The sequence below is a fragment of the Maribacter chungangensis genome, assembly GCF_042676845.1.
Classification (GTDB): Bacteria; Bacteroidota; Bacteroidia; order Flavobacteriales; family Flavobacteriaceae; genus Maribacter; species Maribacter chungangensis.
This window is the reverse complement of record NZ_JBHTHY010000003.1, coordinates 1-115343: the sequence shown is the minus strand read 5'-3', so window position 1 is coordinate 115343 and position 115343 is coordinate 1. Positions and strand designations below refer to the sequence as shown.

Here is a 115343-nt window from a genome sequence, read left to right as displayed (position 1 = left end):
GTTAATAACTAGCCCGTAGCTTAAATTTGCTAAGCTAAAAATCAACTAAATGAGCGCATTGATAAAATCTTCTTTAGCCCGAAAAGTCGTAATGGCACTTTCTGGTCTTTTCCTGGTTTTCTTTCTAGGCCAGCACTTTGTGATCAACATCACTTCTGTAATTGCACCTGACACCTTCAACAGTTGGTCTCATTTTATGGGATACAATCCTTTAGTGCAGTACATTTTGCAGCCTATTTTAATTGCCGGGGTCATTGTCCATTTTGTAATGGGCTTTGTTTTAGAGCTTCAAAATCGAGCGGCCAGAGGCGCAGTAGGATATGCAACCTACAAGGGTAGCGCCAATGCATCTTGGTTGTCAAGAAACATGATCATCTCCGGTTTGGTGGTTCTGGCCTTTATTGGTCTGCACATGTATGATTTCTGGATTCACGAAATGTCCTACAAGTACATTGAAGTGAAACCTGAAGACCCTACACGATACTACGAAGAGACCGTATTAAAGTTCGAACCTGTATGGAGGACCGTACTTTATGTCATTTCATTCGTGCTTTTGGCAATGCATCTTTTACACGGTTTCGCCTCGTCTTTTCAAACTATGGGAGTCAACAACAAATACTCCGCAGCAATCAAATCGTTTACAAAAATATATGCGATAGCCATTCCATTAGGATTTGTATTTATCGCACTATATCATCACTTTAACCCAATAACACACTAAAAAGTATGGGCATATTGGATTCAAAAGTTCCAAAAGGGCCGTTGGCCGAAAAATGGACTAATCATAAAAACCACATTGAACTTGTTAACCCTTCCAACAAGCGAAATATTGATATTATCGTTGTAGGAACAGGACTGGCAGGTGGCTCGGCCGCTGCATCTTTAGCAGAGCTAGGGTATAACGTAAAAACATTTTGTTATCAAGATTCTCCAAGAAGAGCACATTCTATTGCGGCACAAGGAGGTGTAAATGCGGCCAAAAACTATCAAGGAGATGGCGACAGTGTGTACAGACTTTTCTACGATACCGTAAAAGGAGGCGATTACCGCTCGCGCGAATCCAATGTGTATCGTTTGGCACAGGTTTCTACCAACATTATTGACCAGTGCGTTGCGCAAGGTGTTCCTTTCGCAAGGGAATATGGTGGGTTGTTGGACAACCGTTCCTTTGGTGGTGTTCTTGTTTCAAGAACGTTCTACGCCAAAGGTCAGACAGGACAACAATTACTCTTAGGAGCTTATGCCGCCATGAACAGACAAATTCAACGCGGCAAAATAAAATCACATACCCGCCACGAAATGCTGGATATGGTTCTGGTAGACGGAAAAGCACGTGGTATTATTGCCCGTGACTTGGTTACAGGTGAGATCGAGAGACACGCTGCACACGCCGTAGTATTGGCTACGGGAGGATACGGAAATCTCTTCTTCCTTTCTACCTATTGTATGGGTGCCAATGTAATGGCAGCCTGGCGAGCACACCGTAGAGGTGCGTTTATGGCGAATCCTTGCTTTACGCAGATTCACCCTACTTGTATTCCTGTATCGGGAGATCACCAGTCCAAACTAACCTTAATGTCAGAGTCCTTACGTAACGATGGCCGTATATGGGTGCCAAAACGTCTGGAAGATGCCCAAGCTATTCGCGAAGGCAAATTAAAACCTACGCAACTTAAAGAAGAAGATAGGGATTATTACCTAGAACGAAGATATCCCGCCTTTGGAAACTTGGTGCCTCGTGACGTGGCCTCAAGAGCCGCCAAAGAGCGTTGTGATGCCGGTTTTGGTGTAAATAAAACCGGAGAGGCCGTGTACTTGGATTTCGATGCCGCCATAATGCGTTACGGAAAAGAAAAAGCATTGACCTCTGGAATGAAAGATGCCGATGATACCAAGGTACGTGAACTTGGCGAACAGGTAGTGGAAGCTAAATACGGGAACCTTTTTGATATGTATCAGAAAATCGTAGACCAGAACCCATATAAGACCCCTATGATGATTTACCCAGCGGTACACTATACCATGGGCGGATTATGGGTCGATTATAACCTACAAACCACAATACCTGGTTGTTACGCAGCAGGAGAAGCCAACTTTAGCGATCATGGCGCAAACCGATTAGGAGCATCAGCCTTAATGCAGGGCTTGGCAGATGGTTATTTTGTATTACCGTACACTATTGGTGACTACCTATCCAACGACATACGTACCGGAAAGATTCCTACCGATTCTCCGGAATTTGACGCTGCTGAGGCCGATACGCGTGCCCGTTTGGAAAAGTTGATGTCCGGCAAAGGAACGCACTCCGTGGATTATTACCATAAACGACTAGGTAAAATCATGTGGAACAAATGTGGGATGAGCCGTAATGCGAAAGAACTGCAAGAAGCCATCGACGAAATTGCGGAATTACGTGCCGATTTCTGGGAGAACGTTCGCGTACCGGGATCTGCAGATACCAAAAACCAGGAATTGGAAAAAGCTGGGCGTGTTGCAGATTTCTTGGAACTGGGAGAGTTGTTCGCTAAGGATGCCCTTACGAGAAACGAATCTTGCGGCGGGCACTTCCGCGAAGAATACCAAACTCCAGAAGGTGAAGCATTGCGGGACGACGAAAACTTTAAATTCGTTTCCGCTTGGGAATATAAAGGCGAGCCCAAGGATGCAATTCTACATAAGGAAGATTTGGTTTACGAAAATATTGAACTAAAGACTAGAAGTTATAAATAAGTTACTGTGTTATTAGGTTATTGATGTGAATAGTTTTCGATCTTTTGAAGAATTAGCTTGTTGGAAAGAGGCTCGCATTCTTAGAAATTTCGTAAAAGATAGTGTTATTCCTAAACTACCAGATTCGGAACGTTTCGAATTAACAAGCCAAATTCGACGTTCCGAAAGGTCCGTAGGAAATAATATTGCCGAAGGTTTCGGTAGATTTCACTATCAGGAAAACATTCAATTCTGTAGAATAGCAAGAGGTTCCTTAAATGAAACGCTTGATCATGTAATAATAGCACTTGACGAAAACTATATCTCTGAAAAGCAATTGGAAGAATTTCGAAGTATACACAATACAACACAGCGAATATTAAATGGATATATAAAATACCTAAAAAATTCAAAGTTTAGTAAAGAATAACTTCAGTAACTAAGTAACTGAGCAACAAAATAACGTTAAGGCTATGAAATTATTATTAAAAATCTGGCGTCAAAAGAACGCTTCTTCAAAAGGACAAATGGTGGAATATCCCTTAGACGGGGTCGAATCCGATATGTCTTTCCTAGAAATGTTGGACGTATTGAACGAAGAATTGAATAATAAGGGAGAAGAGCCCATAGAATTTGACCATGATTGTAGGGAAGGTATCTGCGGAACATGCTCTTTAATGATCAACGGTCGAGCTCACGGGCCTGCTTCAAGAATTACAGCCTGCCAATTGCACATGCGCAGCTTTAAGGACGGCGATACTATTACCATTGAGCCATGGCGCGCAAAAGCATTCCCTGTCATCAAGGATTTGATTGTAGACCGAAGTGCCTTTGATAGAATTCAACAAGCAGGAGGTTATATCTCCGTTAATACCTCTGGAAATCCGGTAGATGCCAACGCTATTCCTATTGAAAAGGAGAACGCGGACTTGGCATTTAATGCCGCTACCTGCATAGGCTGTGGTGCCTGTGTTGCTGCATGTAAAAATGCTAGTGCCATGTTGTTTACCTCAGCTAAGATTTCTCAATTTGCATTACTCCCCCAAGGCCGTGTAGAGGCTACCGAAAGAGTACAAAATATGGTACGTCAAATGGATTTGGAAGGATTTGGAAACTGTACGAATACCGGGGCATGTGAGGTGGAATGTCCAAAGGGTATATCCTTGGAGAACATTGCTCGTATGAACCGTGAATATTATAGTGCTAGCGTTAAGGGGTAAACCTGCCAGGTTCAAAATTTATATGAAATCCCATGTTGAAAAGCATGGGATTTTCTATTTTTAGGAAATGCCAAAAGAATATTCCGAAAAACGAATAAAAGTGCCCCGTTTCAATGAAGAATCTGGTTTTTACACTACCCCTGAGCGCTCAAAAATTATGAGTAAAATTCGTGGCAAGAATACCAGTCCGGAACTGGCCTTTAGAAAAGCACTGTACGCAAAAGGGTTTCGATATCGTATCGATTACAAAAAATTGATCGGTAAGCCGGACATCGTTCTTAAAAAATATAAAACCGTTATCTTTATTGATGGCGAATATTGGCACGGGCATAACTGGGAGGAAAGGAAACCCAAAGTCAAAACCAACAGGGAGTTTTGGATCGCTAAAATAGAGCGAAATATACAACGGGATGCAGAAGTAAACCGTGCCTTGGATGCTTTAGGTTATACCGTATTCAGGTTTTGGGAATCCGAGATTAAAAAGCAACTGGATACTTGTTTGGAAGCAGTTATTGCCCACCTAAAAAATCAAGCCAACTAAACTATCTTTAGGCCAAATAGATTTTGAGCATGCAGCACCCTTCAAAACTACCCAATATAGGCACTACCATTTTTACCACCGTAGGAAACTTAGCTAGGAAGCACAATGCCATTGATCTCTCGCAAGGGTTTCCCAACTTTGAGGCCGATAACCGCCTTTTAGATTTGGTTTCCAAGGCGATGCATGACGGACATAACCAATATGCCCCCATGCCAGGTTACTATGGTCTTCGTGATGTTATATCCCAAAAAATTGAAACCTTACACGGCCATTCCTATCATCCGGAAAGTGAAATTACCGTTACCGTGGGTGCCACCCAAGCTATTTTTACCGCCATTACAGCCTTTGTTCATCCCAACGATGAGGTAATTGTCTTAAAACCTGCTTATGACTGTTACGAGCCCGCAATTGCCTTAAATGGTGGCGTTCCGGTTTATTTAGAACTTAAAGCACCAAGTTTTGCGGTTGACTGGACTGCTTTTAAAAATTTGATTTCGCCCAAGACTAAAATGGTCATCATCAACACACCGCACAATCCTAGCGGACGTATCTTTTCCAGAGGGGATATGCTCCAATTACAGGAAGTGTTACGAAGGACCAATATCCTTTTGCTAAGCGACGAAGTTTACGAACATATAGTATTTGACGGGCAACAACATGAGAGCGCATCGCGCTTTAAGGACCTTGCCTCGCGCAGTTTTATTTGTGCCTCTTTCGGAAAGACCTTTCATGTAACGGGATGGAAAATGGGCTATTGCGCCGCTCCCAAACATCTTATGGACGAGTTTCGAAAAGTCCACCAGTTCAATGTGTTCAGTGTAGATCATCCTACGCAGCGGGCCATGGCGGAATATCTTAACACCAAAGAACACTACACCCACCTCAACAGATTTTATCAGGAAAAAAGGGATTTCTTTACTAAAGGAGTCGATGGTTCAAGGTTTATATGTAAACCCTCCCAAGGAACCTACTTTCAGTTACTGGACTATTCCAACATAACCGACGAAGCGGACACGGATTTCGCCAAAAGGCTGATCACGGACTATAAATTGGCCAGCATTCCCATCTCCTCCTTCAATCTTAATAACAGGGACGATAAGGTGCTTCGGTTTTGTTTTGCGAAAAAGGAGGAGACTCTGGAACGTGCATTGGATATTCTGCAAGGCATTTAACCCCAGAATATTCGAGCCGATACCACAGGTGTTTCAGTTTTTAAACAACCTCTCTCCAACTACTTTAACGCCGCAGCTACCTTGGACATAAACTCCCCGATTTTGCTAGGTTCCAACCAACGCGTTACCACGACCAAATCGTTTTCCTTGTCTATAACGATAAAATTACCTCCAAATCCTGCCGCATAGTAGATGTTTTCCGAAAGACCTTCCCAATGCCGATCTCCTTTTTTGTTCAACCACCACATATAGCCATAATTAATGTTAGGCGCAGAGGGTGCTATTGCTTTCTGAATCCACTGTTCACTTATCAAACGTTCTTCTTTCCACTTACCATCGTTCAGGAACAAAAGTCCAAAGCGCGCCATATCCTCTGTATTTATAAATAGGCCGGCACCCGAATGTCCACCACCCGTTACGGATTTCATTTGCACTCCGTCTATCTCTGTCCATGCATGATCATAACCGTGCCAACGCCATGTAGTGGATGCCCCAATTTTATCCATAATATGTTCTTTTAATACCAAGGGCATTGGCTTACGCCAAGTATGTGTTAACGCATACGCCAAAACATTTACACGAACATCATTATATTCCATCACCGTTCCCGGCTCTTTGGGTATTTCAAACTTCCAATCATCGATATCCCCTTCTTTAGGCGGGCGATCTGCCCAATCCTTACCGCCCCAAAGTTCACCAGACCAGGCAGAATTCTGTTGTAATAAGTGTTCCCAGGTGATTTTTGAATTGTGGTTTCCAGCAAAGGTTCCGTCCCAAACATACTGCCCTACCTTATCGTTGGTACTTGGTATTAATCCGGCATCAAATGCCAATCCTGCCATCGTGCTCAAGAAGCTTTTGGTGACACTAAAGGTCATATCCACACGTTTGGTATCTCCCCACTGGGCGACAATACTACCCTTTTTAAGAATCATGCCCGCAGGCCCCCCTCTCTTTTTGGTAGGCCCCAAAATTTCATGGAAGGGCTCTTGTTCAAAACCTTTTAGAATCGCAATCCTTAAATCTCTAGAGCCTTTGTATTCATTGGACTCCGCAAACGAAACCGCCTCTTTAAGAAGGGTGGTTTCTATGTTAAACTCCGCGGGGGATTTTTGCTCCCACGCAGTGTTTCGCTCCGGAAAATAATACGTTTTGGATTGTCCGGATGCCCCAAAACAAATCAAGAACAAAAGTAGTGTTAGGTATTTCATATCGTTTTCCTGGTTGATTCCATTTTCGTGCTTAAATCATACTTCATTAACCAGTCGGTCTGTTTATCGCTGCCTACGTAGTACGGATGTGTACCAAATGTAACAAAACCATATCTTTCATAAAACCGAATGGCCTTTAGATTTTTCTCCCAAACCCCTAGCCATACAAAGTTTTTGTTTGCCTCGATTGCTATGGCAACGGCCTTATCCAGCATCATCGCACCATATCCCCGTCCTTGAAAGGCTTCCAAGATATAAATACGTTCCAGCTCCATGCTGTCTTTCTTTTTAATATCGGTTTGGGCTTGATGTTGATTCAATTTCATATAGCCAATGAGCTGTTCCTTAACATACACAAAATAAAAAGCACTATCCGGATTTTTTAATTGTAGCAACAAGGTTTCCTTATTAAAGGCAGTACTTATGTAGGCCGAAAAATCATGCGGATCATTATCTTTCTCAAAAGCCTTTATAAAGGTCGTTTTGGATAGGGATACCAAGGTGTTGATATCACTTTTCTTGCAGGGTATAAAATCTAACTTCACGAGTTAAAGATAAAATATTTATGCCCAATTAAATAGGCTCCGGATAAGGATTCAAAATTGGATCTATGTAAAATAAATGGCAAAAAAAAAGAGCGACTTGGGGAGGTCGCTCTTTTTACATCATTCTTTTTAAAGAATACTAAAGCATAAATAACTTTTTGGTCAATCGGATGATACCGCTGAAGAAATCATTGTGATATACTTGTACGTTTTCTTGTGGTGCCATAAGGTTTGTTTTAGGTTAATTTTATGGTTCTATTTGGGTTGCAATTATAGTTTCAACACTATAAATATAGCAGCTAACGCTTTTAAAATCGATATTATTGTTGCCAACCCTATATAATATGTTGTGAAAAAAATCAAGTGCGTTCTTTCATCGATAAAACACTATACTTTTTTATTCCAAAACCATCTCTGGCACTTCTCCGTTTATAATAAGTGTTCCCTCCGTAGCAGCCTTAATTTCATCTACCGAAACTCCGGGCGCACGTTCCAAAAGCAAAAATCCTTCTGGTGTTATTTCTAAAACAGCTAGGTTGGTCACAATTTTCTTTACACAACCTACCCCGGTCAAAGGCAGTGAACACGCTTTTAGTAATTTTGATTCTCCCGCTCTATTGGTATGCATCATGGCTACGATTATCTGCTCGGCTGAGGCTACCAAATCCATAGCGCCGCCCATACCTTTTACCATTTTACCCGGAATTTTCCAATTGGCGATATCTCCATTTTCCGCTACCTCCATAGCTCCTAGAATAGTAAGATCTACATGCTTGCCTCTTATCATTCCAAAACTTAAGGCCGAGTCGAAGAACGATGCGCCGGGCAAGGTGGTGATCGTTTGTTTCCCGGCATTGATAATATCGGCGTCCTCTTCTCCCTCAAAAGGGAAAGGTCCCATACCCAAAACACCATTTTCACTTTGAAATTCTACACTTATATCATCCCTAACAAAATTAGCAACCAATGTAGGAATTCCTATCCCTAGGTTTACATAATATCCGTCCTTTACTTCCTGTGCAATTCGCTTTGCAATTCCATTTTTGTCCAACATAGTTCAATTTGAAAATTTGATGATGTGCTAATTTGATAACGTGTTACGCTTACTGGCTCCGATAATTTTTGAAACAATAAGGCTGATGGATTTCAACTCGGAAAAAAGTGTTTCTGGAGAATCTGGATAATGTCTGGATGTCTTGCAAAGTTCTATCTTATACCTAGTTTCGTCAGCCTCTTTGGCAGCAATCTTAAATTTATGAATAAAATCAGTAGTACTCTCGGCATTTTTTGCCTCCCAGCTATTTGCCCCAACCGATAAGCCACTCCTAAAAAGTTGTGAAGTCATCTCGTATTTCTTTACTGACTTCAGTTTTTCCGAATAATCAATGATTTGAAGGGCAAAGTCAGAAGTTTTCTTTACGATTATATTGTCTTTATCGTTTCTCATATTTTCAAATTATCACATTTTCAAATCCTTTTACGCACTGTTCGTTGCTCTATTCTTTTTTCGTAGGTCTGTCCTTGAAATATCCGTTGCACAAAGATTCCTGGGATATGTACCTGATTAGGATCTAAACTACCCGCGGGCAACAGTTCTTCTACTTCCGCTACGGTAATCGTTGCCGCGCCACACATGACAGGGTTAAAGTTTCGGGCGGTACCTTTAAAAATAAGGTTTCCGGCCTCATCTCCTTTCCAAGCCTTTACAAAGGCAAAATCGGCCTTGTACGCTTCTTCCAGCACATACATTTTGCCGTTGAACTCCCGCGTTTCCTTTCCTTCGGCCACTTCAGTACCGTATCCGGCAGGGGTGTAGAATGCAGGAAAACCGGCTTGGGCAGCCCTGCACTTTTCTGCAAGCGTTCCCTGAGGGGTTAGCTCTACCTCCAATTCCCCGCTTAACATCTGGCGCTCAAACTCATCGTTTTCCCCTACATAGGAGGATATCATTTTCTTTATTTGCCGTTTCTGCAGTAACAGACCTAGGCCAAAGTCATCAACCCCGGCATTATTGGAGATGCAGGTTATATCCTTTACTCCCAAGGTTACCAACTGTGCGATAGCTTTCTCCGGTATTCCACAGAGACCAAAACCACCCAGCATTAGGGTCATTCCGTCTTCTACCCCTTGTAAGGCTTCTTTTACATTATCCACTGTTTTTCGTATCATAACCGCATAAATTATTGTCTGTCTAATTTACAGCTTATATTACTGTATTCCCAAAAAAAAGACCCCGTATAAGGCGGGGTCTTTTTTGATCAAAAACTGTAAAGTATTTTTATTTCATCGGACTTAAAAATCCAAATCTTCCAAATCCTCTTCTAAATCAACATCTTTTTGTTGGCCTTCATTGAATTTTGCGCAATCGGTCTCAATGGACATGTTCTCTGGTTTCTCAAAATCGTCCGTGGATATACCCAGCTCCTCGTTTGCATAGTTCTTTTTCATATAGAGTCCCCAGATGGGTAATGCCATGGTAGCACCCTGACCGTACGCAATATTCTTAAAGTGTACGGACCGTTCTTCCCCGCCTACCCAGACTCCGGTAACCAGATTGGGCACCATCCCCATAAACCAGCCATCACTGTTGTTCTGGGTGGTACCGGTCTTACCCGCAATAGGGTTTGAAAGTTCATAAGGATAGCCAGTCATCACCTCTTTATAAACCGTGTTGTTCCTGTTATAATTATGCCGTAAGCGTGTTCCCGAACCTCCTTGGGTAACACCTTTCATCAAATCTACCATGGCATAGGACACTTCCTTACTTAAAACATCTTTGGTTTCCGGAACATACTCATATAGTACAGCCCCATTTTTATCTTCTATACGGGTAACCATTACGGGTTTTACATATACCCCTTGGTTGGCAAAGGCACCGTAAGCACCCACCATTTCATAAACATTAACCAACTCTGTTCCCAAGGCTATGGCAGGGACAGGTAGAATTTCATTGGTGAAGCCTAAATTCTTAACTATGGAGACCACTGACTTTGGGCCCACCTTGTCTATAAGTTGTGCCGTTACCGTATTTACCGAATTTGCCAACGCGTATTTTAACGTCATATCCTTACCAGAGTATTTGAAATCAGAATTTCTAGGACACCAAGGTTCCAAGTTTCCATGTTTCCCTGCCTCAATACAGTATTGGGTATCTGGCAAAGTTTCACATGGTGATAATCGCAGTTGATCAATGGCTGCGGCATAAACAAAAGGTTTAAACGTAGATCCTGCCTGCCGTGCACCCTGTATAACATTATCATATTGAAAATGCTTATAGTCTACACCGCCAACCCAGGCTTTTACGTGACCGGATTGTGGCTCCATGGACATCATGGAAGCTCTTAAAAAAGTTTTGTAGTACCGAATGGAATCCAGAGGGGTAAGTATGGTATCTTTCTCCCGGGTATCACTTTTCCAGTCAAAAACAGTCATCTCCGTCTTTTTGGTGAAAGATTCCCGGATTTCCTTTTCGGATTTACCGGCATCTTTCATTTTGCGCCAACGTTCCGAAGTTTTCATGGCACGCTCCATTATACCATTCGTTTCTTCAGGGGTCAAATCCAAGAATGGGGTCGTAGGATTTCGTTCTTTGGTGTTCTGTACAAAAAACTCGGCCTGTAAACGCTCCATGTGCTCTGTAACCGCTTCTTCGGCATTCAGCTGCATTCTGGAATCAATGGTCGTATAGATTTTTAATCCATCCAAATATAGATTGTAACGGTCCCGTTCACCTTCCCTTGCCGGTTTTGGGTTCTTATCTATCCAACCCTTCATAAAACGTTGCAGGTACATTCTAAAATACGTAGCCAAACCTTCTCTATGGCTTTCCGGATTAAAATTGATATCCATTTTTAAAGCTTGAAGCGAGTCTCGCTCCTGCTCGGTAATATAATCGTATCGTGCTAATTGCCCCAATACGATATTTCGTTTTTTCAAGGTGATTTCCTCTCTTCGTAACGGGTTAAAAAGTGAAGAATTCTGCAACATTCCTACCAGCATGGCAGATTCCTCTACCTTTAAATCCTTTGGTTCCTTGCCAAAATAAATCCGGGATGCGGAACGAATACCATCGGCATTGTTCCCAAAATCATAAATGTTAAGGTACATGGCAATGATTTCCTCTTTGGTGTAGCTGCGTTCCAAACGGGTAGCCAAAACCCATTCCTTGAGTTTTTGTTGAATGGTCTCCAATTTATTTCTAGACCTAACACCTACAAAAAGTTGCCGTGCCAATTGCTGGGTAATGGTACTTGCCCCACCTCGTTTTCCCAGGTAAAAAGCAGCCCTAAGCGTACCCCTTGCATCTATACCGGAATGCTCCCTAAAACGAATATCCTCACTGGCAATGAGGGTATTGACCAAGTTTTCCGGAAGTTCATCGTAGGTTACATCCGTCCTGTTATCGTCCAAGTAAAATTTACCCAACAACTCACCGTCCGAAGACACGATCTGCGATGCCAAATTGGTCTGCGGATTCTCTAAATACTCATAAGGAGGCAGCTCGCCGAAGAGGCCCCAGGAAGCTGATAAGAAAAGTAGGGCGAACAACGCAATTCCAGAAACAAATAGTATCCAAAACCATTTTATATACTTTAAAAACCCTTGTGGTGCTTTCTTTTTAACCGTTTTTGCCATTGAATTAGGGGATGTGTTTTGTTATTTCAATGCCTACATCGGTAATGCCTTCCAATCCTACGATACCGGAAACGTTTCCGTTTTTACGCATTGCATGTGAAATCTCTAAGGTATATACGCCAGAAGTAGAAAAAACGATGTTTTCCTTGTACCATAATTTATTCTCCTTAATACTGCCACTTCCCTTTCCTAGCCATGTACCGTCTGGCAAAGCCATGGTGTATTCCAAAGTGTCCTGTACAACTTCTCCCTCCGGTGTGTTCAAGGAGGCAATTAAAAAAAGGTTGCTGTATGGAAAGTTTTGGTCATTTCTAATATTGATAAATACGTTGTAAGACTGCAAGGAATCCAGACCGGAAAAGGTAAACTGCTTAACATCGTCCTTGTTCCAAACGGCTCCTTTCAAACTCCTATATTCAGTACTAACAACATCAGTGGTGCAAGATATTGCTAAACTGGCCACTAGAAAAAGATACATGAGCCTATTCATTCCTGGGCTTTGCTTTTCTATTCGTATTCTTCTTCCTTCTAGTATTGTTTTTTCTTTTATTCCCGCCACTAGTATTGTTATTATTGGCCCTACTTTTGTTTTTATTCCTGTTTCGGTTACGATTGCCTTTATTCTTTGGCCTATCAAAACGTGTAAGACTATCCTGGCCAACAACATTTTCGAAAACCACTTTTTCCTCCACCACATTATCCACGGCATAGCCCTCTAAACTGGGTACTTTCTCCTTTTTCTTGTTCTTATCCAAAATTTCGTTGACCTGATCTTTGGAAAGTACGTGCCAGTTTGCGGGTTCGTCTTTATAGGAAAACCACAATTGTTGTTTAAAAATATCCGTTTTTTGACAAAAGGCCAGTCCTTTTTCGGTAAACAATCTGGTTTCTTGGGATGGAAAATCCTTTAACGCATCCAAATAAACATCCAGTTCATAGTTAAGGCAGCACTTAAGCTTACCACATTGTCCCGCAAGTTTCTGGGGGTTTAAGGATAATTGCTGATACCGCGCTGCAGAGGTACTAACGGACCTAAAATCATGAAGCCATGTAGAACAGCAAAGTTCCCGGCCACAGGAACCGATACCCCCTAAGCGCTGTGCCTCTTGCCTGTAGCCTATTTGGCGCATTTCTATCCGAATGCCAAAAGCTTTGGCCATATCCTTGATAAGCTGCCTAAAATCTACACGATCCTCTGCCGTATAATAAAATGTGGCCTTGGAACCATCACCTTGAAACTCCACATCTGAAATCTTCATTTGAAGCTCTAGGATAATCGCGATTTCACGGGCTCTTTTTTTAATTTCTTCTTCCCTGTTCCTGCATTTCTGCCAGGTATCAATATCCTTTTGAGAGGCTTTTCTATAAACTTTTGGATAATCCTCTTTTTTAAAATCTTCTTTTTTACGCTTCATCTGCACACGTACCAGCTCTCCGGTTAAAGTAACCATACCGATATCGTGACCGGAAGAGGCCTGTGTAGCCACCACATCGCCAATAGAAAGTGAAAGATTTTCTGTATTTTGAAAAAACTCTTTTCTACTATTTTTAAATCGCACCTCTACAAAGTCAAAAGGTTTTTCCCCACTGGGAAGCGACATGTTAGAAAGCCAATCGAAAACTGTTAATTTATTGCAACCATCCGTACCGCAAGTGCCATTGTTCTTGCATCCCTTAGGTTGTCCATCCTTACCGGTAGAACAACTGCTACACCCCATATTTGTATATAAATTGACTCCAGAAAACAAGTGGTTTTCCGGATTAAGGTTCGTAAAAAAATAAAATACTAATTGTAAAGATACTGTTTTTTTGATGTGAAGTACAAGTGGGTAGTGGGTAGTGGGTAGTGGGTAGTGGGTAGTGGGTAGTGGGTAGTGGGTAGTGGGTAGTGGGTAGTGGGTAGTGGGTAGTGGGTAGTGGGTAGTGGGTAGTGGGTAGTGGGTAGTGGGTAGTGGGTAGTGAAAATAAAAACTATGTATTCGATGTCAAATTTTTATACTTTTAAAAAATGTGTTATACCTTACTGATTAAATACAGTAAAAATAGCATCACTTTATTTTTCCTTGAATACGTAGTATTTTCTTTTAAAACCCTAATTTTCCTGAATCTTTGCCTGAAAAAAAAGATGCTTATTTCTTAAACTTCAACACCTCCGAACGCCCCTTTTTAAAAATTTTGTTACTTACCGTTTTCCCTCTTCGTAGCACCTTTTGTTCTTCAAAAGGGAGTTCGTGAACGGTTTTACAGGCATCGGAACAACAGTCGTTCATTTTATCGGCGCAGGAGGCACATTGTATGAACAAAAGATGACAGGCTTCATTGGCACAGTTTACATGCTCGTCACATGGTTCGCCACATTGGTGACAGTTCGCAATCACGTCTTCCGATATTCGCTCGCCACGGCGGTGATCGAACACGAAATTCTTGCCTTTGAACTTATTTTCCAACTGCAAATTTTCTACTTGTCTCGCATATTCGATAATACCCCCTTCCAGTTGGTACACCTGTTTAAACCCTTTGTGCTTGTAATAGGCACTCGCCTTCTCGCAGCGTATGCCTCCGGTGCAGTACATCACCAACTTTTTATCTTCTTTATGATCCGCTAAGTCATTCTCTATGATATCCAAGGAATCCCTAAAGGTGTCCACATCCGGCGTAATGGCATTCTTAAAGTGTCCTATTTCACTTTCATAATGGTTGCGCATGTCTACTAAAACAGTGTCCGGATCTTCGATAAGCTGATTGAACTCCACGGCGTTTACATGAACCCCTTTATTGGTCACATCAAAAGAAGCGTCGTTGAGTCCGTCTGCAACAATCTTGTGCCTTACCTTGATCTTGAGTTTTAGGAACGACATATTGTCCTGTTCAATGGCGATGTTGAGACGTACGCCCTGCAAAAAGGAAATACTGTCCAAGTGCCCCTTAAAGGCATCAAAATTATCGGCCGGTACGGATAATTGTGCATTAATGCCTTCGTGCGCAACATAGATGCGCCCTAATACCTCTAGGGCATCCCAATGAATAAATAAATGGTTTCTGAAGATGGATGTATTTCCAATATGTGCGTACTGGTAGAAAGAGATCGTTAGGCGTTCTTTGCCGGCTTCCTTTATTAATGCCGCCCTTTCCTTCGCACTTAATGTATTGTACAGTTGCATGCTATACCAATATTTAAGTTAAAGTATCTATTAAGAAAACAAAGGTACCAAAATTTAAGCATAAACCCTTGTTTTTGGCAGGGCTTACCGCCGCAACTAAAAAGAGCCCTGGTTTCCCAAGACTCTTTATCGGCTATTCCATTTTTTCTTCTTCATAGCAACATTTAGCATACTTAAAAAGGAGATAGCCACCAAAATATCGTTGTAAAACACAACGAAACCAACATTTTAACCAATTTTATACTTGTTAGATGATAATTTTACCAAAGGGTTGCGTAGGGTTGCTTATTTTTTTAATCACAAACCTCTTAAACATGGTTTTTAGTTGCTCACAAAACTATCTTCTTACATCGAAATACCATTTGGTCGCTGATTTAAATGTGAATGTTCGGTCATTTGCTTCTATACATAGTTAGGATGCCCAATCCTTGTTTTAAAGCGGATACTTTCAAACAAATTTGACCTTACAACAATCATTTGAAAAAAGAAATGTTAATTTAGCATTCCATAATTATTTAATGGCTTACCGCTATGCAAACTATGTGAAAACACACTCGTGCACGGGACTTTGAGAAAGCTCCGTTCCGCTGAGCCTAACCGTATTCTGAATATTAAAAATTACACACTATGAGTTCCGAAAAAGAAGCAAAATTAAAAGCCCTTAAACTTACCCTTGATAAAATGGACAAAACCTATGGAAAGGGCGCTGTCATGAAAATGGGAGACAGCGTTGTTGCCGATGTCGAGGTAATTCCTTCTGGATCACTGGGTCTTGATATTGCTTTGGGCGTAGGCGGCTACCCTCGTGGAAGGGTAATCGAAATCTACGGTCCGGAATCATCGGGTAAAACCACATTGACCCTGCACGCTATTGCGGAGGCTCAAAAAAATGGTGGTATTGCCGCTTTTATCGATGCAGAACACGCTTTTGACCGGTTTTATGCAGAAAAACTAGGGGTGGACATCGATAACCTAATCATATCACAGCCGGACAATGGGGAACAGGCCTTGGAAATTGCGGATAACCTTATACGCTCCGGTGCTATAGACATAGTTGTTGTGGATTCCGTTGCCGCGTTGACACCTAAAAGTGAAATCGAAGGGGAAATGGGCGACTCCAAAATGGGACTGCACGCTCGTTTGATGTCCCAAGCACTGCGAAAACTCACGGGTTCCATTAGTAAAACCCACTGTACGGTCATCTTCATCAACCAACTACGAGAAAAAATTGGGGTAATGTTCGGCAACCCGGAAACGACAACAGGCGGTAACGCCCTTAAATTTTATGCTTCGGTTCGGTTGGATATCAGAAGGTCTACACAGATAAAAGACACCGATGGCAACGTACAAGGAAACAAGACGCGAGTTAAGGTGGTTAAAAATAAGGTGGCACCACCATTCCGAACTACGGAATTTGATATTATGTACGGTGTTGGCATATCCAAAGTAGGTGAAATCATTGATCTTGGAGTGGAATACGAAATCATTAAAAAAGCCGGTTCCTGGTTTAGCTATGGAGATACAAAACTTGGGCAAGGTAGGGATGCGGTAAAAGCCCTGTTACTGGACAATCCTGAGCTATTTGAAGAATTGGACGGTAAAATCCGTGAAGCCATAAAAGCTATAAACTCTTAAAGAATAGCCATTATCCAATAATTTTTAAACACTACACGCAACCCTTGCGCACAATTTTCATCTTAAAACTAAAAACAAAGTGCTATGATGAGGAAAAAATTGATGCTCCTACTGTTTTGTACAGGAGTACTGCTAGGGGGTTGCTCCCTTGATGATGATGATGTACAGAATTTTCATTTTGCCACATTGCGCATAAACAGCGCCACATTACCGGATGCTTTTGAACTGAACGAAACCTACGAAGTTTCGGTAGACTATACCTTACCCAACAATTGTGCGTTTTTTGAAGGATTTGAGGTCACACAAGAAGATACCACGGTAAGAAACGTAGTGGCAATTGGCTCTGTGAGAACAGATCAAGTAGGCTGTTCCGAGGAATCCATTGAAGGGCAAGCTTCTTTTAATTTTACCGTTATTCATAACCAGCCCTATACCTTTCGCTTTTATCAAGGGGAAAATAGTGAGGGCGAACATGAATTTCTAGAGGTAGATGTACCTGTAAACTAAAAACACCGAACCAACCAATTTTAAGTGAGTCAAGAAGAACTCATACTACTTTGCAAGAAAGGCGATCGGAAGGCGCAAGCCCACCTGTATCGTATGTATTCCGCCGTGCTCTACGGTATTTGTCTAAAGTATTCGAACAATAAATCAGAAGCGGAAGACAGTCTGCATGATTGTTTTATGACCATATATGAAAAAATAGGTCAGTTTTCTTCTAAAGGTTCTTTTGAAGGATGGATGAAACGTATAGCGGTAAATACGGTGCTACAAAAACATAGGAAGGAAACCTATCTAAATGTTGTAAATGAGAACACAGAAGAAGAGGTGGTGATAGAAACGGAAGATAGTGATATTCCCCTACAGACCTTGTTGGGCTACATACAGGAACTACCGAACAAATATAGAACAACATTCAACCTTTATGTGCTAGACGGACATACACATAAGGAGATCGGCGAATTGTTAGGTACAACAGCCGGCACCTCCAAATCCAATCTAGCACGTGCTAGGGTATTGTTAAAAGAAAAAATCGAAACAAAGATTTTCCAGACCATCATAGGAATTGCCATGGTACTGGGGAATTGTTTTTGATTCTTAGGAATCGATAAAAAATAAAGCTTGAAAAGATGAGCAAAAAGAAAATAGACGAACTGTTCCAAGAGAAGCTCTTGGGTTTCAAGGAAGTTCCCGATGATCGGGTCTGGGCTTCTATTGAAGCTTCTTTGGACCAAAGAAAGAAAAAACGAATAGTGCCCCTGTGGTGGTCACTTGGTGGTATTGCCGCTGCATTGTTGGTAGGCTTGCTCCTTTTTAATCCTTTGGATACCGAAACCAATATAGAGCAAATCATAACCGATGTTGAACAGCCCAGTTCAGACACCTTAACAAATCCAAACAACGCTCCGGAGACTCTAGATCTAGACCAAATTGATGAGCATACCATTGTAGCTAAAGAAACAGAAGATGAAGTTCCACCGGCTTCCGAAAATTCGGAAATACAAGTTGTAACTACTGAAAAAACCGAAGGAAGACCTTCTAAAAACGCGAATAAAACTAATCGAAAAGTTACACCAATCACCGGTAACGACCGGTTCAAACAAAATGAAGCCATTGTTACGACCAAGCAACAGAACAAAGGTGAGGATAGAAAATATGAAGACATCAACCAGAACAACCTAAAAACGGATTCTGACGTTGCTAAAAACGAAAAAACGAAAAACCCTTCCTCAAAAGGTATAAACACTCCTACCCTGAATGAAAAGGCAATAAAGGATAAGGAGGAAACAATGGTTGCTAGCAATGATGTAACTAAAAAAGAAGGTGAAAACACCGAAAATGTAATCGTAAATCCAATTGTCAAAATGGAAATGGGTTCTGAGAACAAAGAAACCCAAGTAGTACAAAACACTACGGAACAAAAGGCCGATAATATCTCCGATACCAACAAAAAATCTATATTCGACGAAATAACAAGGCAAGAAAAAGAAAAGGAAGCAGTTGCTGAGACATCCACTAAAAAATGGTCCGCCGGACCCAGTGTAGCTCCGGTTTACTTTAATGCCATGGGCGAAGGTTCCTCGGTACACTCTATTTTTGTGCCCAATGCCAAGTCGGGCAATGTAAATATGAGTTACGGGCTATCCGTTGGATACGAACTGAGTTCCAAGCTTAAAGTTCGGACAGGAATTCATAAAGTGGACTTTGGCTACGATACCAACGACATTGCATTTTCTTCCTCACCCATAGCCACTACGAACGGACAAATAGACAATATAAACTACAGAACAACTTCTAGAAATTTGGTGGTCTCCAGTAAACCTGGAGGAAGTGCTCGCGAACAGGCACCGCAATCTTCGTTAGACTTTTCCTCCTCTCAGAATATAGAACGGGACGGTGTTATGACACAACAAATGGGCTATTTAGAAATACCGGTGGAATTAAACTATGCCCTTATTGACAAAAAGTTCGGTTTAAATGTTATTGGAGGGGTTAGTTCGCTATTTCTGGTAGATAATTCAGTAGTATTGAGCTCCGGCAACCTTACCACAGAAATGGGTGATGCAAACAACCTCAACAACCTTAATTTCAGTGCAAATTTTGGACTTGGGGTCAACTATAAATTTTCTCGCAACATTCATTTGAACATTGAACCGGTCTTCAAATATCAACTGAACACCTTTTCGCAAACGGACGGCACCTTTAACCCATACGCCTTGGGTGTTTATAGTGGACTTAACTTTAGGTTCTAAGTATTTAAATTAATTTAATTCCGATAAAATTACTTCCCTTACTTCCTCCCGTAAAGTCGAAGTATCATCTTGGGCTAAAATACCGGTCTCAAAAAACTCATGTACTTTAGCCCTACTTACTCCTGGACCTCCACTGAAAAAGGTAAATGAAAATCGTTTTTTGTTATCATAGAAGGTCATGGGAACCACGGCTATGTTATGGCTTATGGCCATTCTGAATGCACCGTCCTTAAATTTATCCAACACAATATGTTCCTCCGGTACCCCGCCTTCGGGAAAAATACAGATACTTAAGCCTTGATTGAGCCTTTTTTGTGCCCTGCGGTACACACCCGTCCTGCTACGAGTATCCTCCCGGTCTACCAAAATACATACGCGTTTATAGAAAAACCCGAACAAGGGTATGTTTACCAATTCCTTTTTGCCCACAAATACAAACGGATTCTTACTTACGTAAAGCATTAGCATAATATCCAGCATACTGGTATGGTTGGCCACCAACATATAACTCCGCTTACGGTCCAAACGCTGTTCATAGGTTACTCTTGGCGGGCAGCCCATGCCATAAAGAATAGGCTTGGCCCAAAGATTACGCGCCATCCAAAAAAATTGCGGATACCAAGCCTCTTTTGAGGCAAATAGGAGCAGAAAGGGGAAAAAAAGAAGTATCGGAACCGCTACCAAAACATAAAACCAGATCCGATACAACACATGGCCAATACTTCGCATGATTTTGAGCATGAATCAAAAATAGGGATTTTGACCGTTTTTTTTTGATTTGTTTTACCTTTGCTTTCTTATCATAAAAGCAAATGGCCAGAATTTTAACAGGTATACAGAGTACGGGAACCCCGCATTTAGGAAACATCCTAGGTGCCATTATCCCCGCCATCGAAATGGCGCAAGACCCAAAAAACGAATCCTTCCTCTTTATTGCGGATATGCATTCCCTTACCCAAATAAAAAATGGGGAGGAACTGCGCAATAATACGTACGCCACCGCAGCCACGTGGCTGGCCTTTGGATTGGATATAGAAAAGACGGTTTTCTACAGACAAAGTGATGTACCACAGGTAACGGAATTGTCTTGGTATCTAAGTTGCTTTTTTCCCTACCAACGGTTAACGCTGGCACATTCTTTTAAGGATAAGTCGGACCGTTTGGAAGATGTGAATGCCGGACTATTCACCTACCCTATGCTCATGGCCGCGGATATTCTTTTGTACGATGCAAACATTGTTCCCGTAGGGAAAGACCAAATGCAGCATTTAGAAATGACCCGTGATGTCGCTTCCCGTTTTCATGCGCAACTTGGCGAAACCTTTGTTTTGCCGGAGGGAAAGGTACAGGAAGAAACCATGTACGTTCCCGGAACGGATGGCGCCAAAATGAGCAAGAGCAAGGGCAACTTGATCAATCTTTTCCAGACCGATAAAAAACTCCGTAAACAGATCATGGGCATACAAACGGACAGTATTCCCATGGAAGACCCTAAGGACCCAACGAACGACAATGTATTTGCCCTTTACAAACTATTGGCCTCACAGCCCCAAATAGAGGATATGAGCGCCAAATATTTGGCAGGAAACTATGGCTACGGCCATGCAAAACAGGAACTTTACGAATTGATGCTTACTAAATTCGACGAGCCTCGCGAAAAGTTCGATTATTATATGAACCACTTGAACGAAGTGGACGAGGCCTTGGCCCTAGGTGCCGAAAAAGCCAAAAAAGTAGCGGATGGGGTTTTGGAACGTGTTAGAGAGAAGTTGGGGTATTGAGGAGCCTAGCCTTTTAAAGAAGGGGGAATTGAATATCAAGGTGTGCAAAATTAAAGCTTTGAACTCCTTGATACTTCAGGGTTAACTAAAAGCTAAATTTTAAAAGCGTAGTAGTTTCCCATTTGGGACTTGATGGCCTTACTCTATCCCCAACAATTCCATCTCAAAAATCAATGCAGCATACGGAGGTATTTCTCCTCCGCCGGCACCTCTTGGTCCGTACGCCAAATCTTGGGGTATAAAGACTTTCCATTTGGACCCTACGGGCATGAGTAGCAAGGCTTCCGTCCAACCGCTAATGACTTGTGAAACCCCGAATGTTGTAGGTTCACCACGTTCTATGGAACTATCAAAGACGCTTCCGTCGATTAATGTCCCCGTGTAATGTACTTTCACTTTATCAGATGTTGTTGGTAACGGACCATCCCCTTGTTGAAGAATTTCGTATTGTAATCCACTTTCCGTGGTAACTACCTCCGGTCTTTTTCCGTTATCCGCCAAAAACAGTTCGCCTTCCTTGCTTTGTGCCTCGGCTATTTCTGCCTGCTTGGCCTGAATCGTAGTTTTGATCAACATTTGCGCGTCTTGCATCGTCATTTTTTCACGACCTTTTATCGCATCTTCCAAGGCCGCGGCAAAGGCATTATAGGATAAGGAATCAAACCCTACCGTTTTTAGGTTGCTCCCGATACTGGTCCCAAAAGCATAACTAAAACGCTGTAAGCTATCCTGTAGGTTCAGCTCCTTGCTTTTTGCAATTTCGTTCAACCGCGCCTGCATTTCAGTGGCTTTGGCCTTTAAATCCTCTATCTCCGCTATAAGGTCTTTTTTCTTTTGGGCAAAGCTGTTCGCTGCAATGAACAGCGCCGCTATGACTAAAATTGATTTTTGCATCTGTTTGTTTTTATGGAGTGCGAAAATAAGAAATAACTACCTGTTATTATTAATCCTATGTTGACAATAAACGTACTATCGTGGCATTTGTGTTGATCAAAGGCAATTACCAAAATTACCAACACTTATTTCTTAACAGGTAAGAAATGGCTGCTACCAATGATAAAATGAGCATCATCCTTTGGATACAAACCAAAAAATAGGGACTCAGAAGTGCCATTACCGTAGTTTAAGGTGATGGTCCTATCCGCTATGGTATACGTTCCGGAACTGTTTTTGTTGACCAACACCGGTCTCCATCCGCCTAATCCGCCCTTAGTGGTCTTCCATTCAAAACGCCCTTGCGCATCAAAATAAACAATACTGGAATTGATAATTGAGCCTCCTGTAAAAGGGTCCGAGGTTTTAAATGTACCGTTGATCCTAAAACCTTTTTTGGCGGGACACACTTTAAACCAGGTCTCCCAGTCGGAAACATCGCCATCTTGGCCATCGATAATGTAGAACACATTGTTTTTTATTTCCCAGCTATCCCAGTGCTTCGGGTTTTTTCTTTTGGAAGCGTCAACATCCATGGTCTCCAAGGGTTCCGAGGGTTCGTATAAGCTTTCCCCGTTTGCAAAAAGAGCATATACGTCATTGGAAATATACATGCCGCCCAAGCCATAAGATGTTGTGGTAATCATTACCACATCTTTGATGGTATTGCCATTTGCAATGTTGGTGTTGGATGTTTTCTTTGGGCTTGGCGTTTGGTTTGGAGTTTGAATGCTAGCCGTAGTTTCCAATTTTGGGCCAGTAGCAACTCCTGTGCGAGACGCGGCCAGAAGCTCCTTAGCCATTGCTTTGGCAACTACACTATTTTTACTTTCCAGCTCGTTAACCGAGCCCACCCAAATGGTCTTGAGTATTAAGACGTCATACTTTCGTTGCTTTTGCAGATTACTCATATTCTCATCTATACCGTTAGCCTTGTAGTACGATTGCATTTTTTTTACGTTCTCAAAAGATTCGGCTTCCGTAATGGACACTCCTGAGCTTACCTCCTTGCACACATCTTCTACAAAGCCTGCAACGACCCCAATTTCATAAGGATTGATCCCGTTCTTCCCTACGGCGTTTTCATAGAGTTGAAACACCTCATCACTCGTCATCAAATACTGCATCATGGTAGTTCCGGTAGCCGGGGTTTTGGCTTTGAGCGCTTCCCAAAGCGTATTGGCAATTTCTTTTCGCAGAGCGTTATCGGGCGTATAGGAAGTTTGGGCAAAAGAACAAAAAGAAACAATAAAGGTCAGCATCAAAACATTTCGCATGTCGATTTTTTATTTAAAAATAAGGAATATTGACTTGCCATTATAAGGAGAACCATAATGATATTTATAATCATGTAACCATTAGGGACACAACAAAACATATTCCATTTAAAAGGCTGCTTTCCTACGAAGTTATAGTTGCGCAACGGTTGTATACTAGTCCGATATAAAGCTAAGCCACCATAAATAGAAATTAAACCAGTCGGTCGGTTTCTTTGGTGCTTCAAACTAAGCATAGATTAAAAAAGCCGATTTATCATTACGCCAATCGGGCAAACTACTTAATTATGACCGTAAATAGGGCAAGGAATTCGGTTTACAGACCAATCGGTTTGTCAAATCGCTAAATCGCCTCGAACAATTTTCCCGGTAAAGGCCGTATAACACCCTTCATTTCCATGGCCAACAAAGTAGAGGAGGCTTTAAAAATGGGAATTTTACAGGACAGCGCTACGCTATCCAAAAGCTGCTTTCCGTTTTGTTGCAGATAGCTATAAATGGCCTGCTCGGTGTGGTCCAAATCCACAAATAATTGTTTTTGTATGGCTTTGTCCCTTGGCTCCTCCAAATCCCAGTCTAAAATATAGATCAGATCCGCTGCCGAGGTAAGTATATGCGCCTTCTGTTGTTTTATGAGATTGTTGCAGCCCAAACTATAGGTGTCGGAGGTTCTTCCCGGCACGGCAAAGACATCCCTATTATAACTATTGGCGATATCGGCGGTAACCAAGCTTCCGCCTTTTTCGGCCGATTCTACCACCAAGGTAGCCTCGCTCATCCCTGCAATAATCCGGTTGCGTTTTAAGAAATTCTCGCGTTCCGGGCTGCTGGTGCTCCAAAACTCGGTATAGAATCCGCCATTTTTACAAACATCGGCCTGGTACTTGGCATGTGATTTAGGATATATTTGGTTGAGGCCATGCGCCAAGCACCCGATGGTCTGCAAGCCTTGTTTTACGGCTTCTCGCTGTATACAAATATCCACACCGTAGGCAAATCCGCTTACGATAACTGGGTTCAACGGGGCAATATCGGCAATAAAACGTTCGCAGAAAGCGGTGCCGTAACTGGTAATTTTTCGCGTGCCTACCACGCTAATGAGTTTTCGCCCTTCTAAATTGACATTCCCTTTTCTAAAAAGTAAAATAGGACTATCGATGCAGTGTTTTAAATACTGCGGATAGTCGGCATCCTCAAAGTATGTCCACTCAACATTATTGGAGGTTATGAACAGGAGTTCCTTTTCCGCGGCCTCCAGATGTTCCGCATCGAACAGGTATTTAATGGTATGCGTACCAATACCATCTATCTGGAGCAGCTGGTTCCGTTTAGCTTCGAAAATGGCCGATGGACTACCGCAATGCGCAATAAGTCTTTTCGCCATAACATCGCCAATATTAGGAACATGTTGCAGTCTTAACATTGCAATAAGCTCATCCGTAGTGTGTTGGAGTTTTATCATCAGTAAGTGCAAAATACCACAAAAATTAATGTTAATAAAAAGTTAGGGCAAGGGTTTTTAAGCCCCCTATTTTTTTTGATATTTGTCCTATATGGTACTAGAACACTATATCGGCGAATTGCTTTACAGGTATAACTGTGTGGCAGTCCCCTCATTTGGGGCCTTCCTTACACAGCGTACCTCTGCGCGAATCAACGATACCACCAACACATTTTTTACGCCGACAAAATCAATCGGTTTCAACCAACAGCTGACTTCCAACGACGGACTTTTAGTGTCCCACATTGCAGCGGCCGAAAAACTGCCTTTTGAAACCGTACTCTCCAATATAGAGGAAATTGCCAAACAATGGACGGCCTTACTGGACAGCGGCGAGAAATTAAGTCTGCCGCAAATAGGTTTATTATGGACGAATGCAGAAGGTAAAATTCAGTTCCAACCCTATTTGGAAGTAAATTACCTTACGGAATCTTTTGGTTTGGCACCATTCAACGCCATACCCGTTACGCGGGAGGTTTTAAAGGAAGAGGTGGTTGCCATAGAAGAGAAAATACCTTTTATCATAAGTCCGGAACAACGCAAAACCGGTTCCTTTAGACCTTATTTAAAGTACGCGGCCATTTTTCTGCTCGCCATCTCTACCGGACTTGCAGGATACAACATCTACAACAATAGGCAGGCCAATGAGCAATTAGCACGGCAGGATGCCCAAAAGCAGGTAACAAAACAGATACAGGAGGCTACTTTTTTTGACACCACACCTTTAGAACTGCCCACGGTAAACGTAAATGCGGTTTCTATACGTGAAAAAGAGGTTATTACCGCCAAACATCACATCGTTGCAGGGGCATTTAGAATAAAGGCCAATGCGGATAGAAAAGTAAGCGAATTACAGAACAAAGGGTATAATGCCGCCTACTATGGCACCAATGCCTATGGCCTGCACATGGTAACCTATGATCGAAGTGACAATGCCCAAGATGCGCTGGAAGCCTTACGACAAATAAAACGTACCGAATCCTCGGATGCGTGGTTGCTTTCGGAAAAATAAGGAAGTACCCTACCCCATAATAGGTCTCTTATTTACTGTTGTTTAAAACAGGAGATAACCCTTTTTATGAGCAGTATTTAAACATTTTTATTTACGTAAGGTAAGAACGTAGGTGTAATTTCATTATGAATTACTCCACATGGTTTATTCCCGTCAATACCTTCAACTAAGCAACAATTATGAAATACGCCTATACCATTATGTATGTGCCCGATGTTCCGCAATCCATCGAATTCTACGAAAAAGCCTTTGGGTTCCAACGAAAATTCATCACACCCGAAAACGACTATGGGGAGCTGCTCACAGGAGAGACCACCATAGCATTTGCTTCAACAGAATTAGGAAATTCAAATTTTAAGAAAGGTTTTGAAAAAATACCGAATTCCGGAAAACCCCTTGGCGTGGAACTGGCATTTACAACAGTAAACATTGAGGCCGATTTCAAAAAAGCAATTACTGCCGGGGCAACGGAATATGAACCTATTACGCAAAAGCCATGGGGTCAAAAAGTAGGGTATGTTCTAGACAACAACGGATTCCTTATAGAAATCTGTACCCCTATGACAGCAAAATAGACCCTAAATCCCACCGGTTATAGTAGCTGCTTTTGGTACAAGACAAAATTTAATTTAGAGTTAATTGTCCTATTGAGCGTAGTCGAAATACGACTTCGCCTTTAGATTTTTAGGTCTTCGATTGCGTTCTGACCGATATTTGTGCTTTTTTGACCTGTACAAAGTTAAAATCTATTTCTTAGGCTACTTTTTTTACCAGGAAAATACATTTGCTTTCTGCCAAAATATTGCAAATTCTATACCCTATCCTTTTTTTGCCCTTACCTTTGCAAAAACAATTTTTTGAATGGAATCAAAATCACCTTCTGCCTCTAGAACCACCATGACCGATATGGTGCTCCCTAGCGAGACCAACCCGTTGAACAATCTGTTCGGCGGCGAGCTGCTGGCACGTATGGATCGTGCGGCCAGTATCGCTGCAAGACGTCATAGTAGGCGCATCACCGTTACGGCGTCCGTAAACCATGTGGCCTTCAACAGAGCGGTACCCGTAGGTAGTGTTGTTACGGTGGAAGCTGCAGTTTCACGTGCTTTTAAGACTTCAATGGAAGTGTATATTGATGTGTGGATGGAAGATCGCTTTAGTGGCGAACGGACAAAAGCGAACGAGGCGATATACACCTTTGTGGCCGTTGACGACACCGGAAAACCTACCGAGGTCCCCCGATTGGCCCCAGAAACCGATTTGGAAAAAGAACGCTTTGCCGGTGCCCTGCGCAGAAAACAACTTAGTTTGGTACTTGCGGGTAAAATGAAGCCAGATGAGGCGACGGAACTGAAGGCGTTGTTTATGGGAGCCTAAAAATCAAAATGATCGGGATGGGCGCCTGTGCGTTCATCACGGTCCAAACTGTCCAAATAGGCTACATCTTCTTTGGGCAATTCAAAATCAAAAATTTCCGCATTGGCTGCAATTCTGGATTCATTGACCGACTTCGGAATGGTAACCACTCCTTTTTGAAGGTTCCAGCGCAGGATAATCTGTGCTATGGATTTCCCATGTTTCTTGGCTAAATCCTTACAAAAATCCAATTCGAACACTTTCCCGACCATAAAGGGCGACCAAGCCTCGTACTGAATGGTGTTTTTATTGCAAAAATCAATCAATTCCTGCTGAACGAGATAGGGATGAAATTCCATTTGATTCACCATAGGAACTACCTTGGCATCGGCCATTAAGTCTTCCAAATGGTGTTGAAGAAAATTACTTACACCTATGGCCCTGACCTTTTTGTTGGCATATAAGTACTCCAAAGCCCGCCACGTCTCCTTGTATTTCCCTTTTACGGGCCAATGTATCAGATACAGGTCCAGATAGTCCAGTTGTAACCGGTCCAAACTGTCCTGAAAAGCCTGTAGCGTGCTTTCATACCCTTGATCCGAATTCCAGACTTTAGAGACCACAAAAATGTCCTCCCTAGGTAAGCCACTTGCCTTAATTCCTTTCCCTACACCTTCCTCGTTCTTATAGACAGATGCCGTATCGATGTGCCGATACCCCAAATCCAATGCGGTTTTAACAGAATTGACTACTTCGTCCTCGTTATCGGCTTGATAGGTACCCAAACCTAAATAGGGCATCTTTACCCCGTTATGAAGGGTGAAATGACCCTGGATATCGGTAATCGCTTTGTGCTTCATCATCCTATGTGATTATAATTGATACACCCACTCTTCCGGGTTTAGTTTAGAGGTATTCTGATACAGGTAAAACTTTAACCGTGTTTGGCCGTTGGCCGTATTGGTGAAAACCGTACCCAATTCCTGTTTAGTAGCTACCTTATCCCCTTTTTTAACGAACAATTGATTTAGGTTATAATACGTACTGATAAAGTTTCCGTGCTTGATCTGTACCCCTTTGTTGCCGCCGGGAACCGAAAGAATGGCGATTACCTCGCCTTCAAAAATAGCCCTCGCCTTGGCACCGGAATCCGTAGCGATGATAACTCCATTGCTCTCATGTTTAATTCCTGGATAGATAGGGTCCTTGTAAATACCGAAGCCCTGACTTTTTATCCCCTTTTCTACAGGCCAAATAAGCTTGCCCTTGTTGGCAGAAAAGTTGTTTGCAACTATCGTTGCCTCCGGAGTAAGTACAAACTCACTAGTGGAAGCCTTTGCCTTTGTTGTAACTCCTGATTTTTTATTGGATGCCGCAATGGCACTACGTATCAATTTCTCTATTTGTTGGTCTATCTTCTTGGCCTCCCGCTTTTTTTTGGGATATGGCACTGGTATACTTCGATTCATTTTTGCGAATGGTAGCCAAAAGCGCCTTTTGATCTTGAATTTCACCAAAGAGTTCATCCTTTGCTTTACGGTTTTGCGCCAATAAAACCTCCTTTACCTTTCGTTCTTCGTTCAAATCACTGTTTAAACGTGCTAGTTCATCGGTTTTGACTACTATTTGCTCTCCCTGCTCCCTTCTGTAATCCGTGTATTGTTTTATGTATTGTAGCCTTTTAAAAGCCTGAAAAAAACTTTCGGAGGATAGGAGAAACATCAACCTGTTCTGTTTGGATCTGTTCTGATAGGATTTTTGCACCATGGTCGCATATTCGTCTTTTATCCGGCCTAGCTCTTCCTTTAACTTTCCTATGTTCCTGATATTGGTACTGATCTGCCTATTGAGCAAATTGGACTGTTGGTTGGTTACCCGAATCAACTCTTGGCGCACGGTGATTTTTTTGTCCAAAGCTTCCATTTGTTCCAAGACACTTCCTTTTTCCTTCTTTTCGGCAAAAAGTAGGCGGTTAATATCCCTAATTTCCTGTTGGAGCTTTGCGCGCTTTTCCTCAAGGGCCTTTTGTTCGGTGGTCTGCGCATAGGAAGTCTGCACCGTAGCGGTCAACAACAGTATAAAAAACAACCGTAAACCAGTTTTTAGACCCATGTTATTCTAGCACAATTTCTTTAAAACCTCTTGGTATGGTATATGGAAAGTTCAGTTTTTGGTTCAATTCCAAATTTCTGTACTCCAAAGTTATTGTATTTTCGGTAGTACCATCCATCGCATTAATAAAAATTTGATTTGGCCATACCGTTGGCCCTACTTTTTGGTAATTTTTATAATTGATTTGTAGCATCCTGCCTTTTGCTGGTTGCGACACTTGCTGTGTGGCCATCTTGAAGTTTTTAGGTTCTATCTGCAAAAGCACCTTAAATAGTTCCCTTTCGGTTTTAGGGGTAAGTCGGTAATTAACATCGGTGGTACTTAGCAGGTATTTGTCCTTTTTTAAATCGAAAATGGCTTCTCCCAAAAGCAGATTTTGTACACTATAAAAGTCTAACTCCGTTCCCAAAAGCTGACTCAAATAAGAGAAATTTCCGTCAAAATACTCATTTTCTAATTTATTGTAAAAAGAAACCCGGTCCGGAGTAATGTAAGCTTTTACTATTCCAAAAGGGGCACTGATCCATATACCCTGATCTTTTTCCATCCGAAGGCTGACCGTAAAACTTTGCGCATCATCGCCATTGGTGTAGTCAATTTTCAACTTGCCTCTAAGGGTTTTGAAATCTGTTTTATTTTGGTAGTGCGTCCTAATGACCGCTTTTGCGGAGAGACGTTCATCTATACTGCTATCGGCTACTACTTTAGCACCTTTGCAAGAGCATATCAATACGGTTAAAAGCATATACACCGATGCCCTTATACATTGTTTCAAACTCATTTTCATAGTTAAAATCCGGGTTTTACCTTACGAAGGTACATATTTGCCTTTGAAGGATTTGAGATTGCATTATATGCTGTGGAGAGTTCGGTATAAATCTTATTTGCCAAGGAAATATCGGCAAGCATATAGTCCAAGGCCGTTTCCAACACTTCTATTGCTTCCCTATGCTTGCCCTTTTTGTTAAGTGCATATCCATTGGCATAATAAAAATAAGGTTGGGCGGGGTACTTTTCCAAGGCTTCTTCGGAAACCTGTAATATCAGTGCATCGCCGGACGGCATCATAAGCAGCCCACGGATTCTGGTCTTATAGCTCTCCAACTCATTTGTTGCCGTGTTATTAACAATGACCGTGGTAGTGTAGGATAGGGTATTATTGCTTTTTTCCTTTAAGGCAATGGCATCCTTAATTTTTTGCGCCAATAGGCTCACACTCTTGGACGGTTTTAAAGCCGAAACTAGGGTCAAGGCCTCTTCGTAATTTTCCTGACCATAGTAAATTTTAGCCAAATTTTCGGTTAGGATAGGATTGGTCATTGGAATATCTTTCGCTACACTGCCTATAGTATTCCCTTGATTCTTTAACGTAGTCATTAGCGTATACAAGTACCAGTAATTATCGGGGATGCTTGAAACGGCATCAACCGCATAAACCAATGATTCCGTATAGTTTTTATCTAAAAAATATAGTTTTGCCAACTCATGGACAACCGCGGCATTGTCCGGTTGTAGGCGTTTGCATTCCAATAAATAATTAATTGCCCTATCGTAGTTCTGTATGCCTTTTTGTTTAAGGCCTTCGAAGAAGTTTTCTTGGAATTCATCGGAATAATCTTCCAGAAAGACCTCGGCACTTTCTTCTACTTGGATTTCCTGTTCTTCTTGGGCATGGAAATAGCTGGGAACCATCCATATTCCCACAACTAACACTGAAAAAATATATTTATTTATCATTCTCTATGCATTCCCATTATGAGGGTCAGGGGCGTTTATTTGACCCCGGTACTCCCGAAACCTCCTTCTCCCCTTGCCGTATCGGAGAGTTCTTCTACCGACTCCCATTCTGCCCGTTCGTGCTTGGCAATTACCATTTGGGCAATACGCTCCCCGTTTTCAATAACAAAAGCCTCATTGGACAGGTTTACCAAAATCACGCCTATTTCGCCCCTATAATCGGCATCAATGGTGCCAGGTGCATTTAAAACCGTAATGCCTTTTTTGGCCGCCAACCCACTCCGTGGTCTTACTTGTGCTTCATAACCTACGGGAAGCTCCATAAAAAGTCCCGTTTTTATGATTGCTCGTTGCATCGGCTCTAAAGTAACCGCCTCGGTTAAGTTGGCCCGCAAATCCATCCCGGCCGAAGCGTTTGTTTCGTAATGTGGCAATTCGTGTGCCGATCTGTTTATAAGTTTAATTTTCATGTCTGTTTAAAAAATATTTTTTTTAGGTTGTCCGCTTCTAATTTATAGACCATTCCCAGAAAAAGGAGCAGCAGAACGATGCCAACGATCAAATTCCTATCAAAAATATAAAATGACAGGATTGAAAAACCGATTGAAACTCCTAAATAAAAACCAATTTTTCTGAAATTGTAAGGAATAGGATAGTACATACGCCCAAAATAAAACGAAAGTGCCATCATGCTACCGTAGGCCACCAAGGTTGCAATAGCCGATGCCATATAGCTAAAATATTGTATGAGGGCAAAATTGATAATAATGGTAAGCACGGCACCGATCATAGAGATGTAGGCGCCAAATTTCGTGCGGTCCGTTACCTTGTACCAAACCGATAGGTTGTGGTAAATACCGAGAAAGAAAGCAGCCAATAAAATAATAGGGACTACCGGCATGGCATCCCAATAGGCTTCGTCCCGCACAAAAAGTTCTTTTAGCACATCTGCAAAAACCACTACGGCCAACAAAATAACACTTCCCAATACCACAAAGTAATTGGTAATCTGGGCATAGGCCTTTTGCGGATTTTTAGAATCCGAATGGCTAAAGAAAAAAGGCTCTATCCCCATTCTAAAAGCGGTTGCGAACAGGGTCATAAAAACGGCCAATTTTATACACGCCCCATATTTTCCTACCTCGGCACTAGCGATTTCATCTGGTAATAATCGTTCCAACAGAATTTTATCCAATACTTCATTAACCGTAAATGCTATGCCGGCTACAAGCACCGGCATGGCGTACCGCATCATACGTTTCCAAAGCCATGGGTCAAAAACATAAGGCCTTCTTAAGTATACCGGTAGCAAAAGTACTAGGGTTACCCCACTTGCTACCAAATTAGAAATCAATATATACGATATTTCAAAGTCTTCGATATAGATACTGTTGAACAGACCGGTACCTTCTGGAGAAACCCAATTTGGTAGTGCTACGAGAAAAAAAAGATTTAGGCCTAGGTTCAAACACACATTCAGAATTTTAACAGCGGCAAAACGCATTGGCTTTTCATTGGCCCTTAGCCAAACAAAAGGTATAATTGCCAAGGCATCCAAGGCCAAAATTCCAAAAACATAACCGATATACTTGGATTTTATCTCAAGAAGTTGAGACAGACTACTTTTAAAAAGAAACCCTACAATTAGAAAAGACAGCGTTGTGGCTAAAATGGAAAGCAAAGACGTGGTGACTACTTTTTTTCGCTGGTCCGTTTCTTTATAGAAACGGAAAAAAGTGGTTTCCATTCCATAAGCCAAGAACACATTAAAGATTGCAAAGTAAGCAAATATCACTATCACTTCTCCGTAAGATTCCGGAAGCATTACCGCCGTGTAAATCGGAACCAATATCACATTGAGCATTCTGGGCAGCACGGTTGCAAGCCCATAAATGGCGGTTTGCTGAAAAAGTTTTTTAAGTGGATTCAAGCATATTGTATTGAAGCCTTAAAAGTACCTATTTACACTCTGTAAACAAACTTAGTTTTAAGGGAAACCCGTTCAAAAAGGCTAAATATAGATACGGCATTCATATCCTACCAGTTTCCCTATGTCATCCCCTCGGTAAAATTCAATACTTTAGAATTCCTAAAACAGAAAACCAAAAGAATTTCATTTTGATGAACAGAAGGCTTAATCCTCTTGCAATCGTTTTAATTCTTTGATTTCGTTACGTATCTGCTTGGCAATGAAAACTGAAAAAAAGATGAGCAATACAATGGATGATACAACGATATAAGTATAAAATCCTGCGGATAAATTAGCTTTAAATAGTGGCAAGAGTATTAGAAAACCTACAACATAACAACCAATAATTATGGGTGTCCAAAGAAAATGGACTGATTTTCTACACCTGTAATATACCATCAAATCATTCCTGAAATCGGTTTGCCGGGATAACGTATTCATCTTACCAAGCTTCCGTATACTCAAAATTTCAAGTAGCATGCGTACGAGCAGACTCCCTATCATTAAGGAAATTCCTAGTACCACTTGTTGGTCGTTAAAACCGGCTATATAGAAGAAAAATCCAATGAGTATAATTACCGTGCTACCTAATACTATATTCGTAATCCGTTGTTTGTTTTTAATGGTACGTATACGGTTCAATAGCGCTTTAAATCCTTTTTCAGTCGCCTTTATTTCAGGTTGATTTTTCCAGTTCGATTCTATTTCTTCAAAATTATTCATGGGATACGCATTTTGTTAATTGACTTTTAATTCGATGTATTCGTGTACGAACGGCATCATGTTTTAATCCGATAATCTCGGATATTTCGCTCTGTGGAAGACCTTCCAGCACAAGTAGAATGATGGCCCTATTCGTTTCCGATAGCTTTTGTATGCATTTGTACAACTGAACCAATTGCTTTTCTCTATCCGCATCCGAATGTTCTTCAAGAATTTCGGGAACATCGGCAATCGCAATGGTTCTGGAACGCTTTTTTCCAGTTCTCAATCTGGACAAACACGTGTTTACACTTATTCTGTAAATCCACGTGCTTATGCTGCTGTCATTTCTAAAGTTGTCCAGGTTCTCCCAAATCTTTATAAATATATCTTGGGCAAGGTCTTTGGCTATGGCTTCGTCCCCTGCTACATAGCCGAGACATAAGCGCATCACTTTAGGATAATGCGCTTTATACAGCTCTTTATATTTTTTGTCGGTGCTATTCATTATTCTGCCAAACGTGTGTTTAATTTTTCCTGGAACCAAATAGGACTGTCGTACATGATAAAATGGGCGGCATCGGCGGCGAACTCTATATCATAATCCTTAAGGTTCTTGTATTGTTCCGTATAGGTGCCTTTTACCATTTCCAAGCCATACGGTTGTGTTGCTGCCAATATATTGACCGGAATATTGATTTTGGCGATATCCTCCCTTAAATCCAGCTTTAACAGGTCTGTATAGCCGTACACATAGGTTTCCCTATCGGCCTGTAGTATCCAGTCCTTTATTTGTTGCTGTTTTTCCTTGTTCAAAGACATCCCTGCGGCCATTTGAGCTGCCATGGCATCGAATGCCACGGTATCCATGGCCAGCATTTGTTTGTTCCATGGGCTTTCATATACCATGTCCTCACTTTTAAAATTAGGTATCATGAGTGCGCCGGTAGATGGCAAGGCGTCCACGACTATTATTTTTAAGAAAGTATGTTCTTCTTCTGTAGCCAACCACAGCCCCAATGCGCCGCCCAAACTATGCCCAATGATAATGGCATCTTTTAGGTTTTGGTCTTTCACATACGCTTCTACACCGGTCTTTATCTTGGGAAGCCACGGTTTTTCTATAGGTGGGACATCGCCAAAACCGGCAAAAGTAAAAATGTGACACTCATAATTGTTAGAAAGTTCCGTTACGGTTTCTTCCCAAACGGCATCGGTACAGGTAAAACCTGGAAAAAGCAATATCGGTTGTCCTTTCCCTTGTACCTCAACGGTAAACGGATAGTCTTGCCCAGTTATGACAAGGGAAATACTCAGCACTATGATTAAATGGATTGTTTTCAATGTTTTCATGATATCTATTTTAAAGGTTTTCCTTTTAGATACCTATTTCTGAAAATGTTACATCCCAGATTAAAAAAAACTTTTCTACCTGAATATTAAGATGACAAAATAATACGTAAAAAGAGCCAAAATTAAATGAACAAGTACCGTTAAAAACCATGATTCACGGTAGGCGGATGTGTTATAAACAAGAATATGTTTGAACCAACATAAACTTTTCGGACGAAGGATAGTACGACTACAATATGTTTGCAACTATCCCTTTTAAGCGTCAAACTTATTCCAATAACAAGATTGAATGCTCCTATGCCTTACCGCTGTTAGTGATTCGTCAAAAGGCAACTGGATTATCTTTACCCAAAATTTTAGTTATACCCCAATGAACCCTATTGAACCTGTTCGCTTTCCTTATCTGAAACGTTCATGCTGCGCATGGCCAGAGAAGCAAATATGAGGGCTACTAAAAGAAAAATCGAAGCCAAGGCATACGGTGCGCCCGGGAAATACACTTTCCCTTCGGGACGTATAAAGTAGTAAAAGACCGGGGAGAATATCAGCTGCCCCAAGATAGCGGTAACACTTACCAAACCGGTGATAGCGCCCTGTAGGTTTCCCTGCTCCTTTTCCGAAACCTGATTGGAAATCACCCCTTGTACCGTTGGCCCGGCCACACCACCTAAGGCATAGGGTATAAGAAAGGCATAAAGCATCCATGGTTCCGCCGCCAAGGAAAAAAGGAACATGCCCGCCGTCCATAATAAAAATCCGGAAATTACCACGGTGTTCCGCCCAAACTTCTTTACAGCAATCCCTACCAAAAAACCTTGGGCAATAGCGACCAATAGCCCTACCACCATTAGGGAAATACCAATGTCCTTTGGGCTCCAATCATAGCGTTCAATTCCGTAATAGGACCAAGTTGCGGGTAATGCCTGACCCGCCAAGTTGGCCAAAAAGAAGGCCGCTATCAATAACAATACACCCTTGTAATTACGAAGACCGACCAAGGATACCCCAGGAATCATTTTTAGATACGCTATAGGCCGCCTGTTTTCTACGGACAGGGATTCCGGCACAAAAAACCAACCAAACAAAAAGTTGGCAAAGGTTAGCCCTGCAGCGATATAAAAAGGAAGTCGTATATCGATCTCGCCAAAAAATCCGCCAATACCGGGTCCTATGATAAATCCGAGACCAAATGCGGCTCCTATGAGACCAAAATTCTTCGCTTTTTCCTGTTTGGTGCTGATATCCGCAATATAGGCCGATGCCACCGTAAAACTTGCTCCTGTAATTCCGGCTAAAAATCTCCCTATGAACAACCACATAATGGTGGGTGCCCAGGCATGGATAAGGTAATCCAAACTCAATCCCAACAAGGCCATTAGCAAAATGGGCCTTCTTCCGTACCGATCGGAAATTTCCCCCAGCACGGGAGAAAACAAAAACTGCATTCCCGCATAGGCCGTGGTCAACCACATACCGTAGATAACGGCCATGTGCGTTCCCTCACCGGTAAGTTCCATGATCAAGTCGGGTATTATAGGTAAAATGATACCAATACCGATAACATCAACAAGAATGGTAATAAAGATAAAAAGAAGGGCGGTTTTCTTTGCTTTCATGCGATTGCAAAAGTCGGACAAAAAAAGTAACCTAGGAAAGAATATCACCCCTGTACAATCAATTTTAGTATCTTGATACTGTAAGAACCAAACCTTTTCATACATTATGAAGAAATATGAGCTTTCCGGTCTTTTCATTTTATTGATTCTTTGTTTCTTTTCCTGCAAAGAAAAGGTCACGAAAACAACCGAAACCAAAGAGATAGGAAAACCGAACATCCTATTTATCATGTCGGACGACCATGCCTACCAAGCCATTAGTGCCTATTCCAACAAGCTCATAGAAACGCCGAACATCGATAGGATTGCCAAAGAAGGCATTACGTTTACCAACGCCAGTGTCACCAATTCTATCTGTGCCCCATCGCGAGCTACAATCCTCACCGGAAAACATACCCACATCAATGGTAAAACGGATAATTCCCGCCCTTTTGACGATTCGCAGGTCACTTTTCCGCAATTGTTTCAAAAAGCTGGGTATGAAACGGCCATGTTCGGGAAATTGCACTTTGGCAACAGTCCCAAGGGCGTAGACGAATTCATGATCTTACCGGGACAGGGCAATTATATTAACCCGGATTTTATTACGAAAACCGGTGATACGGTCAACATAACCGGCTATGTAACGGATATTATAACCGACCTCACCCTAGATTGGTTGGATACCAAACGAAATGTGGAGAAACCTTTCATGCTCATGTATCTTCATAAGGCACCTCACAGACCTTGGTGGCCCAGTCCGGAAAAATTCAAAGAATTTGTTGGGAAGAAATTTCCCGAACCTGCTACCCTTTTTGATGATTATAGCAATAGGGGTACCGCAGCCAAAACTGCCGAAATGAACCTTTTGGACCACATGATGTACAACCATGACAGTAAGATACGACCAGAAGTGACAGGTAGGATGAAAAACCTTAGTCCAAAAATGCCTGAATTTAAAAACGGCTTCTATGGTCCTTATGGTAGGGCAAATGCCGAACAAAAAGCCCTATATGACCCAATATTGAACAAAATTAACCAAGAATTTGAACAAAATTGGCCCAACATGACCGATGCAGCGAAAATGCGTTGGAAATACCAACGTTACATGCAAGACTATTTGGCCTGTATTTCTTCTGTGGACGATAACGTAGGCCGCGTGCTAGATTATTTGGATGACAAGCAACTTGCAGATAATACCTTGGTCGTATACACCTCTGATCAAGGCTTTTATTTGGGGGAACACGGTTGGTTCGATAAGCGGTTTATCTACGACGAATCTTTTAAAACACCACTCCTGGTCAAATGGCCCAACAAAATAAAACCCGGTATTACGAACGAGGAAATGGTTCAAAATCTTGATTTTGCACAAACTTTATTGGAAGCGGCTCAAATAAAAGCCCCTAGTGATATGCAAGGAGAGAGTCTAATGCCCTTATTGACTTCCAATACTGCCGAATGGACACGGGATGCAGTGTATTATCATTATTATGAATACCCGGCCGTACATCAGGTAAAACGCCATTATGGTATCGTAACGATAGACTACAAACTAGCCCATTTTTACTACGATGTAGATGAATGGGAACTCTACGACCGTAAAAAAGACCCACAAGAAATGCGCAACGTTTATGATGACCCTGAATATTCCGAAATTGTGGCAGCATTAAAAGTAAAATTGGAGGCCTTACGAAAACAGTATGGAGATTCCGACGAACTCAATCAGAAGTATATTGATTTGCATCTTTAGCAGGGATAGAAAATAGAAGTTGTAATACCGACCAATAAAGGAAACCCACGCACTGTTGCGCTGATATTCCTCATACCCTTTAAGGACAAAATTATAGGTGAATGTTTAGAGGAGCTGTCATTCCGACCTAAGCAGGAATCCCACACACTATTGAGCGGAGATTCCTCGTACCTCGGAATGACAAAACTATGGGTGTGAGTTTCTTTAAGCAATTGTTAATCAGGCCAAAGGACGAATCTTTCCTACTGTTTCCCAAGATTCCCCTTGCCTCTGAATGACAAATTTTTGCGTGTGAGTTACATCTAATTGTTCAACGCTTCTGCACCACCAACTATCTCTAAAATTTCGTTGGTAATAGCAGCTTGTCTTGCTTTGTTATAGGTCAATTTCAACTGATCTCTTAATTCTGTTGCGTTATCCGTAGCCTTATGCATTGCGGTCATCCGTGCACCGTGCTCACTGGCAAAGGAATCGCGAATGCCCTTATACAATTGTGTTTTTAGGGATTTAGGAATCAATTGTTCTATAATCTCCAGTTTCGATGGCTCAAAAGTATAGTCCGTGCTGCTATTTTCTTCACCTACCATGGGAACTATAGGTAAGAACTGCTCGGTCATTACAATTTGGGTAGCCGCGTTTTTAAACTTATTGTACACAATTTCGATACGGTCATAGGAACCTGTTGTGAACTGCTCCATTAGACTTTCCGCTATCGCTGCTACGTTGTCAAAAGTAAGGTCGTCATAAACACCGCTATGATTTTCAATTACGGTATATTTTTTTTCTAAAAAATCGTTCGCTTTTTTACCTACCGCAAGAAAGTCTACCTGTTTTCCAACATGAACCGTGTCCACTAAGTTTGTACACTGTTTTAGGATATTGGTGTTAAAGGCACCACATAGACCTCTATTGGAAGTAATCGCAACAACCAATACTTTTTTAACCTCCCTATTATCTGCATACGTGCTGCCAGAGTCGGAGTCCATACTGGCACTTAGTGCTTGTAACAATTCCGTTAGCTTATCCGCATAGGGCCTCATGGCTGTAATCGCATCCTGGGCCTTCTTTAACTTAGCAGCAGAAACCATTTTCATGGCACTGGTAATCTGCATAGTAGAAGAAACCGATGCTATCCTATTCCGTATTTCCTTTAAATTGGCCATCCTTTCTAGTTATGAGTTATGAGTTATTGAATTATGAGTTTTTAATAATTGCTACTAAAATCCTGATCAACTCCTCACATTTATCTTTCATGTCCTTTGGAACTTTTCTGCCGGTCGCTTCCAGTATTTCTAACCAATACATGGTCTCATCAGCTTCTTTGAGAGCTATCCCAAACTTATTTTTAAAATCCTTTGTACTAACCCCTCACTGCGCTTCCCTCGTATTTGCTCCTATACCGGTTCCGCTCTTCAACAATTGAGAGGCCAATTCAAAATCTTTATTTAGCTTTAACAAATCGCAGTAAAGAACAATATCACAAGTAAACTGAAAACTTTTAATCCGGATAGGACTTTGGTTTAATTTACTCATAACTTATAATTCTTCACTAATAACTTTCTAAACGTATTTCGATGAAAGCTCTTTACAAACAGTAGATAAAGTATTCGTTACTTCATCGGTTAGCTTTCCTGCTTTAATGGTATCCAGGACACCCCTATGCTTTGCATTTAAGAACTCGATATAATCTCTTTCAAATTCCTTTACCTTTTCTACAGGTACATCCCTTAACAAGTTCTTGGAACCTGCATAAATGATGGCTACTTGATCTTCTACCGTAAATGGGTCGTTCTGTGCCTGCTTTAAGATCTCTACGTTTCTGCGTCCTTTTTCAATAACGTTCAAGGTAGCAGCATCCAAATCGGAACCGAACTTGGCAAAGGCCTCCAACTCACGGAACTGCGCTTGATCAAGTTTAAGTGTACCCGCTACTTTTTTCATCGCCTTTATCTGAGCGTTACCACCCACACGAGATACCGAAATACCAACGTTAATAGCTGGTCTAACCCCTTGGTTAAATAAATCCTGCTCCAAGAAAATCTGTCCGTCCGTAATAGAAATTACGTTTGTTGGAATATATGCGGATACGTCACCTGCTTGAGTTTCAATGATGGGTAAAGCCGTTAACGAACCTCCACCTTTTACCATAGGTTTTAATACATCAGGTAGATCGTTCATCTCCTTAGCAATGGCATCGTTGTTGATTACTTTTGCCGCACGCTCCAATAATCTGGAGTGTAGGTAGAAAACATCCCCAGGGTAAGCTTCACGTCCCGGTGGTCTTCTTAATAATAGAGACACCTCACGGTAGGCAACAGCCTGTTTGGACAAATCGTCATATATGATCAATGCAGGACGACCTGTATCCCTAAAATATTCTCCGATAGATGCGCCTGCAAATGGAGCATACACCTGCATTGGTGCAGGATCGGATGCATTAGCGGCTACGATGGTCGTATACGCCATTGCGCCTCTGTCTTCCAATACTTTTGCAATACCTGCAACCGTTGAAGCCTTTTGACCGATAGCAACATAAATACAATAAACTGGCTCACCAGCATCGTAAAACTCTTTTTGATTTAATATGGTATCGATACAAACGGTAGTCTTACCCGTTTGACGGTCACCAATGACCAGCTCACGCTGTCCCCTACCTACAGGAATCATGGCATCGATTGCCTTAATTCCGGATTGCATTGGCTCCGTTACAGGCTCTCTAAAAATTACACCTGGCGCTTTACGCTCCAATGGCATTTCGTACGTTTTTCCGGATATAGGCCCCTTACCATCTATAGGCTGCCCTAACGTATTTACGACACGACCGGTAATGCCTTCACCAACATTTATGGAAGCAATACGTTGCGTACGCTTTACGGTAGTTCCTTCACCAATTTCTTTGGATGGGCCTAAAAGTACCACACCAACGTTGTCTTCTTCAAGGTTCAGAACGATTCCTTCCAAACCGCCTTCGAATTCTACCAACTCCCCGTACTGCACGTTGGCCAACCCGAATACCCTAGCGATACCGTCACCTACCTGCAATACTGTTCCTACTTCATCCAAAGTAGCGGTTGCATCGAAACCTGATAATTGTTGCTTTAAAATTGCTGATACCTCAGCGGCTTTTACTCCTGCCATTTTACTAGACGTTAGATATTAGATGTTAGACCCTAGACCTTAATTGCCTTTTGCCTTCCTAATTTATTATAGACTATTTGTAAATTCTCTTTTTAAACTGTTCAATTTATTGGCAATACTTGCATCGTACTGCAGATCGCCAACTCTTAGAACAAACCCTCCTATGATATTGTCGTCGATCGTATTCTCAATCGTAACCTCCTTACCCGTTAGGGCGGTTACCTGCTTTAAAACCTTCTTTTCCATGGCAGCATCCATTGGAACCGCAGTGGTCACATAAGCGACATCCTTTCCTTTTTGCTGCTCGTTAAGAATGATGAATTTTAAAGCTACTTCGTTTAAAATGGATACTCTTTTGTTATCTACCAACATACCGATCAATCCTTCGGAAATAGCGTGGCTACCTTTGAATATCATAAGTAAAGTTTCCTTTTTTGTAGCTTCGGAAATAACCGGACTTGATAACATTTGTCGCAACTCCCTACTATCGGACATAGTTGCCACAATAGAACGCATATCCTTCTCAACGGCGCCTGTAGCCTTTTTATCCACTGCCAAATCCAAGATGGCCTTGGCATAACGTATTGCTGCTCTAGATTCGCTCATTTATTTTTTACGTTTAAAAAGTTCAGATGTTTATTAGCTTAGGAAAATTGTTGACACCACTAAACCAAGGCCCGAAGGCCATAAACTCATAAACTATTTTCTTTACTTCAATTTGATATCTCCCAACAACTCGTCTACCAATTTCAATTGCTTGTCCTTGTTGGAAAGTTCCTGCTTAATCACTTTTTCGGCTATGGCAACGGAAAGTTCGGCAACTTGATTTTTTATATCGGCCATTGCGGCTTTCTTCTCGCTTTCTATGGCCGCCTGTGCCTGTGAGACAATTTTATCACCTTCTATCTTTGCCTGCTCCTTGGAATCGGAAATTAATTTATCCTTTATCTCCCTCGCTTCTTTTAACATGGCTTCGCGCTCAGCACGGGCCTCTTTTAACAACTTATCGTTGTCCGCCTGAAGGTTTTGCATTTCTTTACGGGCGTTTTCTGCCGCATCCAAAGCATTGGTAATACCCTCTTCTCTCTCATTTAAAGAATTCAATATAGGTTTCCAAGCAAATTTAACCAACAATAGAATCAACCCTAACAATAGGATTGTTTGCACTACAAATAAACCAGGAGAAAAATCGTTTAATAAGGTTTCCATAACTATAACGTGTTATCTGTTTTTTTAATTAAAACAATTCCCTGCAACCAACCGTTGCAGGAAAATGTCTTTAGTAGTTTTTATTCTTATTTTCCTAAGAACAAGGCACCAAAAGCCAAACCTTCTAAAAGTGCAGCAATAATAATCATCGCAGTCTGAATTTTTCCAGTCGCTTCTGGCTGACGAGCAATACCTTCCATTGCTTTTCCACCAATCTGACCTAGACCAATACCTGCTCCGATTACGATTAAACCGGCTCCAATTAAGTTGTACATAGTAAATGAATTTATATTAAATTAAAAAAACTCTAAATGAAATTTTCACGAACATCCTCTGCATCTGCAACCTCATGACCATGTACTTCGTGTTCATGATCGTGATCGTGTTCCGCTACTGCCATCCCAATAAACAGGGCCGAAAGCATTGTAAAAATATAGGCCTGTAAAAAGGCAACCAAAACTTCTATTAATGTTATAAAAAACGACAGTATAAAGGATAGTGCTGTGGCTCCCGCAACACCTAAAGTTTCCTTTAGGGTAAACATAATGGCAATTAAACTCATGACGACAATGTGTCCTGCGGAAATGTTTGCAAAAAGACGTACCAACAAAGAAAATGGTTTAATCACCAATGCCCCTGCCAATTCTATAACTGCCAACACGGGCTTTACAAAAACCGGTACACCGGGCATCCACAAGATATGCATCCAATAATCCTTATTCCCGCTAAACGTATAAATAATCAAGGTAAAAATAGCCAAACATGCAGTAACAGCTAACTGACCTGTAACATTGAAACCCAAGGGCGTAAGTCCTAGTAAATTCAATATCCAGATAAAAAAGAATACCGTTAATAAATATCCCGTAAATTTTCTGTAATGCTTATCTCCAATATTGGGCCTAGAAATTTCATCTCTTACATATAACACCAATGGCTCTAGCACCCTGCCAAAACCAGTAGGCACCTTTTTGCTTTTATATTGACGCGCTAGAGAAGAAAAAGCCAACAACATCAAAAGGCCTACCAAAAGAACTCCTACTACACTTTTGGTGATAGAAAAATCCAATACCTTTTGTCCGTTGGTGATATGATGCGCTTCATCAAAAGCAACTGCTGTTTCGCCGGCATTAAGCTCGTATATTTTGGAATGTGACTTTACAAAGCTAGATCCGTTCTTTTCTACAATGACTTCGCCGTTATCATCATGATGAAATTCTGAGGACATAAACGTTACCAAGCCGTTGCTGGACCAAAGAATTACCGGCAATGGAAACCCTACATGTTTGCGCTCACCTGCGTCATCTGTATAAGAAAACAAATGGAAATCATGTGAATCTTTCAAGTGATGAAGTATGTATTCACTTACCTCCTCTTTAGTGTCAACTTGACCACCATCGTCAGAAATTGGATTCGCATAAATGTTCGCTGCCATTAAAAAAATAACTGCGGTAAGTAGTTTACTAAAGTATATAGATGCTTTTTTCATTGCGATTCTTTCAAAATATATCTTTCTAAAAGTCGCGCAAAGGTACTTATTAAAAAATAATTTTATATACTTTTTTGGCTAATTCTTGATTGCATCAATTTTCATCAAAATTTTATAGATGAAATAGACTTCTGGAAGTAGAAAAATGAAGACGGGAACTAGCATAGAAACTCTTTCCGGAAAAGTAAAGGTCTCCTGCCCAAACAGGAATGAAGAAAATAGTACCGAAAAAAAGACCAACTTGAAAACCAAAGCTCCCAAATATAGAAAACCTAGTTGTTCCTGCCATTTTCTAACTTCAGAAAGGATTTGGAAAACGGCACACAAGAGAAACGAATAAATGGCGTGAAACAAATAAACTTTGACCAACGAATAACCAATTTTGACACTATTGTTCATTATTATATACTCATGAACAGCAACGCCCAACGTAAATAACAATCCAAATACCGCCAAATAAATTACCAACGTTTTTATCAAAACCTACTGATTAAGTTGGTTTGCCTGTTTGATAACAGAATACATGGATAAAAAAATCGCTAGTAGCGTACAGGTCGTCTCCCAAAAAGTTTTGTCGAATTTACCATCTAACCATGTGCCAAGAAGATTACCCAAATAAATAGTTGCTCCCATCTGTATGGCGATTCCCGATAATTTTGCAGCGGTTCTTAAACCTTTGTTATCCTTACGAGGCTTTTGCCGGCTCATTCTTGCCTTTGAAACTTCCGGAGTTTGAGCTCATTGCACTTCCACTGCCTTTCATCGTACAAGAGGCGTTAAAAGTAGCCCCTGGCTCAACGGCGAGTTTACTAACGGATACGGTTCCTTCGATTACCGCAGAAGATTTTAAGGATAGTAGATCGGAAACTAAAAGCTCCCCATTAAAGCTGCCTTCTATATCCGCATTTACGCACTCTACCTTACCATGTATGTAACCATCTTTTCCGATGACCACTTTCCCGGAGGTTTTTACGTTCCCGTCCAATTTACCGTCTATTCGGAAATCGGCCTCGGAAATGATATCTCCTTTGATCTTGGTATTTTTCTCTATTCTGTTGGGTTGTCCTCCTACTTCGTTCATAGCTCTAGGTTTTTGTTTGTCTGAAAACATGGATTTAGGGTTTTGGGGTTATAAGCGTGTTAAGATAATCCTGTAAGTTCTTATGTACTTGAATTACCTTATAGTTCTCCGATAAAATTACAAAATTCTTATGAGCCACTCGGTAATCCTTGTTGTTTTTTAAAAGTTCTGCGTAACCCAGGGCAAATTCCTTGGATTTAAACCCGTGGACAACCACAAACTGCTCTTCAAGATTGTAAATATCCTTGGATATACGATTTCTATATTTGAGGTCTTTAATGGATTGCTCCAACAGTTCCATTAATTTTAAGGCCATTTGATTGTCGCTTCTCCTGAACGGAAACATTACCTTCCAATTTGAGGTTCCTTTGGAATCGGTCTCGGGAGAAAACTCCTTAGGCTCCAGTTTGGGCAACTGTTCGGATATCATTTGTTCCGCCTTTTTTCCTTCCGGATTATTGGGATAGGTAAGCGCTACATAGTTCAAGGCTTCCTTAAAAGCTTCAAAACCTTGTAACCTCCCAATGGCGTTTGCCTTTAGCATTTCAAACTTGGGGACAATGGCATCACCGGTAAACCTATTGATGTTTTCCTCGGACCCGGTGATTACCTGCAAAAATTCCTGATTGTTGAATTTTTTAAACAGAGCCTCGTAGCGTTTATCCGGACTATCGGAATCATTGGCCAAAACGGCTTGTGGATTTAACAAGATTTCTGCATACCGCGAATCTGGGTGATTTGAAATTATATCCGCCTTCATGTTGGCAGTTAATGGGCTCCCTTCTTCCTCATATATTTTATATAAGTTATATTTTGATGGTAGAATCAAACGTTCCTCCGGGTTGGATTCCAATACCTTTTCGAGCTTTCCTGCCGCTAACAGGTTTTCCTTAAATTTTTCCTTGTAGATCAGTCCTAGTTGATAGTTGGCAAAATTACGTTCGGTCTTAAGACTATCAATAATCGATACGTCGTTAGGTACGCGATCCATATAAAAGTCCAAGGAGAATTTTTCGTCCTCGGTCAATTCCGCATCGGAGGTAACCTCGGATGCAAGTTCGCCTGTAGCTTCAGATGCCCTTGCTACTCCTTTGTTGGACCACCGCCAGTCATCGGCCAGTTCCCTATTGCCCCATCTGTTCTTAAACTCGTTCTGTCCGTAACCAAGGCTGGTAATGTTATAAAAATAAAATTTACCCTTGTTTTCCTTTCCGCCCTTACTTTTTGCGAAGGCCGCGAAACCTTCGGTTATTTTATCCTTTTCCTTTTTTTGTGCTGCCTCCTGAGCCTTCTTTAAATCGGCAATGTAGTTTTCAAAATAGGCGATACGGTCATCTATGGGTAATTCGTAGAGTGTAATCACACTATCCGTGTATTGCACGATATCCTCATATTTGATAACGTCCTCCAAATTATTCAACTTCTTACTTATGGTTCTATACTTCTTGGAATTCTCGTCCAAGTTGGGCAAAACACTATCGTAATAGGCGCCGGCATCCTTATAGTTGTTCCTATCAAAATTATACTCGGCCAAGTTCTCGTAGTTGAGCGCGTTCAGTTTTGGGGTATTTTGCGTAGCTCTGAGCGATTTGTTAAAATAGGCGATGGCCAGACTGTCCGATCCTTGTTCCAAATGGAATTCTGCCACTTGGCGAAAAATCTTGTCCAAAAATGGTCTGTTTTCCCGGTTTTCTTCCAGCCAGGTAAGGTATTCCAGTACTTCTGCCTTGTTTTCCTCGGTGATTTCCGTATTGCGTATTTTCTGGATTTCGGCATTGATCATGTAGACCCTTGGTGACTTTCTATTTAGCTCAATTACCTTATCATAGGCATAATTGGCACTGTCCTTATGGCCAATTTGATTGTACAACTGCCCAATAATATAGTAGTACCTGCCTTTTTCAGGATTCTCTTTCGTATAATACGATGCAATCTTTAATTGTTGAATAGCGGTATCCGGCGCGTTAAGATTGATGTACGCTTGGGCCATCATAGCGCGTGCATCTGCATATTCCTGGTCTTTTAAGGTCTCATATTTCATGAGGCGCTTTAAGTTCTTGATGGCCAAGTCCTCGTTTTCCAAGCGGATATTTACTTTTTCCCTCCAAATACTGGCCTCGTTCAGCTTATCGCTTTGCGAATACTTGTTTAGAATATAATTAAAGGCCTCTAGGGCGGGAATATAGCGTTCGTCAAAATAACGTGCCTTCCCTAATAAAAGAAAAGCCTCGTCTGTTTGTGGATTACGCTCTTCGTCCTTAATATCCATACTATGGCGTTGGATGGCCTTAGTAGCCTTTTCCTCTGCCAATAGAAAGTTAGGATTGTTATCCTCTGAATCTAATTTCACCTCGCCGGATACCTCTAAACGTTCTATGGGCAAGACCTCCCAATAATCGTCTCGGTAGCTATCATTTAAGGCTACCCGACCTTCCTCAAAAGCAATATTCCCGTTATAGAGTGTATTATACTTGGTATTAAGGGCATGCCAATTGCGGTTCAATGCTGCGTCCTTTTTAGTGGAGCAGGCGTTGAACAATAGGGTTCCCAAAACAAGGGCCGAAATGTATTTGAATTTAAGGGTCAAAATTTTGTGTATACGTATGTATGGTTAACTTAAAAACATCCATATTATTATACAGTTCATCGATAAAAGGCAGAATTAATTCCGATTAAAATGAACAAGGTTGATATCCTAGTCGGGTTTTTAACAGACCTGATAGTCTGTTTTACGTATTTCAACCTATCATATCTGACCAAAACAGGCCGTTTAACGATACTTTTTCGTCAGCTGTCTAGAGTTGCCCAAAATTGATTTTAAAAAATTGTACCCAAAACCAACTCATTGGTCGGTTTTCTTGTTTATACTTAGATTTTAATTCAAGACGACCGCTGATCAAGGAATCCATGGTATTCACTTAAGAAACCCATCAGCTACTTCATATCTAGCGATAAACATATTATCCGTTGCTTGAATTTTTGCACCAACCCTTACTCTTATCGCTGTCCTTTTGGGAAAAAAGACATTGTGTATCATCGTAAAAACTAAAGCTTTTAGGGCAAACAAATTGAACTTAGTTTTTCAACTGACTGAATATCTCTTCCAAGGCCTTATCCAATTGCGGTTGGTTTCCCATTAATCTATCTTCAAAACTTTCTAGGACATTTATGTCCGGAGCTACGCCCGTTTTTTCCAGATTTTCGCCCTCGAGCGTATAACAGCCCCAAGAAGGTAGGCGATAGGAGGAACCGTCCACCAAGCGTTTGGAGGAGGTAAACACGATCCACCTATAGGTTTCCGTTCCAATGATCTGACCCAATTGCAGCGCTTTGAATCCGGCTGCCGTCATTTCGGCATCGCTCAGGGATTGCTCGTTGATCAATAAGATGATAGGTTTTACGGCAGGGGCGAAATTGGGTTGTGGAGACAGGGCACCGTCTCTGTATTTCCAATTTAAATAGGGTTTTTGCGATAAAAATTGCAGCACCTCATCGTGCACATTACCGCCGGTATTGTACCTTAAGTCCAGAATAAGGGCTTCTCTTTGATTGGCTTCGGACACCATTTCCCGTTTAAAGTTTTCCAATTGTCCGCCCGTCATGTTCTTCATGTGTACATAGGCGACTTTTTTATCGCTTTTTGCATCCACATAGGCCTGATTGTTCTTTACCCATTCATCGTACAGCAAGGTACGCTGGGCGCCGCTGGAAATGGGCCTTACCATCACCTTGATCTCCTTGCCACCCCGATCGAACACCAATGGCAGCTCTTTGTCCCTGGATGCTTCCACAAAATAGGATTCACGGTTGGTGTTCGCATTTACGCGCTTTCCGTTCACGGCCACCAAAACATCGCCTTTTTTAAGGTCTTTGCCGGCAACATCCATTGGGCCGTCGGTGATGATGCGCTCCACCTCAAAAGGATTTTCATTGGAAAACCACACTCCAATGGCGTTTGTCCTGGATTCGTAAAACTCGCTTTCTTCCTTGCCGTTGGAATTGAATCCGAAATGGGAGGTGTTAAGTTCGCCCAACATATCGTTGAAAAGGGAACGCAATTGGGCACGGTTGGTCAAATAGGGCAAGTACTGCCCGTATTTTTCATTTAGGGCCGTCCAATCTTCCCCGTGAAAACCGCCGTCGTAAAAATTCTCCTCAAAACCCGCCCAAGCCTCCATAAACATCTGGTTGAACTCTTCGGCCAGACTTTTACGAAAAGTGTAATCGATATCGATTTTTTCTAGTGTATTTTTTTCGATATCCAAAGTGTGTATGGCATTATCGGCCAGTAAAAAATAGGCGTCCTTAGATTTTGCTATGTGATAGCCACGTATTTTAGCATCACTCACTTTTTCTATCTTATTCTTCTCAAAAGGCGTAATCACCGTTTTCCAAAGCTTAGGCTCGCCTTCGTCGTGATTGCTTACATAATATACATGCGTAGCATCGTCTTTGGCTATCGCAAACGGACTTTGCTGTAATCCAAAAATGGGACTTATGGCTTCAATACGGTTCATGATATCCGCAGTATTGATATTAATTATATCGGGTTTTGTGCTTGTAGATTTTGCCGTTTTTTTCTTTTTATCCTTCTCATCTGCTTTTGGAGGTTCTTTTTTAAAAAGTTCGGTATATTTTTCAGATAGATATGGTGCGTCATATTTGTCCAGGGGCATTTTGTAAATCTGCGCATCCTTTAAACCATAAGGATAACTGGGCTTCACCAAGTTTGATACAAAAAACAAGTGTTTGCCATCCGGAGACCACACGGGTTCACTTTCGGTAACACCGGTCTCGCTCAAATTCCATATTTTCTTGTCGGATAATCGAATAACAAATACATCCGACTCAAAATTTCGATACGCATTGTAGGCTACATGAGTACCGTCTGGCGAGAATTGTGGTTGTGGCGCGTACAAAGCCCAAAATTCATCCGTCACCAAAACCTCGCTCTTGAACGAAGACAGGTTTAACGAACGAAGTTCGTCCCTGCCACTAATATAAACGGCTTTGCTTAAGGCTGTATCCAGTTGAATGTTCACATTGTTGCGCAGTTCGTTGGTATGCTGCTTTTCTTGGGCGTTTCCAGTCGCGGAAATGGTAAAAATGTTGCTGTAGCCCTTATGGGTTCTGGTAAATAACAATGTAGCATTGTCTTTTAACCATTTGGCCTCTAAAACGCGTTCTCCCGTTTTTGTATTGATAGGTTTGGTGAATTTGCCTTTTACATCGCTAACAAATAAGACCCCTCGCGATATGAACGCCATTTTTTTACCATCGGGCGAGACATCAAAATGGGTAATGTTATCGGCCACCTTAAAATCCTGATTTTTATTCAAGGTATTGTTGATGGGCATTTGTACCGCCACTTTTTCCGTCGTTTTGGAACTCACGTTGTACACATAAAGTTGATAGTCCTTTTCAAAAACAATCGCTTTGCCATTAGCACTTACTTGCGGTCTTCCGATAGAGGTGTCAAACTGGGTGAGGGCAGTTTTTACTTCGTTATTGAACGTAAATAAATTATACTCTCCGGTATTTTCGTCGGACACAAAATACAGTTGCCCATTTTGGTCAAAAGTCGCCCACATGTCCTTTCCTTCGTAATCGGTGTATTCCTTATAGTTTTTTGTAGCTGGAATGTATGATTTGATATCAGGATTATAAGCTCCTTTATAACGTTTACGGTGGGTGAAGTTTTTACTTTCCCAACTTTCATTGAAGAAAATTTCATCGGTTTTAGGGTGAACCACAATGTTGTGGGTGGTATTGAAGTAGTGCGAAAACAGTGCTTTTGGTGTTCCGCCGTTCCGAGCGACCTCATACCCACTATAGCGGTTATTTCGGGAAGAGGTAAAATAGATAGTTTCTGAATCCCAAGACCAACTATCCACCTCGTCCGTGGCATCATGAAAGGTGAGTTGCTTCACAGTACCGCCGTTTAAAGGCATCACATACACATCTTTATTACCGAATTGGGTGGATGTGAACGCCAACCAATTGCCGTCCGGTGAAATTCTGGGCAGGCTTTCTTCGCCGTCCATAGCGGTTAAACGTACGGCAGTACCTCCGGTGGCGGCCACTTTCCACAAATCGCCATCGTAAGCGTAAATGATGGTATTGGCATCCGGGGAAAGGGTGGGGTCCGATAAAAAATAGGTTTCCTGAGCTCCCAGACTCGGAATAATTGCCAAATAAAGAAGTGCTGCGGTTACATAAAAAAGTGCTTTCATAATAGTATATCATGTATTCTTGAAAGATACGAAAAGATGTTTTTCTAAGATGGAAGTTCAAAAGCTATGGATGCTGTAAAGGACCCTTCTGCGTATGATGAGCGTTATTTATATGAAACGGCGCGATTAGCAATTTACAATAACCCCGTATTCAGGGAGTTATAAGAATGTATGATCCAATAACTTTGTATACAAATAGCTAGAAAGCAAACAAAAATGAATTTCCCATCCCTAAATGATTTGGTAGGTAAAGCAACAGGTGCTTTTCAAAGGTTTCCCGCTACGCTTTTATGGGCAATAAGCGGAACCATGTATACGATTTTGGCGGTTGATGGTACCTTGGGAGAGGACAGCAATACCCAAACAAAGATTATTATTACCCTTATTTTAGGGGTAAGCTGGTTTATTGGTGCCCAATTTTTTATAGAACAACAAAGGAATCCGAAAAAATGGTTGTGGCTAAAACCCGCAATGTTAGTGCTCCTTTTTCTATTCTATTGGCGTATTCCCGATATTTCCGTTTTTGACGAGTCGCCCGTATACGTCACCCGTTTTTTTCTATTTCTGATCGCGGGACATCTTTTTGTCTTTTTCGCCCCTTTTGTGGGGAAGTGGAACCACAGGGCGTATTGGAACTACCTGAACGCTTTAGGTTCTTCCATTTTACGTAGCGGATTTTTTTCTGGTGTTCTATTCTTAGGACTCATATTGGCCCTCTCTGCCGTTGATGCCCTGTTTGGGGTGCGGGTCGATGGCGACCTTTACTTTCAAGTATTCCTCTTTTGCCTGGGCATCGTGAACACCTGGATCTATCTGTCCGATTTTCCAAAGGATATGCACCAACAAACAGAAATACATTTTAAAAAAGCCCTGGAGGTGTTGGTAAAGTACATTCTTATCCCGCTCATAATACTTTATATACTCATCCTATACGCGTACGCCGCCAAAATAGGTGTTCAATGGGAGCTTCCACAGGGCTGGGTCTCTTACTTGGTAACCGCATTGGCATTACTTGGTTTTGTGGTTCAGGTCATCATCGATCCGGTACAAAAACAGTCGGACTCATGGACCATCAGCAAATTTCACCCCTGGTTCTATCGTTTGATGCTGCCCCTTGTTGGACTATTGTTCATTGCCATATTTAGAAGGATATCCGACTATGGCATTACCGAAAACCGTTATTTTGTGGTGGTTATCGCTTGCTGGATATTGGGAACCATCCTTTATCTACTTTTCAACAGGAACAGAAAACTCATAATACTGCCTTGTTCGATTTTTGTTTTGACCCTACTGGCCTCTTTTGGTTTTTGGGGCGCTGCAAGTGTATCGGAACGAAGTCAGGTAGCACAGTTTCAAAAAGTATACGAAACGGTTTTGGCAAATGAAAAGTTAAGCACCTCAGATCAATCCAGCCAGCTAAGGTCTATCTTGAGCTATCTAGAAGAACGAAATGCGTTAACGAAGCTTGATGAATTTACAGGAGTAGCCATGGGCGGCATGTACACCAACGGAAGCGAAAATGGCAGCAAAGGGGAATTTGGATGGTTGGACACTTATAAAGTATTGGACTCTTTGGGAATTGTAGTCCAAAACGGAGCGGAAAACAACCTCAACCCCGGTAACTATTTTTATTATGATGGTAACTATCTGCCAATCGAATACGATATTGAAGGTTATCAAAATATGGTGTCCTTTCTTTTCTGGAACAATTATGATAAGGCCGATACGTTTATCGGCGATTATAGGGTAACCTACAACAATGCAAATATGAACGTGGAGCTGTTCGCTAAAACTAATGCCGACAGTCGCGTACTAGGCATATCCTTAAAGGACCGAATCATTGCCTTATCAAAAAATGATAAAGACCTAAGTAAGGTAGACCCAAAGGAGTTTATGATCCGTACAGAAAACGACAGCTTAAAATCCTTATTGATTTTCAGGGATATCGATTTTTATAAGGAAAGGGACAGCATACATCTGAGTAGGGCCAACATATTACTCTTACTAAAGCAAAAATGACCCTTGACCGTCTTAACCTTTAAACTGGCAAGGGTTTAACTGATCTAATTATTTTGAACGGCACCATCTACAGGATTAGGAATGTCCTTGACTGCCACAGACTTCATCGTTGCATCTATCTTTTCATTTCCAGCAAAAAACGACTCCAACTCCCGTAAGGTTTCTGTAGATGTTTGAATATCCTTTACCACCTCGCCTTTGTTCAAGACCACGATACGTTCACAGACCTCGGTTACATGAATGAGGTCATGGCTGGATACCAACACGGTTACGTTCTCCCTTGCTGCGAGAGCTTTAATAATACCCTTTAAACGGATTTGGGTAGTAGGGTCCAAGTTGGCAAAAGGTTCATCCAAAATAATCACTTCCGGATTTCCAATAAACGAAGCTACGATACCGGCTTTTTTCTGGTTTCCTTTAGATAGGTCGCGCAGGTATTTCTTCTGCCCCAGTATTTCGCCATGGAAAAAGTCTTCATATTGGGCCAGTAAGGCATCAACATCGGCCTTATTGGCGCCTCTAAGGTCACCAATAAAATAAAAGTATTCCTCAGGCGTCAAATAACCGATCAAAAAGCTCTCATCTATGAAGGAAGACGTAAAAGGTTTCCAGTCCTCGCTGGTATTCACCTGAACTCCGTTTGAAGTAATGTGTCCGGAACTGGGCTGAATCAAATCCAACAAAAGGCTAAAAAAGGTCGTTTTACCTGCACCGTTATTCCCTACCAAGCCAAAACTCTGCCCTTTGGGGATTTCTAAATGCTCAATGTTCAATACGACCTGCTTTCCGTACTTTTTGGTTAAATTCTCGGTTAGTATCATGGTTCTTTGATTTTAGGTTTCTGGTTCAAGATTTAAGGTTTCTGACATCGATAGTTTGATGCTAGTTTGCACGTCGACTGCGCTCAGTATTACAGCCAATGACTTGCTTTTCCTCTTTTTTACCATTTTCTTTTATTATTACTGTGCGCTCTTTATCGCTTACTTGTGCACTTATTACTACTTACCGCAACAGCCTACTATTTACTAAATACCGTATACTGACAACTGCAACTGCTTACTAAAATCACCCCGCTTTTTCCTTAAACCCGGCGATCATCCCGTACTTTTTTCTTCGGTATTGTTCCGTGATTTTGGTCAAGAAATAATTCTTCATGGCAAAACCTATCATCCCCAATACCGATAACACCATAAGCGCTACCTCAAACGATATGAGATAGTAAAAAATTGAAAAAAGGACTATCGGAGCAATTAAAACTGGCACCATAATTAGGAACTGTGTGGCACTGGTACCTTGCATATTGCCGAACGGACTCTGATCTAGTTCAATTCTCTTTTTATTGAAAGAGCCAAAAAATAAAATGACCGGTATATTTACGCCCAAGTTATACAGTGCGCAAGCAAAATTAATAGCTAAAATCTTCCAGCCGAAATACACATAAGGGATGGTGAGCAAGAACATGACCACAACGCTCACGGATATTAAGGTTGCCTTGGAGTCCAAATACTTTCTAAGCGGAATGTTCTGGGACATCATCATACTGTAATAACTACTATCCCACGCTGGTATAAACTGCCCGAAGTTACTCAGGAAAATACCCGTCATAAATACGCCCAAAAACACGTTCATGGGCATCATATTGGCATAAATATCCTGGGTATAAAATATCAATCCGTAAAAAACGAACAGTAAGGAAATAAACACCTGACTTTTGGTGCGTTTGTTACGCCATATCATCTTTAGATCCAGCTGTAAGAACGGGCCCATTTCACCAAATTTTTTCGTCCATTCCAAATCGCTGGTGTTCGCTTTAATGGATTTGGCCTTTAAAGTGGCATCCAAATAAATTTTCGTGTACAAATACTTATAATTGATGTAATACATGAATGCCGCAAGGCCAATAGGGACCAAAACAGCCATGGGGTAGGCGTATAAGGCATGGAACATTGGGGCAAAAAATGCCTTCATATCAAAAACCCCGAAATAGTTAAGCGCATAACCCAACACCATACTGCTGCCAATTACGACCAACGCTTTGTCGTTTTTATTGATCAGTAGATTAATATAGTTGATGCAAAGTACAATGGCAAAAATGGCCACGACCCATAGTAATACATTGAGTGCCGGATAGTCATTAAACAAGAGTACGATGGCGAAGGGTACAAAGAAGAATAGGGACAAAAGGTTATACATGGAGACGGCGGAGCGCCCCAAAATATAATGTGCAATGGCACTTTTCTTAACCGGGGTGGTTAGGAAGGGCTTAATATCCATCACGGGTAGCTTTTGCATAAAATACCTAAGAAAAAGCTCTATAAGCACCCAATAAATAAAATACTGACTGATGGTCCACATTGGACTTTGCTCCGGAAAAATCTTTTTAAGGATAAAGTACATGCCGCCGCCAGCACCGGCCAAGGAAACCAACATATAGACCCCAAAGAATCCCATTAGAATCTTTAGGCCAAGGCTCTTACCAAAGGTAGCGGAGCGAAAGAACGACTTCCATTGAAGCCTCGTAAAAAGTTTGAACATAATCGGTTGGTTTTATCGTTCTGATGATTGGTTATCTAAAAATGATTTTTGTTACACTTTCTCTTGAAATTTATATTCTGGATAGGTTTCGGCTAGTAGTTCCTCGGCTTTTGAAGGGATAACGTATGCTGATATAATAAAAAGAATTAGCACGACTATCAGTAGAGCGGTAAAAACTAATTGTCCAAAAGTGTTTTCAAGAAACCCAGCTTTGTTCCCTATAATCACAAAATAGATTGGGAAAAGAAGAAACTGAATGGTAACTCCTTTTTCATAAATCATTTCTTGAAGTAGCCATTTCTTACACAACCCTTCCAAATTACTTTTTAATTGAAAAATCCTTTGGTACATTAAAATTGAAAGTCCCAATAATACAGCTGCTACGCTTATAAATTTAGAATCGCCCTCCGGAAGTGTTCGCAAAAGGCAAAAAACTATCAAAACACCTGAAAACGTGGTAATTATTTTTGGAAACGTCCACCACTTCATAAAATAGCCCCAAAGGATACCCCTATATTTTCTGATCATTGCTTTTTTACGTGCTGCTATTACTTTTTTAAAACCTGCTTTCCCAAATTTTTTGAACTCCCGTTGTTTGGCCTCCTCAAAACCAAGGCTTGGGTGTTCCTCCCATTGTTGTTCTATGCCATTGGCAAGGTGGTCTACGAGCTCTGTTTGTAGGTCGTAGTGTTCTACGTAATGTGCTCTGGTGAACTTGTAGAGGTCTTGTATGTGGTCTTGGGTTAGAGTCATGCAAAATACGTTTTATGGATTTGTTGATACTCCCGAAACTTCCTTAAAAACACCTGTATCTGAACAAATACAAATGGGAATAAAACAGCAAAAGTGAATAGAATATAGCCTAAACCATAATTTAATTCCAAGTTGGAGGACAAAACCGTAAAACCAAATTGTATTATGTTGAAAAACCCAACAAACATCAAGGATAGCGAACTTAATGTGGATAAATAAAGTGACTTCAAGGCCTTTTTCTGGTTAATTGCAATAATTATAAATGGCACCATAGAAATAAAAAATAATAGAAAAAGTAAGGTATGAAAAGCCATTTGGATAGAAAGTATGCCATTACTTAGGGTATGGTAAAGAATAGTTCCAAAGCCAACAAATAATGCAACCAGTAAAGGGTTCTTAAAAAACCGAATAATGGCAAATCTTAATTCCCTTCGTAATGATTTATTAAGTTCGATATGTTTTAATTGCATCAACTTTTTATACCCAGAATTGTCTGCATAAATAGACTCGGTAAAAATCCAACTTTTCTGGTCTTTACTTAGTTTTTTAGATTTAAAGCTATTCCCAAAACTTAGGTGTACCTGTTTTAGTGCGTTTTCAAATACTTCTCCGTTATGCATACGTTCTTGCACATCTGTTGCAATATGATCTAGCAGTTCCATACGCACATCCCAGAATTTCACCTTGTTTTTAATAAGGTACGCTTCTATGAAGTTTATTTGATACCGACTCAGCTTCATAGATTGACCAATTTTAGTTTTACCTCTTTTCGTTTTGCATAAAACAATGCTAACCAAGCCATATTGCTAATGAAAAAAAAGCTGGTCGTGAGTTCTACTAATAGTGGGTAGTCTTCTAAAAACAGGTTATATCCTCCAAAAAGATTATAGAAAAAATTGAGGAAGTGTGTTGACAACAAAATAGGCCAAGCCAAAGTCTCCAAGCTAGAAAAGCGGTATTTTGCTTTCGGGAACATGCCAACGAAGTAAAGTATAACGGAAACCATATGAACTAACCATACGAACATTAGGTAAGGGAAACGAACACCGAACCAAGATTCCCAAACAAACAATACGCCCGTTGAAACAACAGATAATACTAAAAAAGGAACTGTAAGCATTTTTCTTCCCAAAATGCCAAAAGACTTCTTTTGAAGGTCTTTGCGTAGCTTTTTATAGTCCTTCTCCAGCTGTTTTTTGTGCTGTACCATGTAATCTTTAAAGGCATCATAAAAAGAACGATTGTTATCGCTCATCTCTTTTTCCAAAGTAGTAGCTATATGATCTAACAACTCCATACGCACATCAATAAATTGAATATCCATGTTGATCAGATAAGTGTCTATGAATTGTAGTTCTTCCCTGGTTAATCTCATAAAGAATACATTTTTACCTTTTTAACATGAGCTTTGTACAAATCGATAAAATTGAAAGAAAAACAGAGTAGAAAGACATGTATGCCAAAGAAAACAGCCATGAATTCACCTTCTTGCCTCACCCAATATAGGTTACCCAGCAACGGATTAAAAACTACAAGCCACGCCATAAAATAACCCATAGAGGCCTTGAACATCATTTTATCCGTAGTGTTCTTGCCCTTGGCCCTCATTTTTAGAAAGAGAAGGGCAATTGCAGTAAAAGCGAAAACATAAAAATACCCGAATAGGGTATGAAAAGTCGCTATGGGGACCAAATCGGTCTTTATAAAAACAATTAGCGGTAAAAGGGCTCCCAACGTCATAATACCGGCCTTGATGTACATTTCCTTGATGCCCAACCAGTAACGCCTTAAAACGATTTTTGGAGTTTTAAAGTGGACCTGACCCTCTGCCATGGTATAAGCATCCAATTCTGACTGCCATTTTATTTTTTCCAATGCAAAAGCTTCCTCAAAACAAAGTCCATCAGTTTCCATACTGCCTTCCGTTCCTAAAAGGATATGGTCTAAAATCTCGTACTTTAAATCTATCTGATGAATTCCTTTGGTTTTCAAATAGACTTCTATTTTTTGGTATTGCTCTTGGCTTACTTTCATCGTACCGCTTTTAATTGATACTCCATTTAGGATTCACTAACTTCTGCATACTCCTAATAAATTCCTCCAGTTCTGCCAAACGGTTTACCGTTTCCTTTTCGCCCGCCTCGGTAAGTTTGTAGTATTTACGTAGTCGGTTATCTACCTTAGCCACCTCAACATCCAAAAGGCCTTCGGCCTCTAGTTTATGAAGTGCAGGATATAGGGCGCCTTCCGTAATTTTTAGCTCCCCCTTGGTAAGCGCTTTCACTTTTTGGGTTATTTCGTAGCCGTACATCTTCCCTTCTTCATCTAGCAACTTTAGGATAATGGTGTTTAGACTGCCCTTGTATAATTTTGAATTTGCCATAAGCCCCTCCTAACCTCCCCAAAAGGGAGGAATTATTTGTGTTTATTTAAACAGAATGTTCTATCCCGATGCCTAATATATATTGTGACAAACCTAATTTTACGGTTTTGGCATTTGCCTTAAAAGACCTCCTTTGGCCCCTACCAACGAGGAGGTAGCTTTAATTTAAAAGCAGCTCATTTACTTTTTTTACTACCGTCTACAAACTACCCGCTAGCAACTAAGCGAACAGATTGCTTCGTCGCAACAATCAGCGTTCATCACTTCACCCCTTTATTTGCTCCTCGCAAAGACGTCCCCTAGCGCCTCCCGAGGAGGGGGATGACTTTTGCCTCACTTTAGCTTTAATTTAAAAACAGCTCGTTTACTTTTTTTACTACCGTCCATAAACTACCGGTTAAGAAACGGATTGCTTTGTCGCAAAAATCAGCGTTCATAACTTCACCTTTTTATTTGCTCCTCGCAAAGACGTTCCCTGATGAAGTTCAAGCACAAGTTAAAAAAGGTTTTGCGCTTTACGCCTTTCTGGTCGGTTCAAAAAGTACTTTTCGCTTCTTAACTCATTACCTTTTATCATAATGGACCATCCGCCTCAACTTGAAACAACAGAAACCGAAAACCATTCTTTACTACCCTCTAACATCCAAATATACATAATTTTCTTATGCATAAGAATTCTAGGTATGTTTTTTTGAAGTTTCCGTTTTGTATCGGTATTGCATTGCTTAATTTTACATCTTATTTAAAGAAGAAAGATATTATGGCCGATTTTCATGCGCTAACCGTAAAAGCAATTAAGAAATTAACCCCTAGTTCCGTAGCGGTAACTTTTGAGATTCCCGCAAACCTTGCACAGGATTTTGCATTTACCGCAGGGCAATACATTACCATTAAAAAAGACATAAAAGGAAAAGAGCTGCGCCGGGCCTACTCCATTAGCTCTGCCCCTACGGCTGCCGATATCACCATAGGTATTAAGCGTGTAGACCGTGGAGGATTTTCGGACTATGCCAGTACTAAACTTCAGGTTGGGGATACGCTCGAAGTGATGCCGCCCGAGGGCAGGTTCACTTTTAAATCCTCGGATGTTAAACGTATTGCCGCTTTCGCGGCCGGTAGTGGCATCACCCCCATAATGAGCATAGCCAAAACGGTTTTGGACAGCAATCCTAAAAATACATTTGTATTGGTCTACGGAAATAAATCCTACGAGGAGACCATGTTCTACACCGATCTAGTGAAATTACAACTAGATTACCCAGATCGGTTTTTTGTGTATTTCACCAACAGCCAAACCAAGGAAGACCAAGCCTTGTTTGGTCGTATAGACACTTCTACCGTTAATTATGCCTTAAAAAACAAACATAAGGACGTGAATTTTGATGGCTACTACCTGTGTGGCCCGGAACAAATGATTTACTTGGTTACCGACACCTTGGTAGAAAATGATGTGCCCAAGGATAAAATTCATTTTGAACTGTTTACCACGTCGGAAATAAAGGAGGAAATGCCGGTTGTAGCCGAGGGACAGACCACGGTTAAAGTCATTGTGGACGATGAAGAGTTTGAACTCACCATGGACAAAAAGATGCTGGTTCTGGATGCCGTTCTAAAGGAAAACATAGATGCGCCCTACTCTTGCCAAGGTGGTGTGTGCAGCAGTTGTATTGCAAAAGTTAAGGAAGGCAAAGCGGAAATGGTCAAAAATCAGATCCTGACCGATGGCGAAATTGCGGATGGGTACATTCTTACCTGTCAAGCACATCCTACCACACCAACTTTGACGGTGGATTATGATGATGTGTAAAAAGTAATTAGTAGGAAGTTGTTAGTCGGTAGAACGAAGCGTTTTAAATTTTTTGGTAGCTGTTTCATATCCAATAGCATAAGCCTTTTCTAATCCCTTTCTGTCGAGAATACCGATATGTTCCAGTTCTCGGGGCTCAAAGAGCAGATCGCACTTATCTATTTTTTCCCTGTTGATGGCATAAATCATCAATCCGGTTACTCTTCCTGTTAATTGAATGGAGTTGTTCAAATCCTTTTTCTGAGACTTGGATACGATGGAAACATTGCTCCCGATTACAAAATCGACCTTGCCAACAACCGGTTCTGAAGGGAAATTGTTCATAATGCCCCCATCGGCATATAACATATCCTTATACCTTACCGGACTAAAAACCGGAGGTAATGCGGCAGATGCCAACAAGGGTTTTATAAGTTCGCCTTTGGTAATAAACTCCTCTTCCCCTAATTCTAGGTTTGTGGCCACTACATGAAGTTCTTTTTTTAATCCTTCAAAACTATCATGTGGGAAGTAGGACTTAAAAATATCGATGTAGCGTTCTGTATCTATCAGTCCGGGTTTTGCCAAGGCAAAGTAATTGTATTTAAAAAGGGGTGTTTCCTTAAAGAAACGCATCATGTCCAACACAGAAGTGCCGTTGGCATAAAGAGCGCCTACCAGAGCGCCTACACTGCTGCCCGTTACGATTTTTGCTTCCAATCCAAACTCCTCCATGGCTTTTAAAACCCCTATATGGGCCATGCCACGAACGCCTCCTCCTGATAAGACAAGTCCTAACTTTTGGGATTGTAGTTTTTCTAGGTTCATTACTCCGATTTAACCACAAAAGTAATGGGTTTATTGAATTTCACGTCTTTATTCAGCATCATTAGTAGGTTGCCAAACCGACTTCCTAGTCGGGCATTGACTTAAAACAGGCATACGGTAAACTAAATTTTGCATTTTAACCCTAGTTTTTCGTTTTCTAACGTCGGTTTACCGCAACTCAACACACTCATGTAGCCCTTAAACAAACTAGTTGGTCGGTTTTATTAAAAATTCACATTACCAACTTGTAATGAACTTTTTACACTAACGACCAAGCCATAGTATCCTTTTTATCGTAAATTTACGTAGCTAAGTAAAAGAACCCTGTTGAAGCATTCCCATAATACCGCCATTCTGGTCTTTGCCAATTCTGCCCAAACGGAATTGTCCCGTAAACCCATGCCAAAAGGTGAGCTTTTATTTACCGGCCTCACCCAAGATACCTTAAAGAAGGTACAGGCAACAGGAATACCCTACTTTCATATTTCGGAAACCCAACAAAAAGGGACTTCTTTTGGAGCGCGTTTTACCAACGCTATACAGGAAGTTTTTGAAAGCGGTTTTGAGAACATCATCACCATAGGTAATGACACGCCCCAACTAAAAACCGCACACATACTAAAAGCACATGCCGCTATACAGGCTGGAAAAACAGTTTTAGGACCTTCTTTAGACGGTGGGTTTTACTTGATGGGGATTCATAAATCCAACTTTGACCGGGACTCGTTTAAAAATTTACCTTGGCAGCGGTTTAACCTTTTCCAGCGAATTTCTGCACTTTTAGTACAAACAGATAGTACTGTACATCAATTGCCGATACTTAACGATATTGATTCGTTTTATGATGTAAAGCGACTCGCATCCTTTAGAAAATCGATTTCTTCTACCGTATTACGGTTACTAGCCTTGGTGTTGCGGTTAGGACAAGAATTTCAAACCATCCTGATTTCTTTCCTTTCGGCCGTACTGCTTCAACGACCGCATAATAAAGGCTCGCCCTTACTACTTCATTCCTAGTTTTATTGAAACGATGGACGATTCCGTCTAATATACGAATTCACGCTATTCAACTACATGAAGTATGTTTTGTTGGCTATGACCCTGTTCATAGCAACTTTTACCATTGCACAGGAAACTGTTTCTGGCACCATAACGGACGCCGAAGGTGTTCCCATTCCCTACGTAAACGTCCAGTTAAACGGCACAACCAAAGGGACTATCGCTAACGAGGAAGGAGCATACAACCTTAATATTCCGGCTTTACGCGGTACATTAAAATTTTCTGTCATCGGCTATGAAACACAAACTGTTCCTATTAATGGAAAAGCTCTTATTGATGTAAGCTTACTAGCGTCCTCCGAAGAACTGGATGAAGTAGTGCTCACCGCTTTAGGACTTAAAAGAGAGACCAAGGAACTGGGCTATGTAGTGCAAAGTCTAGATGCGAAAGGCGTAACTGAGGTGAAAGCCGTCAATTTTCTGGATAATCTTGCCGGAAAACTGGCCGGGGTAACCATTAACCAAGGGGCTACAGGGGTAGGGTCGTCTTCAAAAATTACCATACGGGGAGAAGCCTCCTTCTCCAACAACAATCCCTTGTTTATCGTAGACGGTGTGCCCATCAATAACAATTCGGTCTTCAATTTTACCAATGAGGCAGCGGCAGGTTTTCAATCGGTCGACTTTGGAAACGGTGCCATGGAGGTGAACCCAGATGATATTGCGGAAGTATCGGTCTTAAAAGGCCCCAGTGCAGCAGCGCTATACGGCGCACGTGCCTCCAACGGCGTAATCGTCATAGAAACCAAAAGCGGTAAAAACACCCAAGGTCTTGGCATCAGTTACAATACCAGCTTTTTTGTGGATTCCGCCTTTCGCCTGCCCGATTTTCAAAATGAGTTTGGGCAAGGACAATCCGGAGTGTTCGAATTTGTAGACGGACTAGGAGGCGGAACCAGTGATAACATTACCTACAGCTGGGGGCCACGATTGGATGCCGGCAATCTTATTCCACAATTTGATAGTCCGGTTACCTTAGCGGATGGCACCGTAGTACGTGGCGCAGACACCGCATTGTACAGTGATTTGCCCATTACGCCTTCCGAGTTCCGTTCCAACCCCAATAACCTACGGGATTTCTACAAAACCGGGACTACCCTCATCAATAATATCGCTATATCCAACGGATTTGATACCGGAAATTACCGACTCTCTTTTACAGATTTACGAAGTGAGTCTATAATCCCAGGCGTAAATCTAGACCGTCAAACCATAAGTGCTAGATTGGGATTTATGCCTACCGATAGACTAAGCATAAATTCATCTATCAGCTATGTAAATTCACAAAGTGATAACAGGCCGTCTAGTGGTTATGGATCGGAAAACGTGAACTATTCCCTAGTGGCCTGGGGACCGCGGTCATTGAACATCGATAGTCTTCGAGATTATTGGCAACCCGGTCTGGAAGGCGTGCAACAATATTCTTACAACTATACCTTTTTTGACAATCCGTTTTTCATCTTAAACGAAAACCGCAATTCCTTTAACAGAGATCGTGTTTTTGGAACTATATCCGCTAGTTATGACATTACAAATCATTTAACGGCAACGATACGTTCCGGGATGGATTACTCCAGCGAATTACGTCGACTACGGCGCGCGTTTAGTTCTAACCGCTTTAGGAACGGGGCTTATGCGGAACACGATGTATTCTACAGGGAGATAAATACCGATTTTCTCTTTAACTATACCAATCGGTTTAATGATTTTAAGGTTGACGTTTCTTTAGGCGGAAATAGATTGAACCAGAAGGCATTTACCTCACAAGCGCAAACCACGCGGTTGGCGCAGCCGGGTATTTTTCGCCTTTCCAATGGCGCGTCTCCTATTGAAGTTTTTGAGTTCGAGTCCAATAAACGTATCAATAGTTTTTACGGGCTTGCAAAATTTGGCTACAAGGATTTTCTGTTTTTGGACATTACGGCCAGGAACGACTGGTCCAGTGCTTTGGCAACCCCTTTATCGGTGGATAATACCTCCTTCTTTTACCCTTCTTTCTCCAGTAGTTTTATTTTATCGGAAGTCGCGGAATTACCGGAGGTCATCTCGTTTGCAAAGCTAAGGGCGAGTTGGGCACAGGTGGGTAACGATACCAATCCGTACCAGACAACAGGAGCTTTTGTAGCACAAACGCCTTTTAACGGTCAGCCTACCTTTAGCAATCAGAATACCATTGCAAATCCTAACCTATTACCGGAAACTACCTCTTCCTTTGAGGTAGGCGCAGATTTACGATTTTTCAACGATCAATTACGTTTTGATATTTCCTATTACAATGCAGTTACACTAGACCAAATTATTTCACTGCCCATTGGAATCTCCTCCGGGTTTACCCAACGGGTAGTCAATGGCGGTAAAGTACGGGCGAAAGGATTGGAAATTATAGCAGGTATTTCTCCTTTAATTTCTGAAAATTTTCAATGGAACAGCACGTTAAACTTTAGCACGAGTAGAGCTACCGTAGAAGATTTACCACAAGACGAAGGCCGACTCACATTGGCCTACTCCAGAATTTACGACAGTCAAAACCAAACGGTATTTCTACAGGTAGAAGAAGGGGGTCGTGTGGGAGACCTTTTTGGAACCGGATACTTAAAAAACGACAATGGAGATTTTGTCCTAACCAATGAAGGCCGATATATTCCAGATAACAATCTCCAAAAATTAGGGAATGCAAATCCTGATTTCATGTTGGGGTTCAGCAATCAATTTGCCTACAAAAATTGGAATTTAGGCTTTCTGTTGGATTGGCGTCATGGAGGTATTGTTGTTTCTCGTACTAGAGCTTTAGGAAATGTTGGGGGACAATTAGCCGAAACCTCCTTTAGACCCGAAGAAGGCATTATCCCGGAGGGCGTTGTCAACACGGGAACCGATGCCAACCCGGCATTTACACCCAATACGATTGCGGTAAGCGCAGAAAGTTATTATCGGCAATTTTACGACCGAAACCATGAGGAGAATAATACATACAATGCGTCTTTTCTTAAGCTACGGCAGTTTTCTGTAGGATATACATTTGATAACCTCAGCCTATTTAACCAAGATGCAAGCCTTAGTTTGTCACTAATTGGACGAAACTTATTCGCCATTACCGAAAATCCACATTTTGACCCTGAGCAATTAGCGGTCCAGGGACAAGGATTTGTTAACGGCGTAGAAGATATGTCCTACGCCACCACGCGTAGTTTTGGTTTTAAAGCAGGTTTTAATTTTTAAGAAAAAAATGAAATATATAAAGATAACTTCCAATGAAATAAGCTCCCCTAACCCCTCCCAAGAAGGGGGAACTGGTCTTTGGTTGGTTTCAAGAATTTCCCTCAAAAGAACATTTCTCATAAAAAGTATAAAGACGATGTTTTCTCCCCTTTCAATCATATCTAAAAAGGAGGGACTGAGGGAGATGTCCTCCAAAGCTAAAATCTCAAATCCAATACATGATATTGTGGCCATGGCTCGGGATTTCAATCCCTTCCGTCTTTTGTCCCTGAAAAAGGGACAAAATCCACCTTCCCTTATCCAAGGGAAGGAGCTTAATGGGCGAAAATCCTCCCCTGGCCCCTCCCAAAGAGGGGGACTTCGTTATGGCCATCTTTGGAATTTAATCATTAATCAAACCTTTCTCCTAAAAAGTAAAAAAGCGATGAGTGCTTCTAGTTTGATTGTGCCTAGTGAGGAACTCCCTCTCCCAGGGAGAGGGCTAGGGAGAGGTCAGAGAGGTCGGTTTAGTAGAAAAATAGTGTATTTAAGTTTGTTTTTTGCCTTTGTGCTTACCACGTCCTGCACACAAGATTTCGAGGAAATAAACACGAATCCAAATTCACCTGTAAGTGTACAACCAAGTCTATTGTTGCGACAGGTTATCTATGATTACGGAGAACAAATGTCCTATGAAGGATTTACGGCTGGGAATTTGTTAGGTCAGTATACCACGGCCTTGGATTTTAATCTTTTTGATCGGCATAATTTAAAATCTCCGCAGTTAGGAGGAAATCCTTGGCCTATTTTTTACCAAAATCTAAGGGATAATGAGATCATTTTAAAACTGTCCCAAGAAAACGAAACCTTTGCGGTCTATGAAGGTCCGGCCCGTATTCTTAAGGCTTACATGAGCGCAGGATTAACAGATCTGTTTGGAGATGTGCCCTATTCCGAGGCTTTTAAAGGAACTAACGGAACAGTAACCCCGGTGTATGACCCCCAGGAGTCTATTTATATGGAGGAAGGCGGAATCCTTGACAATTTAACCAAAGGAATTGCGGCCATTGAAAATTACAACGGCAGCATTGCGCTGGATGGGGATATTCTTTTTGAGGGGGATTTACAGGGATGGGTACGTTTCGCAAATTCACTTCGTATTAAGCATTTACTGCGGATTTCTAATAAAATGGATGTTTCCTCCCAATTACAAGCGATACTGGCGGATGGTAATTTTATTGACGAAAATACTGAAAACGCCGTTTTTGACTTTACGGACGGGGAACCCAACAACTTTAGGCTGGCGCGTTTAAGAGTGGGCGATTTTAACAACTTTGTCCTATCCGAAACCATGGAAGAAATCCTAACGGATTTGAACGACCCTAGAATTGCTACCCTCTTTAGGCCTTTTGCCAACAGTGATTCGGGCGATTTTAATGGCTTACTAAACGGGATAGACGCTACACAAAATGCGGCTACACTTGCCGATTATTCGTTAGCAGGTACCATTTTCCGTGAAAACACAGGGGAATTGGATGCCAATTTCATGACCAGTATGGAAACCCATTTCCTTTTGGCGGAGGCAGCACAAAAAGGTCTAATTCCTTCGGACGCGCAAGCACTATACAATACTGGCGTAGAACAGGCATTTGCCTATTGGCAAACTGAGCTCCCAGCAGATTACCTAACAACGACCGGTGCCTTTGCCAATGGTGATCCTTTGGAAAACATCATCACTCAAAAATGGATTGCCAATATGGTAAATGGCTATGAAGGATGGATAGAATACAGGCGTACAGGCTTTCCGCAACTAAAAATAATTTCAGCCAGTTTAAACAATGACTTGATTCCAGTACGGATGCCGTATCCTGCGGAGGAAGAGGCTTTAAATAGCACAAATTATCAAGATGCGGCGCGTAAAACGGATGGGAATAGTATTAATGTCAAGGTGTGGTGGGATGAACAAGCCCCCTAGCCCCCGAAGGGTACAAAAAAGCCCCCTAACCCCCAAAGGGGGAACTCTTACTCAAACTCTCAATTAAGTTTTGAAGCAGATATATAAATTTAATGAAATACAACAGCATAATAGCACTAACAGAAACTCCCCCTTTGGGGGCCGGGGGGCCCTGGGGTTTAATCATCGTATCAAGTTTGATATTGCTGGCGCTATCTCCATGGGCAAAAAATACCAATGAGTTTTTTAAGGCAGTTAAGAAGAAGAAAACACCCAATACGTTTATGTTGATGGGGAGTTTGATCATCTCTTGGATATTTGCCAAAAGCATTACCAACGCCGCTAATCTGGGATTGGATTATGGTATTGTAGGCGGTGTAGCGTATGCGGGATATTATGTTTCCTTTGCTGTTGCTGGTATTATCATTTACAAGATGCGATTGCATGGCAAATACACCAGTATTCATCATTTTCTAAGTTCTAAATTTGGGAAGGGGGCCGTTGCTGTTTTTTCCATCCTTATCGCGATTAGATTATTCAATGAAGTTTGGAGCAATACCATGGTCATCGGGTCTTATTTTGGGGACATCGGTACTAGCCCGTATTACTGGTCCATTTTAGTATTCACTACCCTGACATTGGCCTATGTACTTAAAGGAGGTATGAGCAGCTCTATTTTTACCGATGTATTGCAAATGGGTCTGTTTTCCATTTTACTGCTCGTTCTATTAGGCGTCATCTTTGGTTCCAAAACCAATTTTACGGTTGCCGAAACTATTTCATCAGGTGTATGGTCTTTTGAAATGGGGTTAAATCTCCTTTTTGCGGCCGTACTCCAATCGTTTAGCTACCCGTTTCATGACCCTGTACTTACCGATAGAGGATTCTTAAGCAGTCCTAAAGTGACGCTGAAAAGTTTCTTAGGAGCCAGTATTCTAGGAGGTTTATGTATTATACTTTTCAGTATAATCGGTGTGTTTGCGCAATCTCAAGGAATGCAGGGCCAGGCCGCAGTTGAAGTTGGCAAAGCATTTGGCGTGGTTGTTTTGTTGGTCATTAATTTCATCATGATCACCTCGGCGGCCTCTACGCTGGATTCCACATTTTCATCCTTTTCAAAATTAACGGCCATTGATTTAAAACTAGGGAATTCAATGAAATTTGGGCGATGGTCTATGGTCGTTATTGCTGTTCTGGGCACCATTCCGGTGTTCTTAGATGCCGAAATACTGTCCGCAACCACCATAAGCGGAACTATGGTCATTGGACTCACCCCGGTTTTTCTATTTTGGAAACGCAAAGCCCCAAAAATCAGTTTTCATCTGAGTGTGTTTTGTGGGATTTTATTCGGATTTTTGCTGGTTTTCAGCTGGTTCCCACAGGTATTGATATTTACACCCGGGAAATATGGAGACCTGCTCTGGATCAATTTCTGGGGTATTTTAAGTTGTATCATACTCTATTATATACCCAAATGGATAAGAGCATAAAACATATTGGCAAAAAGACCGGAAAGCTTTTGCTTTTTGGAGGCGTCTATAGTAACCTTCAGGCATTGGAAAAATTAATTTCTATTGCCAAAGAAGAACATATAGCACCCGAAAACTGTATTTGTACCGGGGATATTACGGGGTATTGCGCTCAGCCCGAAGAAACGATACAATTATTTAGAGATTGGGGCGCATGGAGCATCGCCGGTAATGTAGAATTGCAACTGGCAAGTGATAGTGACGATTGCGGGTGTGATTTTAAAGCAGGTAGCCGTTGTGATGATTTTTCAAAAACCTGGTTCCCTTTTACCAAAGGCTATTTATCAAAGAAATCGCTAGAGTGGATATCTGAAATTCCGGAATACATCAGTTTTGACTATGGCGATAAAAAAGTAACCGTGGTGCACGGTAATTACGGAAACACATCGGAGTTTATATTCAAATCCAACGCCAACGACAGTAAGGAAAAGTGCTTTGTGGATACCGAAAGTGATGTTATCATCGCAGGGCATTGCGGACTCCCTTTTCATCAATCCATAAAAGAAAAAATTTGGCTAAACCCTGGTGTTATTGGGATGCCGGCAAATGATGGCACCGCTAGGGTTTGGTATATGATACTGGACTTTGAGCAAGGAAAACTAAATTATACCCATCGGTCTTTTGAATATGACTACAATACGACGCAGCAATTAATGTTCAAAAACCACCTGCCAGAGGCTTATGCAGATACGCTTTCATCGGGTATTTGGGACAATATGGAGATCCTCCCGGAACTGGAAAAAATAGGGCAAGGAATTCCAATCAATTTAGATAAATCACAAAAAGAAAGGATACAACCTAAAACACAGAAAAAGATGGCAGATTCTTATTATGACCCTAAAGACCTCAGAAAATTTGGAAAAATAACCGAATGGAGCGAAGAGCTCGGAACAAAATTTTTTGATTACTACGGTACCGTTTTCGAAGAAGGCGCACTAACTGCACGGGAGAAGTCCTTAATAGCACTGGCTGTTTCTCACGTAGTCAAATGTCCGTATTGCATAGATGCCTATACCAAGGATGGTTTGCAAAAAGGCATCACCAAAGAAGAGATGATGGAAGCGGTACACGTAGGTGCGGCGATTGAAAGCGGAGCGACCTTGGTACACGGCGTGCAGATGATGAATAAGTACGATAAGTTGAGTATGTAAAGGCCCCCTAGCCCCCGAAGGGGGAATAACAAGAGGGGTTACAGTGTTAATTGCTACTAAAAAGAAAATTTTAATACTAGTGTGCAGTTCTCAGTTGCAGTATGCAGAAAACATATTTTTGCTAAAACTGCCCACTGATGCTGCTGACTGAAAACTGAACAAATGGCTACAAAATCATTAAAAGCAAAAGGAAACGAACTTGCACAAACGAACAAGCAACTCGATATTTTGAAAGGAGGCCTGTTCGCCGATGGCGAACTCCCTTTTTTCAAGGATAAGATTTCGGAAATAGGACATTTTCCCTTGCGACCAAAAAAGTTGGAAATCCTACAGCTGAATCTAGGTTACATGTGTAATCAAGTCTGTGAACACTGCCACGTAGATGCCGGTCCTGACCGTAAGGAAATCATGACCCGCGAAACCATGTCCCAGTGTTTGGAGGTGATTAAAAACACAGGCGCACATACCTTGGATCTAACAGGTGGCGCACCGGAAATGAACCCAGATTTTGAATGGTTTGTAGAACAAGCGGCAGAAGCGGGTATCAAAGACTTTATCGTACGTTCCAACCTTACTATTATCAGGGCAAACAAAAAATACCACCACCTCCCAGACTTTTTTAAGGAACACAACGTGCATGTTATTTCCTCCATGCCGCATTGGACAAGAGGCAAAACGGACAAGCAACGCGGAGAAGGTGTTTTTGATAAATCGATAAAAGCATTACAAGAATTAAACAAAAGAGGCTATGGCATGCCTGGAAGTTCATTGCGTTTAGATTTAGTTTATAATCCTTCAGGAGCTTATCTGCCTGGTGACCAAATGGCCATGGAAAAAGACTTCAAAAAGGCCTTGGACGAAGATTTTGGCATACAGTTTCACAACCTGTTCGCCATTACCAATTTGCCTATTGCGCGTTTCTTGGATTATTTAATTGCCTCGGAAAACTATGACGATTATATGTATGCATTAGTTGATGCCTATAACCCGGCCGCAGTGGCCAATGTAATGTGTACCAATACGATTTCCATTAGTTGGGACGGTTGGCTGTACGATTGTGATTTTAACCAAATGCTAGATTTAAAGGTGGCTAGTAAAGTAAAACACATTAAAGATTATAATGAAGATATCCTAAACGATAGGAACATCATCATTTCCCAACACTGTTATGGTTGTACTGCAGGGGCGGGAAGTAGTTGTCAGGGGGTTGTAGCCCCCTAGCCCCCGAAGGGGGAATTCAAAAGATATTAGATTTTGACGGTTATTATAAAAGGACATCATTTTTTTGTATAATAATCATCGAACCATTTAAACACGTTGGTTGAATAAAACCGTTTTTCAGTATGTGGTTTATCTTCATCGCTTCTTCTTGTTCCTGAAAAATTAGTTTTCTCCCACATCTCCTTTTTCAGTTTATGAAAGCTGGTGTTTTCTGAAAAATTACTATAACGTTCTTGTAGTTTAGGAATCAGGTGGTCCTTGTTATTCCACGGATATTTCTTTCTAAAGTCTTCATCAGTCAATTTTACTGGAATAGCTTTATCATTTTCAGGATCGAATCGCATTTTAGATTTTACCAATTCGGTCTCCAAAATCAATGAGATATTATGACGCCCAGGATATTCAGAATCGTGTTCTTTCTCCACCTTTGAAATATATTTTAAGAGCATTTGATTCTGCTCACTATCTGAATTTATAGAAAAACTCTTCATCTCGAAGCTATGATAAAAAGACATCGGCATGATATAAAAATTATACCGCGATAAGTCGTATTTGAACCACTCCTTTATCATTTCTACATAACTTTGAAGACTGGCAACACCAATTTCCAAAACCTTCATATGAAGAAGATGGCTGTTATTTTTAAAGTGGACTGCATTGTCTCTAATTTCAATTAATGCGTAAAGATTACTAGTCAAAGTAGTGTCAAGCGATAATATTTTAATCGCTTTATTTATCGAAATAGTTTTAGGTATACCAGCTCTTGACTCCTCAAAACCACTAGTGCTTTTGCTGTTCTCGATATAAAGAGAATGGATATCTTCAAAATTCGTAGACAATATTCTCGCTTTCATTAGGAGTTCCCAAGCATTGACTAATAGGACTGAAAAAGTTTCCTCCCTATACTTAAAGTTTGGTTTGTTGTAAATCTCTATCGAAGCCAATGCAGCTTGAACGCTTTTATCTACAATCCGTTCTGATTCTTTTTTCTCTATTGTATTTGTCGAATGTGAAGACGGATGCTCATGCCTAAATCTCGAACTCGTCATATTAGCATACTCATTTGGTTTTAATGGCAAAGTATGCTGTGCCTTATAGGTATTATCTTTTACACGCACTATAAAATCCCCAAACTCATTTCTACTCAGTTTGGCAAGCAGACTTGCTTTTAAAGGATAGGTAGAGGCTTCAGAGAGTTCTTCGGCTGTAAAGGTTTTGTTTGCCCCTTCTTTTTTTTGCAAAAAAGCTAGAGTTTTTTTCTGTTTCTCATTTGCTGATTTCATTTAATTAAAGAGTTTAATTGAGATAATAAGACATATAAGTTAACACTTAAATATAACAATATTTCGTTTATTTCGTTTAATATTGTATAACTATTAAATATAATACACGAATGGAAACCTATAACAACATCAACAAACCCTCTAAAGATGAGCAAAAAGTGGCTATTACATCTTATGATGCCCTTGCTGCTGTTTTAAAAGAATTGAAATCTAAAAATCCTGAAATTGAGATAGAAGAAACTCAGGAGCGTATTAAAATTCCCTTAAGTGCCTTAAAGCTTTTAGGAGATATTTTAGAGGCCATGAGCCAGGGCAAACCATTTTCACTGGTTCCTTTTGCGACCGAAGTAACTACCCAAAAGGCTGCGGAAATGCTTGGTTGCTCCAGACCTCATTTTGTGAAGTTATTAGAAGAGGGTGAAATAGATTTCACTAAAGTAGGCAAACATAGGCGTATAAAGTTTGAGGATGTAATGGAATACAAAAGAAAGATGAAGGCGGTACAAAAACAACGCATCATTGATATTATGAAGTCTGACGAAGCGCTAGGTTTATATGATTCATAGCGTTCGCTTTATTTGTGTGCTGGACACCAATGTGATTTATCCTATAGAAATACGGGATTTACTTTTTTGGTTCGCCCATTACGATTTATATACTCCAAAATGGAGTGCCCATATTTTTGACGAGTGGCAGGACGTTATGAAACGAAAAGGAGTTTCGGAAAAAGAGGCACACAAACGTATTGAAGTGGCGAACCTTGCCTTTCCGGATGCCTTGGTCACAAATTATAGCGGATTAATTTCAGGACTGGAATTACCAGACCCCAAGGATTGCCATGTACTGGCTGCTGCAATTAAAACCAATGCCAATGTAATTGTCACCAATAACATCAAGGACTTTCCTAAAGATTATTTATCCTCCTCCGGTCTGAGTGCAAAAACAGCAGATGACTTTCTAACGGACATCATTGACCTAAATCCTGAGCAGGCTATTAAAGCGTTTAAAGAAATGGTACTAAATCGCAGAAACCCAGATCTGGATGAATTTGAGCTACTAGATATCCTAAGAAACCGAGGGCTACTAGATACCGCCAATTTTTTACATTCTCAGCTTTAAACGTATTAAAATGCCACTTCTAGCCTAATACTTGTAACTTTTCCTCCTCGTTTCAACCAAAAAACAAGACACTTAAACCGACCGCTTGGTCGGTAAATATCTGAACGTTCTAGGTAGTACATCGATAGTATGCACTTTGAGCGATAATTTACACCCATACGTCCAAATATCCTGTTCCTAAATACAATCTGAGGGTTCTTTGTATAGACCAAATGGTCGGATGAACCCAAATCTTGAAATTATGGACAAATCATTAAAACGCATGGCTACCATGCAACGTATGCAGGCTAAAGGCTTAGAGCTATTTTATACCAAGGGATACTATAACACAAGTGTAGACGATGTGTTAAAAGAACTCTCCATGAGTAAAGGAGCCTTTTACTATCACTTTGATTCTAAAGAAGATTTTTTTGTTCAAATCGTTCAAAATCTATTGGCCAGAAAAGTATATAGTACCTTAATAGAACCCATTGAAGGTCATGACAACCCAATCCTTAAGATTACCCAATGTTTTGAAGATGCCCTAGAAACAGCGGTGCATAATGAAATGGACTTTGGTTGTATTCTTAGTAATTTCTTATCCGAATTTAATGGCAGGAACGAAACTATAATGAAACACCTTAACGATATTCTTTCTATCTGGGAAGTAAACCTGGTTTCTACGCTACAAAAAGGAAAATTTAATGGTCACCTGGACCGTCATGTTGATTGTGAGGCCGTAGCCACCTATTTAATGAGTTCATACATTGGTGTTCGTACCCTTATGGCCGGTATCGCCCCTAGCGCCAGAAAATACAGATTTATGAGCCAGCTTAAACAATATTTCAAACTGATCGAAGCCAAACAAATTACGGCGTAGCTTTTACCGAATCCAATATTTCGCTAATTTTTTGTATCACGTGTTCCGGAGCGATGGTTTCCATGGCGCGGTCGTAACCTTCAGGAAATGTATTGCCATAAACAGAGGTAGGTATCAAAGGATACTTCTCCCTGTTGGCCAACAATGCGTTAGCCGAATCTTGCCCAAAAGGATAGAACCCGGCATACGGATGCGTTACGCCCCATAGTGTAAGTGTTGGAATACCATACATGGCGGCCAAGTGTGCATTGCCAGAGTCCATGCCCACCATTAGGACTAGATTGGAAATAAGAGCTAATTCCTCTTTAAATTCGATTTTACCTACAATACTGCTGCAATGTTGAAATTCCTTTTCCCAAGATTCCAATACCTGTTTTTCTTCTTTGCCGCCTCCAAAAAGCAGGATGTGATGCGTTCCAAGCTCATTTTGTTGACGCACTATTGTTTTCATGAATTCCAATGGGTAGGTCTTCCCTTTAAAAGCGGCAAAAGGTGCTATGCCCATTAATGGTTTGTCTATAAGTGCTAAATGCTGCTTTAGACCTAAGGGCAATTCCTTTCTAGGTAAAACGTCGTCTTTTTTAAGTTCCACAGGAAAACCTAGTTCTTTAAAAACATCGGCATAGCGTAAATGCATGGACTTTAAAGGTTCAAATACCTTATCGGTTGCCGCAGTAAGCACTTTCTTTTCTTTTCGTGCTTTATCCACTTGCCGAAAAGGAATCGTTTCTATTCTAAAAAACTGCTTTAGGATAGTGCTTCTAAGGACATTGTGCAGGTCTGCAACTCCGTCGATCTTGATTTGTTTTAGTTCTTTGAATAATCTCCAAAGACCTAAAATACCTTTGTGCTTTCCTTTTACATCCGCCTTATGAACAGTTACGTTTGGTATTTGCGCTAGGATAGGTTCAAAAAATGGTTTGGAAAGTACGGTGAGCTGGAGGTTTGGATACTTTTGTGTTAGGGCAAGCAATACGGGAACCGTCATAGCTACATCGCCCATGGCGGACAACCGTATCACCAAAAGTCGTTTTGACTTGGAAGGGGCAGTACTTAGGTTATGTTTGGTCCCCTTTTTCAAAAATTATCGATTTAATTGATCTACAAACGTGTCTAAATAGGAACGGCCCTATTTGCCATACTATGATTTTGCTGTCTTTCTTAAGACTGGGTTCAGCTCATCGTCGTTATACATCTTCATCTGCTTATACACCTTCATGTACTTTTTTCCAGAAGCAATGTCGGACAAAAGTTGGTCTATTGCGATAGACAGATCAGTCTTTTGTTCCAATAGGACGGCCAGCTTTTTCTTGCACTTATCCAAATGTTCCGCGGATGCATCGGTACGGGTTGCCTCCTCGTTCATGTGGTAAATTTTTAGGGCAAGAATAGAAAGGCGGTCAATGGCCCAAGCGGGACTTTCCGTGTTTATAGTGGCATCCCCATTAATTTCTACCGATTGGTATTTCTTAAGAAAATAACTGTCTATATATTCTACCAAATCCGTTCTGTCCTGGTTGCTGGCATCTATTTTTCGTTTTAAAACAAGAGCGGCGGCGGGTTCAATTTCCGGGTCGCGAATAATATCCTCGTAATGCCACTGTACGGTATCTATCCAATTCTTCCGATATAATAAATGCTCGATACTATCCGTTGGATATGGATTCGAAAACGATTGGTCTACCTCATCTTTTACATGATATTTCCCTATACTTTCCTCGAAAATCCTAAAGGCCGTTTTGCTGAACATAATACTGCTTTTTTACAAATATAGTCCTAATTACCCAACCCACAACTTCACTAAAAAAGCAAGCATGGGCACCACAACGCTAAGCACTAACAGAAGCTCTAACAAGCTCTTTCGTTTTATGGATTCTATATAATTACAAATAAAAATAACAGAGGGAAAAAAGGTTATCATAATCGCAAAGGTACTTTCTGTGAGCACCAGTAAATTTACTAGCAGACCTATAACGAAGGAAAGGGCCACTAGCCTTGTGGTTATAATCTTACCCGTTCCGGCTTTGCCTAACGCTAAAAAAGACCAAAATGCAAGTACAAGGTTAATGATTATGTATGCGCTAACTTTAATACTGGAATCCCATTTTGCAGGATAAATGGCGTTAAAATCAATTATGAAAGTATAATGAGATATTAGAAAATTGGTAGTGTTAGCGAGAATCAAAACCATGTACGTGACCATAAAAAATGTAAACACCGCGGAAAATATTACCAACCAATTTCTTATGTTCTTTGGTTCATAGATATAGATCGTAACAAACACAAGTATCAAATACAATATTGCCCAATCATAAAATATACTGGCAATAAGCACCCAAAGCGTAGCATCAAAAACTTTGGACTTTATATCTTTTAAGGATTTGATACTCAAAAGTCTCCTAGTGGCAAGTAAGAGAAATAGACTACATAACACAGCATTACTGTCGGATAGCGTTTCTGGAAAAACAACGAATAGGAGCGCATAAAAAAATATGGCGTAGGAGTTAGCGCCTGTAAGTTTATTTCTATTTACAATGAAATCAACGATAAAAACACTGAACAAAAGAATACTTATAACCAATATTTCTACAACCAATTGGTTCGTTGAAAAATCGGTTTGAAGAAGGTATATCTGCACCGTCCAATAAAAAAGAAATAAAAAACCTAATACTATTATAAAGTTAATAGGTTTTGTTTTTCCAAAAATGCTTGAAATCATCTACGATTTTTATACTTTTGCAATGTAAATATAGGAATAAGATGAAGTCATTTTTTGAAGGTATCGCCGATTTATTTGTGAATGTACTATTTGCACCGTTCGATGTTTTACGATTTATGGAAAGCTGGACACTATCCAATAGCGTAAATTGGATTTTTATGTTAATTGGTTCCGTGGCTTTTGTATATTGGATGTTAGAACTGAAAAAATATAACGATGCAGGTGAAGAGGACAAGTCCTGTACTTCTCACTCTTTTTTGTAAACAACTGTTATTTGTATAACTTAAAAGCACCGCTAACTTCGTATCGTATACGAAGTTAGCGGTGCTTTTATTTAATGGATTTCATATAGCTTCACAGGTCGAATCCGATATCTTTCCTATAGTTTATACCTTCGAAAGAAAGCTTCTTTACATTTTTGTAGGATATGGCCAAGGCCGATTTAAAATCCTCCCCAAAAGAAGTGATGGCCATGACACGGCCCCCATTTGTGACTGTTTTCCCATCTTTCACCGTTGTACCCGCTTGAAATACCAGGGAATCGGTTATCGTATCGATTCCCGTAATCTCCATTCCTTTCTCATAACTACCGGGATACCCGCCGGAAACCGTCATTACTGTTGTAGCACTTCGTGTATCTATCTCTAGATCAACTCTATTCAAGGTGCCATCTGCCACTGATTGGAACACTTCCACTAAATCATTTTTGATCCGCGGCAGCACGACCTCTGTCTCCGGATCTCCTAAACGGACATTGTATTCTATTACTTTGGGGTCATCGCCCACTTTTATAAGTCCAATGAATATGAAACCTTTGTAGGGCAGCTTGTCTTTTTTAAGGCCTTCTACGGTAGGCTTCACTATTCGTTGCTCTATCTTGTGCATTAACAGCTCATCTACAAAAGGAACAGGGGAAATAGCGCCCATACCGCCCGTATTTAGTCCCGTATCTCCTTCGCCGATACGTTTGTAATCTTTTGCTGTAGGTAGTACTTTATAACTTTCACCGTCGGTGAGTACAAAAACGCTTAATTCAATTCCATCTAAAAATTCCTCAATAACCACCGTTGCACTTGCCGACCCAAACTTTTCGTCTACGAGCATCGCTTTAAGTTCCTTTTTTGCCTCTTCTAAATTATTTAGAATAACAACTCCTTTACCGGCAGCAAGACCATCTGCCTTTAATACGTAAGGAGGATTTAGTGTTTCCAAAAAGCCATAGCCATCTTCCACATTTGTAGCGGTAAAACTTTTGTACCGTGCTGTTGGAATATTATGCCGCATCATAAATTCCTTAGCAAACTCCTTACTGCCCTCTAAGGTTGCAGCCATTTTCTGCGGACCGATAACCGGAATGCCCGCTAATTGTTCGTCTTCTAGAAAAAAATCATGTATTCCTTTTACCAAAGGGTCTTCTGGTCCAACAACGACCATATTTACATTGCTTTTTAACACAAATTCCTTGATATCTGTAAAATTATTTACACCAATTGGTATGTTTTTGGCAATTTGGGCCGTGCCCGCATTACCTGGAGCTACAAATAGTTGGTTTAAATTTTTGCTCTGTTTCAGTTTCCAAGCCAAGGCGTGTTCGCGGCCACCGGATCCTAGAATTAAAATATTCATGTGTTTTTAAATTTTGATAAAAATAGGACTTGCACTACTTTAAATTAACTATCTATCGGAAAAACTCCGATGTTCCTTTTTTTGTAATTCTTCTTTTGTCAAGGATTTAAAGTAATCGTATACGATTTTAAGTCCTTGCGAGCGGCCAACTTGGGGCTCCCATCCCAGAATTTCCTTTGCCTTGGTAATATCTGGTTGTCTTTGTGTTGGGTCATCGGTCGGCAAGGGTTTATAAATAATCTTTTGATTTGCCTCTGTCAGTGCCAAAATCTCCTCGGCAAATTCCCGGATCGTAGTTTCATGTGGATTCCCTATATTCATCGGCGCTGCATAGTCGCTAAATAACAATCGGTATATACCTTCTACCAAATCGTCGATATAACAGAAAGAACGGGTCTGTGAACCATCTCCGAAAACGGTCAGGTCTTCGCCTCTTAAAGCCTGTCCCATAAATGCAGGTACCACTCTACCGTCATTAAGGCGCATTCGAGGCCCATAGGTATTAAAAATACGTACAATGCGCGTCTCTAAACCATGGAACCTGTGATAGGCCATAGTAATGGATTCCATAAAGCGTTTTGCTTCGTCGTACACTCCCCTGGGCCCTACCGGATTTACATTGCCAAAATACTCCTCGGTCTGCGGGTGCACCAACGGATCTCCATAGACCTCGGACGTAGATGCTACTAAAATTCGTGCGCCCTTTTGTTTTGCCAGTCCCAATAAATTCAAGGTTCCCAAAGAGCCGACTTTAAGGGTCTGTATGGGGATTTTGAGATAATCTATAGGACTTGCAGGTGAAGCAAAATGCAGAATATAATCAAGCGTACCGGATACATGTACAAAATTGGATACATCGTGATGATGGAACTCAAATTGTTCCAATGGAAAAAGGTGCGCAATGTTTTTAAGGTCTCCGGTTATAAGATTGTCCATACCGATAACGCGATATCCCTCTTTTATAAACCTGTCGCACAAGTGTGAACCGAGAAAACCCGCTGCACCCGTAATTAATATTTTTTTCATTTTACATTCCTCTAGAAAACAATACGGTGGTTACTGTTTTAAACACTATTCTAATATCCAAGGTTATAGACCTGTTCTTAATATAATAAAGATCATATTCCAATTTTTTTATCGAATCATCGAGATTCTCGCCATATTTATATTTTACTTGAGCCCAACCCGTAATGCCCGGCCGTATTAAGTGCCTAGCGGCATAAAATGGAACACGGTCGTTAAGTTGGTTTACAAATACCTTACGCTCCGGCCTTGGGCCAATGAACTGCATATCTCCCTTTACCACGGATATAATCTGAGGAAGTTCGTCTATCCTAAAAGCCCTCAAAATTTTACCGAACGGCGTTATCCTCGCATCGTTCTTGGTTGCCATCTTTGCGCCCGCCTTTTCCGCATCAACGACCATGGACCTAAATTTATAAATCTTGAATTCCTTTCCATGTAACCCAACACGTTTTTGGGTATAGAATAAAGGCCCTCTATTTAAAAATAAATTAAATAACCAAACAAACGGGGTGCATATTAAAAAGACAACACCAACGATCAATGCCAAAGTAAAATTGATGCTAAAACCAAAAATAGTCTGTAAATACCTTATTTTCTTGTTTCTTAGTTGAAGTATTTCATAAAAACTATCGTTGTGGGACTGTATGGGCAGCGCCTCGTATGTATTTTCGTAAAACGATGTATATGATATTACTTCCCTCCCTTTAAGTATGCTCCGAAGTATCATCTTTTCAATATCTTCTGGAAGGTCGTTATAATTCTTAACGTTAATGATCCAGGAATCTATCTTCTCCGTTGCTTTTATAAAGTTTTTTCTAATTGGAACATGTTGATTGATATTGTAGGTTAGCTTAACCCTATAGAATGTCTCTTCATCGCCGCCATCTATTACATTTGTTACCTCTTTCACCTCTGATTGGCTATCTATATCGTATATGAGCAACACATTTTTTGTTGTTGGAATAATTCGGAAGACATTAACAAAAAAAAGTCTCCAAAGCGCAACCTGGATAGGTGTTAGCAGTAAAAATATGAGAAGATATTTTATCCAAAAACTAGCGTCAAAAAGTATGAGTATGAAAATAAAAACGGTTAAAACGAACAAAGCGGTAATATATAAGGCTTGAGAAACCACATATTTTCGCTTTAAGGTTCTCTGTAGATTATAAAAGTCCAAAATATAAGATAGAGCAAAAAACGATAACGTTCCAAAACTGAATACTACCACATTAAGTTTAACGGAAATGAACTGAACATCTATAACGTCCTGCACAAAAAAATTTAAACTCGCCAACACTATTAACAAGTCTCCTATTAAAAGAATGAACTTGCGTTCCAAAGAGTTTAATATAGAGCGTCTAGCCATTATAATTACTTTAAACTACATGTTGCAATACCGATTGTTCAAACCGATGTCAAATAGGCCCTGGCCAAACAGTGGGGAAAATGGCACTTAAAATACAGATAGCCATTTGGCAGTTACCTTCGCTTTTGTTCTATTTGTTGTTCTGGCCAATTAGCCCTATTGCTTACGGCTATCCAAAATCACTGTTTTAATCGAAGACCGCTACACTGCAGTACAGGTCTTCTATTTACAATCCTTAATTGCCAAAGTTAAGTTTAATTTCAATAATACCTAAGTTGTTTCTTTTGTGAATAGGGCAACTTTTCATCAATTTGTACAAGCAGAGGTTTTAACCTCTTTACTTTCTGAAAAGAAAAACAGGCTCTGAAAGAAAAAAAAGAAAACAATACCTAGCTGTCTGCTGAGAATGTTTTCGGTAAACATACACATAAGAGCTAAAATTAGAAACATCAAATACGTGGGATTGCTTTTGTTAAGGGCACTTTTAACATAGGTATAAAAGCAAAACAAGAGAATACCAAAACCAAAAATTCCAAACTTAATGAAATAGTCTAAATATTGATTATGGGTATTCGCATCTTTATTTGACAAATATGGATGGCCATCTACAAGGTACTGGTTGTTTAGTTCCGCCCTTATGTCCCCAGTGCCTACTCCCAGTAAAAAATTAGCTTTTAACAAAGAAATACTAGATTTCCAAATATGAATTCTATTGGTTCTATTCCATGTCTCCAAGGAATAGTTCGTTCCATATTGATTATAATCATAAAGACTTTCCGAGTTTTTTCCAGAAAAATAGTCGTAATAGTTGCCTATATCCTGTTTAATAACATTCGGTACTTTGTATATATAAACCCCGAAGGCAACCAAACCAACGACCAAGCCTACTATATATCGCTTCCTTCCCCTGCTACCACTTGTTTTATACAAATGGAAAGCTACTCCAAAAATAAGAGCTGCGATCGTTGCGACAAAAGGCATTTTAGATGCTAAAGTGAGGTTGATCAGAAGAAAAACGAACAAAGATCCAATCCAAAAGCTTCGTTGGCGAAGAGATTTTGATATGCTATAAAAATAGAAACAAATAATCGCACAAAAACCAAGGTACATGGAAAAATAAGATGGATGCAAGGCTTTTTGTTTAAAAAACTGATTAAACTGAATCAAAACTTCATTCCAATAATCCAATATAAACAAGAGCTCAAACTCCAGCAATCCCCCTAAAAAAAAGAGGTATCTAAAAAGACAAGAGGCCATAAAGGCAAAAAAGATATATCTTATATTTAATTTACAATACTTTACAACCATGGAAAACAGTAAAGGAAAGAGTGCAGCGGTTAATAAACGTTCCAAATAGGACCAACCAGTACTTAGGTCATCTGATAAAGGCAACCACAAAAGCGCCACAAAAAAAACTCCCGAACCAACAAAAAAACGTTTAAGGTCCAGTCTATACTTTCGTTTCTTAATAACAGCATCAAACAAAACACCAGCAAATAATACAATAATACTTATCGTATTCCATTTTTCGTTCCAGGGCAAAAGACCGATGCATAGTGCCATTGCTATGCTCAAAAGATTTACCCTCATAAAAACTCCTACATGTTTCATTTTTGAGTTCTGTACCGGTCCTAAACGACCACTAGTCAAATTTGGCATTAAAAACCATTTTAGGCCTATCTGTTTCTAGGCGTAACATAGCCATCCTTTTTGTTTGCTCGGGAACTTTTATACATATCGCCAATACCTTGTTGCTCCCAGGTTTTAAATTGAGGGAAGGGTCCGTTAACGATACCGTTTCTAACAAAGCGCTAGGGTCTTCCTTACCTTCAAAAAAATTAAGACTGTATTCGTACTTTAAAAAATCAGCATCGATATTATACGTAATATAAACTTGTGAACTGTCTTGGTTCCAAAATACATTGAAAGCATTTTCCTCCCTAAAAACGAGCTTGGACCCCGAAGCTAAGAGATAGTTTAAAAAAGTCATCCTATAAGCAGGAGCAGCAAAAGAATCAGCATCTTTCTTGCCAATTTTTAGCATGTTCTTAATGCTATCAAGCTTGGCGTTATGGTATATAGATGTATCATTTGAGGAGATCGAATTGATTCTATGCTTGGCAAACCATGTTCTCTTGCTTCCAATATACTGCCCTGTAACAAAGCTATCCAACTCACCGAAGGAAGACAGGTCTTTTGTTATGTAAAAATTCAATGAATCCATTACCATAATATCTTCCTTTTTTATTGAAAGGTTTATAAATCCATGTTTCTTTCTTGCCTCTGGCAGAAGAGCTGTATCCTTGGCATAAATATGTAAGAACAGATCCCCGTTTTTATCGAACATTTCCTTTTTCCAAAAACTATACACCAAAAGTTTGGTTCTAGGAATATAATTTACCCTTGTGCGTTGCATTTCACTTTTATAGACCTGAACGGAGTGCTCACTTAAGAAGTCCGTTATGAACTGGTTTGTAGTGTCTTGCGTTCTTTTACAACCCACTATTGTGAGGGCACTGATCAAAAGAACAAACTGGCAGGTTCTAAATCTCATTGAGTTGCTTAGATTGAAAAATATGCTCCCATGTTAAAAACAATGGATTCGTGATTGAATACATAAACGGAGTATGTTAAACTTAAAACGATCATCACTAAAGCTGCGATTACCTTATTTCTTTTTTCCGTAAACTGTTGTATACATCCTACGGACAAGATGGGAATAAAAATATCGGTATAAAGGACAAGTCGGGAAAACATACCATCGAATCTAAACAATAACAAGGCAGCCACAGAAAACACAAAGAAAAATGAATATGCCTTTTCGTACCCTACATTGGTATTTCTAAAAAAAAGAAATAAAATATTAAAACATATCAATAGTGCAAGTTTTATCAACGAATTTGAAGATGCCCTTTCAAAAGATGAATAAAATTCGAGTTTAGTAACTATAAATTCTGGTAGCGGAAACAAATTAATGATATGTACAAAGACCGAAAAATACCCTATAAACAAAGCTAGGGAAAGGATTAGTATCCTTGTCTTGTTCTTGTAGTCCAAAAAGCCTGATAAGAAAGAAAACAAGCTCCCTTTGTGGCTAAAAAAGGCCATTGTCTTAAAAAGATTTGTTTGAAACCCGGTATTGGCGCAAATACCCAACAATAAAAGTGAGGAAGAAAGCCCTTGTCTTATTACATTACCCTGTATCAAATAAAAGGAAGAGCTGTTGAGCATAAAGAAAAGCGCTAAAAAAACCAGTGCTCTGGAGTCCTTAAAAAATAAAAAATAAGCCAGGAATGTTAGTGTAATACTAAGCGTTAATTGAAAAGTGATATAATCCTCTTTCCCCAGACCCAAAATATGGGAAATAGGCATTAAGCCAAAAAACAAGAAATCGCCCTTCCAAGCGGTCTTAGAGATAAATATGTCTGCGAAGACCACATTATATTTGTAAAAATCCATGTAGAGCGGCAAATCAATATTTGCACCGTAGTCCCTGTTTATAAATACCCCGAGTATTAAAACAAGTAGCACTCCTAAAGCCGCTATTTTTAAAACAAATGATCTTTTAAGGACAGAAAATATAAAGAACACCAATAAAGCACAAATTGAAATGCCTTGAAGTAGTATTGGTTTATAAATTTCCATTAACCTTTACAGTTTTAGATTAGACCCGTAATCCTTTCAGAAATGATTTGAAAAGGATGCTCCTCTTTATTCTCAAAATAATAGGATATTTCTTTGGAAGCAGATGATGTGTTCTTCTGCATTACGGCAGATACCAAAGCAGCCATTGTCGTAAAGACACCGTCAGCGGAATTTTTAAAATATTCCGGAATTTCCTCATTATTGATTTCCAACAAAAATACTTTACTATTTTCGTTAGCAGCCAGTGCAAGCAGCGAGGAATAATGGCCCACATAAAAACCGGAAATAGGAAAATCGTATGTTATTCCACCACCGTTGCCTACAACCTTTTCAAAAATGGTCTTGTCCGATCTAGGGTGCAGCTTTACAACCAATCTTTCCTCAAAAGCATCCGCAAGCTGATCTATAACGGCTTTATAATCGGCTTTTTCCATTCTGCCGTCTTCCACGAAGGTTTGTGCGATATAACAAACCTGATTTTGGTTTCTTTCTGCCTTCTTGTTTTTAATGAAGGTGTGATAATCAGGGTTTCCAACGGTAGTAAAACTTGCCATACTGGGGTAATAATGGTTTATCATAAACCATTCCTTCCAATAATCGCCCCAAACGAATACATGATCGGACTGTACTTCTGTTAACGCATACTTTTTATGGTTTTCCAAATACGCATTTACCTTGAAGGATTTCATAAAGTCCTTGTTAAGCAAATACAAGAAAATAGCCCCTTTGCCTTTTAACAAGAAAGAAACCATATATTTCAAATAAACCATTTTTCTGCTCATAGCAGAAAAATAGCCCAAAAAACTTCTTTCCAAGAACTCGGCATACATCCCATGTTGAAGTTGATAGGTGTGTATCCCTATCTTTTTTGATCTATAGGTCCAATATAAATCCGTAATTCTATAACTATAGTTGAAAAAAACCGTATTAGAGTTGTCTTTCCCTTTTAGAGCTTCGTATTGTGTTCGAACCTCCGCCAGCTGTATCCGTTCATCGGCAAGGTCTTTAATTTTATCATGGGCCGTAAAAGAATCATAAACCATTATAACTTGGTCGGCAACGCCTTTAGTTACCAGATATTCCGCTAGGGGAATGACGTATCTATTAAAATTAGAATAATGGACCTCATATATTAAAACCTTATCTATCATAAAATCTTATTTCTTTTTAACAGTGTTACAAGAATAATCATATCCAACAACGCTTTTACCATGAATGCAACATAATGATATTCTATTGCTCTGTATACCCCTAAAAAAAGCACAAGGACCAAATAAATAAAAGTAGTGCCCATCAACCAAATACTTACTATTTTGATTTTTCCTATCGCTTGCAACGGTCGTATGAAAATAATTGTATAATTGATCATTAACGCGCCTAAAAGCAAGTGAAAGGCATTTTCATATATAAAAACCGAAAAACTATCTTTTAACCACCATTTTAAAATATCATCTAAAATGAAATTTGAAAGTAGTAAAATAAACGCAAACAACACGCCTACACCCATTAGCTGAAGCCTTAAACTAGATTTAATTCTTGCAATGTTCTTTTCTTGATACCAAACCGAAATAGCAGAAAAATAAACCAAAGAAATAGTCCCCGTAACAATGGCTACCCTATTGAACAAATCCAACATGGTAACTTGGTCGGAGATAACATCCGTGTCGAAAAACAATGGGTAATAAAACCTATCAAAAAACAGCACAAATGCCGAAGTAAGGAAAAAAATACTAAACCAGACCGTTTCTTTTAGAAAGCTCATTTCAAACTTAAAGACCTGCTGTAACACAACCCTCTTAAAAGGACTATAAACATCGAATGAAAGTCTTTTTTCATATACCTTTATCCTAAAAAAGTATATGAAACAAAGCAATATGTAGAAAACAAAAAGAGCCAAAGCTATTGACACAAGGGCCATTGCGGAGAAGTAAACATACACGAAAGGCACAACAAATAACATGGCAGCCGTTAGCGCCCTTACAATGGCGAGGAAGTAAAAGTCACTGAAAGATTCCAATAATGACCTGTAAGGGATGATAATGAAGGCCAGCAAGAAAACGCAAAGTACTATAAAGAAAAATGTATAATCGATATAGTTCTGTAAAACACTAAAGCTTCCAGATCTATAGGCCAGATAAAGTATTAGCTGTAACACTGTAAAAAAAACAGTTCCCAAGAGATAGGAAAAAGAAACACACTCTTTTAGTTCTTCCTTAATCCTACGGTGCTGTTTTCGTCCAATTATTTCGGAAACCCTTCTGTTTAAAGTAGGGCCTATACCAAAAGAAAAATAGTTGGACAAAAATATTAAACTTACTCCAATTGAATATTTTGCCCAGGCATCCTTTCCCATATTCTGGATAAGATAAGGCGTAAGAATAAGGGCTGTCGCTATTGGCACTATTTGAAAGCCAATATTAAATAAGGCTTTTTGCAATACCTTTTTGGAAGAATAGGCGTTTTCTGACATTATTCTTAGGACATTAAAAATTAAGGTCGAGGAATATGAAATGTCTTTTCAAAAAACTTGTCCCCTTTAGGTTTAAAATGACCCAAATGTATGCTTTTGATTTTGTAATCGGGCAAATTGTTCTTCCCAAAGAAAAAGGTGTCTTTTTTAGTAAAAGAAATTTGTTTACCCCCTTTTATATCTAAATTGGCGAATTTATGCTTTTTACGGTTTTCGGGAAGTACATCCAACTCTTCTGGAAAAACATGGAAAAAAAACATGCTTTCCTTATCGCTTTCCTTGTAATCCTTTATGATACTGTAGGTTTTATCCAATAGGTCTATTCTTATCGTATAGCCGTCATTCTTGTAATGGATTTCGTCCTCGGATTCTTGTAAGTCATTTTCAACTGCAATTGGCTTGTTGAACAAGATAGGGGTTTGCTTCCAGGATTTGTCAAAAATGTTCTCATACCTAAGTTGATAATCCTCTCCAAGCTCGTATCCTACCTGCCTTGTAATGTGGTGCTTGTCAAAAAGCGCAAAAATATCATTGGACCATAGCTGGCAGGTATCGTCCGCACACATTAACGGTTTAAAATCTACCCATCTTATTTTATCTTTATAATCGTCAAAAAGAGTGTGGGCATACTGTAATGCCGGTATGTTTCCAAATAATTTATCTTGGTTTTCTTTTTCTTGGGCTGTCTTCCCAAACAATATGTTCCCATAAATGTTCTTACGAGCTTCATTATCAGATGACAATTCCAAGCCGGGAACATAAAATATTGGCTGCACTCCCTGTTTTAGGGCTTCGTCTATTATCCATCTTTCCCATTTTGTTTTTGTGCCTGCAAAATTTATGTTATCCAGTTTCACCCATATCACTACATATTTCTTACCTTTCAATAGTTCTACATATCTTTGCTTTGCGTTTTTGTGTCTGTAAACAGTTGCTGTTCTTTCATGTAAAACGTGACCAACCAATTTTTTTTCTTTTAATTGTTTATCTACGAAATGTTTAAACGCGTGAAAGTGAGAGTTTGCCAAAATCAGCACTTCCGCCTCCTTGGTGGTGATTTCTTTTGTTTTTTTTCTATTTAAATAATCACCAATAAAATACTCCATACTGCCGTATTTTTTCTGGATTTCTTTTGTGAGAGGGTTTTCATTTACTTTCAGATGAGGCGTGATATTAGAACTATAGCTATAACCGGTATTATCTATTTCTGCTTTGGCATAAAACTTTTCAGGAGCCAATTTTTGATACTTAAATAAACCTACCGTACATAAAACCGGAAGTACTACCCATAACATAAAAGCATATCTAAATTTATAGGTGACATTATACCTAAAGGTATTTTCAACATACTTCCAACTTAAATAGGAAATAGGAATCATTACGACGGACAACAACAGCAATTTACCCAGTAACGTGAACTCGCTTACCTCATAACCTAATTCTACGAGCGTAGCTATTATAATCCAATGCCATAAATACAAACTGTAGGAAATTTTTCCAATAAAGCGCATTGTCCCATGTTCCAGAATTTGTTTAAATAGCGTGGGCGAATTACCCTCTTTTCCCAAGTAGATAATTACAATTGTAATAAGCGAAACTAACAGTGCATTGGTGCCCGGCCAGGGACTAGACCCATCAAAAAAGTAAGAAAAAAAGAATAGAAGAAAAAAAGAAGCCAAATATAGCCCGCCAACACCATTTTTAGATTTTAATAGCGGGACTTGGTTGTAAAAAATGGCAAGCATAGATCCCGTAAATATTTCGAAAAATCTAGTGTGAAGTAAGTAATAGTTGCTTTTCGTTTGATCCGTAAATTCTACAAAATAAATACTTAAGCAAATAGAGAATAAATAAATACAGGTAATTAGTATGTTCCGGTATTTAGGTTGTTTAATTTTCCATATCAAAAAAAACAGTACCGGCACCAACAGGTAAAACTGTTCTTCAACTCCCAATGACCAAGTATGCAATAACTGATATCTTTCCGAAACGGCATCAAAATAGCCATGTCCCAAATTAGCAGCGGCATAGTTTCCAAGACCAAGCGAAGCATAAGGTAAAAATTCAAGGTAGTTCCTTAAAGGGTCGGGGAGCAGTACAAAAAGGTTAAAAATGGTAAGTAAAATTAGAATAACTATTAGGACCGGAGCAATTCTTTTGATTCTGTTCAAATAAAAACTCTTGAACGAAAACCTACCTTCACTTAATTTTTGGGTAATATTATAAGTTATAAGGAAACCGGAAATAACAAAGAAAATATCAACCCCCAAAAAACCTCCCTTGAAAGAATAAATGCCTAAATGACAAAAAATAACGACCAGAACTGCAATAGCCCTTAAGCCATCAATATCCTTTCTATATCTCATAAAACTAAAAGAATAATTTTTGTTGCTTTAAGGCTTACTATTTAGTTTAAAATTGTTTTGACCTTGTTAAGGTGCTCTAAAGTATGTTATACGTGTGTAAAGATAAGTATAAAGATAAAAAAACGGTAAAACCAGCCCATTCTATCTTAACCATATTTTACTTACTTTGCCGCATGTTAATTTTTGACTGCAAAACAATTTCCCATTAATTCTATGTCCTATATCTTTGTGTCATTATTAATGATACATTTTGATGGGAAAAAACAGTAAAAGGTGGTTAAAAAACCCTATTGCGATACTACTTTCTGTAGCACTTGGTTTTCTTGTGGCTTTCGGAATATTTCGTTTCGAAGATATTGCCAGATTTATAGGAACCAGTAAAATTCCCTATGAAAAAATAAACAGGACTTCTCTAGAGTTCAAGGAACTCATACGCCCCACTTTTTTTAATATCGAAGATTTTGGCGCCTCCTTGGAAAGTGAGGACAACTCCGGTGCGCTGCAAGCTGCGATAGATGCCGCAATAGTGACAAGCACGGAATTACGATCGGACAACAAGTGGGACATTTATGTGGGTAAGGTCTATATCCCATCGGGGCACTGGAGGTTTAAGAAAGGTGTCTCGTCTACCATTGGTGTAGAAATCTTTGGAGATGGTGTAGGTAAAACCTATTTAGATTTCCTGGGGAATGGCATATTCTTGGATTTTGGTTCTGAGAATGAAAAATTTGACCTAAAAATCAATGATCTTTTTATAAATCAGTTTCATCCAGAGTCTATCGCTATTCATCTAAACCAAGTTAACAGAAATAGCGGGGTGTCCAATATAATTATTGAAGGGGGTGCCATTGGCATTAAGCTTACAAATTGTTATACGCCAAGCTTTGATTCTTTTTTTATCTACAACACCAAGCAATATGGTGTTTTGGGCTTGAATGCAACCAATACTGATTTTAGTAATTTTAAAATAGAAAACTGTACCGTTGGTGCAAAGTTCATGAATAGCGATATTAACTCCTCTACTGGTCTAAAATTCTTTGGCGGGGTTATACAGGGATGTTACGACGAAGGTCTTATTCTTATGGATCTAACCAATTTCTCGTCCTATTCCACATTTTTAGAAGGCAACGGAAGAAATGACGGAAAACCACAGATATACGTTACAAGTGATTTAAACGGCAAGTTCGATAATGATATGATCGCGTTTTACAGTCCTTTTATAACCGGGGGGCATAGTTCAAACAAAGGGCAAACGGCGGTGAAAGTCGAAAACACCACCAATTTTATCTTTAAGGAGAGTTTCATGCGCGCCAACGATAGAATACTTACAGGTATCGAAGTTGGCAAGAACGTCATTAATGCGGATATTATCAATTCAAAATTTAGTGGTGTCAAGAAAGATTTTGTTATTCGTGACGCCAAGACCAATTTAATACTGGACCCTGCATCAAAAGAAGGTAGAGGTTATGGTAGACAGATATTTGGATTGGGTTCCGAAAGCGGGAAAACAAATAATAGACATTATATGGAAAGTTACCAAGGTGTTTTTGGTAACTTTAATACCGGTAAGGTCGGTATTGGAAGTTTTAACGGAAAACCAAGTGTACAAGGTTTTGGAGGTGGAAGCTCTTACGATTTTTTTACAAATCCAAAAGTTGGAAACCACATATCCGCACAACAAGGTATTACACAAATGGCGGGAGTTAAATTTGGCACGATGATTACCTCGTCCAATGCTGAAACGAACAAGAAAATACGTAACGTTTTGGTAAATACGGACGAAGGAAAGCGTTTTGTAACCATTAATACCACTGAAGAGGAAACTAGCAGGGAACTGGTTATAAAAAATACAGGGACAAACTCCAATGCACTTGAAATAAGGTCTGCCTCGACCACAATAGACAATAAGAATACTTTTGAACTTTTGGATGGCGAGGCAATAACGATGGTCTACGATGGCAATCAATGGCAGGTGATATCCAAATATCAACTTTAACTGGTATATCAGTAGTAAGCTAAGCCAAAATCAACGCATAATCTAATACATTTTTTTTCGCATAATGCCGTTAAAAAAAGTCGGAAGCCATGGCTATGACGTAATTTTTACCTGAATCTCCTCCAAACTGTACTCCCCATGGTCGGTAGCCTTGGACTTCATTTGAGCGTTAACGTAACCTCAGGTTTATTTTATAAGTTCTATAAGATTGTTTACCGCCATGGTGCCCTGTCTTTCTACACTTTGAAAGGTTCTGGAGCCTACATGGGGGGTTATGATAACGTTTTCCACTCCTTTTAGGACTTCACTGTCCAACATAGGTTCATGGGCCAGAACATCTGTTAAATAACCTCTGATCTTTGCTTGCTTGAGACCCTTGATAATCGCGTTGGAGTCTACCAACATACCCCGTGAGGTATTTATTATTATTGGGTTTCTTTTTAGCTTCTCAAAAATCACTTCCTCACCGATCATGTGTTCGGATTCAGCCGTGTGGGGTACATGAAGGCTTATTACATCTGCGTGTTCGTATATTTCGTCCAAACCGGAAACGAACCTAACATCACAATGTGTTTTTAAAAAGTCCTTGTCCTCAAATATATCAAATGCCATAACCTGCATCCCCAAGGCACAAGACTTTTTCGCAAGCTCCTTTCCCACAGCTCCCAAACCAACTATTCCTATGGTTTTTCCCTGTATTTCATGACCTACCCAACGTTGCCAACTTCCTTCCTTTGTAGAATTGTATTGTAGATGTACATTTTTTTCAAACGTGAACAATAATGCCAAAACATGCTCGGAAACAGATACTTGGTTTACGCCCGGGCAATTTGTTACCGGTATGCCCAATTTTTTTGCTGCATCCAGATCAATCCTATCCAGACCTACGCCGTACTTGGATATATATCTTAATCTACCTTTAAACCCCTTTATCAAGACCTTTTCCGTGTACTCATCATCACCACAGATAACAGCATCGTAATTTCCTATAATAGGTAACAACTCTTCTTCTAAAATTGGTCCCCTAAGTGTATCCAACTCATATCCTTGGGCCTCTAAAAGTTTTTGATGCCTCCCGGGAGTGTCCTGAAACGATGTTGACGTGAGCAATACTTTCATTAGGGTAACAGTTTTTGTTCTATTAATAGTTTTTCCAATTGTTTAAAGGTATCGAATTGGAGTCCTGTGTAATCTTTAAAAAGTCCTTTATTTTCCTCATTATTACGTAGTGCAAAATGAAGGTTTGAGAATTGGGCAGCATCCATATCTGTTGTGGCATCGCCCAAAAACAATGTTTCTTCTCTATTTAAATCAAATGTATCGAGTAAATACTCCGACCAATACCTCTTATTTTCCGGAGAACCGTGGAGACCTTCAAAATAATGGTCTATCCCTCTGGAAACAGCTATTTTTTCAATTTCGATAGTAGGTGTACCGGTAATCACCCAAAATCTAAGTGTATTGGCATATTTTTTTAAAAACCATAGAGAGTCCGGAACTGCTTTGGAATCTATTACTTTTTGTAGTACCAATTCGGAAAACCTATTTGCCATTCTATTCAATTCTACATCGCTAAGATCTTTTCCGAAAAACTCCTTTTCCCAATGCCTGAATTTCTGGAATCTTGAAACTCCACCATGATTGATGTGATATTCAACCACGCTTTTGGCTATATCCTCTCCATGTGGCAGGTACATTTCTTTAAATGCATCTGTCTTGGCGCTCACGGATTCTGCCAGAACCCCGTCAAAATCAAAAAAAATATTCCTTATTGGCATTCCTCTCCCTTTCTAAAACTATGATTTGTTATTATGGACGGCCCTAATACATTCCAATAAACCTTGGCCCATATCTATGTGCGGGTTGGCGGTCAACTTTTTACTTACGCTGGGCTCAAACGAGTATGGGGTAAATTTATAATGGTTCTGGTAACCGGAATCATCACAGTTCACTTCCACTTCACCATTCAATATTTCCTTTATCATTTGAAATAGCTCTAAACGTTTCATGCGCTCGGTTCCGGTCAATATTACATGAAAGTTCAGGAATTCTTCAGACTCGATAACATCAACCGACAACTTTGCGGCATCGGCTGCATGTATATACTCCCTGATTTCCAAACCATCGCCGTGATGGTCTATTGTTTTTTCCTTTACAGCTCCTTTTACCAAATTGTAAATGTAATTATTATCATACGCCCTTTCCGAATACACAGAACCGTATCTAAGGATTACAAAGGGTACATCGTACTTTTTATGATATTCTTCAATAATCTTTTCGGACGCCAATTTACTTATGCCATAAAACGAACCTTTATTACTCATAGCATAGGCACTGCTGGCATAGACAAACTTTTCTATCTTATGTTTTACACACTGTTCCAGAATGTACATATTGCCAATAACGTTCAGGTTCATTGTTTTTAGCGGAAACTTTATCGCCTGATCCAAATTGGCAAAACCGGCCAAATTATAAACAATATTAAAATCGTCCGAGTCAAAAACAGCTTTCACCTGTTCTTCTTCAGAAATATCACAATAGGTATATTTTACGCTGTCCGCGAGCTCCCTATCCTCAGAAATATCGGCCACGGATACGCTAAAACCTCTATTTAAAAGTTCTTTTACCAAATAATGCCCTAAAAAACCAAAACCGCCAAAAACCAGTACCTTTTTCATTACTTCAAGTTAGACTTTAAAAGTTGCATTTGCTCTCTGGCTTTGTCTCCTAAAAAGAAAAAGTCCAAGCTAAAGGCTAGAAAATTATAATTCATATCCAGCTTGTCCATGACCTTTTTATAGTCCGATTCAATGACGTGAAAACCTAAATTTTTGGATTTTTCCAAGGTAATCTTATCAATTTTTGCCAGTACTTCCTTAACGTCATCGTCATAAAACATACCAGGTTTCCCCATAGATGCCGAAAGATCGTAAGGGCCAACAATTATTCCGTCAATACCTTCTACGTCTAAAATCTCCGCCAAATTGTTCACCCCCTCTATATGCTCTATTTGGGCTATTACAATAGATTCTTCTTGAACCCACTTGTTATATTCATTAAAGGCAACGCCATAATGCTGCGCTCTTGAAAGTCCCACACCCCTGGTGCCATGAGGTGGGTATTTTACCCAAGAAACGGCTTGTTTGGCCTCTTCTGCATTTTTAACCATTGGTACTATGATACCATTTGCACCGGCATCCATAACGCGTTTTATAATCACTTCCTCATTCTTGCTTACACGAACCAGCGCTTCCATTTTATTGGCCTGTACATGCCCCACTAGGTTCTGTAAGGTAGCTATGTCGATAGCAGAATGTTCCAGGTCTATGGTAAGCCATTCGAAACCAGCGGAGGACATTATCTCTACTATTGATTGATGAGGGATGGTTAACCAAGACCCAAAGGATAGTTCCCGGTTCTTTAGCTTTTGTTTTAGGTTGCTCTTAACGTGTAAAAAGTTTTTCATCTATTTTAATTACAATTTTCTTAATGGTTTCGGTAGTACTGTCCAATGCATACTGGCAGCCGTGGATATCCTGAGGAAAAAAAACGGCCATTTGACCCGGCGTCAATCGCAAATCTATGCTTGGTTTTTGTATGCTTTTGTAAAACTGACAGTCTGTTTTGGTATCGTAAGGAGCTATAATTTCTACCTGGGTATTGTTGTAAATGTTAATCCCCTCGCCTCCTTTTAACACTACTTGGATATCCACTTCTTTTTTATGGGATTCTATAATGGTCGGGGCCAGTTTTGTTTCATAGCTCATGACCTTATAATAACAAGATTCATGTATCCTGTATTCGCCATTTGCAGTATCGACGCTTACACTTGATAATGTATCTAAAATTTTTCCAAATATCCCTGAGGCATCGAAATAAGTGCCCCAATTATCAATACTATCGAATATCATCTTAGTATTTTATAAAGAGATTCGGCCATAATAAAATCATGTAGCTCATCTATATCTATTGCCTCGATTTTGTCTATTTCGAACATCAATGCTTTTTTTCCGATTCGCTTACCTCCAGAGTTTTCGAACGATTGTTTGGAAAAAATATACAAATTGGAATTCTCCTCATATATAGGAGGCAAGTCCTGCGTTCTAATGAGCTGTACGGGGTCATGGTTCAAAGGAGTGCCGTCACAGCCATATAACCTAGTCTGCATTCGGGTAACGGAGAAAATAGAGTCGTAGGTGTCCTTTCTTTTCAACAAGGTTTCGATAGCATTGTCTATGGTTTCTGTCTTTAAAAGTGGGTTGGTACTATGGGTCTGTATATAATAATCGGATTGTACCTTGTTTATATCATAAGCTATTACCTTGTTCATGGAGACATGGTCTCCGATGATCTCCTGCGGCCTATCGATAATAATTACATTTTCACCGTAATTGGCCGAAATATCGTTGCTTATATCCTTGCTGTCGGTATTTACAACAACGTTGTTTATGTATTTTGAGGCCAATAAACTATTTAGAATTTTATGATATAGTGGGGAACCGCTAAAATTTTTCAGATTTTTGTTAGGTACTCTTTCAGAATTACCCTTCATCGGTAATAGTGCAGTTATTCTCATTTGATTAGATTTCTTTAGTTGGCATCCTTGTAATTCAAAGATAATAGATAAAATTCAGCTTAAATATATCACAGGGTTCTTTGGAGCTTTTTTCAAAAATACGATAATTACTATTCTGAACAAGCCCTGATTTTTTCATCAAGCTCCGATTTTGATCAATTATTTAATCGAATCATAACAGAAACTACCTTGAATACAACCGGCAATACCCCGTAAACATAAACACTTAAAACTTCGCGGAATTTTAAAACTAAGCCCTTTTGATTTCGTTACTTTGGGTCCGCCTTAGTTCAGCTTCATCAAATACTCGCCATAACCGCTCTTTAACAGGGGTTTGGCAATTTTATGCAACTGTTCTTTTGATATATAGCCCATCGTGTAGGCAGCTTCCTCTATAGAACCTATTTTAAGTCCTTGTCGTTCTTCTATCACCTGAACAAACTGTGAAGCTTGCATAAGAGAACTGAACGTACCTGTATCCAACCATGCAATTCCCTTGTCCAGAATACTTACATGAAGGGCTTCCTTTTCTAAATACACTTTGTTAATATCGGTTATTTCTAGCTCGCCCCTTTTACTTGGCCTTATCAATTCTGCTATTTCTACTACAGAATTATCGTAAAAATAGATTCCCGGTACCGCATAATTGGTTTTAGGCTCTAAAGGCTTTTCCTCTATTGAAACTACTTTCCCGTTTGCATCAAAATCTACCACGCCGTATCTATTGGGATTGTTTACATGATAACCGAAAACAACGCCACCATTGGGATCGTTGTTTTTTTGTAACAAAGCAGAAAGACCGGACCCATAAAACAAATTATCCCCTAAAATAAGGGCTACCTTATCATTTCCTATAAAGTTGCGCCCTATTAAAAAAGCCTCTGCAATACCATTTGGTTTTTCTTGGACTGCATACTCAAAATTACATCCTAGCCTACCACCGTCTCCTAATAAGTCTTTGAACAGTTGTGCATCTTTGGGCGTAGTTATGATCAGGATATCCCGTATTCCAGAAATCAATAATGTGGATATGGGATAATAGATCATCGGCTTATCATATACCGGCATAAGCTGCTTGCTTATAGCCAAGGTTAAAGGTGCTAAGCGTGTTCCGGAACCTCCTGCCAATACTATTCCTTTCATACTATGGTTATGAATATTTCTTTAAATACCAGTTAATTGTTTGTATAAGTGCGGGGCTAAAGGCTTCAATCGGTTCCCAACCTAATCCAGTTTTAATTTTGGTTGCGTCTACAGCATACCTAAAATCATGCCCTTTTCTATCTTTTACGAAACAAATCTGATCCAAATAACTTCCTGTTTTTTTTGGCTTTACATCGTCCAATATCCTGCAGATATGTTTAGCTATGCTCAAATTGTCATATTCATTGTTGCCTCCCATCAAATAGGTTTCCCCTGCTTTTCCCTTATGGAATATTTGGTCTATACCTTTACAGTGGTCCAGCACATAAAGCCAATCCCTTATGTTTTTACCGTTTCCGTAAATGGGAATACCATCAAGTTGTATTGCTTTTCGGATAATAGTTGGAATCAACTTTTCGTCATGTTGTTTTGGTCCAAAGTTGTTGGAACAATTACTGGTAACCACATTAAGGCCATACGTATGATGATAGCTTCTGACCAAAAAATCGGAAGCGGCCTTGGAAGCACTATAAGGACTGTTGGGCGCATAAGGGGTCTGTTCGGTAAAAAATCCAGTGTCTCCAAGGCTACCATATACCTCATCTGTAGAAATATGATGAAATCTTTTGTGCCCGTATTCGGTTTTCCAATTCCTCTTGGCTGCTTCTAAAAGCGTAAACGTCCCTTCTATGTTGGTTTTGATAAAACTGCCCGGTGTTTTAATAGAATTGTCTACATGTGATTCTGCTGCAAAGTGAATTACGGCATCTATTTTATATTCCTTAAAAATACTATTGACCAAATCCTTATCACAGATGTCACCGACAATTAATTTGTGTCTAAAAGTTTCAGCTACTTCTGTTAAATTAGAAATGCTGCCTGCATAGGTAAGTTTGTCAAGGTTAATAATGCTATACCCTTTATTCTTGTCCAAAAAATAAGGTATGAAATTACTGCCAATAAAACCAGCCCCCCCTGTAACCAAAATTGTTTTCTGTATAGGGAGAATAGCCATTTTTAAAGAAGTTCCGTTACTTTTCTATTTAGGAATTTCATAAAAGAAATCAAAAAGAATACACCCAAAAAAATAATAGGAATCAACACAATGTTCTTTCCATAAAAAGCTTTTTGTACCTGCTGGGGCTTTCCGAAGTTAATAATTTTAATAGGCTCCGTTCGTTCCGCAAGTTCTAGAATTTTAGTCTCAATATCTTTTATTAAACTATTTTTAAAATTGAGTAGACCTGTGATATTTACTGTTTCTTGGTTGTCGAGTAATATACGCTCACCTCCGTTGAACCCATCCGACCGGCCCATTTTCTTTGAATAATTAGTAATTATTTCATCCACTTGGGCCAATAAGTCTTTATTTTGTTTTATTCTAGATTCCGCATTAGCTCTATAGATAGTTACAAGACCGTCAAAATAAGGGTTAGAATTAATATACTCCATCACTTTTTCGGAGAAATGCTTTCCTTGTTCCTTATTCTTGTAATAAAATGTTATCCTGTGGTTAAAAGAGCTCTTGTTCTGAAGTTCAGCTCTAACAATATCGGCAATGGCCTCTGTATCCTCAAATGACTGCAATAGTTCCAAGTACTTAATATCGCTTTCGCTATTATCATCTCCACTAACCCTATTTATGGTAATCTCCAACCCGCGATAATCCGTAAAATCAACCCCTATAGCATTAAAGAAGGTAGTATCTTGAGCTTCAATGTTCGCCTGAATCTCAGCGACTACATCATACAGATAATTTTTACTCTCCATTTGAGGTTTTACAATAACCTCTAGTTTAATTTTTTTTGAAATAATCTGGTTAAGCCCTAGACCAATACCGGCACCTGCGATAATCAATACCAACAAAACAATCGCATTGGTCTTTACATATAGAAATACCTTCAAAAAGCCCTTGAACAAACTATTGAATCCGTTCTGGATTATTTGGAACAATTGTCCCAAATCTATCTCGTCCGAACTGGTTTCTTTGTTCGGTATTTTATTTTCTGCCATTGCCCCCTATGAATTAAATATTTGTTTTAAAATCTTGTCCGTAATCAAATATGTGGGTTTTACCCCTGTAGTGCCCAAGCCACCGGATGCCAAAGTGCTTCCAGTTTCCAAAGGATTGTCCGAAGCGTAATAGGCATATCTGACTTTTACGTCTTCCCGTATACTTTTCCTGATTTTAGAAGCCGATTGGATCGCTTTCTGGTAATGCACCCCTTCCATTTCCAATCCTATAACGTTCCATGTAGAGTTATGGAAAAAACGCAGTATATCCTTGTTCTGTAAAGATGTTCCTAAAACGGTAACCATTGTGCCTTCGAAAACCTTTAAGCCATGTCCCTCAAAATCGGCCGCACACAGTTCGTTCTTAAATGGATAGTTATCTGCCGTACCTTCAAAAATATGTGCGGACGGAATCATTAAATCCCCTTTTCCGCCTTCTAAAATTCCAGCTTTCCCCATAATGGATATTGAGGCTACATTTAGAAATGCGTCTTGTTTCTTTTTATCTCCAAAGGGTTTTAACAATTCGTCAATGGTTTCATAAGCTTGTTCGCCAAAGGCGTAGTCCATCACAAAGATAATCGGTTTTTTTTCATCAGGTTCCTCCCTTATATCATAGCCGCATGCTCCCGAAACCAACTTGGCCAAATCAAAAATCTGCACATCTATGTTGGTGCCCGAAGTATCGTACAAGGAAATCATCCCGTTTTTTTCGGCTACCTGCTTGACCTTGTTTCTTAAGGTCTCGTTTTCAGAACTGCTTAACGCCTCATAAATTTTAAGCGAACTGGAATCGTTAAATTCCGGTGCAAGTGCATGCCTGGCGAACAGGGAATTCATAACACTATGCATATTGGCGGATATGATATGGATAGGCCTGCCCAAAAGTTTGTGTGCCCTCAAGGTCTCTTTGATATTATCTGCCCAACGCTCGCCATGTATATGATGACCTAACCTTTCTCGAAGTAGGGAACTAAATGTTACCGTACGTTTTTCTCCGGTAATCTCCTCTTCCAAGGATAGTTTGCCAAGCCAATAGATTATTTTAAGAAAGCGCTCCGGATTTTCGTCTGTCCTTAACTTACCATAGATTTCCAATATTTCTTCAAAAGATCTTCCTAGAATATTAGCCGTATGAATCAAGGCGATTTCCCTTTCTTCTTGGGTTATTTCATCCTTTTTGATAGTTGCCTCCAATTTGGACCAATCGCGTATGGTCTTTTCGGTATCTGGAATAAGCACTCGTTTGCAGATTTTATCGGACTCAATAAAAAGAAATGTTAAGTGGGTAAGGATGTCATAAATATCGGACCTTCCTCTTGTGATCTCAATATTCATTTGTTCATCATCGATCCTATAACAATTTCTTCTTCGCTTTGGTGGTATGATGGCTTCCATGTGCGAATTACCGAAGCCTTCATCTGTAGTAAGATTTATAAACTTACACTGCTCTATGCCCGCCGGCAACCTTTCCAGTACATATACCAGTCCGCTCAATTCTGCCTTTTCTTCGGCAACAGACCCATATATTTCTGGTCGTAAAGCCAAAAGTGCATTTTTAAGCCCATCGCCGGATACCCCGTTAGGTTTGTAAAAACCTCTATTGAAAAGATGACGCATGGTGATATACAAGCGTTCGATTGCGTTCGTAGATTCTTGTGCGCGAGATGGTGTAAGTGTTTTTCCCATATTAGGTTTCAAACAAAATTACGAATAAAAAACTTCTTAAAACCGACTCTTCCCGTGGACGAACCCTAAGAATATTTCAGCCGTTTTATTTTGACCGAAGAGGGGCAAAACCGTCAAGAAAAATCCAGAAGCGCCGTTAGGGCATTATTTAAACTTAAGTTGTGTTTGCCCAACATTTTATCGTTGTTTATAAGCCAATAATTTTTCCGCCACCTTCCTATCATTGGAAAGGCGTTGAACCTTGTTTTGTCCGCCCAACTTACCTATAGACTTCATGTAGGCCCTGAACCCTCCGTTTTCTATGGGGGTAACTTTAAGGGTCTGCAAAACTTTGCCCGTAATTAAATCGTCATAATAACTGTTCTGAAGTTGTAGCGCCTTGTCCAGAACCTTTATGAAAGTGGCCATGTCCTGTGGTTCCTTCTCAAATTCTATTAACCATTCGTGATAAGGAAGTTCATTGTTTTCTGGTGTAATTTGTGGGGCTACGGTAAACTCGTTTACGCTTGCTCCTGTCTTTTCAGTAGCTACCAGCATAGCTTCTTCAACTTCCTTTGCAATGACATGCTCCCCAAAAGCAGAAATAAAATGCTTTATTCTTCCTGAAACGATTACTTTAAACGGTCTTAGAGAAGTAAACCGAACGGTATCTCCAAGATTATAGGCCCATAGTCCCGCATTTGTAGATATAATCATTACATAATCAACGTCTAGAACAACATCTTTTAGTGTGATCCGTTTTCTGTTTTCCGAGAAAAACTCATCTGCCTTTACAAACTCATAAAAAATTCCGGAATCAAGCAATAGCAGTAGGCCCTTGTCCTTTTGCGAATTTTGATACGCAAAAAAACCTTCACTGGCAGGAAATAGCTCAATACTATCTACTTTTCTTCCAATAAGCTGTTCAAACTTTTTTCTATACGGTTCATAATTCACTCCCCCATAGATAAAGAGCTCAAAGTTCTTAAAGACCTCTCCAATATTCCGACCGGTTTTTTCTTGGAGTTTCTCAAAATACATTTGCACCCAAGACGGAATTCCTGCAATTACGGTCATATCTTGGCCCTTGGTCTCCTCTACCACTGCATTTACCTTCGTTTCCCAGTCGTCTATACAATTGGTTTCCCAGCTTGGCAGCCTGTTCTTTTGTAAGTAATTGGGAACATAGTGCGCCGCTATTCCGGAAAGCCTCCCAAGTTTGATTCCATTTTTTTCTTGAAGTTCCGGACTACCTTGCAAAAAAATCATTTTCCCGTCTACAAAATCGGCCCTACCGGTTTCGTGAATATAATTGAGCATGGCATTCCTAGATGCCTCTATTTGATATGTAATGGAATCCTTTGTTATGGGAATATATTTGACCCCGGAGGTGGTTCCGGATGTTTTTGCAAAATATACCGGTTGTCCTGGCCATAGTATGTCGTGTTCTCCCGCTACTACTTTTTGCACATAGGGCTTTAACTCTTCATAGTCCCGTATGGGGACCTGTTTTGCAAAATGCTCAAAGGAGCCAATGTTTTTAAAACCATGGTCTTTTCCAAATTCGGTATTAGCGGCCTTTTGTAGCAGCCTATTAAAAACCTTTTGCTGTGTTTGAATAGGATTTTTCACCCATTTTTGGGTCTTTCTATGTATATAACGCGCGAAAACCTTGGCAGCTATTGCTTTTAGAGACATACTGTTAGTTAAAGTCGATAAAATCTAACGGGTTTATAGGATTTCCGTTGTCCCAAAGTTCAAAGTGTAAATGTGGTCCCGTAGAAAACTCTCCGGTATTCCCCACAGAGGCGATCACTTCCCCGCCTCTTACGACATCGCCCTGAGACTTGGCCAAGGATCCGTTATGCTTGTAGACCGTAAGGAGTCCGTCTTCATGTTCCAAGATAATAACATAACCGGTTTCCGCAGTCCATTCCGAAAAAATAACGGTGCCGTTAGCTGCAGCCTTTACAGGTGTATCCATTGGAGCAACGACGTCTACCGCGTAGTGTTTCTGTTCTGCATCGAACGCCATGGTTACGCTACCTGTAATTGGTGGGAACAGCACCATACTTTTTTTATCCGTGTTTCTTTCGAACAAATTATACTTGTCCTCCAAGGCCACCTCTGCCCTTAGAATTGAATCTTGCCTAGTAGGTGTCAAATCTATTGATGCTGGATCTATCTTAAATTGCTGAAACAAGGAATCTCTGTTAACTTCATTATTTTCAATATCCCCTTTCAACACCATTCTAATATTATCTAAATACTTATTGGTATAATTAAGCGTGCGGACTAGCGAATCTGTTTTATAGGTAAGCTCTGTCGCCTGCTTCTTAAGTCTTGTAGATGAATAGCCGGGAATATATTCCCTTAACGGTGTAAAAGCGATCAACAATATAGTTAAACCAATAAGGGCGATCATGAGCAAAGATCCCGTAACAAAAACGTTGAGCCTGCTTAGTTTAAAGGATATTTTTTCCTCGAAAGTGCTTTCGTTAAGTATCACCAACCTATACTTATGAAGCAATTTTCGTTTAATTTCCTTTCTTTTTTTTCTCTTTTTGGCCATTGTAACAAAGATAAACTTAGTAATGAAAATATGTGCAATTCATCTAAAAAATAAACAGTCATAGGGAATCCTTTGTTTCAAACGTCATGTGACAATGACCATAATTTTTGCATCCATTCTCCATGGCTATTCGCATACCTAAATATTATAGCAGAATATGCTAGTTTTTCTTACCTTCGTATAATTCTTAAAAGATATGGATATGACATTTTCGAATATAATATTGGCTATTGGCCCATGGCAGATAGGAATAATAGTATTGGTTGTGCTTTTGCTTTTCGGTGGAAAGAAAATTCCAGAATTAATGCGAGGCCTAGGAAGCGGTATAAAGGAATTTAAAGATGCATCAAAAGAGGACGAGCAGCTAGACGAGAACAAAAAAGACTAGCACTGTCAGATTTGTTTCCGTAAAAATTTTAGCCACAATTTAAATTTGTGGCTTTTTTTGCTGTACACTTTTCTTCTTCACAAACAGTTTAAGACATCAAGTCCTTAATGACCTCATCAATGCTTCCAGTAGTACAAGCCTATATCCCAAACCTACCTTATATCGTCCACGACCATAAAGATTAGGGCATCACGCACCAAATTGCCAAGTTACCAAGCAGTTTTATCTTAGAAGTCATTTAGCCCAAAACATGCATTAAAAAACCATTACAGCCCCGAGCTGATGCGAATACTACCGTTGCGCTACTTTTTTACGATGTAACCTTAGTGGTGCTATGCTAAAATCGATGCAACCCTAGTATTCATTGTGTTTCGAAGCTTCATAACGAAGTGCCATTACATAATTTGGGTTTACCCTTTTTCACTTCGCGCTGCAGCTGGCTCCTTGTTCAAAAGCCAACGATTTGGCTTTTGTTTTGGTCCTGTCTTTTTTTCCTTCCATAGCAATGCTGTGCAACTCAAAAAAATCTTCAAATGTTCAAAAAATCACTACGTTTCGCTTGAACGCGAAAAGTTTAAACTACTTCTTAAACTGTTTATAACCGTTCAATATCTCGTTCGTTTTTTAGATAATTTTATGTCCTAGTGTTTTTTATTTTTATACCAAAAGGTATTTTATTGCCCTCTATCCAAGATTCGCCCATTATTGCAGTGCTCAAGAATTCCTAAAAATCATTTTTGTACAGATACACTACAGATTATATCGCTTTCACAACAAATTATAATCCTAATTCTATAATACCAGTATTTTCGTTAGCCAGAAGCATCGATAACCAATTATAACCGACCTAATCGATGTTCATTTTAATGACAAGCCTTACCCATGAAAAAAATTATTAGCGCTTTTATATTTGTTTTATACTTCGGTACTTTTGCGCAAAACCTGCAAGAAACAAACCGTACCCTTAACAATTCGGTTGCAGATGTCCCACATACATATATGGCTGACGCTATTGAACCTAGTGATCAGGATGCTTTCATAGTCGCTGCGTTGGAAAAAGGCATTCCACAAAGAACTTTTGAAAATCTTGCAAATGTTAAAAACGGCTATTACCTGGTATCGGGAGTCTTTAGCAAATCGAACAAGTTGGACAAGCAGGTAAAGAAGCTTGCCAAAAAGGGGTTTGATGCAGGGTATTTTCAGAATACGGAAAACGACCTTTACTATCTTTATGTGTCCAGCTACGATGCTTGGGAGAACGCCATAGATGCCCATGAGTCTAAGTTTAACAATAAATTTAAAGACGATGTTTGGATTCTTCACATTGCAAATAGTGCTCCGGCAGACAAAATAGGTTCCAAAAATAGGGTTGCCAAAAAAGATAATAAAAAGAGTAACAAAGTTTCTAGATACGCAAAAGCCTCCTCGCCCGCTAAGCTCATTCAACGGGCAGATGAATATTTTAACAAAATGTGGTATGCGGAAGCTTCTGAGCTATACGAACAGGCTTTGCAGGACAAGAGCAACTATTCTTTCAAAGTTTTGGAAAAAGCGGGCGATGCGCACTATTTTAATACTAACATGGAACAGGCCTATAAATGGTATACCATTTTGTACGAAGAGTATGAAGAAGAAATGTCCGCGGATAACATCTTTAAATATGCACACTCCTTAAAAGGCAATGGTAAGTATGCTAGATCAAAAAGACTTATGCGATTGTACAATAAAAAGATGAGGGATGAAAATGAGGTTGCTTCCTTAGTAGAAAAAAATGAAGTAGTTCTCGATGAAATATTGAACAGTCCTAAAAAGTTCGAAATTCAAAACCTTAGTGTTAATTCTCAATACTCAGATTTTGCACCTATGTTTCATAACGAAAATGAAATTGTTTTTGCTTCTGCAACAGACTCGTCATTTTTAACTACCAGAAGGTACAAATGGGATAATCAGCCGTATCTAGACCTTTATGTAGGACAACTTAATGAAGAGTCTTCCGACATTAAAAATGCCGTAAAATTTTCTAAGGAATTAAATACAAAATATCATGAGGCAGGTGTAACTTTTTCACCTGACAACAAGACCATGTATTTTACAAGGAACAACTATGGAAAAAAATTAAAACGGGACAGTAAAGGCATTAACCACTTAAAAATTTACCGCTCACAAAAAGTAGATGGCAAGTGGACGGCAGCTACGGAACTCCCTTTTAACAGTGATTCATATTCCACAGGTCACCCGGCACTAAGCAAGGATGGTAAAAAACTGTATTTTGTTTCGGATATGCCAGGGAGTATGGGCGATTCTGATATTTTCGTTGTTGATGTTATGGAGGGCGGCAACTTTTCTTCACCCAAAAACCTTGGCCCGGAGATAAATACCGAACAAAAAGAAATGTTCCCTTTTATCAATGGCGAAAAACTATACTTTTCCTCCAACGGCCATACAGGACTGGGCGGATTGGATATTTATGAAGCAACATACGATGAGGAAAACGGATTTTCTGATGTAAGGAACCTTGGAAAACCCATTAACAGTAATAAGGACGATTTCTCGTATATCATTAACGAGGAAACTAAAAAAGGGTTTTTTGCTTCCAATCGTGACGGTGGTAAAGGTTTTGATGATCTTTATTCCTTTAAACACCTTTTAGTTGAGGAGGTACCAACGAACATTAATGCCATAGCAGGAATTGTAACAGAACTCGTAACGGGTGATATTATGCCTAGGGCTTTAGTACAACTTCTTGACGAAAACAATGTGAAACTAAAAGAAATAGAAACAGACGAAGACGGTAGCTTTATATTTGAAGACCTGGATGCAGATACCAAATACATCTTAAAAACGAACAAGGAAACATTTTTTGTAAACGAATTAGCTGTTTCAACTCTGCAAAACGACACCATTAACGTAGATATTGCCATGAAAAAACTTCAGGGCATGATCGCCGTTGAAGATGGCATACGCAAACTTAAGACAGAAATGATCCATTTTGATTTTGACAAATCTTATATAAGAGAAGATGCAAGCAAAGAATTGGATAAGCTGGTCGAAGTAATGAACGAATATCCGAACATGGTCATAAAAATTGAGTCCCACACAGATTCTAGGGGTAGCGCAGTTTACAATGATTACCTTTCGGACAAAAGGGCTAAATCGACTAAAGACTATATTATTTCCCAAGGAATTGATGCCAGCCGTATAGAAAGCGCAATAGGTTATGGTGAGCAACAGTTGCTCAACGAATGTAATGGCAGGGTTGCTTGCCCCGAGGAAAAACATTATTTAAACCGTAGGTCTGAATTTATTATTGTAAACATGTAAACAAATCTACTTTACCATTTTAAAAAACCGCCGATGAAAATATCGGCGGTTTTTTCTTTACGAAATGGTTTAAACTTTTCGCGTTCAAGCGAAAATTAGAAATTTTATGACCATTTGAAGGCTTTTTTGAGTTGCATAGCATAGCTATGGAAAGAAAAAAAGACAGGGCCGAAACAAAAGCCAACAATTTGGCTTTTGAATGAGGGGCCAGCTGCAGCCCGCGGCGAAAAAGAGCAATTTTTTAGCTAACGGAAAAAGTTTAAATGACTTCTATAAGCAACACCTTGCCCCAACATATAACTAAACCGCAATGGATTGAAAATCCTTAGGTTTTAATGAGTAATGAAGTTGCAAAAGGCTATCTTGTTAATGGGTTGTTCAGTTATTTACTTCCAATAATCAAAATGGCTAAAATGTTTATAGCAACTAAAGTGGCTGCAATAAAATTGAAGGGTTTTAACCTTTAATACCAATTTAAATTCTAGATATCGCATAAAAGATTGTCCCTTTTTACGGTAAATAATGGCAAAGCTGATACGATATTCCTTACAAACATAAAACAGATGTACATTCCGCTTCTATTTCAACGAATAAAATGGCCGTTTGTAGATTCTTGAAAATAATAGATGCGGTTAATAGAATAAACATGGGTTTGGTCTAATCTATTTAGGACCCTCCGTAAATAAATTGATATTTGGTTTTAAGAACATAAAACCCTCAATTATGGAGAAAATTCTACTTATCAGAGAAATATACCTTGAAGCTTTCCGGAACTGGAAATACCTCATCTTAAAAAATTATTTTAAAATTTGGGCGTTTATATGCTTTGCCCTTATTGGAATAACGATATATGCCTTCATATTTAGGCTGTCTACGGGTTTTGCCTTCGGCAATCTTTAAAAAGTAGCCCAACAACAAAAAACGCCTTGAAATTTCAAGGCGTTTTTTGTTAAGCTAAACTGTTTGATTATTGCGGTGAATTAAATTTCAAGGTTTTAAGGATGGCTTCCAGCTCAAACATATAGTCCCTTTTTTCTGTAGCAGGGGCAAATGTAAACCCTTCCAACACTAATTTTCTATTGTTGGGTTTGTCATTGATTATATAGGTTAGAAAAGGTCCTGCCATCGGATATCCGGACATTTCCCATATACCCCTTACCTCAGCTGATTTTCTCCCTGAAACTTCGGCAGGGAACACATACGGGGAAAACGCCTTCTCGGTAATCATGTGGTTCTCTTTACCGGGAATAGGTTCTCCAGGAATAAAAAGCTTTCCAATAGAATCACGCATTTTTATAATATCCTGTACAAAGGTACTATCGTTATCAAAGGTATCCCAAGGTACACTGTAGGCGATAATGTTCATGGTCCCTTTTTGTATTTGCCTATCGATCCAAACAAAATTTTCCTCTTCCCTTCCAACCTTATAAATAGATGGAACGTTAAGGGTAATGCCCAAGTGTTCCTCTAGTGCCTTCTCTTTGTTTAAGGATTTTAAAAACCGTCTTTGTGCTTCGTCTATTTCCTGCTTCTTGAAGATTTTGATGAACTCGGGAGCTTTTTCGTTAAGGTTTTCGATTATCTCTGCTTTACTGCGCCCTTTTAGCACCCCTACCCTTTGCGGTTTGGCGTACATATTGGATTTCATGTGTGCTATATCGAGAGAATCCTCCATTACATAAAGCACATTCCTAGTAGTTCTAACGGCTCCGTTAAAAACTTGCGGGGGTACTTGGGTAATGGTGAACAATGCTTCGTCCCAAGTTAGCCCCAAGGCCGGTGCGGCAAAATTCTCACGTATCCTGTCCCCAACCTCACTTTTCCATAGTTCGTTTTCTATAACGATGGTAAGGGTGTTATAGGCTCCAATGGAATCTGGCAAGTAGTCCTGTTTTTTTCCTTCTTTACATGAAGATAGAACAAGGCATACGACTGCGCTAAGTGTAAGTAATTTTTTCATTTTTGGATCTTTGGTTTAAGATGAACAATCGCACAATTTTAGTTTTGTGCCTGGTTTTAGATTGTTGCCACTAATACCGTTCCATTTTCGTAAATTTTCTATACTAATTCCAGGATATTTTCTGGAAATGGTCCAAAGAGAGTCGCCACTTCGCACCTCGTGGACCTTACTATTGCTCGCTACAGCTGTTCTAGATGGGGTGTTTTTAGGCTTTACGGCAGGCGCAGTATTCTTTTTTGGATAAATGGTCAGTCGTTGCCCTATACGTAGATTATTACTTCTAAGTCCGTTCCATCTTTTTATCTGGCTAACCCCAACGCCGTAACGTTCCGCAATTTTTCCTAGAAAATCTCCACTGCGTACTCTATATCGTATGCTATTTTGCGCCGCTTTTTCTTCAAGTTTGGCTAAGATGCCTTCCTTTTCCTTAAGTTCTTTTTCTACATGTGCATAGATAGCTTCTTCATTTGCAACGAATTTACCCATATCCGTTATAGGAAGGCGCAATGCATTTGTTTTTCCTTCCACAAAAGGTATGGCTTCCAACTTGTATGCAGGATTTAAAAACGTCAGCTCTTCTTTGTCTATACCCGTAAGTTCGCTGATCTGATCAAACGTAATCATACTTTTCACATGTATGGTGTCCGTTTCAAAATAGTTTCGTTCGGCAATTTTACCAGTGATTCCATGTTCCTCTGCATATTCAAAAATATACATGGTAGCCAAAAATGCCGGAACGTAGCCCGCCGTTTCCCTAGGTAGGAACGTTCTAATGTTCCAATAATTTTTATATCCGCCAGACCTTCTAATAGCTTTGTTCACGTTGCCGGGTCCAGAATTGTATGCCGCCAATGCCAAATCCCAGTCGTCATACATATTGTAAAGCCAGTTTAAGTACCTACAAGCGGCCTCCGTAGATTTAATGGGGTCGCTACGTTCATCTAGGTAGCTATTGATCTCCAACTTCATTTCACGCCCTGTACCGTACATAAACTGCCATAGGCCGGTAGCACCTACCCGCGACCTTGCCTTTGGGTTTAAGGCAGACTCTACAATGGCCAAGTATTTCATTTCCAGAGGAATATCATGGTTGTCCAATTCCTGTTCAAAAAGGGGGAAATAGAACTGACTTGCCGTAATCATACGCTCCATAAGTCCTCTTCTTCTGGTCAAAAACGATTTGATAACACTTTCAAGAGAAGAATTGTAGGCAACGTTAAAAGGCGTTTTTTGGTTTAGCCTTTCCAAACGCAGCTTAAGCGTATCCGTGTTTAAAACCAATGGGGGGACAACTGCTGTGGAATCCAGGTTGGTCTGCACCACCTCTTCATACATTTCCTCAAAAAGGGAATTGTTCTCAATGAGACGCTGCATCCAAATACTATCAAACCTTGCAGCTTCCGCTTGGTCCTTTAAATCGTAGTGCTTGGCTTGCTTCGCCTTAAATAACCCTAAAGGTTCGTCCGGTCGTACATTCCCTTCCAATGCCTCCATTTGAGCCGATAAGGCTTCTTGGGAGAGACTGTCCAATACAATCTCGGGGGCTATTTGCTGTGGCGCTGTTTCGGTAATTGAATCTTTTTGCTGGGCATGAGTACCCAGAATTATAGAAAACAGTCCTAATAAAAGTAAATTTTTTGATTTTAGGTTGTACATAGTTAACGAAAGTTTACGAGCGGGGACTAACGAAAATCGTACATTTTTTTGGTAGAATAAAATATATTCTCTTAAAAATGTGATTGATCTACCTAAGCCCCGTTTATCGATAACGTCCTTACTATGCTAATATTGCAGCGATACCGGGCAAGGTTTTACCTTCAAGACTTTCGAGCATGGCGCCCCCACCGGTAGATACATAACTTACCTTGTTTTCAAACCCGAACTGTTTTACCGCAGCTACGGAATCTCCACCGCCCACTAAGGAAAATGCCCCATTTTGGGTGGCTTGGTCTATAAAATTCCCCACCGAAACAGTGCCATTGGCAAAACTTTCCATTTCAAAAACACCAACAGGGCCGTTCCAAAGTATCGTTTTGGAGCTTAAAATAACGTTTTTAAAGTTTTGCAGGGTCTTGGGCCCAGCATCCAAACCTTGCCAACCATCCGGAATTTTGTCTACATCAACTATTTTTGTGTTTGCGGTATTGCTAAAGTCATCTGCCGCAACAACATCAACGGGGATATGAACACGTACCCCTTTTTCCTTAGCCTGTTTTAAAATCTCCATGGCCAGTTCCATCTTGTCGTCTTCGCAGATAGAATCCCCTACTTGTCCGCCTTGTGCCTTCACAAAGGTATAGGTCATTCCGCCACCGATAATCAAATCGTCTACCTTGTCCAATATATTTTCTATGATCGTAATCTTTGATGACACCTTTGCACCACCTAAAATTGCCAAAACAGGTTTTTCGCCGGTACGCATCACCTTTTCTATAGCTTGTATTTCTTTAGCCAACAAGTACCCAAAACATTTTGCATCAGTAAAGTATTTTGCAACGATGGTAGTAGACGCATGTGCCCTGTGTGCCGTGCCAAAAGCATCGTTCACGTATATATCTCCCAATTTCGACAATTGCTCGGCAAATGCCTCGTCGCCGTTTTCTTCCTCGGCATGGTATCTTAAGTTCTCCAACAACAATACTTCCCCGTTCTGTAGCGCTGCAACGGCTTTTTCTGCATTTTCACCAACACAATCATCAACGAATTTTACCGCAACACCAATAACATTGGAAACCGCGTCGCAGATATGTTTTAAGGACAAGTCTGGATTCCTCACCCCTTTTGGCCTGCCCAAATGACTCATAAGTACTGCACTGCCACCATCTTCCAACACCTTTATGATCGTAGGTTTTGCAGCTGCTATCCTATTGATGTCCGTAACCTCAAAATTCTCGTTTAACGGAACATTAAAGTCTACGCGTATCAATGCCTTCTTGTTTTCAAAATTATAGTCGTCCAGTACTTTCATGATATTCTACTTTTAAATAAGTCACAAATGTAAAGATTAATAGAGTGGAGATAAAACTCTGTTGGTTTTAATTTATAGCCGAAACCTTTATTCTCCACTGCATTAAAAACTCTTATATTTGAAAGTATGTTTTTTAAGGATATTTTAGGGCTTTCCCATATTAAAAACCATTTGACCTTGAGTGCCGATGCCGGTAGGATTCCTCATGCCCAACTGTTCGTGGGGCCAGAAGGTTCAGGTCTATTGCCCATGGCTCTGGCCTACGCCCAATATATAATCTGCAACAATACCAATAGTGAAAACGAAGGTGGTGAAATTGCCTGTAACCTAAAGTTCAATTCTTTTTCGCATCCTGATATGCATTTCGCATTTCCCGTTGCCAACTCTGATAAGGCAAAAGCCCATGCGGTAAGCGATAATTATATCCAGGAATGGCGAAATTTCATGGCCGAACAGCCTTATGGAAACCTGTTTGATTGGTATAGGCTTATAGAGATTGAAAAAAAACAGGGACAAATAGGCGTAGACGAAGCCCAGAATATTTTGAAAAAACTCTCCTTAAAATCTTACGAAGGAGGTTATAAAGTAATGATTATTTGGATGGCCGAACGCATGAACACTGCCGCATCCAACAAACTTTTAAAACTAATAGAGGAGCCGCCGGACAAGACTGTTTTTCTGCTACTTTGCGAAGATGAAGAACAAATTATCCAGACTATAAAATCTCGCTGCCAAGTCTTGCATTTCCCGCCTTTGGCAGAAGAAGCGATAGTCTCGGGCCTAATCGATAAAGGAGCTACCAAAGAGGAGGCTATGCGTATTGCCCATGAGGCCAACGGAAATTTTAATAAAGCCCTGGACCTTTTCCATAACGACTCGGAAGACTTGGTTTTTGAAAGATGGTTCGTACAATGGGTACGCAGCGCGTTTAAGGCAAAAGGAAACAAAGCGGCCATACACGAGCTTATTCTTTGGAGCGAGGAACTGGCCAAGACCGGAAGGGAAACACAGAAAAAATTCCTACACTATTGTATTATGGTAATGCGGCAAGCATTATTGTTAAATTATGGAGCAGGGGAGTTGGTCTATATGCGAATACATATTGATGGTTTCCAATTGAAAAAATTTGCGCCCTTTGTACATGAAAATAATATTCTCCCTATTGTTGAAGAGCTGGAAACCGCTATTTATCATATTGAAAGAAATGGTAATGCCAAAATCATCTTTACGGACCTTTCCATTAAATTAACACGGTTGCTACATAAAAAACCAGGTTCCCTGCTCACAAAGCGCTAAAATTTACGTATGCTATATCTTAATCAAACATCTTGTACCCATGGAAACACTACTTAACAACGCTACTATAGTTTTACTCCTGCTATTTCTTGTGATTACGTTTTTACAAAGCGGATTGGATAAGATTACCGACTGGAAAGGAAATCTAGCTTGGTTAAAAGGCCATTTTGCCGAAACTCCTTTTAAGAATATAGTGCCTTTACTTTTAGGAACCGTTCTGATAACGGAAGTAATTGCAGGGGTGCTATGCCTAGTCGGTATTTTTCAAATCCTATTGAAAGGAGGTACGGATTTGGCCTTGTACGGTGCTATTCTGTCAAGTATCGCCCTGCTAATGTTGTTGTTAGGGCAACGGATCGCTAAAGATTACGAAGGTGCACGAACAATTGCGGTTTATTTTATTCCTACTATTTTTTTAGTTTTTCTTTTACAGCTTTAAAACAGAAGGCTCCTTTGTCCTATTGACCATATCGGAGCATTGTTATAATCAAATCGAGATAATACCCGTTTTTACGCAACATTGGGCATTGCGTTTTACAACACAAAACGATGCTTAAAATAGATAAATATCCTTTATAAGGAAATGTTTTGGAGGCATAACGCACCCGGAATACTCGGGGTAATCGCCATACAAAAAACATCAAAAAGAAAAACCCTCCGAAAAGGAGGGTCCTGGAGGCATCGAGCGCCCCGAAGCCTCGGGGGAACAGCTGTACAAACAACACCAAAAAGAAAAACCC

Annotated in this window: 104 protein-coding genes and 2 pseudogenes; 34 read left to right on the top strand and 72 right to left on the bottom strand. The window is 40.1% G+C overall.

What is annotated here, in order from left to right; all coding sequences use genetic code 11:
• The first annotated feature begins 49 nt into the window (after nucleotides 1-49).
• The 6 genes from ACFQZJ_RS00570 (at nucleotide 50) to ACFQZJ_RS00545 (ending at nucleotide 5642) form a co-directional block, all read left to right on the top strand.
• The gene (locus ACFQZJ_RS00570; protein ID WP_379931600.1) at nucleotides 50-721 is read left to right on the top strand and encodes a succinate dehydrogenase cytochrome b subunit; all 672 of its coding nucleotides are present in this window, start codon (nucleotides 50-52) and stop codon (nucleotides 719-721) included.
• Nucleotides 722-726: 5 nt separating this feature from the next.
• A complete protein-coding gene (locus ACFQZJ_RS00565) occupies nucleotides 727-2730 on the top strand; it encodes a fumarate reductase/succinate dehydrogenase flavoprotein subunit (protein ID WP_379931599.1) in 2004 nt (667 codons plus the stop codon).
• Between the two features lie 25 nt (nucleotides 2731-2755).
• Nucleotides 2756-3139 (top strand): four helix bundle protein, encoded by a 384-nt coding sequence (locus ACFQZJ_RS00560; RefSeq protein WP_379931598.1) that lies wholly within the window; start codon nucleotides 2756-2758, stop codon nucleotides 3137-3139.
• 43 nt (nucleotides 3140-3182) lie between these two features.
• The gene (locus ACFQZJ_RS00555; RefSeq protein WP_379931597.1) at nucleotides 3183-3929 is read left to right on the top strand and encodes a succinate dehydrogenase/fumarate reductase iron-sulfur subunit; all 747 of its coding nucleotides are present in this window, start codon (nucleotides 3183-3185) and stop codon (nucleotides 3927-3929) included.
• A gap of 67 nt (nucleotides 3930-3996) precedes the next feature.
• A complete protein-coding gene (locus ACFQZJ_RS00550; protein WP_379931596.1) occupies nucleotides 3997-4470 on the top strand; it encodes a very short patch repair endonuclease in 474 nt (157 codons plus the stop codon).
• 29 nt (nucleotides 4471-4499) lie between these two features.
• The gene (locus tag ACFQZJ_RS00545) at nucleotides 4500-5642 is read left to right on the top strand and encodes a methionine aminotransferase (protein ID WP_379931595.1); all 1143 of its coding nucleotides are present in this window, start codon (nucleotides 4500-4502) and stop codon (nucleotides 5640-5642) included.
• A gap of 59 nt (nucleotides 5643-5701) precedes the next feature.
• Here ACFQZJ_RS00545 and ACFQZJ_RS00540 read toward each other — a convergent pair whose 3' ends face one another.
• From ACFQZJ_RS00540 to trhO, 9 genes are all read right to left on the bottom strand, one after another.
• Nucleotides 5702-6853 (bottom strand): serine hydrolase domain-containing protein, encoded by a 1152-nt coding sequence (locus ACFQZJ_RS00540; RefSeq protein WP_379931594.1) that lies wholly within the window; start codon nucleotides 6851-6853, stop codon nucleotides 5702-5704.
• Nucleotides 6850-7398, bottom strand: a complete 549-nt coding sequence (locus tag ACFQZJ_RS00535) for a GNAT family N-acetyltransferase (protein ID WP_379931593.1) — start codon at nucleotides 7396-7398, stop codon at nucleotides 6850-6852. Before ACFQZJ_RS00535 ends, ACFQZJ_RS00540 begins: the two co-directional genes overlap by 4 nt.
• 397 nt (nucleotides 7399-7795) lie before the next feature.
• Nucleotides 7796-8452: a 3-oxoacid CoA-transferase subunit B gene (locus ACFQZJ_RS00530; protein ID WP_379931592.1), complete on the bottom strand. Its 657-nt coding sequence runs from the start codon at nucleotides 8450-8452 to the stop codon at nucleotides 7796-7798.
• A gap of 27 nt (nucleotides 8453-8479) precedes the next feature.
• Nucleotides 8480-8845, bottom strand: coding sequence for a four helix bundle protein (locus tag ACFQZJ_RS00525; RefSeq protein ID WP_379931591.1), 366 nt, complete (start codon nucleotides 8843-8845; stop codon nucleotides 8480-8482).
• Between the two features lie 20 nt (nucleotides 8846-8865).
• Nucleotides 8866-9567 carry a CoA transferase subunit A gene (locus tag ACFQZJ_RS00520; protein WP_379931590.1) on the bottom strand — a complete coding sequence of 234 codons (702 nt, stop codon included), beginning with the start codon at nucleotides 9565-9567 and terminating at the stop codon, nucleotides 8866-8868.
• 123 nt (nucleotides 9568-9690) lie between these two features.
• Complete coding sequence (locus ACFQZJ_RS00515) at nucleotides 9691-12033, bottom strand: penicillin-binding protein 1A (protein ID WP_379931589.1); 2343 nt, start codon at nucleotides 12031-12033, stop codon at nucleotides 9691-9693.
• A gap of 4 nt (nucleotides 12034-12037) precedes the next feature.
• Nucleotides 12038-12523: a gliding motility lipoprotein GldH gene (locus tag ACFQZJ_RS00510; RefSeq protein ID WP_379931588.1), complete on the bottom strand. Its 486-nt coding sequence runs from the start codon at nucleotides 12521-12523 to the stop codon at nucleotides 12038-12040.
• Nucleotides 12516-13751, bottom strand: a complete 1236-nt coding sequence (locus tag ACFQZJ_RS00505) for a PSP1 domain-containing protein (RefSeq protein WP_379931587.1) — start codon at nucleotides 13749-13751, stop codon at nucleotides 12516-12518. The genes ACFQZJ_RS00510 and ACFQZJ_RS00505 overlap by 8 nt, the downstream gene beginning before the upstream one ends.
• 411 nt (nucleotides 13752-14162) lie before the next feature.
• Entirely contained in the window at nucleotides 14163-15194 is a 1032-nt protein-coding gene (gene trhO / locus ACFQZJ_RS00500; protein ID WP_379931586.1) for an oxygen-dependent tRNA uridine(34) hydroxylase TrhO, read from the bottom strand.
• A 627-nt stretch (nucleotides 15195-15821) separates the two neighbouring features.
• Here trhO and recA point away from each other — a divergent pair.
• From recA to ACFQZJ_RS00480, 4 genes are all read left to right on the top strand, one after another.
• A complete protein-coding gene (gene recA / locus ACFQZJ_RS00495; RefSeq protein ID WP_379931585.1) occupies nucleotides 15822-16829 on the top strand; it encodes a recombinase RecA in 1008 nt (335 codons plus the stop codon).
• An 84-nt stretch (nucleotides 16830-16913) separates the two neighbouring features.
• Nucleotides 16914-17336, top strand: coding sequence for a hypothetical protein (locus ACFQZJ_RS00490; RefSeq protein ID WP_379931584.1), 423 nt, complete (start codon nucleotides 16914-16916; stop codon nucleotides 17334-17336).
• Between the two features lie 24 nt (nucleotides 17337-17360).
• Nucleotides 17361-17924 (top strand): RNA polymerase sigma factor, encoded by a 564-nt coding sequence (locus ACFQZJ_RS00485; RefSeq protein ID WP_379931583.1) that lies wholly within the window; start codon nucleotides 17361-17363, stop codon nucleotides 17922-17924.
• Between the two features lie 35 nt (nucleotides 17925-17959).
• Complete coding sequence (locus tag ACFQZJ_RS00480; RefSeq protein WP_379931582.1) at nucleotides 17960-19582, top strand: outer membrane beta-barrel protein; 1623 nt, start codon at nucleotides 17960-17962, stop codon at nucleotides 19580-19582.
• Nucleotides 19583-19591: 9 nt separating this feature from the next.
• Here the strand turns inward: ACFQZJ_RS00480 and ACFQZJ_RS00475 are convergent, their stop codons facing one another.
• Nucleotides 19592-20323, bottom strand: a complete 732-nt coding sequence (locus ACFQZJ_RS00475) for a lysophospholipid acyltransferase family protein (RefSeq protein ID WP_379931581.1) — start codon at nucleotides 20321-20323, stop codon at nucleotides 19592-19594.
• Between the two features lie 71 nt (nucleotides 20324-20394).
• Here ACFQZJ_RS00475 and trpS point away from each other — a divergent pair, with 71 nt between their 5' ends.
• Complete coding sequence (gene trpS / locus ACFQZJ_RS00470; protein ID WP_379931580.1) at nucleotides 20395-21363, top strand: tryptophan--tRNA ligase; 969 nt, start codon at nucleotides 20395-20397, stop codon at nucleotides 21361-21363.
• Nucleotides 21364-21501: 138 nt separating this feature from the next.
• Here the strand turns inward: trpS and ACFQZJ_RS00465 are convergent, their stop codons facing one another.
• The 3 genes from ACFQZJ_RS00465 to dprA form a co-directional block, all read right to left on the bottom strand.
• Nucleotides 21502-22257, bottom strand: coding sequence for an FKBP-type peptidyl-prolyl cis-trans isomerase (locus ACFQZJ_RS00465; protein WP_379931579.1), 756 nt, complete (start codon nucleotides 22255-22257; stop codon nucleotides 21502-21504).
• 125 nt (nucleotides 22258-22382) lie between these two features.
• Nucleotides 22383-23573 (bottom strand): hypothetical protein, encoded by a 1191-nt coding sequence (locus tag ACFQZJ_RS00460; RefSeq protein ID WP_379931578.1) that lies wholly within the window; start codon nucleotides 23571-23573, stop codon nucleotides 22383-22385.
• A 343-nt stretch (nucleotides 23574-23916) separates the two neighbouring features.
• Nucleotides 23917-25035, bottom strand: coding sequence for a DNA-processing protein DprA (gene dprA / locus ACFQZJ_RS00455; RefSeq protein WP_379931577.1), 1119 nt, complete (start codon nucleotides 25033-25035; stop codon nucleotides 23917-23919).
• Nucleotides 25036-25126: 91 nt separating this feature from the next.
• On the opposite strand from dprA, the gene ACFQZJ_RS00450 reads away from it, so the two are divergent.
• The 3 genes from ACFQZJ_RS00450 to ACFQZJ_RS00440 all read left to right on the top strand — a co-directional run bounded on the left by ACFQZJ_RS00450 (nucleotide 25127) and on the right by ACFQZJ_RS00440 (nucleotide 27463).
• Nucleotides 25127-26086: an HU domain-containing protein gene (locus ACFQZJ_RS00450; RefSeq protein WP_379931576.1), complete on the top strand. Its 960-nt coding sequence runs from the start codon at nucleotides 25127-25129 to the stop codon at nucleotides 26084-26086.
• A gap of 179 nt (nucleotides 26087-26265) precedes the next feature.
• Entirely contained in the window at nucleotides 26266-26661 is a 396-nt protein-coding gene (locus ACFQZJ_RS00445) for a VOC family protein (RefSeq protein ID WP_379931575.1), read from the top strand.
• A 286-nt stretch (nucleotides 26662-26947) separates the two neighbouring features.
• Entirely contained in the window at nucleotides 26948-27463 is a 516-nt protein-coding gene (locus tag ACFQZJ_RS00440) for an acyl-CoA thioesterase (RefSeq protein ID WP_379931574.1), read from the top strand.
• Here the strand turns inward: ACFQZJ_RS00440 and ACFQZJ_RS00435 are convergent.
• The 11 genes from ACFQZJ_RS00435 to ACFQZJ_RS00385 all read right to left on the bottom strand — a co-directional run bounded on the left by ACFQZJ_RS00435 (nucleotide 27460) and on the right by ACFQZJ_RS00385 (nucleotide 36931).
• Nucleotides 27460-28305, bottom strand: coding sequence for an aldo/keto reductase (locus ACFQZJ_RS00435; RefSeq protein WP_379931573.1), 846 nt, complete (start codon nucleotides 28303-28305; stop codon nucleotides 27460-27462). The genes ACFQZJ_RS00440 and ACFQZJ_RS00435 overlap by 4 nt on opposite strands.
• A 9-nt stretch (nucleotides 28306-28314) precedes the next feature.
• Nucleotides 28315-28836, bottom strand: a complete 522-nt coding sequence (locus ACFQZJ_RS00430) for a murein hydrolase activator EnvC family protein (protein WP_379931572.1) — start codon at nucleotides 28834-28836, stop codon at nucleotides 28315-28317.
• Complete coding sequence (locus ACFQZJ_RS00425; RefSeq protein WP_379931571.1) at nucleotides 28826-29530, bottom strand: murein hydrolase activator EnvC family protein; 705 nt, start codon at nucleotides 29528-29530, stop codon at nucleotides 28826-28828. Before ACFQZJ_RS00425 ends, ACFQZJ_RS00430 begins: the two co-directional genes overlap by 11 nt.
• A 25-nt stretch (nucleotides 29531-29555) precedes the next feature.
• Entirely contained in the window at nucleotides 29556-30335 is a 780-nt protein-coding gene (locus tag ACFQZJ_RS00420) for a DUF4292 domain-containing protein (protein ID WP_379931570.1), read from the bottom strand.
• 8 nt (nucleotides 30336-30343) lie between these two features.
• The gene (locus tag ACFQZJ_RS00415) at nucleotides 30344-31291 is read right to left on the bottom strand and encodes a tetratricopeptide repeat protein (RefSeq protein WP_379931569.1); all 948 of its coding nucleotides are present in this window, start codon (nucleotides 31289-31291) and stop codon (nucleotides 30344-30346) included.
• Nucleotides 31292-31326: 35 nt separating this feature from the next.
• Entirely contained in the window at nucleotides 31327-31761 is a 435-nt protein-coding gene (gene dut, locus ACFQZJ_RS00410; RefSeq protein WP_379931568.1) for a dUTP diphosphatase, read from the bottom strand.
• Nucleotides 31758-33221 (bottom strand): lipopolysaccharide biosynthesis protein, encoded by a 1464-nt coding sequence (locus ACFQZJ_RS00405; RefSeq protein WP_379931567.1) that lies wholly within the window; start codon nucleotides 33219-33221, stop codon nucleotides 31758-31760. Before ACFQZJ_RS00405 ends, dut begins: the two co-directional genes overlap by 4 nt.
• Nucleotides 33222-33425: 204 nt before the next feature.
• Nucleotides 33426-33983, bottom strand: a complete 558-nt coding sequence (locus ACFQZJ_RS00400; RefSeq protein WP_379931566.1) for a hypothetical protein — start codon at nucleotides 33981-33983, stop codon at nucleotides 33426-33428.
• Entirely contained in the window at nucleotides 33976-34470 is a 495-nt protein-coding gene (locus tag ACFQZJ_RS00395) for an RNA polymerase sigma factor (RefSeq protein ID WP_379931565.1), read from the bottom strand. The genes ACFQZJ_RS00400 and ACFQZJ_RS00395 overlap by 8 nt, the downstream gene beginning before the upstream one ends.
• Nucleotides 34470-35315 carry an alpha/beta fold hydrolase gene (locus tag ACFQZJ_RS00390; protein WP_379931564.1) on the bottom strand — a complete coding sequence of 282 codons (846 nt, stop codon included), beginning with the start codon at nucleotides 35313-35315 and terminating at the stop codon, nucleotides 34470-34472. The genes ACFQZJ_RS00395 and ACFQZJ_RS00390 overlap by 1 nt, the downstream gene beginning before the upstream one ends.
• A 377-nt stretch (nucleotides 35316-35692) precedes the next feature.
• Nucleotides 35693-36931: a TCR/Tet family MFS transporter gene (locus tag ACFQZJ_RS00385; protein ID WP_379931563.1), complete on the bottom strand. Its 1239-nt coding sequence runs from the start codon at nucleotides 36929-36931 to the stop codon at nucleotides 35693-35695.
• A 106-nt stretch (nucleotides 36932-37037) separates the two neighbouring features.
• On the opposite strand from ACFQZJ_RS00385, the gene ACFQZJ_RS00380 reads away from it, so the two are divergent.
• On the top strand, nucleotides 37038-38660 hold the full coding sequence (locus ACFQZJ_RS00380; RefSeq protein ID WP_379931562.1) for a sulfatase family protein: 1623 nt from the start codon (nucleotides 37038-37040) through the stop codon (nucleotides 38658-38660).
• 302 nt (nucleotides 38661-38962) lie between these two features.
• On the opposite strand, the gene atpG is transcribed toward ACFQZJ_RS00380, so the two are convergent.
• The 12 genes and pseudogenes from atpG to ACFQZJ_RS00320 all read right to left on the bottom strand — a co-directional run bounded on the left by atpG (nucleotide 38963) and on the right by ACFQZJ_RS00320 (nucleotide 51807).
• Nucleotides 38963-39823 carry an ATP synthase F1 subunit gamma gene (atpG, locus tag ACFQZJ_RS00375; protein WP_379931561.1) on the bottom strand — a complete coding sequence of 287 codons (861 nt, stop codon included), beginning with the start codon at nucleotides 39821-39823 and terminating at the stop codon, nucleotides 38963-38965.
• A 31-nt stretch (nucleotides 39824-39854) separates the two neighbouring features.
• Nucleotides 39855-40193 (bottom strand): annotated as a pseudogene (locus ACFQZJ_RS00370) (four helix bundle protein).
• Between the two features lie 27 nt (nucleotides 40194-40220).
• On the bottom strand, nucleotides 40221-41798 hold the full coding sequence (atpA, locus tag ACFQZJ_RS00365) for a F0F1 ATP synthase subunit alpha (protein WP_379931560.1): 1578 nt from the start codon (nucleotides 41796-41798) through the stop codon (nucleotides 40221-40223).
• A gap of 66 nt (nucleotides 41799-41864) precedes the next feature.
• On the bottom strand, nucleotides 41865-42404 hold the full coding sequence (atpH, locus tag ACFQZJ_RS00360; RefSeq protein ID WP_379931559.1) for an ATP synthase F1 subunit delta: 540 nt from the start codon (nucleotides 42402-42404) through the stop codon (nucleotides 41865-41867).
• A gap of 102 nt (nucleotides 42405-42506) precedes the next feature.
• Nucleotides 42507-43007, bottom strand: coding sequence for a F0F1 ATP synthase subunit B (locus ACFQZJ_RS00355; RefSeq protein ID WP_379931558.1), 501 nt, complete (start codon nucleotides 43005-43007; stop codon nucleotides 42507-42509).
• A gap of 86 nt (nucleotides 43008-43093) precedes the next feature.
• Entirely contained in the window at nucleotides 43094-43282 is a 189-nt protein-coding gene (gene atpE / locus ACFQZJ_RS00350) for an ATP synthase F0 subunit C (protein ID WP_013993139.1), read from the bottom strand.
• A gap of 32 nt (nucleotides 43283-43314) precedes the next feature.
• A complete protein-coding gene (atpB, locus tag ACFQZJ_RS00345) occupies nucleotides 43315-44493 on the bottom strand; it encodes a F0F1 ATP synthase subunit A (protein ID WP_379931557.1) in 1179 nt (392 codons plus the stop codon).
• A 78-nt stretch (nucleotides 44494-44571) separates the two neighbouring features.
• Nucleotides 44572-44961, bottom strand: coding sequence for a DUF6168 family protein (locus ACFQZJ_RS00340; RefSeq protein ID WP_379933098.1), 390 nt, complete (start codon nucleotides 44959-44961; stop codon nucleotides 44572-44574).
• A 15-nt stretch (nucleotides 44962-44976) separates the two neighbouring features.
• A complete protein-coding gene (locus ACFQZJ_RS00335) occupies nucleotides 44977-45201 on the bottom strand; it encodes an AtpZ/AtpI family protein (RefSeq protein WP_379931555.1) in 225 nt (74 codons plus the stop codon).
• Nucleotides 45179-45604 carry a bactofilin family protein gene (locus ACFQZJ_RS00330; RefSeq protein ID WP_379931553.1) on the bottom strand — a complete coding sequence of 142 codons (426 nt, stop codon included), beginning with the start codon at nucleotides 45602-45604 and terminating at the stop codon, nucleotides 45179-45181. Before ACFQZJ_RS00330 ends, ACFQZJ_RS00335 begins: the two co-directional genes overlap by 23 nt.
• Nucleotides 45605-45608: 4 nt before the next feature.
• On the bottom strand, nucleotides 45609-48161 hold the full coding sequence (gene porW, locus ACFQZJ_RS00325) for a type IX secretion system periplasmic lipoprotein PorW/SprE (protein WP_379931552.1): 2553 nt from the start codon (nucleotides 48159-48161) through the stop codon (nucleotides 45609-45611).
• A gap of 487 nt (nucleotides 48162-48648) precedes the next feature.
• Nucleotides 48649-51807, bottom strand: a complete 3159-nt coding sequence (locus ACFQZJ_RS00320; protein WP_379931551.1) for a S41 family peptidase — start codon at nucleotides 51805-51807, stop codon at nucleotides 48649-48651.
• Nucleotides 51808-52023: 216 nt separating this feature from the next.
• Here ACFQZJ_RS00320 and ACFQZJ_RS00315 point away from each other — a divergent pair, with 216 nt between their 5' ends.
• Complete coding sequence (locus tag ACFQZJ_RS00315) at nucleotides 52024-53826, top strand: DUF4153 domain-containing protein (protein WP_379931550.1); 1803 nt, start codon at nucleotides 52024-52026, stop codon at nucleotides 53824-53826.
• Between the two features lie 44 nt (nucleotides 53827-53870).
• Here ACFQZJ_RS00315 and ACFQZJ_RS00310 read toward each other — a convergent pair whose 3' ends face one another.
• The 7 genes from ACFQZJ_RS00310 to ACFQZJ_RS00280 form a co-directional block, all read right to left on the bottom strand.
• The gene (locus ACFQZJ_RS00310) at nucleotides 53871-54647 is read right to left on the bottom strand and encodes an ABC transporter ATP-binding protein (RefSeq protein ID WP_379931548.1); all 777 of its coding nucleotides are present in this window, start codon (nucleotides 54645-54647) and stop codon (nucleotides 53871-53873) included.
• Between the two features lie 244 nt (nucleotides 54648-54891).
• On the bottom strand, nucleotides 54892-56361 hold the full coding sequence (locus ACFQZJ_RS00305; RefSeq protein WP_379931546.1) for a DUF5687 family protein: 1470 nt from the start codon (nucleotides 56359-56361) through the stop codon (nucleotides 54892-54894).
• Nucleotides 56362-56412: 51 nt separating this feature from the next.
• Nucleotides 56413-57114: a hypothetical protein gene (locus ACFQZJ_RS00300; protein WP_379931545.1), complete on the bottom strand. Its 702-nt coding sequence runs from the start codon at nucleotides 57112-57114 to the stop codon at nucleotides 56413-56415.
• On the bottom strand, nucleotides 57111-57854 hold the full coding sequence (locus ACFQZJ_RS00295; protein ID WP_379931543.1) for a hypothetical protein: 744 nt from the start codon (nucleotides 57852-57854) through the stop codon (nucleotides 57111-57113). Before ACFQZJ_RS00295 ends, ACFQZJ_RS00300 begins: the two co-directional genes overlap by 4 nt.
• Nucleotides 57851-58489: a hypothetical protein gene (locus ACFQZJ_RS00290; protein ID WP_379931541.1), complete on the bottom strand. Its 639-nt coding sequence runs from the start codon at nucleotides 58487-58489 to the stop codon at nucleotides 57851-57853. Before ACFQZJ_RS00290 ends, ACFQZJ_RS00295 begins: the two co-directional genes overlap by 4 nt.
• Nucleotides 58486-59148: a hypothetical protein gene (locus ACFQZJ_RS00285; RefSeq protein WP_379931540.1), complete on the bottom strand. Its 663-nt coding sequence runs from the start codon at nucleotides 59146-59148 to the stop codon at nucleotides 58486-58488. The genes ACFQZJ_RS00290 and ACFQZJ_RS00285 overlap by 4 nt, the downstream gene beginning before the upstream one ends.
• A gap of 10 nt (nucleotides 59149-59158) precedes the next feature.
• Nucleotides 59159-59497: a PadR family transcriptional regulator gene (locus tag ACFQZJ_RS00280; protein ID WP_379931539.1), complete on the bottom strand. Its 339-nt coding sequence runs from the start codon at nucleotides 59495-59497 to the stop codon at nucleotides 59159-59161.
• A gap of 760 nt (nucleotides 59498-60257) precedes the next feature.
• Here ACFQZJ_RS00280 and ACFQZJ_RS00275 point away from each other — a divergent pair.
• On the top strand, nucleotides 60258-61304 hold the full coding sequence (locus ACFQZJ_RS00275) for a 2Fe-2S iron-sulfur cluster-binding protein (protein WP_379933096.1): 1047 nt from the start codon (nucleotides 60258-60260) through the stop codon (nucleotides 61302-61304).
• 21 nt (nucleotides 61305-61325) lie between these two features.
• Here the strand turns inward: ACFQZJ_RS00275 and ACFQZJ_RS00270 are convergent, their stop codons facing one another.
• Nucleotides 61326-62111 (bottom strand): patatin-like phospholipase family protein, encoded by a 786-nt coding sequence (locus ACFQZJ_RS00270; RefSeq protein WP_379931538.1) that lies wholly within the window; start codon nucleotides 62109-62111, stop codon nucleotides 61326-61328.
• A 327-nt stretch (nucleotides 62112-62438) separates the two neighbouring features.
• Here ACFQZJ_RS00270 and ACFQZJ_RS00265 point away from each other — a divergent pair, with 327 nt between their 5' ends.
• The 7 genes and pseudogenes from ACFQZJ_RS00265 to arsS all read left to right on the top strand — a co-directional run bounded on the left by ACFQZJ_RS00265 (nucleotide 62439) and on the right by arsS (nucleotide 72223).
• On the top strand, nucleotides 62439-63128 hold the full coding sequence (locus ACFQZJ_RS00265) for a TIGR04282 family arsenosugar biosynthesis glycosyltransferase (protein ID WP_379931537.1): 690 nt from the start codon (nucleotides 62439-62441) through the stop codon (nucleotides 63126-63128).
• A gap of 57 nt (nucleotides 63129-63185) precedes the next feature.
• The gene (locus ACFQZJ_RS00260) at nucleotides 63186-66389 is read left to right on the top strand and encodes a SusC/RagA family TonB-linked outer membrane protein (RefSeq protein ID WP_379931536.1); all 3204 of its coding nucleotides are present in this window, start codon (nucleotides 63186-63188) and stop codon (nucleotides 66387-66389) included.
• Nucleotides 66390-66906: 517 nt separating this feature from the next.
• A complete protein-coding gene (locus ACFQZJ_RS00255; protein ID WP_379933094.1) occupies nucleotides 66907-68343 on the top strand; it encodes a SusD/RagB family nutrient-binding outer membrane lipoprotein in 1437 nt (478 codons plus the stop codon).
• A 92-nt stretch (nucleotides 68344-68435) separates the two neighbouring features.
• On the top strand, nucleotides 68436-69812 hold the full coding sequence (locus tag ACFQZJ_RS00250; protein WP_379931535.1) for a sodium:solute symporter: 1377 nt from the start codon (nucleotides 68436-68438) through the stop codon (nucleotides 69810-69812).
• Nucleotides 69797-70432 (top strand): annotated as a pseudogene (locus tag ACFQZJ_RS00245) (metallophosphoesterase family protein); the annotation flags it as partial. The gene ACFQZJ_RS00250 and the pseudogene ACFQZJ_RS00245, both read left to right, overlap by 16 nt.
• A gap of 234 nt (nucleotides 70433-70666) precedes the next feature.
• Complete coding sequence (locus tag ACFQZJ_RS00240) at nucleotides 70667-71002, top strand: arsenosugar biosynthesis-associated peroxidase-like protein (protein WP_379933092.1); 336 nt, start codon at nucleotides 70667-70669, stop codon at nucleotides 71000-71002.
• 162 nt (nucleotides 71003-71164) lie between these two features.
• Nucleotides 71165-72223 carry an arsenosugar biosynthesis radical SAM (seleno)protein ArsS gene (gene arsS, locus ACFQZJ_RS00235; RefSeq protein WP_379931534.1) on the top strand — a complete coding sequence of 353 codons (1059 nt, stop codon included), beginning with the start codon at nucleotides 71165-71167 and terminating at the stop codon, nucleotides 72221-72223.
• A 56-nt stretch (nucleotides 72224-72279) separates the two neighbouring features.
• Here arsS and ACFQZJ_RS00230 read toward each other — a convergent pair whose 3' ends face one another.
• A complete protein-coding gene (locus tag ACFQZJ_RS00230; RefSeq protein WP_379931533.1) occupies nucleotides 72280-73506 on the bottom strand; it encodes a DUF3644 domain-containing protein in 1227 nt (408 codons plus the stop codon).
• Nucleotides 73507-73616: 110 nt separating this feature from the next.
• On the opposite strand from ACFQZJ_RS00230, the gene ACFQZJ_RS00225 reads away from it, so the two are divergent.
• From ACFQZJ_RS00225 to ACFQZJ_RS00215, 3 genes are all read left to right on the top strand, one after another.
• Nucleotides 73617-74072: a helix-turn-helix domain-containing protein gene (locus ACFQZJ_RS00225; RefSeq protein WP_379931532.1), complete on the top strand. Its 456-nt coding sequence runs from the start codon at nucleotides 73617-73619 to the stop codon at nucleotides 74070-74072.
• On the top strand, nucleotides 74062-74625 hold the full coding sequence (locus tag ACFQZJ_RS00220; RefSeq protein ID WP_379931531.1) for a PIN domain-containing protein: 564 nt from the start codon (nucleotides 74062-74064) through the stop codon (nucleotides 74623-74625). The genes ACFQZJ_RS00225 and ACFQZJ_RS00220 overlap by 11 nt, the downstream gene beginning before the upstream one ends.
• A gap of 241 nt (nucleotides 74626-74866) precedes the next feature.
• A complete protein-coding gene (locus ACFQZJ_RS00215; RefSeq protein ID WP_379931530.1) occupies nucleotides 74867-75484 on the top strand; it encodes a TetR/AcrR family transcriptional regulator in 618 nt (205 codons plus the stop codon).
• On the opposite strand, the gene ACFQZJ_RS00210 is transcribed toward ACFQZJ_RS00215, so the two are convergent.
• Genes ACFQZJ_RS00210 through ACFQZJ_RS00200 form a run of 3 tightly spaced genes read right to left on the bottom strand, consistent with a single transcriptional unit; the run spans nucleotide 75474 to nucleotide 78203 of the window.
• Nucleotides 75474-76565, bottom strand: a complete 1092-nt coding sequence (locus tag ACFQZJ_RS00210) for a glycosyltransferase family 9 protein (RefSeq protein ID WP_379931529.1) — start codon at nucleotides 76563-76565, stop codon at nucleotides 75474-75476. The genes ACFQZJ_RS00215 and ACFQZJ_RS00210 overlap by 11 nt on opposite strands.
• 60 nt (nucleotides 76566-76625) lie before the next feature.
• Nucleotides 76626-77234 (bottom strand): DUF4254 domain-containing protein, encoded by a 609-nt coding sequence (locus ACFQZJ_RS00205; RefSeq protein ID WP_379931528.1) that lies wholly within the window; start codon nucleotides 77232-77234, stop codon nucleotides 76626-76628.
• A gap of 30 nt (nucleotides 77235-77264) precedes the next feature.
• Entirely contained in the window at nucleotides 77265-78203 is a 939-nt protein-coding gene (locus tag ACFQZJ_RS00200) for a hypothetical protein (protein ID WP_379931527.1), read from the bottom strand.
• A gap of 41 nt (nucleotides 78204-78244) precedes the next feature.
• On the opposite strand from ACFQZJ_RS00200, the gene ACFQZJ_RS00195 reads away from it, so the two are divergent.
• Nucleotides 78245-78466: a DUF6341 family protein gene (locus ACFQZJ_RS00195; protein ID WP_379931526.1), complete on the top strand. Its 222-nt coding sequence runs from the start codon at nucleotides 78245-78247 to the stop codon at nucleotides 78464-78466.
• Between the two features lie 91 nt (nucleotides 78467-78557).
• Here ACFQZJ_RS00195 and purD read toward each other — a convergent pair whose 3' ends face one another.
• The 9 genes from purD to ACFQZJ_RS00150 form a co-directional block, all read right to left on the bottom strand.
• A complete protein-coding gene (gene purD / locus ACFQZJ_RS00190) occupies nucleotides 78558-79829 on the bottom strand; it encodes a phosphoribosylamine--glycine ligase (RefSeq protein ID WP_379931525.1) in 1272 nt (423 codons plus the stop codon).
• A gap of 48 nt (nucleotides 79830-79877) precedes the next feature.
• Nucleotides 79878-80855 carry a UDP-glucuronic acid decarboxylase family protein gene (locus tag ACFQZJ_RS00185; protein WP_379931524.1) on the bottom strand — a complete coding sequence of 326 codons (978 nt, stop codon included), beginning with the start codon at nucleotides 80853-80855 and terminating at the stop codon, nucleotides 79878-79880.
• Nucleotide 80856: 1 nt separating this feature from the next.
• Nucleotides 80857-82221, bottom strand: coding sequence for a sugar transferase (locus tag ACFQZJ_RS00180; protein WP_379931523.1), 1365 nt, complete (start codon nucleotides 82219-82221; stop codon nucleotides 80857-80859).
• A 306-nt stretch (nucleotides 82222-82527) separates the two neighbouring features.
• Complete coding sequence (locus tag ACFQZJ_RS00175; protein WP_379931522.1) at nucleotides 82528-83880, bottom strand: O-antigen ligase family protein; 1353 nt, start codon at nucleotides 83878-83880, stop codon at nucleotides 82528-82530.
• A complete protein-coding gene (locus ACFQZJ_RS00170; RefSeq protein WP_379931521.1) occupies nucleotides 83864-84775 on the bottom strand; it encodes a hypothetical protein in 912 nt (303 codons plus the stop codon). The genes ACFQZJ_RS00175 and ACFQZJ_RS00170 overlap by 17 nt, the downstream gene beginning before the upstream one ends.
• Before the next feature lie 8 nt (nucleotides 84776-84783).
• Complete coding sequence (locus ACFQZJ_RS00165) at nucleotides 84784-85866, bottom strand: EpsG family protein (protein ID WP_379931520.1); 1083 nt, start codon at nucleotides 85864-85866, stop codon at nucleotides 84784-84786.
• A 14-nt stretch (nucleotides 85867-85880) separates the two neighbouring features.
• Entirely contained in the window at nucleotides 85881-87017 is a 1137-nt protein-coding gene (locus ACFQZJ_RS00160; RefSeq protein ID WP_379931519.1) for a hypothetical protein, read from the bottom strand.
• Nucleotides 87014-88336, bottom strand: a complete 1323-nt coding sequence (locus tag ACFQZJ_RS00155; RefSeq protein ID WP_379931518.1) for an MATE family efflux transporter — start codon at nucleotides 88334-88336, stop codon at nucleotides 87014-87016. The genes ACFQZJ_RS00160 and ACFQZJ_RS00155 overlap by 4 nt, the downstream gene beginning before the upstream one ends.
• Before the next feature lie 20 nt (nucleotides 88337-88356).
• Nucleotides 88357-90702: an acyltransferase family protein gene (locus ACFQZJ_RS00150; protein WP_379931517.1), complete on the bottom strand. Its 2346-nt coding sequence runs from the start codon at nucleotides 90700-90702 to the stop codon at nucleotides 88357-88359.
• A 253-nt stretch (nucleotides 90703-90955) separates the two neighbouring features.
• Between ACFQZJ_RS00150 and ACFQZJ_RS00145 the strand changes: the two genes are divergently transcribed.
• Nucleotides 90956-92698: a glycosyl hydrolase family 28-related protein gene (locus ACFQZJ_RS00145; RefSeq protein ID WP_379931516.1), complete on the top strand. Its 1743-nt coding sequence runs from the start codon at nucleotides 90956-90958 to the stop codon at nucleotides 92696-92698.
• A gap of 186 nt (nucleotides 92699-92884) precedes the next feature.
• On the opposite strand, the gene ACFQZJ_RS00140 is transcribed toward ACFQZJ_RS00145, so the two are convergent.
• The 12 genes from ACFQZJ_RS00140 to ACFQZJ_RS00085 form a co-directional block, all read right to left on the bottom strand.
• Nucleotides 92885-93817 carry a phosphoglycerate dehydrogenase gene (locus ACFQZJ_RS00140; protein WP_379931515.1) on the bottom strand — a complete coding sequence of 311 codons (933 nt, stop codon included), beginning with the start codon at nucleotides 93815-93817 and terminating at the stop codon, nucleotides 92885-92887.
• The gene (locus ACFQZJ_RS00135) at nucleotides 93817-94476 is read right to left on the bottom strand and encodes an HAD family hydrolase (protein ID WP_379931514.1); all 660 of its coding nucleotides are present in this window, start codon (nucleotides 94474-94476) and stop codon (nucleotides 93817-93819) included. Before ACFQZJ_RS00135 ends, ACFQZJ_RS00140 begins: the two co-directional genes overlap by 1 nt.
• 18 nt (nucleotides 94477-94494) lie before the next feature.
• A complete protein-coding gene (locus tag ACFQZJ_RS00130) occupies nucleotides 94495-95376 on the bottom strand; it encodes an NAD-dependent epimerase/dehydratase family protein (protein WP_379931513.1) in 882 nt (293 codons plus the stop codon).
• On the bottom strand, nucleotides 95376-96164 hold the full coding sequence (locus tag ACFQZJ_RS00125; RefSeq protein WP_379931512.1) for an HpcH/HpaI aldolase family protein: 789 nt from the start codon (nucleotides 96162-96164) through the stop codon (nucleotides 95376-95378). Before ACFQZJ_RS00125 ends, ACFQZJ_RS00130 begins: the two co-directional genes overlap by 1 nt.
• Complete coding sequence (locus tag ACFQZJ_RS00120) at nucleotides 96142-96609, bottom strand: YhcH/YjgK/YiaL family protein (protein ID WP_379931511.1); 468 nt, start codon at nucleotides 96607-96609, stop codon at nucleotides 96142-96144. The genes ACFQZJ_RS00125 and ACFQZJ_RS00120 overlap by 23 nt, the downstream gene beginning before the upstream one ends.
• Complete coding sequence (locus ACFQZJ_RS00115) at nucleotides 96606-97274, bottom strand: acylneuraminate cytidylyltransferase family protein (protein ID WP_379931510.1); 669 nt, start codon at nucleotides 97272-97274, stop codon at nucleotides 96606-96608. The genes ACFQZJ_RS00120 and ACFQZJ_RS00115 overlap by 4 nt, the downstream gene beginning before the upstream one ends.
• 285 nt (nucleotides 97275-97559) lie before the next feature.
• Entirely contained in the window at nucleotides 97560-98417 is an 858-nt protein-coding gene (gene rfbA / locus ACFQZJ_RS00110; protein ID WP_379931509.1) for a glucose-1-phosphate thymidylyltransferase RfbA, read from the bottom strand.
• Between the two features lie 7 nt (nucleotides 98418-98424).
• Nucleotides 98425-99432, bottom strand: a complete 1008-nt coding sequence (gene rfbB / locus ACFQZJ_RS00105) for a dTDP-glucose 4,6-dehydratase (RefSeq protein ID WP_379931507.1) — start codon at nucleotides 99430-99432, stop codon at nucleotides 98425-98427.
• A 2-nt stretch (nucleotides 99433-99434) separates the two neighbouring features.
• Nucleotides 99435-100430, bottom strand: a complete 996-nt coding sequence (locus ACFQZJ_RS00100) for a hypothetical protein (protein ID WP_379931506.1) — start codon at nucleotides 100428-100430, stop codon at nucleotides 99435-99437.
• A 6-nt stretch (nucleotides 100431-100436) separates the two neighbouring features.
• Nucleotides 100437-102119 (bottom strand): DUF6909 family protein, encoded by a 1683-nt coding sequence (locus ACFQZJ_RS00095; RefSeq protein WP_379931504.1) that lies wholly within the window; start codon nucleotides 102117-102119, stop codon nucleotides 100437-100439.
• A 177-nt stretch (nucleotides 102120-102296) separates the two neighbouring features.
• On the bottom strand, nucleotides 102297-103796 hold the full coding sequence (locus tag ACFQZJ_RS00090; protein ID WP_379931503.1) for a GH3 family domain-containing protein: 1500 nt from the start codon (nucleotides 103794-103796) through the stop codon (nucleotides 102297-102299).
• A gap of 4 nt (nucleotides 103797-103800) precedes the next feature.
• Complete coding sequence (locus ACFQZJ_RS00085; protein WP_379931502.1) at nucleotides 103801-104670, bottom strand: M23 family metallopeptidase; 870 nt, start codon at nucleotides 104668-104670, stop codon at nucleotides 103801-103803.
• A gap of 202 nt (nucleotides 104671-104872) precedes the next feature.
• On the opposite strand from ACFQZJ_RS00085, the gene ACFQZJ_RS00080 reads away from it, so the two are divergent.
• The 3 genes from ACFQZJ_RS00080 (at nucleotide 104873) to ACFQZJ_RS00070 (ending at nucleotide 109279) form a co-directional block, all read left to right on the top strand.
• Nucleotides 104873-105058, top strand: coding sequence for a twin-arginine translocase TatA/TatE family subunit (locus ACFQZJ_RS00080; protein ID WP_379931500.1), 186 nt, complete (start codon nucleotides 104873-104875; stop codon nucleotides 105056-105058).
• 882 nt (nucleotides 105059-105940) lie between these two features.
• Nucleotides 105941-108379 carry an OmpA family protein gene (locus ACFQZJ_RS00075; protein ID WP_379931499.1) on the top strand — a complete coding sequence of 813 codons (2439 nt, stop codon included), beginning with the start codon at nucleotides 105941-105943 and terminating at the stop codon, nucleotides 108377-108379.
• Nucleotides 108380-109102: 723 nt separating this feature from the next.
• Nucleotides 109103-109279, top strand: coding sequence for a DUF6747 family protein (locus tag ACFQZJ_RS00070; protein ID WP_379931498.1), 177 nt, complete (start codon nucleotides 109103-109105; stop codon nucleotides 109277-109279).
• A gap of 67 nt (nucleotides 109280-109346) precedes the next feature.
• Here ACFQZJ_RS00070 and ACFQZJ_RS00065 read toward each other — a convergent pair whose 3' ends face one another.
• The 3 genes from ACFQZJ_RS00065 to ACFQZJ_RS00055 form a co-directional block, all read right to left on the bottom strand.
• Nucleotides 109347-110339: a DUF4837 family protein gene (locus ACFQZJ_RS00065; protein ID WP_379931496.1), complete on the bottom strand. Its 993-nt coding sequence runs from the start codon at nucleotides 110337-110339 to the stop codon at nucleotides 109347-109349.
• 15 nt (nucleotides 110340-110354) lie between these two features.
• On the bottom strand, nucleotides 110355-111995 hold the full coding sequence (locus ACFQZJ_RS00060; protein WP_379931495.1) for a LysM peptidoglycan-binding domain-containing protein: 1641 nt from the start codon (nucleotides 111993-111995) through the stop codon (nucleotides 110355-110357).
• A 121-nt stretch (nucleotides 111996-112116) separates the two neighbouring features.
• Nucleotides 112117-113307, bottom strand: coding sequence for a phosphoglycerate kinase (locus ACFQZJ_RS00055; protein ID WP_379931493.1), 1191 nt, complete (start codon nucleotides 113305-113307; stop codon nucleotides 112117-112119).
• A 126-nt stretch (nucleotides 113308-113433) separates the two neighbouring features.
• On the opposite strand from ACFQZJ_RS00055, the gene ACFQZJ_RS00050 reads away from it, so the two are divergent.
• Complete coding sequence (locus ACFQZJ_RS00050) at nucleotides 113434-114603, top strand: DNA polymerase III subunit (RefSeq protein WP_379931491.1); 1170 nt, start codon at nucleotides 113434-113436, stop codon at nucleotides 114601-114603.
• Between the two features lie 40 nt (nucleotides 114604-114643).
• Nucleotides 114644-115042: a DoxX family protein gene (locus ACFQZJ_RS00045; protein WP_379931490.1), complete on the top strand. Its 399-nt coding sequence runs from the start codon at nucleotides 114644-114646 to the stop codon at nucleotides 115040-115042.
• Nucleotides 115043-115343 lie beyond the last annotated feature (301 nt).

What these genes read in the sequence shown, in the direction of transcription:
- ACFQZJ_RS00160 (WP_379931519.1), bottom strand. Translation starts at nt 87,017, where the DNA reads ATGATAGATAAGGTTTTAATATATGAGGTCCATTATTCTAATTTTAAT.
- ACFQZJ_RS00220 (WP_379931531.1), top strand. Translation starts at nt 74,062, where the DNA reads ATGATTCATAGCGTTCGCTTTATTTGTGTGCTGGACACCAATGTGATT.
- ACFQZJ_RS00550 (WP_379931596.1), top strand. Translation starts at nt 3,997, where the DNA reads ATGCCAAAAGAATATTCCGAAAAACGAATAAAAGTGCCCCGTTTCAAT.
- ACFQZJ_RS00300 (WP_379931545.1), bottom strand. Translation starts at nt 57,114, where the DNA reads ATGACTCTAACCCAAGACCACATACAAGACCTCTACAAGTTCACCAGA.
- ACFQZJ_RS00565 (WP_379931599.1), top strand. Translation starts at nt 727, where the DNA reads ATGGGCATATTGGATTCAAAAGTTCCAAAAGGGCCGTTGGCCGAAAAA.
- ACFQZJ_RS00570 (WP_379931600.1), top strand. Translation starts at nt 50, where the DNA reads ATGAGCGCATTGATAAAATCTTCTTTAGCCCGAAAAGTCGTAATGGCA.
- ACFQZJ_RS00275 (WP_379933096.1), top strand. Translation starts at nt 60,258, where the DNA reads ATGGCCGATTTTCATGCGCTAACCGTAAAAGCAATTAAGAAATTAACC.
- ACFQZJ_RS00050 (WP_379931491.1), top strand. Translation starts at nt 113,434, where the DNA reads ATGTTTTTTAAGGATATTTTAGGGCTTTCCCATATTAAAAACCATTTG.
- ACFQZJ_RS00195 (WP_379931526.1), top strand. Translation starts at nt 78,245, where the DNA reads ATGAAGTCATTTTTTGAAGGTATCGCCGATTTATTTGTGAATGTACTA.
- arsS (WP_379931534.1), top strand. Translation starts at nt 71,165, where the DNA reads ATGGCTACAAAATCATTAAAAGCAAAAGGAAACGAACTTGCACAAACG.
- ACFQZJ_RS00400 (WP_379931566.1), bottom strand. Translation starts at nt 33,983, where the DNA reads ATGAATAATTTTGAAGAAATAGAATCGAACTGGAAAAATCAACCTGAA.
- ACFQZJ_RS00435 (WP_379931573.1), bottom strand. Translation starts at nt 28,305, where the DNA reads ATGATGAAGCACAAAGCGATTACCGATATCCAGGGTCATTTCACCCTT.
- ACFQZJ_RS00170 (WP_379931521.1), bottom strand. Translation starts at nt 84,775, where the DNA reads ATGAGATTTAGAACCTGCCAGTTTGTTCTTTTGATCAGTGCCCTCACA.
- ACFQZJ_RS00295 (WP_379931543.1), bottom strand. Translation starts at nt 57,854, where the DNA reads ATGAAGCTGAGTCGGTATCAAATAAACTTCATAGAAGCGTACCTTATT.
- ACFQZJ_RS00155 (WP_379931518.1), bottom strand. Translation starts at nt 88,336, where the DNA reads ATGTCAGAAAACGCCTATTCTTCCAAAAAGGTATTGCAAAAAGCCTTA.
- ACFQZJ_RS00305 (WP_379931546.1), bottom strand. Translation starts at nt 56,361, where the DNA reads ATGTTCAAACTTTTTACGAGGCTTCAATGGAAGTCGTTCTTTCGCTCC.
- ACFQZJ_RS00330 (WP_379931553.1), bottom strand. Translation starts at nt 45,604, where the DNA reads ATGTTTTCAGACAAACAAAAACCTAGAGCTATGAACGAAGTAGGAGGA.
- ACFQZJ_RS00480 (WP_379931582.1), top strand. Translation starts at nt 17,960, where the DNA reads ATGAGCAAAAAGAAAATAGACGAACTGTTCCAAGAGAAGCTCTTGGGT.
- ACFQZJ_RS00505 (WP_379931587.1), bottom strand. Translation starts at nt 13,751, where the DNA reads ATGGGGTGTAGCAGTTGTTCTACCGGTAAGGATGGACAACCTAAGGGA.
- ACFQZJ_RS00130 (WP_379931513.1), bottom strand. Translation starts at nt 95,376, where the DNA reads ATGAAAAAGGTACTGGTTTTTGGCGGTTTTGGTTTTTTAGGGCATTAT.
- trpS (WP_379931580.1), top strand. Translation starts at nt 20,395, where the DNA reads ATGGCCAGAATTTTAACAGGTATACAGAGTACGGGAACCCCGCATTTA.
- ACFQZJ_RS00085 (WP_379931502.1), bottom strand. Translation starts at nt 104,670, where the DNA reads ATGGCCAAAAAGAGAAAAAAAAGAAAGGAAATTAAACGAAAATTGCTT.
- ACFQZJ_RS00490 (WP_379931584.1), top strand. Translation starts at nt 16,914, where the DNA reads ATGATGAGGAAAAAATTGATGCTCCTACTGTTTTGTACAGGAGTACTG.
- atpB (WP_379931557.1), bottom strand. Translation starts at nt 44,493, where the DNA reads ATGAAAAAAGCATCTATATACTTTAGTAAACTACTTACCGCAGTTATT.
- atpG (WP_379931561.1), bottom strand. Translation starts at nt 39,823, where the DNA reads ATGGCCAATTTAAAGGAAATACGGAATAGGATAGCATCGGTTTCTTCT.
- ACFQZJ_RS00270 (WP_379931538.1), bottom strand. Translation starts at nt 62,111, where the DNA reads ATGAACCTAGAAAAACTACAATCCCAAAAGTTAGGACTTGTCTTATCA.
- ACFQZJ_RS00165 (WP_379931520.1), bottom strand. Translation starts at nt 85,866, where the DNA reads ATGGAAATTTATAAACCAATACTACTTCAAGGCATTTCAATTTGTGCT.
- ACFQZJ_RS00555 (WP_379931597.1), top strand. Translation starts at nt 3,183, where the DNA reads ATGAAATTATTATTAAAAATCTGGCGTCAAAAGAACGCTTCTTCAAAA.
- ACFQZJ_RS00065 (WP_379931496.1), bottom strand. Translation starts at nt 110,339, where the DNA reads ATGAAAAAATTACTTACACTTAGCGCAGTCGTATGCCTTGTTCTATCT.
- atpH (WP_379931559.1), bottom strand. Translation starts at nt 42,404, where the DNA reads ATGAGCGAATCTAGAGCAGCAATACGTTATGCCAAGGCCATCTTGGAT.
- ACFQZJ_RS00100 (WP_379931506.1), bottom strand. Translation starts at nt 100,430, where the DNA reads ATGGCAGAAAATAAAATACCGAACAAAGAAACCAGTTCGGACGAGATA.
- ACFQZJ_RS00515 (WP_379931589.1), bottom strand. Translation starts at nt 12,033, where the DNA reads ATGGCAAAAACGGTTAAAAAGAAAGCACCACAAGGGTTTTTAAAGTAT.
- ACFQZJ_RS00285 (WP_379931540.1), bottom strand. Translation starts at nt 59,148, where the DNA reads ATGAAAGTAAGCCAAGAGCAATACCAAAAAATAGAAGTCTATTTGAAA.
- purD (WP_379931525.1), bottom strand. Translation starts at nt 79,829, where the DNA reads ATGAATATTTTAATTCTAGGATCCGGTGGCCGCGAACACGCCTTGGCT.
- ACFQZJ_RS00520 (WP_379931590.1), bottom strand. Translation starts at nt 9,567, where the DNA reads ATGATACGAAAAACAGTGGATAATGTAAAAGAAGCCTTACAAGGGGTA.
- ACFQZJ_RS00545 (WP_379931595.1), top strand. Translation starts at nt 4,500, where the DNA reads ATGCAGCACCCTTCAAAACTACCCAATATAGGCACTACCATTTTTACC.
- ACFQZJ_RS00125 (WP_379931512.1), bottom strand. Translation starts at nt 96,164, where the DNA reads ATGAAAAACTTTTTACACGTTAAGAGCAACCTAAAACAAAAGCTAAAG.
- ACFQZJ_RS00390 (WP_379931564.1), bottom strand. Translation starts at nt 35,315, where the DNA reads ATGAAAACATTGAAAACAATCCATTTAATCATAGTGCTGAGTATTTCC.
- ACFQZJ_RS00415 (WP_379931569.1), bottom strand. Translation starts at nt 31,291, where the DNA reads ATGATAAATAAATATATTTTTTCAGTGTTAGTTGTGGGAATATGGATG.
- ACFQZJ_RS00200 (WP_379931527.1), bottom strand. Translation starts at nt 78,203, where the DNA reads ATGATTTCAAGCATTTTTGGAAAAACAAAACCTATTAACTTTATAATA.
- ACFQZJ_RS00090 (WP_379931503.1), bottom strand. Translation starts at nt 103,796, where the DNA reads ATGTCTCTAAAAGCAATAGCTGCCAAGGTTTTCGCGCGTTATATACAT.
- ACFQZJ_RS00205 (WP_379931528.1), bottom strand. Translation starts at nt 77,234, where the DNA reads ATGTTCAGCAAAACGGCCTTTAGGATTTTCGAGGAAAGTATAGGGAAA.
- ACFQZJ_RS00460 (WP_379931578.1), bottom strand. Translation starts at nt 23,573, where the DNA reads ATGCGAAATGTTTTGATGCTGACCTTTATTGTTTCTTTTTGTTCTTTT.
- ACFQZJ_RS00310 (WP_379931548.1), bottom strand. Translation starts at nt 54,647, where the DNA reads ATGATACTAACCGAGAATTTAACCAAAAAGTACGGAAAGCAGGTCGTA.
- ACFQZJ_RS00060 (WP_379931495.1), bottom strand. Translation starts at nt 111,995, where the DNA reads ATGTACAACCTAAAATCAAAAAATTTACTTTTATTAGGACTGTTTTCT.
- ACFQZJ_RS00045 (WP_379931490.1), top strand. Translation starts at nt 114,644, where the DNA reads ATGGAAACACTACTTAACAACGCTACTATAGTTTTACTCCTGCTATTT.
- ACFQZJ_RS00070 (WP_379931498.1), top strand. Translation starts at nt 109,103, where the DNA reads ATGGAGAAAATTCTACTTATCAGAGAAATATACCTTGAAGCTTTCCGG.
- ACFQZJ_RS00420 (WP_379931570.1), bottom strand. Translation starts at nt 30,335, where the DNA reads ATGAGTTTGAAACAATGTATAAGGGCATCGGTGTATATGCTTTTAACC.
- ACFQZJ_RS00395 (WP_379931565.1), bottom strand. Translation starts at nt 34,470, where the DNA reads ATGAATAGCACCGACAAAAAATATAAAGAGCTGTATAAAGCGCATTAT.
- ACFQZJ_RS00260 (WP_379931536.1), top strand. Translation starts at nt 63,186, where the DNA reads ATGAAGTATGTTTTGTTGGCTATGACCCTGTTCATAGCAACTTTTACC.
- ACFQZJ_RS00140 (WP_379931515.1), bottom strand. Translation starts at nt 93,817, where the DNA reads ATGAAAGTATTGCTCACGTCAACATCGTTTCAGGACACTCCCGGGAGG.
- ACFQZJ_RS00320 (WP_379931551.1), bottom strand. Translation starts at nt 51,807, where the DNA reads ATGAAAGCACTTTTTTATGTAACCGCAGCACTTCTTTATTTGGCAATT.
- atpE (WP_013993139.1), bottom strand. Translation starts at nt 43,282, where the DNA reads ATGTACAACTTAATTGGAGCCGGTTTAATCGTAATCGGAGCAGGTATT.
- ACFQZJ_RS00215 (WP_379931530.1), top strand. Translation starts at nt 74,867, where the DNA reads ATGGACAAATCATTAAAACGCATGGCTACCATGCAACGTATGCAGGCT.
- ACFQZJ_RS00120 (WP_379931511.1), bottom strand. Translation starts at nt 96,609, where the DNA reads ATGATATTCGATAGTATTGATAATTGGGGCACTTATTTCGATGCCTCA.
- ACFQZJ_RS00385 (WP_379931563.1), bottom strand. Translation starts at nt 36,931, where the DNA reads ATGAAAGCAAAGAAAACCGCCCTTCTTTTTATCTTTATTACCATTCTT.
- ACFQZJ_RS00145 (WP_379931516.1), top strand. Translation starts at nt 90,956, where the DNA reads ATGGGAAAAAACAGTAAAAGGTGGTTAAAAAACCCTATTGCGATACTA.
- ACFQZJ_RS00510 (WP_379931588.1), bottom strand. Translation starts at nt 12,523, where the DNA reads ATGAATAGGCTCATGTATCTTTTTCTAGTGGCCAGTTTAGCAATATCT.
- ACFQZJ_RS00225 (WP_379931532.1), top strand. Translation starts at nt 73,617, where the DNA reads ATGGAAACCTATAACAACATCAACAAACCCTCTAAAGATGAGCAAAAA.
- ACFQZJ_RS00150 (WP_379931517.1), bottom strand. Translation starts at nt 90,702, where the DNA reads ATGAGATATAGAAAGGATATTGATGGCTTAAGGGCTATTGCAGTTCTG.
- ACFQZJ_RS00180 (WP_379931523.1), bottom strand. Translation starts at nt 82,221, where the DNA reads ATGGCTAGACGCTCTATATTAAACTCTTTGGAACGCAAGTTCATTCTT.
- ACFQZJ_RS00095 (WP_379931504.1), bottom strand. Translation starts at nt 102,119, where the DNA reads ATGGGAAAAACACTTACACCATCTCGCGCACAAGAATCTACGAACGCA.
- atpA (WP_379931560.1), bottom strand. Translation starts at nt 41,798, where the DNA reads ATGGCAGGAGTAAAAGCCGCTGAGGTATCAGCAATTTTAAAGCAACAA.
- ACFQZJ_RS00185 (WP_379931524.1), bottom strand. Translation starts at nt 80,855, where the DNA reads ATGAAAAAAATATTAATTACGGGTGCAGCGGGTTTTCTCGGTTCACAC.
- ACFQZJ_RS00380 (WP_379931562.1), top strand. Translation starts at nt 37,038, where the DNA reads ATGAAGAAATATGAGCTTTCCGGTCTTTTCATTTTATTGATTCTTTGT.
- dprA (WP_379931577.1), bottom strand. Translation starts at nt 25,035, where the DNA reads ATGATAAAACTCCAACACACTACGGATGAGCTTATTGCAATGTTAAGA.
- ACFQZJ_RS00250 (WP_379931535.1), top strand. Translation starts at nt 68,436, where the DNA reads ATGAAATACAACAGCATAATAGCACTAACAGAAACTCCCCCTTTGGGG.
- ACFQZJ_RS00355 (WP_379931558.1), bottom strand. Translation starts at nt 43,007, where the DNA reads ATGGAAACCTTATTAAACGATTTTTCTCCTGGTTTATTTGTAGTGCAA.
- ACFQZJ_RS00175 (WP_379931522.1), bottom strand. Translation starts at nt 83,880, where the DNA reads ATGCCAAATTTGACTAGTGGTCGTTTAGGACCGGTACAGAACTCAAAA.
- ACFQZJ_RS00135 (WP_379931514.1), bottom strand. Translation starts at nt 94,476, where the DNA reads ATGCCAATAAGGAATATTTTTTTTGATTTTGACGGGGTTCTGGCAGAA.
- ACFQZJ_RS00450 (WP_379931576.1), top strand. Translation starts at nt 25,127, where the DNA reads ATGGTACTAGAACACTATATCGGCGAATTGCTTTACAGGTATAACTGT.
- dut (WP_379931568.1), bottom strand. Translation starts at nt 31,761, where the DNA reads ATGAAAATTAAACTTATAAACAGATCGGCACACGAATTGCCACATTAC.
- ACFQZJ_RS00465 (WP_379931579.1), bottom strand. Translation starts at nt 22,257, where the DNA reads ATGCAAAAATCAATTTTAGTCATAGCGGCGCTGTTCATTGCAGCGAAC.
- ACFQZJ_RS00315 (WP_379931550.1), top strand. Translation starts at nt 52,024, where the DNA reads ATGAATTTCCCATCCCTAAATGATTTGGTAGGTAAAGCAACAGGTGCT.
- recA (WP_379931585.1), top strand. Translation starts at nt 15,822, where the DNA reads ATGAGTTCCGAAAAAGAAGCAAAATTAAAAGCCCTTAAACTTACCCTT.
- ACFQZJ_RS00075 (WP_379931499.1), top strand. Translation starts at nt 105,941, where the DNA reads ATGAAAAAAATTATTAGCGCTTTTATATTTGTTTTATACTTCGGTACT.
- ACFQZJ_RS00525 (WP_379931591.1), bottom strand. Translation starts at nt 8,845, where the DNA reads ATGAGAAACGATAAAGACAATATAATCGTAAAGAAAACTTCTGACTTT.
- ACFQZJ_RS00055 (WP_379931493.1), bottom strand. Translation starts at nt 113,307, where the DNA reads ATGAAAGTACTGGACGACTATAATTTTGAAAACAAGAAGGCATTGATA.
- ACFQZJ_RS00230 (WP_379931533.1), bottom strand. Translation starts at nt 73,506, where the DNA reads ATGAAATCAGCAAATGAGAAACAGAAAAAAACTCTAGCTTTTTTGCAA.
- trhO (WP_379931586.1), bottom strand. Translation starts at nt 15,194, where the DNA reads ATGCAACTGTACAATACATTAAGTGCGAAGGAAAGGGCGGCATTAATA.
- ACFQZJ_RS00240 (WP_379933092.1), top strand. Translation starts at nt 70,667, where the DNA reads ATGGCAGATTCTTATTATGACCCTAAAGACCTCAGAAAATTTGGAAAA.
- ACFQZJ_RS00335 (WP_379931555.1), bottom strand. Translation starts at nt 45,201, where the DNA reads ATGAGCCGGCAAAAGCCTCGTAAGGATAACAAAGGTTTAAGAACCGCT.
- ACFQZJ_RS00115 (WP_379931510.1), bottom strand. Translation starts at nt 97,274, where the DNA reads ATGAGAATAACTGCACTATTACCGATGAAGGGTAATTCTGAAAGAGTA.
- rfbA (WP_379931509.1), bottom strand. Translation starts at nt 98,417, where the DNA reads ATGAAAGGAATAGTATTGGCAGGAGGTTCCGGAACACGCTTAGCACCT.
- ACFQZJ_RS00440 (WP_379931574.1), top strand. Translation starts at nt 26,948, where the DNA reads ATGGAATCAAAATCACCTTCTGCCTCTAGAACCACCATGACCGATATG.
- ACFQZJ_RS00540 (WP_379931594.1), bottom strand. Translation starts at nt 6,853, where the DNA reads ATGAAATACCTAACACTACTTTTGTTCTTGATTTGTTTTGGGGCATCC.
- rfbB (WP_379931507.1), bottom strand. Translation starts at nt 99,432, where the DNA reads ATGGCTATTCTCCCTATACAGAAAACAATTTTGGTTACAGGGGGGGCT.
- ACFQZJ_RS00445 (WP_379931575.1), top strand. Translation starts at nt 26,266, where the DNA reads ATGAAATACGCCTATACCATTATGTATGTGCCCGATGTTCCGCAATCC.
- ACFQZJ_RS00290 (WP_379931541.1), bottom strand. Translation starts at nt 58,489, where the DNA reads ATGAGATTAACCAGGGAAGAACTACAATTCATAGACACTTATCTGATC.
- ACFQZJ_RS00080 (WP_379931500.1), top strand. Translation starts at nt 104,873, where the DNA reads ATGACATTTTCGAATATAATATTGGCTATTGGCCCATGGCAGATAGGA.
- ACFQZJ_RS00280 (WP_379931539.1), bottom strand. Translation starts at nt 59,497, where the DNA reads ATGGCAAATTCAAAATTATACAAGGGCAGTCTAAACACCATTATCCTA.
- ACFQZJ_RS00475 (WP_379931581.1), bottom strand. Translation starts at nt 20,323, where the DNA reads ATGCTCAAAATCATGCGAAGTATTGGCCATGTGTTGTATCGGATCTGG.
- ACFQZJ_RS00530 (WP_379931592.1), bottom strand. Translation starts at nt 8,452, where the DNA reads ATGTTGGACAAAAATGGAATTGCAAAGCGAATTGCACAGGAAGTAAAG.